Origin of the sequence: Methylobacillus gramineus, from assembly GCF_020532675.1 — a bacterium.
In the GTDB taxonomy this organism is placed as follows: Bacteria; Pseudomonadota; Gammaproteobacteria; order Burkholderiales; family Methylophilaceae; genus Methylobacillus; species Methylobacillus gramineus.
On record NZ_JAJAVE010000002.1, the window covers coordinates 57,672 to 173,014 of the forward strand.

Consider the following 115,343-nt stretch of genomic DNA (forward strand, 5'->3'; position numbering starts at 1 on the left):
GCTGTGATCCTGCCGTGGCAGAGCTGAAGGTATCTGGTGTATATCCTGTGCATGACACCGACAAGGCACTGCTCGCTATACGCCAATCTTTCCCGGTACACATCGTCAGAACTACGCGTTACTGGGTGAGCATCCAAGCCCTCTAAAATTAAGTGTTTTATTCAACACTCGAGAAATTTTCCACAATCTTTTCATCTTTTGTTTTTTCATCCGGCCCTCTAGATAGAAACCATTATCTATTCAAGGGGAGTCTATGAAATATTCATTCAAGCCAGCGTTGCTCAAGGCTTGGCCGCTGATGCTGGCCATAGCGGGTGTTTTCAATGCGCATAGCGTCCAAGTGGTCGCCGCAGAGTCTGGACAAGTTCAGGCGATAGAGTTCAACATCAATCCAGGTAACCTGACCACAGCGCTGAACCAGTTTGCCGCTGCTGCCGGGGTCACTTTGTCATTTAGTTCGGCCCAGACCCATGGTCTGGCTAGCCAGGGGCTGAAGGGAAGTTATTCGGTTCGGCAAGGTTTTAATGCCTTGCTGGTTGGCTCTGGTTTAGAGGCGGTTGAAGGTGATGGTGGGGTATTTGTGCTGCAAAAAGCCAAGCTCATCATCAATCAACCACATGAAACATCGACGCTGCCGGAAGTCACGGTTAAAAGTCAGCGTGACAGCAAAGAGACGGCTTTTAGCCCGGTCACAGGATATGTTGCCAAGCACAGCGCTACTGCTACCAAGACTGACACGCCGATTATCGAGACGCCGCAATCGATTACCGTGATTGGTCAGCAGGAAATGCAGACGCTGGGCATACAAAGCCTGCAAGATGCGCTGAGCTATGCGGCGGGTGTCAGCCGGGCAGAGGGCTTGGACAGAACCACGGATAGCTTCTTTTTGCGTGGCTTCCGCACCAGTGTCGGCAGTACTTATAGAGATGGTAGCCTGTACACCGTCAACATCTACAACGGACGGCAGGAAACCTATGGCTTGGAGCGCATTGAACTGCTCAAAGGCGCTGCATCCGTGCTCTATGGCAGCGCCGGGCCGGGCGGAATTATTAATACCGTGAGCAAGCGCCCTACGCTGGAGCCTTTGCGCGAGTTGAGTTTCCAGTTGGGAAGTTTTGATCGCAAGCAGGTGGCGGGTGATTTTGGCGGCGCACTGGATAAGGCGGGGGAGTGGTCGTATCGCCTGACCTTCCTCAAACGCGATAGCAATACCTTTGTTGATTATGTGCCTGATGACCGTGTCTATATTGCGCCTGCACTCAAGTGGCAACCAAGTACGGATACTTCGCTGACATTGCTGAGTGAATATCAGGAAGACAAGACGCGCTATGTCTATGGCTTACCTGGCTCCGGCACCGTGTTATCCAACCCCTATGGCAGGATAAAGCGTGATTTCTTCCCTGGTGAGCCAGGCTATGACAAGTTCAACCTCAAGCGTTACTCGATGGGTTATTTGTTTGAGCATGCCTTTAGTGATCAGCTCAAGCTGAGAAACAATGTGCGTTATTACCATGCAGGCAATGAATATAACTCTGCTGATATCTGGCAATTGCAAAACGATCAAAGAACATCGCTGTTCCGCGGCGCCCAGGACCGTGAGGACACATCATCGGCGGTGACTGCGGATACCTCATTACAGTACCAGTTTGCACACGGTAGCGTGCAACACACTGCACTCGTAGGTATTGATAGCGCCACGCTGCGCCATCAGGATAAACGCTATAACCGGGATGGCGTGTCGCTTGATCTTTATGCGCCGGTTTATGGCGGTGCTTTCAGTGATGCAGTCCCTGCTGGCAATTCTTCCGTCACTAAAACCAGGCGCTTGGGTGTCTATGTGCAGGATCAAATGAAGATTGCCGAGAAATGGGTCATCTTGCTGGGCGGGCGCTATGACACCGTGCGGGAAGATGGAAAAGCGTTGTTTACGGGTGAAAAATGGGCAGACGATGAAAAAAGTTATGCCTTCACCGGGCGGGCAGGCCTGGTGTACCTGTCAGACAATGGCCTAGCTCCTTTTGCCAGTTACAGCGAATCGTTTGAACCCACCACTGGGACTGATCGCACTGGCAGCCGTTTCAAGCCTACCGAAGGCAAACAGATAGAGGCGGGTCTGCGCTATCAACCCAGCGGATCGGATACCTTATTGTCAGCCGCGATATATCAACTGACGCGTGAAAACGTCACCGTCACTGATCCTGCTGATACCAACTTTTCTATGCAGACGGGCAAGGCGAGGTCTCGGGGTCTGGAGCTTGAAGCGCGTACCCGTGTTGGCCAGCATGCCAACCTGATTGCAGCTTATGCCTACACCGATGCGCGCACCCTGCAGGCCAGCCCATTGCAGCCAGCGCAAGAGGGGCAAAGACTGGATAGTGTGCCGTTTAACCAGTTCTCTTTATGGGGCGACTACAGCTTAGCGGCGTTCGCATTGCCTGATTTGAAAATAGGAGCTGGTTTACGCTATGTAGACGAAACTCGTGGAATGGGGCAGGGTACCGCTGTCAGTGTGCCATCTTTCACTTTGTTGGATGCCATGGCCAGCTATACAACAGGCGCGTGGAGGTTGGCGTTGAACATTACTAACCTAGCTGACAAGACCTATATTGCCAGTTGCACCTATGGCTGTTTCTATGGCGAACCACGCAAGGCCATTCTGTCAGCAACATATCGTTGGTAATGACCTGGCCTTAACCGCAATCAGAAAAGCACTCTCGGGAGTGCTTTTCTTTTTTTAACCAGAGCATCTCTTGCATATACTGAAAGCGCTTTTGAACAGCATTGGGAATGCCTCGGCTCAGGCTATAATATTGACCAACACACATAGCCTGCACAGACAGACTGGATGCGATTTCTTAATTTTCTCGGGGCAATGCAGGAGACATGATGACGCAAAATAATACAAATAATCAGACTCAAGACCCCGGCAAGAAGCTTGGCATTATTGCCTTGTTGCTCTCCATTTTTGGTGTGCCCCTGATTGGCACAGTGGTCGGTATCTTTGCTTACCTGAAATCACGTGCACAGGGCCATAGCAATCTGTTCGCTATCCTCGCGATCGTCATTAATCTGGTTTATACCATTCTGCTGGTGCTGTTTCTTTCCGGTATTTTTTATGTCTCTAAAACTGCATTAGAGCATCGTCAGCAGGAAGATGCACAGGAGGCGTTAACGCGCCAGGCGCAACGCGCTGAGCGTGCGGCAGGGAATGTGGACACGGACCGCATTGCTGAGGAGTTGCAAGCCAAAATCGAGATGTATCATCAGGAACATGGCCGATATCCTTCTTATGGACAGCTATTGTCTGAACTCGGCCCACTGGCACTTTCCGAGGAGCAGCGAGAGGTGCTGGTGAATACCTCAAAGCCACGTAGTACCCGTGTCGGTTTTCAGGCTTGTGTCGCATCCAATGGGGTAGGGAGCGGTGCCATCGTGACGCCTGGTTCCGGCAATGCGCCCTTGATTGCGGGTTCTTGTAATAACACTGCCGCTATGCGCGAGTAAGTCGCCGCCAGCCCATAACCAAGCCCGCGGCACTGAGGACGGTGCCGCCGATTGAAAACAGGATGACGATCACCCAGCGTGGAAGTTCTGCATTGTCGAAAGGTGCAAAGTCCAGCCGGTGCAAGGCAGCAAACAGCCAGCGATAAGTGCGGCTGTGATTGTTGTGCGAGGCCACAATGCGACTGGTGGCAGGGTCAATGTAATAGCTGGTGTCAGCTACATCATCCAGATCAAGGCGCACTACAGGGGAAAGTGCTTCCAGGCGTTTGCCGTAATAATAGCGATCGCCATGCTCCAGTAGTGTGGCGTGTTTTACTTTGCTGTCGGGCAGCAATTGCGCAGCTTGGGCGCTTAACGCTTCAGTAGTGAAGCCCGGTATCAGTGCTCCAGTATTGGCATCCAATAAGTAGCTGCGCTGTGGCGCCAGCCCCAATAGATAAGGCTTGCCGGCAAAATACTGCCATTCAATTTCACCAAGGGTATTCATATTTGCAAGATGAGCGGGCAATGCAGGGAGGGTCGCCCCATCTGGCTGGGCAGCCCATGCTTGTGATTCGGTAGCGCTGAGTTTCCTGCCAGAGAACAGGTCAAAAGGTTTCACTGATAACCAACCACTGAACAGCCATGTCAGGCACAGCGCGCCAGCTAATAGACCTGACACATGATGCCACTTTGCCCAGCCACGATAGGGGGTAATCCGGCCACCTTTGTAGCGGCGGCGAATACGCATACGATCAATTCCCAGCCAGATGCCGATCAGCCCCATGACGGTGGCAGGCAAAGACAACCACATAATGACCTGGCGCCAGGCTTCAGGGTGATCAAACCGCAGCGGGGTGATGTAAACCCAGTGGATCACAGACCCCAACCAGTTCCAGGCACGCTCGCTACGTGTAGTATCAAGCACGACTTCGCTGGTATGACTGGAGAGATACAATATGTCTCCATTGTCGAATGACACTTGGTAGAGGGGGCGGTGAGGATTGAGGCTGGATGAAATAGACCACAAATCGTGATCCAGTAAGTGAATGGTGCTAATGGATTGTCCGGGTAAAAAGGCGTGGGCTGAGTGTCGAATCAATTCCAGGTTTACAGATAATACCTGGCCGCTATCCGCCCAAATGGAATGCCAGCCGTCTGGCATCATTAGGTGATATACGGGTCGTGCTGACAGCATATTGAGCCTGATTTTGTCAGGTTTTCCACCAAATGTAGCCAATGCCTCGGCCGGATTTACCTTGACTAGCCCAGGATTCACCGACTGCAAATGAGGAATACGTTCTTCCTGCGTCAGCCTGGGATAAGTCACGAACATCATGACCACCCCAGAAATAAACCATAACAGCACCATGAACCCCAACCCTATCCCCAGCCAGCGATGCCATAGATGAAGGTTGCGTATAGAGAAGAGTTTCATGGCACTTTTTCAGTTAATAGCGGAATTCCGCAGTGAGCTCAAACAGCCGGGGACTCCCTATAATTTGTTGCGTGTTATAAGCTGTGGTTGCATAGAATTTATCTGTCATGTTACGTATATTGGCTCGCAAAGACACTTGCTTGTTGATGTTCCAGGCAGCGCTGGCATCATATACGGTATAGCTATCTAGCGTGCCCGTGTTGGCATTGTCGCTATAGCGTTTTCCCACATAACGAGCTCCAATACCCGCCTCCCAGACTGGTGTTTCATAGTATAGCCAGGCATTGGCGACTTTCTCGGGGACGTTGAGCGGGGTATTACCAGCTCGGGATACTCCTGATTGAACTAACTCATCAAAGCGAGCATTTAACAATGTAGCATTGAGGTCAACGCGCCAATGATCTACTGGAAGCAGGGTAGTTGAGAGCTCAATCCCACGTGAAGACTGTCTGCCGCCCTGTATTGATAGTGAGGCATTGTTAGGGTCTTGAGTCAGAATGTTTTCTTTGGTGATATGGAATATCGCTAATGTCATTTCCCCTTTGTTACTGGGTAGCAAGTGTTTGATACCCACTTCTTCCTGGCGCACTTTTGTCAGGTCGTAAGTAGCATTTACCAGATTCAGCCCAATCAAGTTGTTGACAGGGTCTGTGCCACGACTCAGTTGCCCGTATAGGGAGGTAGCGGGAGTGACATCAAACACCACACCAGCCCTCCAGGTGAGAGGTGTAAATTCTTTAGCAGAATTGGTTTGTCCTGGACGAATTTCCCCAGTTTTCTCGGTATCAATATAATCCTTGCGCAAGCCCACCAGTACTTTAAGCGCATTGGTGATATTCAGAGCGTCTTCCATGAAGAATGAGTTTTGCGTGATCTGGGATTCGAAATTTCTCCTTAATGGATCATATCCATAGCCTGGATCAAAACCAGTCAAGCTAACACTTGAATTGGCAGCATTGGAATTTGCATTCCCGTTATTTGTGAAATCAAGATGCATGGAATCCCAGCCAATCAGAAAACGATTCTGGTGCTCTGCAATATTTTCTGTCACAACAAACTCAATACGATTGCCGTATTGCTTGGTGTCATATTTAAAATTGAAAAAGCTTGAGCGATCTACTAAGGATGTAGATGCGTTATAGGTGAATTTTTCAAGATTTCGCCATTCGCGCGATGATTTAAAAAAGTAAGTTTCATTTTTTAATTGCACTGTGGGTGATATCGCCCATTCAACCCGGGCGCGAGCACGTGTATCCGTAAACTGCAATTTATTATTGTCAATGTTGTAGTTTGATTTACGTAAAGAGTGCTGGATTTTTCCATCAATCAAAGGAATGCCGTAATTGACCATGGGAGAGTCAACTGCATGATCTAGCGAAAACCCAATGCGAAGATTGTCAGTCGGCTCAAACAGCAATGAGGTCATCAATTTTTGGCTGTCGTAGTCTCCGCGGCTGATATAGCCATTGCCTCCAAGCGCAGAGGCATCGATACGGAATGCACCAATATGACCAATTGCACCGGTAGCGCCTACTCCTGCACGATATGCCCCATATGATCCCGCACCGATGATTGCCTCAAAAGAAGTTTCACGACTCGCTTGTTTACGCACACTGTTAATGATGCCTCCCGCAGAACCATCACCGAACAATACAGAAGCCGGGCCGCGTAATACCTCAATGCGCTCATAGCCCCATGTATCTGAAGGATAGTTCAGCGTACCTGTTGTTAATAACCGCACGCCATCTTCTGCCTGAGCTACTGAATTGTTGCCTGTAAAGCCACGTGACGAAAAGGCTTGCCCATTGCCAGGGCTACTGATACTGGTCATCCCAGTCGTTCTTGTAACAGCATCCCGAACATAGATATCGCCCCTCTTGTTACTTGTTTCAATATCCAATGTTTCAACGCTGGCCGGTGTTTCCTTGGCAGTGAGTCCAAGCCGGCTACTGGTGGCGTTGACTTTATTAAGCTTTATTCCAGGTTTTTCTGCTTGGCTAGAGACAGTAATTTCTTCTAGTGTGTTTGTGTCTGCCGCATACACAGCTGTTGAGATGGTACTTATTGCTGCAATCTGGATCAGATAATTTGATTTCATGTGTTTCTTTCAGGCAATACAAAGTCTTGGGAAGATGTGATCTTCCCAAGATAAATAGTCATGGCTTAGTAGCGGAACTCGGCAGTGAGCTCAAGCTGGCGTGGAGTACCTATGGTTTGTTGGGTATCACTATAGGCATAAGCAGAATAGAACTTGTCGGTCAGGTTGCGGACATTGGCACGTAGAGAGAGTTGTTTACTGATATGCCATGCTGCGCTGGCATCGTAGACGGTATATCCAGCCATGCTGACCTCATTAGCATTATTGCCATACCGCTTACCAATATAACGTGCACCTATCCCTGCTTCCCACTGAGTTTGCTGATAATAAACCCAGGCATTGGCTACTTTTTCTGGTACGTTTTCTGGTGTGTTGCCAGCGCGTGAGATGCCAGAGTTTCCTTCACTTAGCTCATCAAAACGGGCATTAAGGAGCGTGGCATTAAAATCTAATCGCCAATGATCTACAGGGTATAACGTCGTGGCAAACTCGATCCCACGTGACGATTGTGAGCCACCTTGGATGGAGTTGAGTGGCCTCGATGGGTCGCGTGTAATGATGTCATCCTTGGCGATATGATAAGCAGCCAATGTCCATTCCGCCTTGTGGTTTCCTAGGGATTGCTTGATGCCAATTTCTGCTTGGCGTGAACGGGTGAGGTCATATGTACTGTTAACCAGGCTCAGGCCAAGAAGGTTGGCAATTGGATCTGTACCGCGACTAGATTGCCCGTAAAGAACAGTGTCCGGAGTCAGGTTAAATACGGCTCCCACTCTCCATGTCAGCGGGGTGAACTCTTGTACTGAACTTGGACGGTCGGCTCTTAAGCTTTTATTCTCCGTATCAATATAGTCCTTGCGTAGACCGATGATGAGTTTTAAATCCTGGGTGGCATTCCATGCATTTTCTAGGTAAAACGCGTTTTGGGTGATTTGAGCGTCGTAGTTGCGTTGCAACGGATCAAAACCTGTACCAGGATCAAAGTTGGCTAAAGGCAGGCTGGAGTCAACCGCACTAAAATTGCGACTTCCACTATGACGGAAATCCGTATGGGTTGAATCCCAGCCAATCAAGAAGCGATTTTGGTGGCCAAAGATATCTTCAGAAAGAATGAAATCTACACGGTTGCCATATTGCTTCATGTCATGTCTGAGATTGAGATAATCCGTACGATCTACTAGCCGAGTCGTTTCGTTATAGTCATAGACCTCTAGATTGCGCCACTCACGATAAGATTTGAAAAAATAAGATTCATTTCGGATTTGGGCCGTGGGAGAGATATCCCATTCCACCTTTGCCCGAGCACGGGTATCGGTGAATTCCATTTTGTTGTTATCAATGTTGTAATTGGCTTTGCGTAGATAATGGCGAATCTTTCCATCTACCAAGGGGGATCCGTAATTGGCTGTCGGTGATTCGTTGGCATGGTCTAAGGTAAACCCTATGCGGAGATGATCCGTTGGTGTAAAGAGCAGTGAGGTCATGATTTTCTGACTATCGTAATCTCCTCTGTCTATAAATCCATTGCCACCGAGTGCTGACGCATCAATACGGAATGCACCGATCTCACCGATTGCACCTGTTCCACCGACGCCGGCACGGTATGCTCCGCGTGTTCCAGCACCTAGTAAAGCTTCAAAAGATGATTCTCTATTCGCTTGCTTGCGAATGCTATTAATAATGCCGCCTGCAGCGCCATCACCGAATAATACGGAGGCAGGGCCACGCAATACCTCTATGCGCTCATAGCCCCAGGCATCTGACGGATAAGTTTGTGTGCTAGCTCCAGTGGCTAACCTGATGCCATCTTCTGCCTGCGCTACTGCATTATTGCCGGTAAAGCCACGAGATGAAAATGCCTGACCACTGCCAGGATTGCTGATATCAGTAATGCCAGTGGTACGCGTCGCAGCTTCGCGAATCGAAATATCCCCACGCTGTCTGATCGTTTGTGCATCCAATATCTCAACACTAGCTGGCGTTTCCTGAGCTGTTAACCCCAAGCGGCTCGCAGTGGAGTTTTTCTTTTTAAGGTTTAATCCCGGTTTTTCCTGAGCGGCTTGAACCTGAACCTCTTCCAATGTGGCATCTTCCGCCAGCGCCCCGCTGGAGAAAATGGCCAGCATGGAAGTCGCTAGTACATAATTTATTTTCATTAGAGTGCTCCCAAATAGTCGTTCAATTCACAATGACTGGATGTCATGTGGATGACGCTATGATGTTGGAAGGCAGGGAGGGAGATTCATGCTGAAATTGCATCGTGCAATTTGTTCTGGGCAGAAAATGACTTCTTGCCCAACGTCTGCAATGAATAGTGAAGAAAGCGATGAGAACTCGCCGATTTCAGGACACCCCGTCCTTGTTCGAACAACACAGCAACTTACGGCAGGTCTCCTGACTTTCGGGTCATCATCTTGTTTGCGCCTTCCCGAATTAAAAATTCAGTGGCTAATGAATGCAAACAGACTCGCCGATTACAGTTGCGGGGGCAGTTCCGGATTAGGATTGTGATGTCTTCACCGGATTCCCTATTATTTTTCCGGTTGAAAACCGGGAAAAACCGTAAGATAAAAAATGGTAATTTTTATTCGTAATTAAATCAATATCAACTCCCTGATAAAGGTGGAAAAGTAGGTGTTTTTTCATCGGGGTACCAGAACTTTGCATGGCAAGCTTCACACGCTTGCTGTATGTGCTCTCCTGCTCGCATGAGTTCCTCGGGATTTTTCTGGTCGATTGCAGTGATGGCTTCATACGCAGTGGTATGCAATAAACGCGCATTTTCTATAAAAGCCTGGCGATTTTGAGCAATCACTTGTTCTATATGTTCTGCTCCCAACTCAACAGGGTGAGATGAGGTTTCTGCGCCTGCATGTGCGACCTTTCGGCCTGTGATTAATAGCAGATTACTTGCCTCCGCCAAATTGAGCGCATGTTGGCGCACTGTGCTCCACTCCTCATCAGTCTGAGGACTGTGATCTTCCACGCCTGCACTAGTAATTACGGTAGATACGGAGTTCCATACATAATCCGCATTCGGATCTATGATAGAGGTCATGATTTCCTGCAGCGAGGCTTTAGGATTGAAAATCGAGTCTTCATTATGCTCGGCTGGTTTTTTGCAAGCAGCTAATGAAACGATCAAACTCAGGACGAGACCATTCAATAGAGCAGACTGAAACGGTTTTTTCATGATTAAACAAAACCTATAAACCGGCCGGCAAATGCCACACCAAACCACAACACTAAAGTAATAACGGCAGTGATCCTGGCAAGCCATGGATTTGGTTTTTCAAGTTTAGTGATCACGCGATACAGAGTGAGCTGGATGAATAGCGCAGCAGCTATCAAATAAATCTTGATCCAGAAGACGGGATTATCGTGATAGTGCAACGCGGCAGGGATGAAGATTAGCAGACCCGAAAATGCGAGTAGTGCAAATCCCAGCCAGATCAGTTTTTCACTTTCTTTAGCTAATTTGGGAAGTGCTTGTTGGTAAAGGCCAAAACCAAACAGTCGTAAGCTGATGAGTACGATAGGGGCGAGCACCAAGATAATGCCGACAATATGGATAATTTGGGCAATGGCCCACAGCATGCGGTCTTGCCTGCCGATAAAAATGCCCAGACCACTGTTCTGGATAGTGCTGAAGAGTTCTAAACTTGTCATGATGAGTGCCTGTCGGGAGGTGTCAGTTGTAGCTCAGGTAAGGAATGAGGCGGCCAGTGATCACTACCAAGCTCCACAGGCCTAGCGATGCCCATGCCGCAAACTTGACTCCAACTGGCAGCACCGGGGCATGGCCCCAGTGCGCTACTTTTCGTCCCCACTTCAGCTCAAACCACGCAGCATTAAGGCCTGCCAGCAAGATAAAGAATAATTTCCATAGAAAGACGGGTAGCTCAATCATCTTGGTGGCTTCGGAGACAAACAGTAATGCTCCGGTTGCCATGGTGATCGCAAAGCCGCCCAGCAACCACGGACGCAATTGCTGCAGTATCTGGGGAATAGGAACATGCCGGAACACGACGCCGACAATACGCAGATCGATAAAAAATAATAACCCGACAGAAAGGGCTAAACCAATCAGGTGCATACCTTCCACAATAGGGAAAGCAAATAGTGATTCACGCAGGGAAGTCCCGATTTCGGAATCGTAGAGCAGTTCTGCAAATGTTAATACGGACATTGTCGCCTTTGAAACTCACTAACTGCGCTATCCGGGTGGATTGGCGCAGCGGTTGAACAAGCGCTTCATGGGTGTATGTAGCGCAATGGATTACTGTGTAGAGGCTCCCATGCCAAATGCCGCGTTGTTCTCTGCGCAAATGCGTTCTTCACTTTCCAGAATGACTTGCTTGCCTGCATGTTTAGCCTGGCCTACTTCAAAATGCCAGCCATTAGGCTGATCTTTCTCTGTCCATCTACGAGCAGGAATAGTGACCGTAAAGGGGCGCGTATATACCGTAGGATCAGTTAATACGGCTTCATAGTTATATCGTTTTCCATCCGGACTAAAGATGAAGCGTTCCTGGATATGCCCGTTTTCGCTGATGAATTCCCCAGTACGCCCAAACAAGGCTTTACCGTTATGATTGCCCACGTCAACGACGAGTGTATTGCCTTCCCAGTGCCCACGTGAATCACCGTTCCATAATTTGATGTTGTCTGGCAGGTGTGGTTTTTTGTCTAGGTGAATCAGGCGTGTACCTGAGTTAAAGTAAAACAATACGTAATTAGGATATTGGCGAATTTCATAACCATGCCAATAAAATGATTTGGGAATACCCCCTGGCGCGCATCTGGCAAGAGGTTCTACCCATTGTTGTTCAACTGGATCGTGGAAATGCGCTTGGAATTCCTTTACCTTTTCCAAGGCCCAGGTCTGGAAAGGTACCTCGCCGTTAGCAGGGTCGCTGACGCGGCTTGGTGCACGCTGCTCACGTTTGGTTTTGGGAGCTCTGCCTGAACCAGGAATACCACCCTGGGGGTCGGTAAAATTGTTATGGTTAGCAATGGTATTAGACCAGAACCCTTGTACATCTGGCTGGCCGTCAGCCAGGAATGCTCCACTCCATTTCCCGGAAGCAATTTTGGGAAAACTGGATTCCTGGTCGATACCACCATTGGTTTGCGGTGGTGGCGCTGATGCTTTCTTTTCTTCGGCCATGCTGGACAATGCCAGAAGAGATAGGCCGCCGAGGAGAATATACACAGCAGATTTTAGACTGAGTTTCAGTTGATTCATTGTGTGGTACCTGTTGTCCGTTTTAGTACTGGTCGTCTTGGTTTATTTGCTGTCTGGTTTGGGCGGATAGTACTGGTCATAATCCAGAGTGAAGCGATAATCCTCAATCAGCTGAAAGTTCTTTTCGCGATGACGATGCAGGATGACACTAATATCAAAGGGACGACTGAATACCTGGGGGTCTTCTAGCGTCGCTTTGTATTCAATGGTGTTTTTATCGAGAAACTTCCAGCGCTCAACCACGTGTAAGGCATCACTATGAAAATTACCTGCCCCATCCAGCCAGGTTTTATCATTGAAATGCCGCACATCGACTACCAATGTATCGCCTTCCCAATGGCCACGTGAATCGCCGAGCCACCAATCGTTGGGATCTTCAGGATGTTGAGTACCGTTGGTATGTATGGTGCGTACCGAATGGCCAAATTGAAACAGAACGGTTAAATCTTGAGCGCGCTGTAGTAGCTGGAATGGTTCTGGATAATAGATGCCACGTGGCGTCCCTAAAGTCCAACCTTTGGTGGCTGGATCAGCGCTGGCTCGGTTTTCAAAATTCTTTTTCTTTTGTTCAAGTGCTTTGGGCAGGTAAGGAATAACGTTACCTTCAACAATGCCAGGGCCAGGAGGAGCATCCTTCCTATTGGAGTGGGGCTCCAGATCATAGTTTGCGGCACTGGTGGTTTGCCAGATACCAGAGAAGTCAGGCTTTCCCTTGATGCGGGGAATATCATCTTTTGCTGTGGCATTAAAAGCAATTAACGCCATGGAGACAAAAGCCGTCAATGCAAACCACTGTCTGACACGGCTTGTTGGGTGAATACGATCTACTGAAAAAACGATCAAGAAATTTCTCCTGTTGCTATATATAAATGAGGTAGCGTGTTATTGAGAAACTTCTTTTGCTGTTGGAGCATCTTGTGCGCCACCTGTTTCAAATGAACGGCCATCAGCTAAAGTGGTAATCACTGCATACCCAAAAGATTTACCGCTTTTTGCGCGATACCCCTTAATGGTGACCTCAGTACCTATCGGTAAGGTAGATTTGGCGAGACCTTTTTGTTTCAGGCTGAATGGAGTGCCAAATTCAAAGCCCCAGTTTGTGACATCACCTGCAGCACTTTGTACTTCTACGTAAATCCAGCTGTGCGGATTTACCAGTTCAAGTTTTGTGACCTTGCCTTTAATCTGGATAGGCTGGTTGCTATCGAATTCAGCTGAAAAAGCATGGTGTGCATTGGCTGGAGTAGAAGCAAAAACTGCAGCAATCAGCGTCAGGACGGCAGTTCCTAAGAGTTTCGAATTCAATATTGGCACTGCTAACTCCTTAATAAAGCTAAATGATTGATCGAGCATCGCTTTCGCCTAAGCATCAATAGGTCTAAAAGGATTGCTCCAAACGTTGAGCTACAAGTTAGCATCTATCATGCCAAACACTTATATAGGTGCATTGAGATGAGGAGGAGATGTAAGTGTTTGAAAAATATGCTGTTTGCGCATCATATTTTTAACACAGAACTGCGATAGAGGCAGTGGAGCTGTTTGGAATTAAACAGATAGTGTGTTGTTGATTGTTTGTATTTGTACAGTTGAGGGTGTTTTACTGCTGGTGTGATGAATAATAAGCAGAATTAAAAATGCCGGTATGAGCCGGCATTTTTAATTGTTTACAGCAATTTTTTTAGAACTTGGTACGCAGTACAACACCTACATAGCGACGCTGACCAAGACCATCGTAGCCTACTGGAGCACTATTGCTATAGGTATTGACGCTGGTGGTGTAAACCTTGTCAAAAATATTCTTGCCTACAAGATTAAATTCCCAGCTGTCTTTCTTGCCACCGATAATACCGATGCCAGCATCGGTGACAGAATAGCCAGACTGTTCACCATATTCAGACAACAAATTTTCCACGTTTTGCTTGGAGCGAATCACGGTGCTGAAGAATGCTTGTGCTTTCAGGCCTCCCCAAATTGGCTGTATGTAGTGAGCACCGATAATCCCGGTAAGTTTAGGGGCACCTACAATTTGCTTGCCAGTATTATCGCGCACACCTCCACCAAGCTCCGGTGGACGGGTTGCTGTGCTCCAGTCTTCATATTGAGCACGGTTATAAGCACCACCAAATGTAAAGCTCAAGCGATCAGAGTACAAGTATCCGCCTTCAAACTCGATGCCTGTAGCCGTAATCTCAGGAATATTACCAAGTTGTGAGCGATATCCAGTGCCGCCAGGCGCGGATGCATCTGCCACACTTGTTGTTGCTTGATAGCCCTTAACAATAGTGTGATAAATGTTCGCGTTGAACATTAATCGACGATCAAAGAACAGTCCCTTGGTACCTAATTCAAAACTGACAGATTTTTCAGGGTCAAGAGGTACAACTGTTCCGTTGTTGTTGTTGAATGAAATGGCCGGAGACTTCTCACCGCCAGCTGCAGATGCATAAAACATCAAATCGTCATTGACTTTATAACTTGGGCTGACTAGCCAAGAGATTGAGTTGTCATTAAGTTCATCGGCCGTGTTTTTTGCGTAACTACCGATTTGAGCGTTACGAATGGCGATAGCATTTGAATCTGTCAGTGCATCGCCTCCAGTGGTCCATCTTTGGGCACTGTTATTTTTATACTCATAGGTTTTACGTAAGCCTGTGGTTAAGGTAGCCTTTTCTGTCAGATGCCAGTTCACTTGACCAAATGCGGCAAAGCTATCAGTTTCAGGAGTAAAGCGAGTGTTGAGTCGCACACCATTTAATGATTGTTGCAATAGGCCACGATTGGCTATTAAAGCATTATATTGAACGTCAGTCGCAAAAAATGCGCCAGCATCAGAACCATAAGATGCACGATTAGTTTGTGAAGTCTCGGTATGTAAATAGAATAAACCTACTTGGTAATCGTAGAGTTCACCGATGTCAGATGTCCAGCGGATTTCTTGAGAATATTGCTTGTGATCAACCAGTGTTCCGCTTTGCGCAATATCAAAACGAGTTTGCTCTTGATCATTGGTAGCGTCGAAGTTGTAGCCTCTATATGCAGTGATAGAAGTCAGCGTGTGTGAGCCAATATTCCAATCCAGTTTGGCAGATATACCGTAGTTCTTGGTTAACAATGGTTCGGCTTGACCAATATCAATCTTGTCTTTGGAGCCAATAATTGGACTATATCCCCCAAAATAATCACGTGCTAATCTTGAGCCATAGGTGTGATTGGCAGGAGTATTGGTATTAGGCCTATACCTAGGATTACCATTTGCAAAATTGACCGGGTCATACTGGAAAGGCTTGGTGTTACTATTTTCCTTGGATTCGGCATAATCAAGACTGATTTTTGCTTTGAAATTCTCTGTTGGCGTTATCAAGAACTGAATTTTGCCGCCAAATCTATTACGTTCATGAAAACGTTGATCGGTAATGCCGCCTTCACGAGAGTTGTTAATATTCTCAATATCCCCTTCTTGGCGATCAATAAAGAACGACGTGCGATATGCGATGACATTGTCGATCAGCGCATCCGAGATTGAGCCACGTGCACGTAATGCACCTGGGAAATCACTGCCGTTCTGATTGGCACCGACCTCGGTTTCAAGATAAGTCTGGCGAGTGAAGGTTGGTTCCTTGGTGACGTAGTTGATGGCACCTAGTGTCGTATTTTTGCCTTTCAATGTGCCCTGAGGGCCACGTAGCACTTCGACGCGATCCAGATCGGTGAAGTCTTGGTAAGTCATACCAGGCAAGCTGAGATACACATCGTCAACAATCGCACCCACAGCTGCTTCCATGGACTCATCCCCCGTGGATTTGCCAATACCACGGATAGAAATACCTGAGCGACGTGCATTTGGTGTGGTGGCTGTTAGTCCTGGGGTGACGCGTGTGATGTCATCAACAGTGAAAATACGCTCCCGATCTAATCTTGGCCCACCAATCACAGAAATAGGGATGGGCACATCTTGTGCAATTTCTTCACGGTTACGTGAAGTAACCACAACAACGCCTAATGCTGCAGCATTGTCCCTAGCCGTTTGCTCCTGCTCAGTGATTGCAGCAGGTATTGCTGCTACAGGTGTTGCTTGGGTGCTGGTTTCGGCAGCGGTAATGTTGTAGCGCTGTTTGAGTTCATTCAGTTCCCTGCTGAGTTTAGCATTCTCCTCTTGGAGAGACTCCACAGATTTTGGGTCGTTCTCTGCAGCATGTGCATAATGGCTAAGCCCGCCCATGGCGATACCTGCCACCACAAATGCAGGCGCAGAAGATGCACCCAGGCGGGATAGCAGTTTCGCTACAGGCTTTTTATGCAAATGCCCAAGCTTGGAATTGTTCGACATCTAATTATTTCCCTTTAATAGTTACAAATATTTCTTCGCGCTAAGCCAATGGCAACATGTGTGCCAAAATCAACGGGACATTATTATTTTTTTCAAAAGACTGATTTTTATAGATTTTTTGTTCTGATGAATATCAGTGATGTGCGTGAAGGTTGTGGACTAAGTGTTGCAAAATACTCATCTGCTGCGTTTTCAACTGATGTTTTTACAACATTTATATTGAGATTTGTTGTTAATTAGTCAGCTCAATGAGTGCCATATTTTCCTGGTAGGTGGTCGGATTGATTGGTGGAAAATATTTTAGATAGATGATTATTAATGGATTAATTGAACTGGTTGGAGCGGATGGCTGGAGTCAATGATGTCGCTGGCACGCTAGCTGCTATTCATTCGCCATCTACAATGTCCTCTAAAGGAAAATTAAATGAGAGTATTACTCAATGTGTTGTGCCTAGCTGCTGCGTTCAATATTGGATTGGTATCAGCTGCTGATGAAGCAAAACCAGCTGCACCGGTTTATAAGACCAAGAAACTTGGTAAGGCAGAAATAGACCAGTTGCTAGCTAAGCCAGAAAAGCTGGTGGTGATTGATGTACGTCGTCCTGACGAGCTGACTAAGATAGGCGGATTCCCAGTTTACCTCAGCATACAATTGGCTGATTTTGAGAAGAGCTTGGCTTATATTCCTAAAGATCGCACGATAGTGACTGTTTCAAATCACGCAGGAAGAGCCTTGAAAACAGGCGATATTCTGATTGATAAGGGTTTCAAGGTGGCTGGTGCTATTGGTGCACAGAATTATGAAGAAGAAGGTGGTAAGCTGACACGTGTTGAAGTGCCTCAACCAACCGCAGCACAAAAATAATTCTTTTGAATTTGATCTCTGCATACCTGTTTAAGAAAGATGTCATTTTCGAGGCAGGTATGCAGAACTTAAGCGCTGCTGCTGTTTGATTGGAAGCAGTGCATGGACTCTTTGCTGTTGTGAATGAAACATTTGACACCGCAGCTCGTTGCCCACTTTTATATCATTGATTCAAGTGGTGACAAATTTCTGCTCTATTATTCAGATGGTTATCTGAATTTCCTTACTATATTTTCTTCCTCAATATGATTGTGCCAATGCTGGCACACTATCTGCTGTTGTTGCCACGTTGATTATTCTGCTAATTGGCGAACCATCTGTTGAATTGCCAACAGGTCACGCCCATCAAGATTACAGAGAATGTGGCGCTATTCAGGCGCATTGAAATGCATGGAGGCAATTCATGCTGAATAACTTAAGAACATTAACAGGAGCTGTGCATGGTACGTAAAACCGCAAATGACTTTCCACCCGAGGTATTAAAGGCGTTTGATCAGTACACTCATGGTGAAATCAATCGACGTGGCTTCTTGAAAAATGTGGCCAAATTTACTGTGGCTGGTCTTTCAGCTGAAGCCCTGTTGCTTTCATTATCTCCTCAGTTTGCCCAAGCAGAGCAAATAGCGCCGGATGACAAGCGCATTACTACCAGCTGGGTAGAGTTTCCCTCTCCTAATGGCAATGGTAAGGTTAAGGGATATCTAGTAAAACCGGCTAAGTTTGCAGGCAAGCTACCAGTGGTACTTGTCGTGCATGAAAACCGTGGCCTCAATCCTCACATCCAAGATATTGCTCGTCGTGTAGCGCTGGACAATTTTATTGCGTTTGCACCGGATGCATTGAATCCGCTGGGTGGTTATCCAGGTGATGAGGACAAGGCACGTGAATTATTTGCCACTTTGGACCAGACCAAAACACGTGAAGATTTTATCGCTGCCGCAACTGCGTTGAAAACGTTGCCAGATGGTAACGGCAAAGTCGGTGTAGTGGGCTTTTGCTATGGCGGTGGTATATCCAACTTCCTGGCGACACGCTTGCCAGATCTGGCAGCTGCAGTGCCATTCTATGGAGCCCATCCACCTGCTGAAGATGTAGCCAAGATCAAGGCACCTCTACTGGTTCAATTGGCCGAACAGGATGAGCGCATTACTTCGGGATGGCCTGCTTATGAAACTGCATTGAAAGCCGTCAATGTGAAGTATCAGGTTTACATTTATCCTGGTGTGCAACATGCATTCAATAATGATACGACACCGCGCTACGATGAGGCTGCTGCCAAATTGGCATGGCAACGCACTATCAGTTTCTTCAACCAGCATTTGCGTGCTTGATCGGGAGTCGTTAGGTGGGATGGATTAACACCATAGCCCGGGTATCTGTTTTGAGTATGGCGGCTACTCATGGACTAATGGCTGCAGAGGTGGCAACGGAAGCACCGCGCGCACCTGTGCCTGCTGCAAAAGGCATACCGTTGGCGCTAGCACTTGAAGCGACACAAGCCAGTATTGAAGCTTGTGGACGTAAGGAAGGCAAAATAGGTGTCAGCATTGTGGATAGTGCAGGGGTATTGAAAGTGCTATTGGCTGCGGATGGAACCTCCCCGCGGGGTGTTAGCTCCAGTACCGATAAGGCCAGGACGGCACTTGCTTTTGGGGTGGCAACCAGCAAATTGCATACACAAGTGGAAACAGACAAAAATCTGGCCACAAAAATCGCTGAAAATCCAGGGTATAACAGTCGCCCCGGGGGCATATTAATAAAGTCCGGCGATCAATTGCTTGGTGCTATCGGAGTCGGAGGTGCCAAGATTGATGAAGAGTGTGCACTTGCCGGTTTAGAGAAAATCCAGTCCAGGCTATGAAGGTGATTAAACGTATATTGGTGGATCGGCATATGGCTTGCCACGGCTGGATTGCTTCAGTTCTTTTAGTTTTGTTCAGCATCTCTGGCAATAGTGTTGCCGCAGATGCGGATGAAGCCTCAACTGAACAGGTTAAAGCCAAGCTGGTAGCTTCGGTTCAAGCTGTGCATGCTGGCGATGAAATCACTGTAGGCATCAACCAGCGCATTATTCCACATTGGCATACCTATTGGATCAACCCAGGTGATTCTGGCATGGCGACTTCCATTGCCTGGACTTTACCTGCGGGGAGCGAAGCAGGCGATATCCAATGGCCGATACCGCATAGGTTTAATGTCGGGCCGATTACTAATTATGGCTACTCTGACGATGTAACACTTCTGACCAGCATCCGCGTACCGACCACACTGAAAGTTGGCGATCACTTCCCTGTGAGGGCCTTGGTGAACTGGTTGGTCTGTGATGACGTGTGCATCCCTCAGGAGGTAACGTTGACCTTGTCCCTCCCGGTCATTCCAGCTGGTGTAGATGGTGGCAATGGAAATGAGCTGATTGCCCAGGCCAAGCAGAAATTACCCATCACTAGTCCTTGGCAAGTTGATGCCTATGGGCAGGAGCAGGGGCCATTGCTCAAGATCCCAGGCAAAGTCCTTGAGTCTGAGAGCAAGGCGGAAGTCTGGTTTTTCCCGGAGGAGTGGGGACGTGTTTCCCATAAATCCAGGCAACCTAGAAGAATAGACCCCGATGCTTTGTGGCTGCAGTTAACAGCTGGAGATAATCCATTGCTTGCTGGAGAGTCACTTAAAGGTGTGCTGGTCATCAGCAAGCAAACCAGTAGCGGTACTCTCGCACAGGGGTACCAGCTAGATGTGAAGCTGGGGCCAGGAATTGCGGAAAAGATTGTTGACCAAGAGATGCTGGTAGAGGGTGCTGATGCTGGTGAGGATATCAGTTTTTATTCCGCACTGTTATTTGCGCTTTTAGGAGGGATCATTCTTAACCTCATGCCGTGTGTATTTCCGGTGCTGTCAATCAAAGCTTTGTCATTGTTGCATCACAGTAAGCAGTCACAAAGCCAGACGAGACGTCACGGTTGGGCCTATACCGCTGGGGTGTTGGCAAGTTTTATCGCGTTAGGTGTGGTACTGATTGTACTGAAAACTGCAGGTGGACAGGTCGGCTGGGGATTTCAGTTCCAATCTCCAATTTTTGTAGTGTTGGTAGCTTATCTGATGTTTACAGTGGGTCTTAGCCTGTCTGGTGTATTGACTATAGGCAGTTCATTCACTGGGGTTGGTTCTTCACTTGCAGATAAATCAGGGTATAGCGGCAGTTTCTTTACTGGTGTATTGGCGACAGTAGTGGCTACGCCGTGCACTGCGCCTTTCATGGGGGGAGCTCTGGGTTATGCCCTTACCCAGCCAGCAGTTGTGTTGCTCTCAGTGTTCCTGAGCTTGGGACTAGGGCTTGCCCTGCCATATTTACTGCTTAGTCACTGGCCTAGCTTGCAGCGTTTCTTGCCCAAGCCAGGTATCTGGATGGAACGATTCAAGCAGTTGCTGGCTTTCCCTATGTATGCTGCTGCCATTTGGCTGATCTGGGTGCTGGCTCAGCAAGCAGGGGCGAACGCCGTAGCACTGGCGCTGGCAGGATTGTTACTCATTACATTGCTGGCCTGGGTTTATGAAATCACCCGGCATAGCAGCAATAAGAAGCGTTATGCCGCGAATGCTTTCTCTTTCTTGGGCGTGCTGGTTCTGCTCTATGGGAGTTACAGCGGTATTCAGTTGTTTGCGGGGGCGATTGGTGCTGCTGATAGTAAAACTTCTGCCGGCATTGCTACAGAAAAGAACTGGGAAGTATATAGCCAGCAACGATTTAATGATCTTCGTAACCAGGGCAAACCAGTCTTTATCAACCTGACTGCGGCCTGGTGTATTACTTGCCTGGTCAATGAGCAGGTCGCCTTAAGTCAACAGAGTGTGGCTAATGCTTTTAGTAAGTCGGGTGTGACTTACCTCAAAGGAGACTGGACCAATCAGGATCAGCAGATTACACAGTTGCTTAAACAGTTTGGTCGTAGTGGTGTGCCTTTATATATTTTGTATCCGGCCGGCAAGGATGCAAAACCGCAAGTGTTGCCACAGATTCTGACGCCGGAAATTGTATTAAATGCAGTGCAGAAGTTGTGATTATTACTCAATAATTAACTAATCAAGGAGTTCATCATGTTGTTACGTCAATTACTGAATATTGCTATTTTCGGTACCAGCCTGGCTTTTCTGCCGTTGGCGGCTAACGCTGCTGCCGATATTGGCAAGCCAGCTCCAGCTTTCTCCGTAAAAACTGCCAATGGTGACACATTGAGCCTGGATTCGCTCAAAGGTAAAACCGTGGTACTGGAATGGACTAATAATGAATGTCCTTACGTGGTGAAGCATTACGGTAGCGGCAATATTCCCAATCTGCAAAAAGACGCGGTCGCTCAAGGCATCGTGTGGTTGCAGGTAATTTCTTCCGCTGAAGGGAAACAAGGACATCTTGATGGTCCGTCAGCGATTAAGCTTAATACAGAGCGCGGTGCAGCACCAAGCAAGGTATTGCTGGATTATGATGGCAAGATCGGCAAACAATACGATGCACAAACTACCCCCCACATTTTTATTATCAATCCTGAAGGTGTATTGGTTTATAAAGGTGGTATCGACAGTATCGCGACTGCCAAAGTTGAGGACATTGCCAAGGCAGATAACTATGTCAAACTTGCTTTGGGCGAACTAGCTAGTGGCAAGAAAGTATCTCATGCCAGCACCAAACCTTATGGTTGCTCAATCAAGTATGCCAGCTAAGCGGTAACTATGTTTTTCGTAAAAAAGGTCGGAAGTTTCCGGCCTTTTTTATTGGTTGCCATCAATAGCAACCAATAAGTGTGTGCTTATTCCTTAGCCAGTACTTCTATGGTTTCCCCCATGCACTCGACCACTTGACCAGCACGTATTTTGGCAGTCTTCCGGCTTTCTGGTTCGCCATCCACTTTGACCAGTCCTTCTGCCACCATGGCTTTACCTCTTCCGCCTGAGTCTGCAATGCCTGTCAGTTTGAGCAGGTTGCAAAGCTCAACGTATTCGTCTTTGAGAGTGAAATTCATGGGAGAGGTACCTGCACTAGATGGGAGAGGGGGATTACACCATGTTTTCAGCGTGCAGGTAAATTTTCTAGCATGAGGCTTTAGCGTAAAATGGTGAATTGCTCATTTGTTTGATGACGTTTAGAGACTGACATGCAAGATTTCCCCCAATTTGGCCCGGCTTTTTCCAGGGCAATGATGGCGTTTGACGCGCGTAATGCGCAAGATCCGAATCGGGTGGTGTTCAATGGTGCAGAGTATGCCAAGGAGTTGCTGTATGCACAGCGCATGAGTGACATGCTTGCACGCTATTTACCAGAGGCTTCCGAAGCATTGCAGTTGGCAGCACGTTGTCAGCATATCGAGCGCTGGACCATTAGCCGCGCTTCATATCCCATGACACGCCCGGGGTATCATCAATGGCGCAAAAATCTCAAGGCGTACCACGCCCAGTTGGCGGGAGAGCTGATGCAGGAGGCGGGCTATGATGAGGGTATGATCAAGCGCGTGGCACAGTTGGTCAGCAAGGATGCCTCATTGGCTGATGGCGAGATGCAGGCGCTGGAAAACCTGATTGTGATGGTGTTTGTTGAGTATTACCTGGAGGAGTTTGTAGGGCAGCATCCAGAATATGATGTGCCGAAATGGAAGGATATTTTGCGCAAGACCCTGCGCAAGGTATCACCAGAAGGACATCAGGGCTTGCTGACCAAGGTCAACTTGCCGCAAGCGTTGGTGCCCTTGATTCAGGAAGTGATGCGCGAGGAAGGCTGGTTGTGAGTGCGCATCGTGAGCGGCATCTTGTCTTGTCTGTGGGAGAGGTAGCGCTCAGGATGGGATTGCACGAGGTGCTGGTCACGCTGAATCAGGAGGCGGTTGGCCGCTTGGGATTCCGTGCCTTGGGTTCGGCCAACAACGCGGATGAGCCTCCGTTGTATCGTTTGCGCGAGGTCGATCTGGTTGCGCATTTACAAGCCCATCATGAGGTCATCATCAATGAAGCGATTGGGATGTTTGCTCAATATACCGGCGCAAAAGTGATTGGTCTCAAGGTCTCGCGGTCATCATAAAGGCAAGCTGCCTTTGTTATTCATTCTGAAGCGTGGTGGGTCAATGCGTTGGTGGGATGTGCAAAGGTGCCATCGCCATAAGCGCGCAGTACTTGAGAAATGATGACCTGGTAACCGTTAAGCCAATTGGACTGCGCCGCTTTGGCTTCCAGGTGCCTGGGGTGTTGCATCAGCTCCTGCATCCCTTGCATGGTGTGCCAATAATATACATTGCTAACGCGCCCGCTTTCCGGGTTTTCCCAAGCTTCTTCACCTATATATCCCGTGGTTTTCCGGGCAAATTCGGCAATTTCCTGATCAATTTGATAAAAGGTTTCATCAAATTGCTTTTTATCAAAAACGAATGTGGCGGAGTACATTGATCTGCCTAGCCCTTGAGCAGCAATGGCAGTCCAGCGGCTGTAAATGTCACTTGAGGACACAGTGCGGCCACTGCCTGGTTCAGGCGACCTGCTTCATCCTGAAATTGGCGGTTGATCTCGCCCAGCGGCACGATGCCCATGCCGACTTCGTTGCTGACCAATATAATTTTTCCAGGGAGTTTTGGTAGTACATCCAGTAATGCTTGTCGCTCGGATGGCCAATCCACTCCTTCAGGCGGGGCGCATTCAGGGCATATGCATTGCGCCAGCCATAGCGTCAGGCAATCCACTAGCAGGCAGCGATTGTCGGCCGCCTGTTCGCGTAAAGTATCAGCGAGCTTGTGAGGGACTTCTACCGTTTGCCAATGATCGGGGCGGCGTTGCTGGTGTAGTTGTACACGGTTGCCAAACTCAGAGTCATAGACCTGGGCGGTGGCAATGTAGGTGACTGCCAGCTGACTTTCTTCGGCAAGTTTTTCTGCATAAGCGCTTTTACCTGAGCGTGCACCGCCCAGGATAAGGTGCAGGGGATGGGGTTGGCTGGAACTCATGATTAACTCCAATGCTTGCTATGGGCCTGCTGTACGCCCCATCGCTGGATGATGGCTTGCAGCTGTTTGAGGCCTTGGGTAATGGCAGCCGGGCCTGGTTGCAGGAGATCGGCAGATTTTATTTCGTGAATCTGGCCATGTTGCACAGCGGGGATGGTGTCCCAGCCTGGCCTTGCCAGTAGCTGCTCAGGTTGAAACTTCTTGCCGCACCAAGAGCCGATGATGATATCTGGCTGGCGGCGAATAATCTCCTCATGGTCATGAATCACCCGTTCTTTGGCCAGTCTGAATTGGCCCAGATCAGCAAAACAGTCTTCACCTCCTGCAATTTCAATCAGTTCGCTCACCCATTTAATGCCGCTGATGATGGGATCGTTCCACTCTTCAAAATAGACCACTGGCTTGCGAGGGAGGTAGGAAGCGGTTTCTTCGACTTGATCCATCTGTTGTCGCAGCTCGCTGACCAATAGTGCCGCTTTTTCCACCGCGCCGACTAAAGCACCGATGGTAGTGATCATGCGCAGAATTTCCTCGATAGAACGTTGATTGAAGATATGGACTTCAATCCCCGCCTTGATCAGGCTAGTGGCAATATCTGCTTGCAGGTTGGAAAATCCCAGTACCAGGTCGGGTTCCAGCGCGAGAATTTTGTTGATATTGGCGCTGGTAAATGCGGATATCTTGGGTTTTTCCTTGCGCGCAATAGAGGGCCGCGTGGTAAACCCTGAGATGCCGACAATACGATCCTGCTCACCCAGCAGGTATAGAATTTCCGGTGTTTCTGCGGTGAGGCAGATGATGCGCTGGTGCAAACTCATACTGAATCTGTCCATTGATTTTCCATCATCAGCTCGGCCAATGGCCGCTCTTTCGCCCAGCCAGCCTCTACCAGCATGGGAGATGTGTAGAATTCATCGACGTAGCCCAGGCAAATGATGGCAATTGGTTTGGCTCCTGCTGGAAGATGTAGCAGTGTAGCCAGTTTTACCGGATCAAAAATAGATACCCAGCCCATGCCTAGACCTTCCGCTCGCGCTGCCAGCCATAGGTTCTGAATCGCGCAGGCAACAGAGGCCAGATCCATTTCCGGTAGTGTGCGGCGGCCAAAAATAAAGCGCTCCCTGTTGTCACACAAGTTGGCAATCAGCAATTCACCACACTGTTTGATGCCTTCAACCTTGAGACGCAAGAATTCTGACTCACGCTCGCCCAGTGCATGGGCGGTTTCCAACCGTTCTTCCTGCACCAGGTCATAAATTTTCTGGCGTAAGGGATCGCTGGTAATGCGGATGAAACGCCAAGGCTGCATCAAGCCTACGCTGGGAGCATGATGGGCTGCATCCAGTAGCTTGTGCAAAATCTCAGCATCGATCTTGCCAGGGCGAAAGTGGCGCATGTCGCGACGCTCCTGGATGGCGCGATATACCCCGGCCACCTGAGAATCTGGAAAAGCAAAGGGATTTTTTTCAGAGGAACTCATACTTCAAGCAAACTTAGATGGGCTTTAGACACTCATGGTCCAAAGGATACGGATTTGTCGGACGAAATGCGCACCTCCCCACACCATGGCAAAGTACATCATGGAAAATCCCAGATATTCTGGCAGGTAGTTCCAGCCATGCAATAGGGTTTCATGCAGTCCATTGTTGGGGAAGCGTCCGGAAAAAAGGTAGTAGGTCTGGGTGGAAATAACGAAAGCGAGAAATGTGGTGGAGATAGTGACGAGCACATAGGGCAGCAGGGCAAAGGTATCCTGCCGCGTCGCTAGCCAGCGACCGCCCAGCCACATCACTGCGTACGTAGGAATCATGCCCCAATAGCCATCAGTCAGGCAGAAACCCAGGTAAGGGTTAAAGGCCGCGGCACCAAAATCAATCGCGGTGGCCATCATGAAAAAGAAGATAAACCAGAGAGCACGCTGTAAAAATATCCCGCCTAGCAGAAAGATGACGGGACTGGCATCAGGCAGCGAAAAAGGAGTGAGCACATGGCTACCGCGCGTCAACAGCATAAAGAATGCCAGAATGGCTGCAATAGCCACAAACTGGACAATCTTAATCTGGGTTGGAGGTGCCATTGAAGCTAACAATATGGTTCTGTTATATAAATATAACAACCATGATAACACTGTGAGTTTAGCTCTTGAGCAAGCGAAAGCATTTTTATAGATTTATACGATAAGAAGTTGTTTCTGATATTAATATTCGTTAGCATTGCCTGCATTGTACTGTGTCGGTGCTTGCGTCACCGATAGATCGTGCTGGTGCCTTGTTACAAGGCTTAATGGGGAATGCGGTAAGGATGCGTCATCCAATTCCGCAGCTGTCCCTGCAACTGTGAGCGGTGAGTGAAATGTGCTGTGAGCTGGCAATGCCAAGCTCTAGCCACTGGGTGTTGAGAGAAGATCAACCTGGGAAGGCGTGCATTGAATGTTGACCCGCAAGCCAGGATACCCGCCAGCACTGGTCGCTCTTGCCTTATTCAGGGATTGATAATGGTACGGAAATCTTCCGTCTGGGCGACGAAAAAAGCGGCGGGGGCCGCATTGCCGTTCACTCTGGAGTCTTAGGAATCCGTGTGCGTAATCGGCTGTCCCTGCCAAATAATTGGTGTCTAGGGGAAGTCATGAACATCACAGCACTGTTACCGCTTGCAATTGCGGCGACATTATTTGCTACATATGCGTTAGCCGTAGAAACCACTCCAGCAGCTTCATCAGACCTGCAATCTACTGCCATCGCAGAAGTGCCTGCCATTGATGTCACTGGCAGTCGCACAGCCCTGCGAGATGTGCTCTCTCCAGGGGTGGTGTCAGTGGTATACCCGGATGACGTCAAGGGCGAGCATAAATCCCTGCCGGAGCTGCTGGACCAGATCCCGGGGGTCTATGTACGTCGGGTGGCGGGGACTGGGCAATATACCACCGCCAGTATTCGCGGCAGTGCACCCAGCCAGGTCAATGTCTATATCGATGGCATTCCCGTCAATACCTCCAGTGAAACCGCTGCTGATCTCTCCACCATCTCCATGTCCAATGTCGAGCGCGTTGAAGTCTATCGCGGGGTAACACCAGCACGCTTTTCCGGCGCTCCCATGGGTGGTGCAATCAATATTGTCACTAAAAAGCCAACAGGCCTAAGCGGCAGCGTGTCAGCCGGACGACGCTCATACGATGGCAAGCAGGAGAGTGCCAGCATCACCACACCGCTGTTTGGTGGGAATCTGTTGATTGGGGTTGATGATGAGAGTAGTGAGGGGGATTTCAGGTACAAGGATTACACAGTGCAATCCTTGAATCAGATTGTGCATGGGGATGGTACGAGACCATCAACGGCTAATGTTGATGCAATCACTGGTGAACCCTACCCTGTGAATCGTAGACGTCTCAATAATAGTTTTGAGAAAAAGAATGCTCTTATTAAGTGGCAGAACCAGAAGTTAGTTGCTAAGTGGGCATACCTGGAAATGGAACGCTATTTGCCTCGTGAGATTAGTAGCAATACTTCATATACAGATCATGCCCAAGATCTCGCATGGGTGCAGTTTGGAGAGCGTCAACGTAAACAACAGAGGCTGAACCAGAATGAGTTTTTACTAGGTTGGCGAGATAGTTTTGCCAATATGGGTGCAGGAGTTAATTTTACCTACCTTGATAAAGACCAGCGCTACCAAAATGTTGATGCTGGCGATAGTAACCCTGGCAGACGATGGATGGACTATCGCACAAAACGTTATGGTTTGTCGGGAGATCTAACTTGGGAGCTTGGACAAAATGCTTCTGTGGGTCAATTGCTGGAATTACATGTTGATCGTTATCGTGAAACGCTTTATTCCGATATTAGTGATAATCCAGAGACTTCCGATTTTATTCCCCAATATCGGCGAGATGGAACACGTGTACAAGCTCAGAACACTATTACGATTGCTGCGCTGGGTAATTTGCAAGTCACGCCTATTGTTCGGATGGAAAAGCTTGATGGCCCTGTGATCGGGCGTGCATCTTCTCCACAAAGTGGACCATCCGGTAAATATGACTGGAAGCCGACAGGTAGTATTAGTCTGAAAAAGAATCTTGATACAGGTTGGCAAGTATTTAGTAGTTACGGTAATTACATTCGGTATCCGAGTTTTTATGAAATTTATGGGAATGGTTTTGATACTGTCCCCAATGCTCAGGCGGGTACCGGGGAGACTGTGCCTCTCAAGCCTGAAACTGGTCGTAATGGCGAGTTTGGTTTTGGATGGCATGGAAAGATAACAGATAGTCTCGGAGGTGATTTCAGGCTGACAATTTTTGAGCGTACGGCTAAGAATGCTATTACGCTTTATTCGGTGCCGATCGCAGCTAAATATATCAACTCAGGGGAAACCTATAATCGTGGGGTTGAAGTTGAGGGTAAATTAAGTTTTGGTCAGCGCGTCGATATTCAGTTTGCAAGCACATGGCAACAAGGATGGTACCGCGATGGGGGACTCTTTTACTATGGGGGTGCTTCAGCTCAGAGTAGGTTCCCTGATGCTGACAAGGTCAGGGTGCGTAACATGCCGGCAGTGGCTACCAATGTGCGGTTGAATCTACATTTTTTTGATGGGAGCCTGATGACGTATATAGAAGGTAAACATACTGGCCGTCTCTATAGGGATGTGCAAAGTTGGGAAGAATCGCTCACCACTTTTGATGTTGGTACACATTACAAAATAACTAAAGGCTGGAAGCTGTCAGCAGGTGTGAGTGACATTTTTAATCAAGGCCCTAAGCAGAAGCTAGGGGGCAGAGGAGATCAAAAACATGAGTACTCATGGGATAGCTGCGATCCTTCTGATCCAGATTACATACTTTGCCAGTTTGGTCTTGCTCCGGGCGTTCGGTTTGATGAGGTCTATCCAATTAAAGGCAATGTACTCTATCCGCAGCAAGGTCGTACTGCCTACTTTACTCTAGCGTATACATTTTGATTGAGGTTTCACCTTCTCATGCCAGAGGTAGCATACATGCGGTACCAATAGAAAATTCTTATTCTGAGTTCATTAAAGGAGAGCAGGTAGATGGCAAATACATTTTTGGCTTATAGCGTTTATTACTATGATGCATCCAATATAGGTCGTGGTATGGCTGGTCGTATTTTGGATACTGGTAGTGCGGTAGCCGCAAGCCCTAATCTTAAAACAGGACTCAATGGCGACCCCAAGGTGGAAGGCTTTGCAGACAGTACCAATGTCTTGCGGATTGCAGTGACCGATTACGTTAATGGCGTTTCCAGGCCGGTCTCGATTTATAACGCTGTTTCTCCGACGGTTGCACCAAGCCCGGCGACTGTCACCTGGTCCAATGTAAAAAACCTCGGTGACCTGGTGAAAGTGGGCAGTTATCTGTATGCGATTGATTACGACAATGCACGCGTGGTGGAGATCAATGCGACAACCTTTGCACAAACGGGGGTCAGTTACACATTGCCTGCCAGCCTGACGCCGAGTGGCTTTGTTGCGCATGGTCAATCGCTCATCAATATAGGTGGCACGCTGTTTGGCTTATTCACTTTTGCCAATAGCGGCTGGACGACTTATGCCAATAGCCTGCTGGTGCGTTTTACCATTACCGGCGGTAGCGCAATCAGCGTGGGTGCTACTGACTACAATGCCAATCTGGCGAAAAATGCATTTGCATTTGCGAATAGTGGAAATGATCTTTATGTGACAGCGGTTGGTGGTGTGCAAGGCTCATCAGGCACGCCTAACGCTGCTTCGCGGTTGCAGAAAATTAATTACACTCTGGCTAACCTGACCACGGCGACTGTGACGGATGTGCTGAGTCCAAGTGCCACTTACCCTTACGAGTTCCGTGACATCAGCTTCAAGGGAACCACGGCCTATATCCTGATGGGCACTTATAACAGCAGCTGGCAATTGGCGGGCAAGCTGGTGAGCACAACTAACTTCACCACATTTACCACCATCAATGATTTCAGCGCTGGTGCGCCCGGCTACTTCTGGGCCGCACAATATACTGCTGACAATGACCGCATATGGTTTGCGCGTGGCAAACAGATCCTGGTGTATGCGGCGACCAGTACCACAACCCCGGTATCTACCTTGAGCCTTACAGCCGGCAGCTTGATCAGCACCGGTCAGCTATATGACAACCTGAATGACCTGACCTATGTGGGGGCACTGGGCACGCGGACTACACTGCGTGGGTACCGATCACCTATCCAGGTTTCTCAGTCAGCCAAAGCGGTACGAGCACGCACCATCACGGCAGGCCGTCCTGAATTGACTGAAGAAGAACAGCGTCAGTTGGACGAAGAGTTTAGCGCTTAACGCAGTCATGCCCACGCCATCACCCTGGCTTATCAAGTCAGGGTGATGGCGTTTTACCTTCTGTATTTTCTATCAATACCAGTTTGCCGGTCTTGGGGTCGCGATAGACCTGTCCCACTGACTGGTAACCATTGCCCAGGTGTGAGCTTGAGCTGGCAATATCAGGGGCCTTGATTTCCTGGCCTTGCTCTATTTCCTTTGGTTTGACCAGCATGGTTTGTCCGCCAGCGCTGAGGGCGGCCAACAGGCCGCAGGCAAATACCAGCATGACATCCACCAGGTTGACCAGGCTGGCCCGTGGGTCTTCATCTTCATGGTCAAAGCGGCTGCTCAGGCGCAATTTGCTCATGATCTGGCTTCCAGTCCTTCCAGCACATCTTCATACCAGCGACGGCGCAGCTTGCCGATTACAAGGCCGATAATGCCTGCAATCAGGCCCAGCACGGTTGCATCAAATGCCGTGGTGACGGCCTTGGCCAGTTGTGCCGGATCACCTTGTCCAAGCGCTGCCAGGCCAGGCCCGAGCGGGATGATGGTTGCCATCAGGCCCAGCATGGGCGGAATGCGGGAAAGCAGGTCTGCACGTTCCAGACGGTGTCGTGCCAGCTTGGTGACGGCGTCGATATTGCCTGAGGCGCGCATCTGGCGCAGTCCGAACAAGCGTTCACCCAGGGTAAGGCCAGCTTCCAGGACGGCGATGATGACGGAGATCACCAGAATGATAATGACAGGTTTCAATAACCAGGTAATGGCGTGATGCAAGTTATCCAGATCAAAAGGCATAGCAGTTATTCCATATAGTTAGCTGGTGAAGGCATGGCTGGTTACAACCTGGGCTTGCGGGTACCAAACCATAGCCCGGCGATAAAGATGGGCAGCAACATCAGCAGCCATTGCCAGTTGTCCTGCACAGTCTTAACGGCTATCTCATAGGCGCGGGGTTCTGCTGGTTTGGTTTCTGGTGTATTGCTTTTTTCTATAGCCGTTTTTGCCGGCGCTATCTTGGGTTTCACTTGCTCTGCTATGGGCGATTGAGCTGGCTCTTGTGTTGCAGGGCTGTTGGTATCAGCCTGGCTGGCATAAGTTGCGGGTACTGCATCACCGCGTGCCTTGGACAAAGTCTGTTGCAATGTGTGCTGGTCGGCACTGTCCAGATATGGCATCAGCCAGTTCCACATGGGGTGATTGGGTGCTGTATGGCCACTGCCGGGTAACCCGTTTTTATTGACAAGTTTGGCCAGGTCGCTACCAAGTTGTCTTAATGTGGCTTCATCCGTGTGCCAATAGCCTTTTTCAGCAGCCACCATCATGATCGCCAGCATGTGTGCTTTGACCTGGGCGTTGTGGTCTTTTTCCAGGAATTTATCCAGGCCAAGCTTGAGTCCGTCATCCATATAGACACGCTTCACTTCGTCCCATGCCCAGTCCTTGATGATGTCGGGGCGTGTCACTTGCCAGCCCCAGAGGTTTTCCAGAAACTCCTGGCCCATGGTGCGTGCACCGGCATAACCATGTGTCATCAATGGGCGTATCCATGCGGGGTTGAGGTAACGTCCACGCAGTTCCATCAGCAGCGCTGTTTCCAATGGGTCATCACTCAGGTTATCTGCATCGGTGTGATTGAGGATACGTGCCGTGGGTCGTTTACCGGTCACGGTTTCAGTGGCCAGTGACAGGCCTCCGAGATAGTCAAAGGCATCATTGTTGTCGATGAGGCCGTATAGATTGGATGCGCGACCATGGTAGGTGTTGGTAATGCTGCCTAATGCAGTTTTGAGTACCTCTTGCGCGGGCTGTCCCTGTGCATCCATGCCGTAAGCATGGCCCATGCGGGTCAGGTAGGCATTGCCAAGTTCATTGCGGTCTTTCCAGGTACCGGAACGCTCTGTCAGCCGGTTGACGCCTGTACCGTAAGCACCGGGAGCATCACCGAAGATACGCCATGCAGCTTCACGGCCCGCTTGTTGTGCGGGTTGGCCATGTTGCATATGGGCCTGGGTGCGACGTATCCATTGCAGCGCAACGCCGTTGCTCGCCAGGGGCTCACTGCCTTCCTGCAAGCTTGCAGCCAGTGGTTCCAGTGCAGTGGTCAGCGCATTGTTCAATTGCGGGTGATCGCGGCGGATCTGCTGGGCTGAGGCTGCGAGTGCCAGGCGACCCCCATTGTCTATCCACTGCATGAGGTTGGGATAGAGGTCGCGGAACAGGCCGGATGTGGTGACGATGACATCGTGCCGCGGTATATCCGGCTTGAGCTGCATTTTCTGCACAATGCCACGCGCGTTCCATTCTGGCTCTATGCCCATCAGGCTCAGGATAAAGCTAACCATGACGCCTTCATCACGTACCGCATCCGATGCCCAGAGAATGACGCCTTCACTGTCATTGACGCTATCGCGCTCACGCACCTTGGTAGCCATGCTGGCACCAATCTGGAAGCCTATCCGCGTTGGCAGGACATCGCCATCCAGTGCATGAAAGTTACGTCCTGTGGGCAGCGACTCCGGTGAACGCAAAGGGTCATTGCCCTTGCCCGGGGCAATAAAGCCGCCATCCAGTGCGTGCAGCAAGGCTTGCATTTCCAGTGCAGGAGAGGCTGCCAGCGCATCACGCGTTTTTTGGCTCACGCTGTCAGGTTGCCCACGTGCCATCGAGTCCAGCATCAATTGCAACGATTCATCCGACCACTGGCGGCCAAAGATATGCAGGCCATGGGGCATGAATTTTTCCTGCAGTTTGGTCAGGTAATGGCCAATTTCATGGGCCAGAAGATCATCGTCTGTCTGCTCATATCCAATACCACGGACTTCCAGTACATCGGCCATGCTGGCCTCAAGCTCTGCACGCAATTGCAGGGCTTCCACAAGTCGGCGCATTTCACGCGCGGCTTCCACTTTCATGGTTTCAGAGCTTGATGATTCATAGGTCTCTACAATTTGCCGTAATTCCAGCAGCCGATCATAGAGCGGTGTGGATGTGAGGGGGGGTGTCAGGTGATCAATCATGACGGCCAGGCCTCGGCGCTTGGACTGCGTGCCTTCACCCACACCATCGACGATGTAGGGATAGATGCCGGGCAGGTCACCCGCGATGATGCGGGAGTAATCATCTGTAGCCAGCCCCACTGCCTTGCCCGGCAGAAATTCATAGGTAGAGTGGCGACCTATGTGTACCAGTGCATCCGCCTTGAAGCTGCTTTGTAGCCAATGGTAAAACCCCAGATATTGATGTGGAGGCGGGATGGTCGTGTTGGCATGCAGTAACTCCTCATCCACTTCCCAGCCACGCGGAGGCTGCGGTCCGATGAATATATTGCCAAATTGCAGGCCTGGGATCAGCAGCTTGCGGTCATGCACCATGACTTTGCCTGGGGGCTGGCCCCAGCCTCTCAGTCCTTCTATGCCCAAACCGGCTAGCCGGGTTTTCTGCACAGTGAGTTGGCTGCAGTCCGTATGCTTGTCCAGGCATTGCAGATAGGCTTTGTTGAGCGCATCCAGTTGCTTGAGGGCATTATTACGCTCCGGGTGATCAGCGCCTTCCAGCAGGTGGCGCAGCTCGTGCATGGCCTTGTCCAGCCGGTTGCGCGCAATATCAATTTCGCCTGCTTTCTGCGCGGCTGTCAGGTCCGCATGCAGCTTGCCCAGTGGCCCCTCCACCATTTCACCGCGAACCTGCGGTGCCAGGGTAGAAAACCAGTTCATATAGGATGGCAGGTCCAGACTATTCACTTGCTGGCTCATACTTGCCAGCGCGCCATTGTCCTCAGGCAAGTTGACGCCGCGCTCCTGCATCAGGTCAAGCAATGCTTCTTGAGAAGCAGGCAGTGCACCGGTGGTATATCCGGCTTTTTTCAGTGCCTGCAGCATGTCAAACAGCGAAGCAGGGACATCCAGGTTGTCGGCACCGATGTTCTGGCGACCAGGCGGGTGATTGTAATAAATCAGCGCGACTTTCTTGTCCGCATTCGGCTTGGCTTGCAGCTTTTGCCAGTTAAGCACGCGTGTCACCAATGACTTGACCTCGGCAGGGAGGATTTGCGGGAGTTTCAATTCCACCCCGGTTAATTTATCCAGTGTGGCCGGGCCTGCGGCAGCGACGACGATAGGCTGTGAGCTACCCTGGATTTCAGGCATGGCCACGCGGTATTGCACCGAGTTGATCGGCAATCCATCTTCGGATAATTGCCAGGCGGAAGCCGTGCGGTCTGTGAGTCTCATGGCTTTATACACAGGGACATCCAGTGTCTTTAGCAGCTCGGTGACAGCTTCCCGTCCCTCGGCAGCCCCGACCACAAAGTCTTGCAGTACGACCAGCCCGGTGGGGGTGGCTGGTGCCAGTAATTTTTTCAGGTTGGCAATTGCATCACGAGAAGTCTCGCCCCAGCGCGCCATGATGGTGATACATGGCATGCGACGCTGCTCGCTGGCGGCACAGATTGCATCTGCTGGTTGCGGGTCGCTGGTGCTCAAGTCCAGCACTGCCAGCATCGGCCCGGGCTGGTTATTGAGGGTTTGCTCCAGCTCCTTGCCACCACGCCGCAGTCGCAGGGTTTGTTCTGGCTGGATAGCGGGCAAGCTGGCAGCCGGATGTAGTAGCTGGCGCATGAATGTTGCCAGATTATCGTTACCACCTGCCTGCCACAGGTTATGCAATCCCAGCCACTGGCTGGCAGCCGGATGTTGCTGAGCCAGTTCTGCCACTTTTGGGGAAAGATTGTTTTGCGTCAGTGTCAGGCTTTTGGCATGTGAAAAATTGCTGACTTGCTGGCCTTGCCAGCGGCTGCGCAGTGACAGTGCGCTATCACCGTTGAAGGCAATGAAGTTCTTCGGTTTGCCTGAACCCAGTTGGTCCAGTTGTGCCTGTAATTGTTGTGAGGTTTCCGCATAAACGGCAATGGCGAATACCGCATCTGCCTGTTGTAACCAACGCTTCAGGGTGCGACTGTCGGCAGCCAGTACCTGGGATTGTGTACGCAGGATAATCTGGTCTTTGCCCTTGCTCGCCTCAAGTGCTGTGTGAGCCGCTGTGGCAGCAGCAGGGGCTGTACGGTCTGATACCACGCCAAAAAGGGTGGCTGCTGAAGCTGGTGCGCTCAAGCAAAGCAGCAGATACAGCAGGGAAGAGCTATAGCGAAGAGTCATCATGAAAATAAGCTGGCGATGGCGCGGGGATTGGATGGGAAATAAAAATGTAGGTAGCTTGCAGTGAGGCCACCATGGCGATAGATGGATTCGCCGGGTTTTCCTCGTTGAGTGGTGGCTGTGCTCAATGGCTCTAGTTCACTGATGAAGCTGGAGTAATGGAAAGTGTGCGCATGCAAGCGGCCTTCTGGCAGCTCCGCGAACTGTACGCCCAGGCCCTGGAAGCGTGGTTGCATGACGGAATTGCCGGGCAAGAGCCCAAAAGTGGGAGATGCATTGATGGCCTGACTGACGGCCATCATGCCGCCACATTCAGCCAGCATGGGCATGCCGTTTTTCCACGCTGCATGCAGAGCGCTATGCATGGCTTGGTTGCTGCTAATCTGCTCAAGATATAGCTCTGGATAACCGCCAGGCAGCCAGATGGCATCTGCATCAGGCAAGGTGTGGTCATGTAGGGGAGAGAAGAAGCGGAGAGTGGCCCCAAGTGCGCGTAGACATTCCAGATTGGCTTCGTAAATGAAACAGAACGCTTCATCTTGCGCAATCGCAATGGTTTTGCCGGCAAGCAGCGGCTCAATCGCTGATGCTACAGGAGTATTAAACTCAACCGTGGGTGGCAGTGCCAGTGAGGCGGATTCAGCCAGCATGCTGGCTGCCAAGGCAATACGAGTTTCCAGATCATGGATCTCGTTGGCGCGAAACAGGCCTAAATGGCGTTCCGGCAAGGTGAGCTCATCCTTTTTTTGTAGGGCACCCAGCCAGGCAATATGCGAGGGCAGGCTGCCTTTCAACAGGCTGGCATGATGTGGACTCCCTGTGCGGTTGGCGATGACGCCAGCGGGAATGAGCGCGGGGTAATGCGAGAGTAATCCGGCAGCAAGTGCGCCAAAGGTTTGTGCCATGCCGCTGGCGTCGATAGTGAGTGCCAAAGGCAAGTTGAATTTGACCGCAATATCCGCGCTCGATGGATTGCCGTCATAGAGCCCCATGACACCTTCGACAATGATGAGGTCGGACTGCTGTGCTGCTGCATGAAGCCTGGCTGCGATATCGGTTTCGCCACACATGGCCAGATCAAGGTTATAGACCGGTCTGCCGGTAGCGGTCTGCAAGATCATGGGATCAAGGAAGTCCGGCCCGCATTTAAACGCCTGTATTTTCAGGCCCTGGTTGCGCCAGGCTCTTGCCAGTGCTGCTGTGATAAGGGTTTTTCCCTGGTTTGAGGCTGGAGCAGATACCAGCAGGGCGGGACAACTGACCGTCATGAGATCACTCAATCTGGGTTACCACTCAACACCAGGCATGGCCTGCACACCATTCTTGAACGCATGCTTGACCATGGTCATGTCGGTGACGGTATCTGCGAGCTCTACCAGTTCTGGCTGTGCAGCACGGCCAGTGACAATCACGTGCTGCATGGATGGGCGCTGCGTGATATCCGCCAGCACTTGTGACAATTCCAGGTATTTGTACTTGAGCACGATATTGAGCTCATCAAGAATGACAACGCCTACAGCAGGATCTTTTAGCGCTGCCTGCGCTGCAGCCCAGCCTTGTTGCGCTGCAGAGATATCGCGATCGCGGTTCTGCGTTTCCCAGGTGAAACCTTCTCCCATCACATGCCAGGTGACACCTGGCTGATCGCGGAAGAAAGCTTCTTCTCCTGTGTCTGAGCGGCCTTTGACAAACTGGACGACCACGGCTTTCATGCCATGGCCCAGTGCCCGTGCCAGCAGCCCAAATGCGGCAGTGGATTTGCCTTTGCCGTTACCAGTGTTTACCAGCAACAGGCCGCGTTCGACTTTGGCAGCGTCGATCTTGGCATCGACGACTGATTTTTTGCGCGCCATTCTTTCTGAATGGCGCTGATTGAGGTCAGTGTTTTTCTGCTCTGTCATGCCGTCTGTTTGGCATCAGATCGCAGCGCCTTCACCACAATGTGGATGATGGCGGCAGTGGCGACATAAAATGCCAGTGTGCCTAAGTAAGATGGGTAATATTTTGCGATGCGCGGCAAGTATTCAGCCAGTGTGGGATCCGCATAGCGACCAGACAGGAAGTAAAAACCGCCGCTGGAGAACAGGTGACACACAAAGCTGCTCGCTACGACGCTGGCGGCCAATGTGGCAATCGACTTGAATGCAAACTGGTAGTGCTTGGCAAACCAGCGACCACCCAGCCACAATGAGCCATATGCAGGAAGCAGGAAGCCATAGGCTGGCGTAGTGCAGAAATTGCTGACACCACCCCAGGTGACGGCGGCAAAGTCCAGACTGGCAGCCAAAGCCAGCAACGCTGCGAATACCCAGGCCGGACGCAGGTAAACACCTGCCAGGAAGAACACCGCCCATGAAGCGCTAGGCAAATGATTAATCGCAGCAAAGTGATGACCGCGCGTCAAAATCAGCAATGCTGCAAGCAGCAAGCCGATCAATATCTGGTAATTTTTATTGAGTGTCAGCATGTTAGTTTGTCTCCAGGCCGGATAAATAGTGAATAACGCCGAATTTTAACTTAAATGCATGTGCATGATCTGGTTTGTTGCAAGCCGTCATTGCATGCGACGGCTTGCTCTCCACATTACATTGACGGCGAGAATCTTAATGACACAAACAGGTTGGTACCGTAAGTGCCATAGTCTCTTGCCAGCTCATACTTGCGGTCAAACAGGTTGTTGACACGAGCATTGAGTGACCAGTCGTCATTGATGCGATAGTTGGTGTAGAAGTTGACCAAGGTATAGCCCGACATGCGCACAGTATTTTCAGCATCGTTGTAACGTGCACCAGAGGATTGAATTTCACCACCCAAATCCCACGCGTTAAAATTCTTGCTGATTGAAATAAAGCCATGCTCTTTGGCCCTGCGTGGTAGCAAATTACCATTTGCTTCATTCTCAGGGCGTTGGAAATCAGCATTGGCAGCCAGTTTGAAGCCAGCAAGTGAGGTGCGGAAGTTGAGGGTCAGTCCACGAAGCACAGCTTGGTCGATATTGATTGTTTGCAGGAGTGTGCGTGTGCCGGTACGGCTGATCAGGTTATCCACTTCATTGTGATAATAGGTAGCACTGACGAAATCACGACCATTATCGTATTGCAATCCAATTTCCTTATTGCGTGACTCTTCAGGTTTAAGGTTTGGGTTGCTGAGATAGGTAATGCCCTGAAGAATGCTAGTCGGTGAATAAAGCTGGTTGAAGGTGGGTGCCGCAAATGCCGTGCCTATACTTGCACTGGCTTTTAATGTGGATGTGATCTGATAGGCATAACCCGCATTGCCAGTGGTTTTATTGCCAAACTGGGAGTTGTCGTCATTGCGTAGATTGACTTGGAAACCATGCTTGTCAATACGCTTTTGCCAGCCCGCAAAATAGGACTGAATATCCCGTTCGTTGACAAGTAATGGGGTGGTCGCATTGCTATCTGCTTTTTGTTCTCGCCTCTCAACACCAAGGTTTACCAAGCCGATGGGAGTCGTCAGGGTGTTCTGCCACAAATATTGGTCCTGAGTAGTCTTGAATGTACTTTCAGAGGTGGATGTAGGCCTTTTCGTAAATGAAGACAGATCATCAGTGCTTTTTGAAAAACTCAATAAGCTTGTCCAATATTGATTGAATCGGTTTTTGCTGTGCACGGTATAACTGGACAGGGTTTGATCCAGAAAGTAATCATAACGAGAGGTTGTGGCTGTGCTACCTGAATCGTTGAAACTACGGCTATCGGTGACGAGTACATTGAGCCCGATCTCATCATTTTCTGAGAGGTGCTGTGTGATTTTTGCAGAGATGTTCTGGTTGCGATATCCATCAGTATCTGAATTGTATGCACGGTTCGTTTTGTTTTTGATGGTGCTGATGCCATTTACATGGACTGCTCCGCCCTGCAGGCTATAACTGGTGTTGTTGATCCTGCCGTTTACGCCAGCTTCACCAATGGCGGTACCATAGTTGCCCAGGCCAACTGAAGCGTTGAATTTAGGGCTACCTTTTCCAGATTTGGTGAAAATTTGAATCACTCCACCGATGGCATCAGCCCCGTACATGCTGCTAGCAGGTCCACGCAGAATTTCAACACGTTCAATTTGACTCAAGGGGATATGCTGTATCGCAGTTTCCCCAGTAGTAGCTGAACTGATGCGTACCCCATCCACCAAGATCAAGGTATGTGTTGGATTGGTACCACGGATGTAAATGTTGGTGGATTTTCCTACTCCGCCATTGCTGGAAGTTTCAATGCCTGGTTGCATGGCTAATAACTCGACCAGAGTAGTTTGCCCGGCTTTTTGAATCTGCTCTTCTGTGATAATTGAGATATCACCAATCACGTCGGTGACTTTTTGTTCTGCCCGGGATGCCGTAACGACGGTATCTTCCAGTCTGGTATCCGCAGCTTGCGCGGTAATCGATGTTGAGAATATTGAAGCGAGGGCGATGGTGCCCACTGAAAAACGAAACATGACTGCAAACTCCTGAAGCAATAGCGTCCCCGCAATTGCTGATATATGAATGGAGTGTGCAGGGGCATAGCCATGAGCAACGGGCGACCGTCATCATTAGGCAGGCTGCATCCCCGCAGCACATCCTTTTTCATTTCCAGGCCGGTCTCCGGACTTGCAATATGCACGCTATCGCCTTCCCATGATGGATATCACAGTGGCATGAGGATAGAGTGTGAATTGCTTACCGTTGCGGGGGCAGTACAGGAATGGTTCGGCTCTTTGACTGAACGCACCTGTTTCCCAGTTTCACCTTGACCACGGAATCGTGGATGAGGCACCTAGAAACTTGGCCAGATTATAATGGATTCGATGCTTAGAGGGTAAAATAAGTTTCAGATATAAGATGTTGTAATCACGTCATAAATCCTGAACTTTAGTTGACCGGTTGCAGATTTTGCAATTATAGTGGCGCCATGGATTCTGATTTGATCGCTTTGGAAGAAAAACTCGGCCAGCTCATTTCGCTGTGTCATTTATTGCGTGCTGAGAATCTTGAGCTGCGGCAGGAGCTTGTCAGTGCTCAAGATGATAGCAAACAGTTAAAAGAAAATATGGCGCTTGCCACTACCAGGCTTGAAGCCCTGATTGAGCGCTTGCCGGAAGGGACCTTATGAGCGCGGTAAAGGGTGTTGATGTCAATATCATGGGCCGTGAGTTCACGATTGCCTGTACAGATGAAGAGCGTGCAGGCTTGTTGCGCTCGGTTGATTACCTTGATAAGAAAATGCGTGAGATTCGCGATACCGGCAAGGTGGTCGGTGTGGAAAGGATTGCAGTGATGGCTGCGCTGAATATCACGCATGAGTTGCTGACTGCCGAGGTCGGTGGTTTTGACATTGGCGATTTCAAGCGTAGAATCTCTTCAATGCAGGAACAAATTGATGCCGTTGTTGGTGAGCCTAACCAGCTTTTCTAGCACGATATCTTCCCCAGTTTTAAAAGGAAGCAGCCTGACTGATTCCTCCCTTTTGTTCCCCGCGGTGCTGTTTGAGCCATAGATTCCTTGAACCATAAATTTGGCCTCGGTTTCGGTCTGTTAAGTAGCTGTGTGCGCGCTCCGATGCGGGTGTACCTAATGTGGCTTTAGATCGTCACCACTTGAACCGTACAGGTTCAGGATGCCGGCTCGGATGACATTTGCGGGGAACTCCCTTACGTTGCCATTATTGCAAGGCGTGATATTTCAGGTCTGCCAGGCTGATGATGTCCAATGCCCGTGCGTGCGTGGCCTCTAATATCACCGGCGGCGCAAATCCCTCTTCAGCAGCTTCATGCCAGCGTGTAGCGCACAGGCACCAGCGGTCACCCGGTTCCAGTCCATCAAACCCGTATTCAGGTCTAGGCGTGCTGAGGTCGTTGCCCTTGGCTTTTGAAAAGATCAGGAATTCCTCGGTCATCATGGCACACACGGTATGGCTACCAATATCTTCAGGGCCTGTTTCGCAGGATCCGCTACGGGTAAAGCCAGTCAATGGGTCTGTACTGCATGGTTGTAAGGTGGTTCCAAGTACGTTGCGTGGCATGCGGGTGCTCTGAATGAAGGGTAAGTCGAGGTATGATACGGAATCTGGATTGATTTGAGAAACTCATGCGTTATTGGTTAATGAAATCGGAGCCCGGGGATGTCTCGATAGATGACCTGGCTGCTTTCCCCAATCAGAGTGTGGACTGGTATGGTGTGCGCAACTATCAGGCTCGCAACTTTATGCGGGACCAGATGCAGGTAGGGGATGGCGTATTGTTCTATCATTCAAATTGTGCGGAACCTGGCATCGTGGGTGTTGCCGAAGTCAGTACATTGGCATATCCCGATCGCTTGCAGTTCATCGAAGGTCATAAATATTATGATCCTAAAGCGACGCCGGAAACGCCGCGCTGGTTTAATGTGGATGTCAAGCTGGTGCGTAAGACTCGCTTGCTGAGCCTGAAAGAAATGCGCGATACGCCAGCATTGGAGAATCTGCGGATTTTGCAACGCGGTAACCGCTTGTCGATTACACCGGTGGATCCGCGCGATTGGGACACGATCTTGCATTTGCTGGCATAGTGTCGCTGACTGTTGCGCAACAAACATGTATGTGATGCATGATATGATTTGAATATCGAGCGCTGACTCAAATTAAAAGGAGATGATTATGGGCATAAAAAAAGAAGACGGGGCACTCGATCCACATCAGGATCTTAGAAATAGTGGCCTCAAGATTACCTTGCCACGACTCAAGGTGCTGGATATTTTCCGGAATAGTGAGCAACGCCACCTGGCTGCAGAAGATGTGTACCGCATTCTGATCACTGATCATTCAGAGTTTGGCCTTGCCACGGTATATCGCGTGTTGGCGCAATTTGAACAGACCGGCCTGTTAAAGCGCAGCCAGCTGGGCAACAACAAGGCAGTCTATGAACTGAATGACGGTGAAGAACATCACGGTCACCTGGTCAGCACCAGCACTGGCGAAGTGCGCGAATTTTATGACCTGGGCATAGAAGAGCGTCTCAAGGTGATTGTGCGTGAGCTGGGATATGAGTTAACCGATTACGACATTACGGCTTACGGTACTCCGATAGTTAACAAAGGCTAATTGAGCTTCTGTTATCCATCATAAAAAAAGCCCGCCAATCAGCGGGCTTTTTTTATTGCCATGTTATTTAGCCCAGAAAAAGCTTATAGGCAGGATTGTTGCTCTCATCCCAGTATGGGTAACCCAAATTGTCGAGGAATTTCCTGAACTCAAGGTCTTCACCGGGCGGTACCTGCATGCCAACCAGCACGCGGCCGAAATCCGCACCGTGATTGCGATAATGGAACAGGCTGATATTCCAGTCATGGCGCATGCTGTCGAGGAAGTTCATCAATGCGCCTGGTTTTTCCGGAAACTCAAAACGATAGACTTGTTCATGCTCTGCTTGTGGTGCATGGCCCCCGACCAAGTGGCGCAGATGCAGCTTGGCGACTTCATTCTCGCTTAAATCCAGCGCTGGCAGGCCGTGTTGTTGTAGTTGCTTTACCAGCGTGCCAGATTCGCTAGGATCCTGGATGGCCACGCCCACATAGATGTGCGCAGCACTGGCATCCGCGTAGCGGTAATTGAATTCAGTGATATTGCGGTTGCCAATCAGCCGACAGAACTGCTTGAACGAACCTGGGCTTTCCGGGATCGTGACTGCAAGCACTGCCTCACGCTTTTCGCCTATCTCGGCACGTTCGGCCACAAAACGCAGGCGGTCAAAACTCATGTTGGCACCAGACGCAATCGCAATCAGTGTTTTATCTTGTAGCTGGTGTTGCTGTGCATAGGCCTTGAGGCCGGCCAATGCCAATGCACCGGTTGGCTCCAGAATGGCGCGGGTATCCTCAAATACGTCCTTGATCGCCGCGCAGATGGCATCGTTGTCTACCAGGATCATCTCGTCTACATATTCCTGGCAAAGGCGGAACGTTTCCTCGCCAACTAGCTTGACGGCCTTGCCATCGGCAAATAACCCAACCTGATCCAGGGTGACGCGTTTGCCTTGTTGCAGCGATAGCGTCATGGCATTGGCATCGCTGACTTCTACGCCGATAATGCGGATTTCAGGCCGTACTTGTTTGATATACGCTGCCATACCGGCGATCAGGCCACCACCACCCACCGGGCAAAAAATGGCTTCTATCGGTTCGGGATGGGCATCCAGAATTTCTACTGCTACCGTGCCTTGACCTGCGATCACATCCGGATCATCAAACGGATGCACAAATGTGAGCTGCTGTTCTTGTTCTAGTTGCAGGGCGTGGTTATAGGCATCGGTATAGGACTCACCAGCCAATACCACTTCACCACCACGGTTGCGTACGGCATCAACCTTGATTTTGGGGGTGGTGACGGGCATGACGATGACGGCACGGCACCCTGCATTCTTTGCCGCTAACGCTACACCCTGGGCATGATTGCCCGCAGAGGCCGTAATGACGCCACGGGCAAGCGCCTCCTTGGACAGGTTGGCCATCTTGTTGTACGCGCCACGCAGCTTGAATGAAAATACCGGCTGCATGTCTTCACGCTTGAGCAACACCGTATTGTGAATGCGGCTGGAAATGTTGCTTAAGAGATCAAGCGGTGTTTTACAGGCCACGTCGTATACGCGTGCGGTTTTGATTTTTTGCAGGTAGTTGATTTTCATTGAGGTGATGCGGTCCAAGGCTGCAGTATATGATGCAGCAGTGTATTATTCAGGGTTTGGTTCTAATGAATCTGAATTATAAAGAAAACATAAGGGTTAAAGTAAAAATGGCTACACAGGACGAATTGAAGCAGCAGGTTGCCAAGGCAGCGGTTGAATATGTTAAGAGTGGCATTATCGGTGTTGGTACTGGCTCAACCGCTAATTTCTTCATTGATGAGCTGGCCAAGGTAAAGCACCGTATTGATGGCGCGGTTGCCAGCTCCGAAGCGACAGCCCAGCGTTTGCGCGGCCATGGCATTGAAGTGTTTGACCTGAATGATGTGGATGGCATGGAAATTTATGTGGACGGTGCGGATGAAATTACCGAACACATGCATATGCTGAAGGGTGGTGGTGGTGCCTTGACGCGTGAAAAAATCGTGGCTGCATGCGCTAAGGAGTTCATCTGTATCTGTGATGAGAGTAAGCTAGTCTCTGTGATTGGCAAGTTTCCACTGCCAGTTGAGGTGATTCCGATGGCACGTAGCCATGTAGCGCGTGAATTGGTCAAGCTCGGTGGCCAACCCAAGTTGCGCGATTTTACGACCGATAACGGTAATGTCATTCTGGATGTACACGGTTTGGAAATCCTCAATCCGGTTGAGCTGGAAACCAAGATCAACCAGATCGTTGGTGTGGTCACCAATGGCTTGTTTGCTGTGCGCCCAGCCAATGTATTACTGCTGGCAACCGCAGATGGCGTCAAGACACTGACAGCCAAGTAAGTCACTGAAAAGCAAGAAGCGCGAGCATCCAAACATTAAATTGTCATAATCGGCAATTAAGCTATAGAGTTGACTCACAAGCCTGGCCGGTCATTTCAAATGACTGACCAGCATCAATCACGGAAGGGATCGCGTTATGCAATTTGAACATACGTATAAACAATACGATGCCGAACTGGAATCGGTGCGTGCAAAAGTATTGGAAATGGGCGGTCTGGTGGAACAGCAGATTGTCAATGCGCTGGAAGCCCTGGTCACTGCCAATCTGACATTGGCCGACAAGGTAATTGCCAATGACCACAAGGTGAATGCGCTGGAAGTACAGGTGGATGAGGACTGCAGCCATATCATCGCACGTCGTCAGCCTGCTGCCGGTGATTTGCGTATGATCATGATGGTGGTCAAGACCATTACGGACCTTGAGCGTATTGGCGATGAGGCGACCAAGATTGCCCGTGTTGCCCAGAAGGTATACGAGTCCGGTCGTCTTTACACACCGCGTTTCAATGAAATCAAGACCATGGTGGGCCATGTGCGTGAAATGTTGCGTACGGCGCTGGATGCGTTTGCCCGCCTTGATGTAACCAAGACTGTTGATGTAGCGCGTCAGGATGAACAGGTGGATGAGCAGTTTCGTGCTGCCATGCGCCAGTTGATCACGTTCATGCTGGAAGATCCGCGTACGATCTCGATGTCGCTGGAAGTATTATTTGTCGCCAAGGCGATTGAACGTATCGGCGACCATGCCAAGAATATTGCTGAATACGTGATCTACATGGTAAAAGGCAAGGACGTGCGTCATACCACGGTGCAGGAGATGGAGCGCGAAGCGCAAGAGCCCTAACCGTCGTCGGTCAAGTTTATTATCAGGGCATAAGGCTTTACGTTGGGTACAAAAAAACCAGAATTTCCCGAAATCGCAGCAGTTGATCTGGGATCCAATAGTTTCAGGCTGCAGTTGGCACGTGTGTCGGATGGGCATCTGATTTTTCATGATTCCCTGCGAGAGGCGGTGCGTCTTGGTGCCGGACTTGATGAAAAAAACAATCTGGATGCAGACGCGCAGCGTCGTGCGATTGACTGTCTTAAACGATTTGGTGAACGGCTGCGTGGCCTGCCGTCACAAGCAGTGCGTGCCGTGGCTACCAATACCTTCCGTGTGGCCCGCAATGCCCCTGAATTGATGCGTGAGGCCCAGGAGGCACTGGGTTTTCCTATCGAGATCATTGCAGGCCGGGAAGAGGCCCGCATGATCTTTGTGGGCGTCAGCCACAGCCTTCCCCCAGCCACCCATAAGCGCCTGGTGATTGATATTGGTGGCGGATCCACTGAGTTCATCATTGGCCAGGGCTTGGAGCCGATAGAGATGGAAAGTCTCTATATGGGCTGTGTCAGTTACAGCATGCGTTATTTCCCAGATGGCAAACTGACCGAGGCTGCCATGGATAGGGCGCGCATCGCTGCCGCTGCTGAAATTCAAAGCATACGCAAACACTTTATGGCAGAAGGCTGGGATGAGGCTGTCGGCTCTTCCGGCACGGCAAAGGCATTAGGCGAGATCATCCGCCTCAGTGGCTTGAGTGAAGGTGAAATCACGCGAGAGGGTTTGGAGTATTTGCGTCAGCAATTGCTCAAGGCCAAGGAAATCAAGAAAATTGAATTGCCCGGCTTGAGTGCGGATCGTGCGGCGGTACTGCCGGGCGGGCTGGCGATTATGACTGCTGCTTTTGATGCGCTGAAGATAGAGCGCATGACGGCTGCCAGCAGTGCTCTGCGTGAAGGCGTGCTCTATGAATTACTTGGGCGCTTGCATGATCAGGATGTCCGCGAAGTGACCGTGAACAGCTTTATGCGTCGCTACCATGTGGATGCAGATCAGGCGGAACGGGTACGCCAAATGGCATTGATCCTGCTGGGACAAAGTGCCGATCAACTCAAGCAGATTGATGAAGACGGGGCTGCACAATATCTGACCTGGGCAGCCAAGCTGCATGAGATCGGCATTTCAATAGCCCATGGCGCTTATCATAAGCACTCTGCCTATATCGTTGAAAATGCCGATATGCCCGGTTTTTCCAAAATGGAACAGGAAACACTGGGCATATTGGTCAGGGCGCACAGACGTTCTCTCAGCAAGCTGCAAGGCGGCTTGCCAGTCAGTCCCGATCGTTTGTTGATGATTCTGGTGCTACGGCTGGCGGTACTGTTTCACCGTAACCGTTTGCCGGATAACCGGCCAGAGCTGCAGCTCAGCATCGTCAAGACGGGCTATACGCTCTTGATTGAGCCTGGCTGGCTGGTTGATAATCCCTTAACTGAGGCCGAGCTGGTAAATGAAATGGAATATTGGAAAGAGATAGGCTTAAGTCTTACATTGTCCTCCTGAATCTCTCAATGATTATCAGGGTCTTGCGGATAGCTAGATAGAAAAAGGGCCGATATTATCGGCCCTTTTTCTATTCAAATACTGGCGGCGGAATCACACCTCAGGCAATACTTCCTGCCCAAATTCAGCCATCAGCGATTGTTGTGCGCCGAAGCTTGTACGCTTGCTGGGTTTGTATTCATAAGTGCCGTCAGGCAACATTTCCCAAGCATTGGTATTGTCCTTGAGATAAGGCTCCAGACCTTCCTTGAATACACGTTTCTTCACTTTGGCATCCAGCAGCGGAAAGCACACTTCAATGCGGCGGAAGAAGTTTCTATACATCCAGTCGGCGCTAGACAGGTAAATGTGTTCTGCACCGTTATCGTAGAAATAGAAAATGCGCGTGTGTTCGAGGAAGCGCCCGACAATGGAACGCACCTTGATGTTTTCCGAAATGCCCGGTATACCCGGACGCAAGGCGCAGACGCCACGCACGATGAGTTCAATCTGCACTCCTGCGCTTGATGCATCGTACAACGCACGGATCACATCCGGGTCCAGCAGGGCGTTCATCTTGGCAATAATGCGTGCCTTCTTGCCAGATTTGGCAATTTCCGTTTCATTCTGTATGGCTTTCACCAGGCGCTGGTGCAGGGTAAATGGCGATTGCCAGAGGTGGCGTAGCTTGCTTGCGCGGCCAAGCCCGGTGAGCTGGGCAAATACGTCGTTCACATCCTCACTGATTTCTTCTTGGCAGGTTAGCAAGCCGAAGTCACTATATAACCTGGCGGTGCGCTGGTGGTAGTTGCCGGTGGCAAGGTGCACATAGCGGCGTAGTTTATCTTCATCGCGGCGTACCACCATGGCCATTTTTGCGTGCGTCTTGTGACCCACCACGCCATACACCACATGAGCACCGGCATTTTCAAGCTGGGCTGCCCAGTTGATGTTGGCTTCCTCGTCAAATCGCGCCAGCAGTTCCACCACTACCGTGACTTCCTTGCCTCGCTGCGCTGCCTCAATCAATGATTTCATCAGGGTAGAGTCTGCACTGGTACGGTAGAACGTCTGCTTGATCGCTAATACTTGCGGGTCTTCCGCAGCCTGCTTGATGAAATCAATCACCGGATTGAAAGACTGGAAGGGATGGTGCAACAGGATGTCCTGTTTGCGGATTGCCTTGAAGATATCCGCATCCTTGGCCAATTCCTTGGGCAGGCTGGGAGTGTAGTTGGCAAACTTCAGGTCTGGCCGGTCTACACTGTCAGGAATCTGCATCAAACGGACGAGATTCACCAGGCCATTGACCTGGTAGAGATCATCCTGCGTCAAGCCAAACTGGCCGAGCAGGAATGAAGACATTTCAGCCGGGCAACTATCCGCCACCTCAAGCCTGACGGCATCACCGTACTGTCGGTGTGTCAGTTCTCCCTGCAATACCAGTCGCAAGTCCTTGGTTTCTTCATCATCCAGAATCAAGTCGCTATCTCGTGTGACCCGGAACTGGTAGCAGCCTTTTACCTGCATGCCTGAAAACAGCTCGTTGACATGGGCGTGCAGGATGGACGAGAGGAAAACAAAACCATGGTCGCAACCGGCAATTTCACGCGGTAAACGAATCACGCGCGGGAGTGCTCGAGGTGCCTGGACAATAGCGACACCAGAGTTACGGCCAAACGCATCCTTGCCTTCCAGCTCTACCGCAAAATTCAAGCTTTTGTTGAGGACACGTGGAAAAGGATGTGCAGGATCCAGGCCAATCGGCGTCAGGATAGGCATTAGCTCGCGGAAAAAGTAGGCAGCAATCCATTCACGCTGTACGTCATTCCAGTGTCCGCGCCGGATGAAATGGATGTGTTGCTCAGCCAGTCGCGGCAATACCACTTCGTTCAGGATTTTGTACTGATGATCCACCAACTCGTGTGCTACAGGGCTGACCTTGGCAAAGGCCTGTTTGGGCAGCATGCCATCAGCACTGACATGTGGTGAGTTGTATTTAATCTGGTTTTTGAGGCCCGCAACCCGCACCTCAAAGAACTCATCCATATTGCTGCTGAATATGCAGAGGAATTTCAGGCGCTCAAGCAGGGGGACGCGATCATCTTCGGCTTGCGCAAGCACGCGGCGATTAAAGGCAAGAATGCCCAGCTCGCGATTGATAAAGTATTCTGGGCTCAATTTGACGGGCAACATGATAAAAACCTCACTCTATGCCCGTAATGTGACAGTTATATGAAAAGTCGGTTCAAGGGCTGGGTGGAACATAGCCGGAGGCGGTATCTGCACCTTCACCGAAGAAATAAGACTCAGTCTGCTGGGATAGATATTTACGTGCTTGAGGGTCTGCCAGGCTAAGGCGGTTTTCGTTGACCAGCATGGTTTGCTGCTTCAACCAGCCTGCCCAGGCTTCCTTGGAGACATTCTCAAAAATGCGTTTGCCGAGTTCGCCAGGGTAAGGTGGGAAATCCAGACCATCTGCGTTGCGGCCAAGTTTGATGCAAAAAACGGTACGTGCCATGATCGTATCTTAAAGAGTGACTGATAAGACCGTCATGATAGCGCAAGCTGCACCGCGGTGCGATGGTCTATCGCCGCGGGCAGCTTGCTACTGGTCTAGAACTCGCCTCTCAATCCTAGCAGCAAGGACCTTCCTCCCATGGGGGCTATATCCTTGAGGATGGACGTGTGGTCACGTATGGTTTGATCCAGCAGGTTATACGCCTTGGCAAAGGCTTCCAGCTGGAACTTCTCAGGTGTCGGCAGCTTGTAGGTGAAAGTGGCATTGACCAGCGTGTAGCCATCTGTGACCAATTCATTTTCATCCGTCCGGTTCTGCTTGAAGGCGCGGAGTACATCCAGCCTGGAACCAAAACGATTGAAGCGGTAATCCAGGCCAAATCCTAACTTCAATGGCGAAATGCGGGGCAGGGAGTCACCCGTATCCCGGTTGGTGGCACGCACATAATCACCACGCAGATTCAGGTCCAGCGTACCGACGGTGTCATACACACGGAACTTGCCTTCACCTTCCAGGCCCTTGAATACAGCCTTGGCTGAGCGAAACTCGGCTTCTGCAATCTCTGAATCCAGCTGCCCGGCCTCACCTTGCTCATTCACCAGGTTGCCGCTATTAAACAGGCCGATAAAACTGCTGAAACGGGTGTAGTAAGGACCGAAGCTAAAGGAATTGTGCCCATCTTTCCAGCGGATCTGGGCATCTACGCCATTGGAGCGCTCTTTCTGTAAATTGCTGGAACCAACTTCATATTGGTCGGTGGCCACATGAACCCCATCCGCATACAGTTCAAAGTAGCTGGGAGCACGCTCGTTGTGTGAAAGGTTGGTGCTCAGCGACCAATGTTTATCCAGGTTGAACAGAGCTCCAGTTGCCAGGCTGAATGGAGTAAAGGAACGGGACTGTGATGGGCCAAAATCGCCACCTCCATCCGACTCGATCTTGGCATGCTCAACCCGGCCGCCAAAAGTGAGCTTGAGTGCATCCAAGGGTAGCTCTTCATAGATATAAATAGCGCGCGTGTTGGTGCGGTTGGTCGGCACAAAGGCTTCTTCACCCAGCGCTTCGAACTTTGAATTATGGAACTGCAACCCGATCACACCGCTGAGTGGGCCTATATTGCCATGCGAGGCTTCAATCGATCCCTCTACGCCGCGATTTTTGAACGTGGTGCTGACCTCGCCATCTTCCAGCTCCTGGTGCTGGTAATCGGTATATGCCATGCGGAATTTTACCTTGTTGATGATGCTGCCAAGGTCACGTAATTCGGATGCAAAGTCCCAGCGGTCACTTTTCATGTCAATCAGCACATCAGGTTCCGCGACCGTGCCGTATTTATTGTTGAAGGTGGAATAGGACATGCCGATATAGCCGTTATCCAGTGCAATTGAGGCACCGATGGCGCCGCCATCTGCATCAGAGCCACTGTTGACGAGGCGCCCCTTGTTTTCTCGCACAGTGCCATCGGCCAGGTTTTTACGATTGGAAACTGCATATCCGGGAATATCCAGGTCGTCGGTTTTGCGCTTGTAGGCATCGGCATGCAGGGTCAGTAAGCCGTTGCCAGCATCCAGCACCACTGCGCCATTTTTCTGGTTTTCCGCACCACCCAAACGTACTTCCCCTCGGCCGGTGATACCATCGATAGCTTGTTTGGGAATGCGGTGATCTATCGCGTTGACTACACCGCCGACGGCACTGCCGCCGTAAAGCAAGGCCGCTGGTCCGCGCACGACGTCAATCTGTTCGATGATGAGAGGGTCTACTGCAACCGCATGGTCGAAACTGAGACTGGAGGCATCCAGTATGCCGACGCCATTTTGCATGATGCGCACCCGTTCGCCATCCATCCCGCGGATAATCGGACGAGAGGCATTGGGGCCGAAATAGGTGGAAGACACCCCGGGGATGGATTTTAAAGTCTCTCCCAGAGTGCTTTCACGGTGTAAGGAAAGTTCACGGCCGCTCAATGTAGACACGGGCACCACCAATTCATCTGAGGCAACGCCCAGTGGATTGGCAGTCACAGCGATAGTGGGGAGTTCGATTTCAGGGCTGCTAGCTGCAGCAAGTGCTTGGTGGCTGGCAAACAGCAATGAACTGCTGCAGGCCAGGGTGACAGCAATAAAAATCTTTTTTCGGGCAAGTGGTTGCGCCGCATGAGTGTTCTGCATATTGGTCTCGCTTGCATTCTTGAGTGTGGTCACCGACTGGTGTCGGCATGTCATCCAGCGTGAACAGCGAGCAACATTCGTGAACAATGAGTGAAACACCGCTCCAGTCCAGAAATTTGCTGCGCTGAGTTAGCTCACAGGAGGTGCGCGCGAGGAATAGGCGTAGAAGGTATTGCTTTGATTGACTAATGCAGGGCTGGAGATGAAGAGGAAAGAGCCTGCCAGGCCAGCCATGCTGTAGGTAAGCCCTGGTGTTGCATGATCCAGGCTGCTATAGGTCAGGCATTGGTCGCAAAACGAAGCGTGTGTGGATTGGTCTTGTGCAGGATGGGAGTAATCGCGAAGATGCGAGATGTCATGCGTGACTGCGCCTTGTTGGCTGAGCAACAACAGCAGGGAAAGCACATAACCAAGAAGAACTCTACGCAACATTGTTGCGATTCTAGCAGCATGTGATGAAAAAAAGAAACGGCCAGGACTATGAAAGGCCCGGCCGTAGAGAGTGCATCAATCGCGCAATGATTACCGTGTGAATTCACGGTGCTCAATGGCGGAGTGATCTGTGGTCGTTATGCCTTGAAGTTGGCGGCAACGAAATCCCAATTGATGATATTCCAGAATTCCTCAGCATACTTGGGACGCGCATTGCGGTAATCCACATAGTAGGCGTGCTCCCAGACATCAATGGTCAGCAGTGGTGTCTGGCCCTTGGTCAGTGGTGTTTCAGCATTGCTGGTGCTTTCCAGGCTGAGGCTGCCATCCTTGTTCTTAACGAGCCAAGCCCAGCCCGCACCGAAAGTGGTGATGGCTTTTTGCGTGAATTGCTTCTTGAAGTCTTCAAAAGATCCAAATGCTTGATTGATCGCATCGGCCAGCTCACCGGTGGGTGTGCCGCCGCCATTAGGCTTGAAGCCATTCCAGTAGAAGGTGTGGTTCCATACCTGTGCGGCATTGTTGAAAATGCCACCTGATGATTTAAGTACAATCTCTTCCAGAGTCGCGTTTTCGAATTCGGTATCTTTAATCAGATTGTTCAGGTTGGTGACATAGGTCTGGTGATGCTTGCCGTAGTGGAAATCGATGGTTTCAGCGGAAATGATGGGTTCAAGTGCGTCTTTTGCATAAGGGAGGGGTGGAAGTTGATGCGCCATTCTGGCTCCTTGCTAATCACGTTGATGACAGAAATTTGGACAGGTATTTTGCCACAGACGCTATTTTCATGAGGTAGCGAGAATCATTTGCAAGTCAGGCCAGGTAAGGGTTTCAGGACAAAGAGAGGTGCGTAGGTGCCGCTCTTAACAACCATGGATTATTTTTTGCGCGCTCTTGGGTGGGCGGCATCGTAGACTTTTGCAAGGTGCTGAAAGTCGAGGTGTGTGTATACCTGTGTGGTACTGATGTTGGCATGCCCCAGCATTTCCTGAACCGCCCTTAGATCGCTGCTGGACTGCAATACATGGGTGGCAAAGCTGTGACGTAACATGTGCGGGTGCACATTACTGCTGATGCCCTGCTTGAGAGCCCATTGCTTGATGCGATATTGAATGGCGCGGCCGCTGATGCGTTGACCATGGCGGTTGAGGAATAGGGCTTGCTCGGACTCAGCGTTGCTGGCCACTCGAATGGAAAGCCAGGTCTGGATGGCGGTGATGGCATGGCTACCCATAGGCACGATGCGGGTTTTATTGCCCTTGCCGGTGACGGTGACCGTGCCTTCTTGCATGTTCAGGTCATGAAGGTTGAGCCCGACCAATTCAGCGAGTCGCAAGCCAGATGAATAAAATAACTCCAGAATGGCGTGGTCTCTCAGTGCTAGTGGGTCTTCACTTTTGATATTGACGAGCTGCACGGCCTGATCAATGGATAAAGCATGCGGCAGGGATTTGGGTGACTTGGGCGCACGCATGTCATGACAAGGATTTTGCGTGTAACCATGGCGCTGTGCCAGGTAATCGAAAAAGCCGCGCCAGGCGGAAAGGTGGCGCGCGATGCTTTTGCCGCCTAGTCCGCGACTGTGCAAGGTGGAGATGAATCGGCGGATGTGTGAAGGTTGCAAGGTTGCTAGCGCTTGGTCGGATGACAGTGCTAGCAACATGCGTATATCCCGGCGGTAATTTTCTATCGTGAGTCGGCTCAGGCCGCGTTCAAATTGCAGATGTTCCAGATAGGGCTGTAAAAAATCCACGGATTGGCTCGCGGCCAACTGCATCAGGCAATGTGCTTCAATAGGGCGGCGCTGATCAACTCGCCGATGCGCTTGAGATACAGTGTGCCCATCTCCGGGAAAAAGCGCTTTTCATCGTCACTGGCCAGCGCTAGCAGGCCAAATACCTTCTCACTGCGCAAGGCAATCAATGCAAACGAGGCAGGCTGAACACCTGCACCAAACCAGCTGTCCAGTGCCAACCCCGGCTTGCTGCCGCAATAGGGTGTCACCAGGCTTTGAGTCCAGTTTTTCAGTTCATCATCAATGCTGCTGAACGCGGCCAAGGTGCCGTGCTCTTCTTCCTTGGGGGTGGCCCACAGACGCAGACCCACGTGAGGGACCTGAAAGTCTTCACGCAGACTGTGCTCCAGCAGGCTTATCATCACCTGGAAGTCTTGTGTTGCCAGCAGTCCAAGGCTGAGTCTATGTACCTTGTCGCTAATGACATCGTTTTCTTCCCCATGCTTTATCAATTGACTAAGCTTGACGTCAAGCACGCGTATACGGTCACGCTGGGCCAGTTGCTGGCGTTCTGCCAGTGATACGGTGCCGTGACCATGCGGGCTGGGCAGGTAAAGCTCGGAGAGTAATGTGGCGTGATGCTCGAAGAACTGAGGGTGTGCACGCAGATAACTGGTGACCTGGTATTCGCTGGCTTGGGGTTCGCCATCCTGATTGGTAAAGTCCATGCTGATTCCTTTTGGTCTGTTGATAAGACCGGTTAAATATCGATTTCGCCTTCAAAGACGGTTTCTGCCGGGCCAGTCATCCACACCGGTGCATGATCACCGTCCCAGGCAATATTGAGGTCACCACCGCGGGTGCTGACCTTGACCGGGGATTGCAGCAATCCGCGGCGGATACCACTCACCACTGCGGCACAGGCTCCGGTCCCACAGGCTAGCGTTTCTCCGCTGCCGCGTTCATAGACCCGCAGGTGGATATGATGGGAATCGACAACCTGCATAAATCCAGCGTTGACGCGTTGCGGAAACTGGGGGTGGGCTTCAATCAATGGGCCCAACACAGCGACTGGTGCGCTATCAACATCATCCACCAGTGTCACCGCGTGTGGGTTGCCCATGGATACTGCGGAAATGGTCAACGTTGTTTCACTTGTCTGCAGCTGATAAGTCGTCGCTTCTTGAGCGGCACTGAATGGAATCTCACTGGGCGTGAAGCGCGGCTCGCCCATATTGACCTTGACCAGGCCATTGGACTCCAGGCGGGGAAAAATGATGCCACTAGCGGTTTCGACGCGGATTTCATTTTCCTTCGTCAGCCCCTTGTCATGCACAAAGCGGACAAAGCAGCGGGCACCGTTGCCGCATTGCTCCACCTCGCCGCCATCGGCATTGAAGATGCGATAGCGGAAATCTGCATCGGCAGTGCTGGCAGGCTCTACCAGCAATAGCTGGTCAAAGCCTACGCCAAAATGGCGATCTGCCAGCTTGCATATTTGTACGGGAGTCAGGCTAACCGGCTGGGTGTAGCCATCAATGACGATAAAGTCATTGCCTATGCCCTGCATTTTGGTGAATTTCAGCTTCATTGCCATCGATCTGTAAGTGATAAGGCTATTTTAGGGGATTGATGCCTGGCTTGATAGTCGTGTTGGCGAGGCATGCATGACAACGCATCTACTCGGCCGCACTCTTGCCATGGGGTTTGGGTTGCTTGAAACGCCGATAGCTCCAGAGATATTGGGTGGGGCATTGCCTCACCAGCTGCTCAATTGCTAGGTTGATATTGTCGGCCGTTGGGTCCTTGGATAACGGCGTAATATGAATCACATAACCGCGGCCCCAGGAAAGCCGTTCGCCAACAGCTAACAGCACGGTGGCTCCGGAGGTGGCAGCCAGCTTGCCGACCAGCGTCATGGTATAGGCGGGCGTACCAAAGAAATTGGCCCAGGTGCCTTCGCCGAATTCGGGTACCTGGTCCGGCAAGATACCAATCGCTTCCCCCTGTTTCAGCGCTTTCAACAAACTGCGGACACCGCGCAGATTGGTGGGTGCTTGTGTAATCTGGCTGCGATTGCGACCTTCTTCAATCAGGGGTGCCAGCCATTGCTGGCGTGCTGGCCGATAGAGCACGGTGATGGGATGGCGTGCCGCATAATAAAGTGCGCTGATTTCATAGCAGCCCAGATGAGGCGTCAGGAAAATAATGCCTTGATGGTTGGCATGGGCCGCCTCTACATGCTCCCAGCCCCTGCATTCCCTGACCCATTTCAATACACGGTGTTGCGGGCGGAACCAGATGGCAAAAGTCTCGACCAAGCCTTTGCCCGTCTCAATAATGCTTTGCCTGACCAGGCGCCGGTAATCCTGCGCACTGCTACTGATGGCTGCGGTAGTGAGGTTCTTGCGCGTGCGGCGTGTGATCTTGATGGAAAAAAAGTATAGTATCCAGCCAGCCAGTACTCCTATGCCGTTAATGATGGGCAAAGGTAATTCGGCCAGGACACGGAGAAATGCTTTTAGCATGAACTTCTTTTTGAAACATAATGAGTTTGCTATTCTAGCAATCTTTTTACACGATTGATTTGGCAGGAGCTAATGAGCGAATATCTGTTTACATCCGAATCCGTATCCGAAGGTCATCCCGACAAGGTAGCCGACCAGATTTCGGACAGCATTCTAGATGCTATTCTTGAACAAGATCCTACTGCCCGTGTAGCAGCGGAAACCTTGACCAATACTGGTTTGGTGGTGCTGGCTGGTGAAATCACCACCACTGCGAACGTTGATTACATCAAGGTCGCACGCGATACCATCAAGCGCATAGGCTACGACAATGCCGACTATGGCATAGACCACAAGAGTTGTGCAGTGCTGGTGGCTTACGACAAACAGTCACCTGATATAGCCCAGGGTGTGGACAACGCCAATGATGATCCACTGGATCAAGGGGCGGGTGACCAGGGCTTGATGTTCGGCTATGCCTGCGATGAAACGCCACAGCTGATGCCATTGCCGATCTGGCTTTCACACCGCCTGATGGAGCGCCAGTCTCAACTGCGCAAAGATGGCCGTTTGCCATGGTTACGTCCAGATGCCAAGAGCCAGGTGACAATCCAGTACATCGATGGCAAACCGCACAAGATTGATACGGTACTGATCTCCACCCAGCATGCGCCTGATATTACCCTGGAGTCTGTACGTGAAGCTGTGATTGAAGAAATCATCAAGCCTGCTTTGCCGCAGGAGCTGATCAAGGGTGAAATCAAGTATCTGGTCAATCCGACCGGTCGTTTTGTTATTGGTGGTCCACAAGGTGATTGTGGATTGACCGGTCGCAAGATTATCGTCGATACCTATGGTGGCGCAGCGCCTCATGGTGGTGGTGCGTTCTCCGGCAAGGATCCTTCCAAGGTGGATCGTTCTGCAGCTTACGCAGGACGTTACGTGGCCAAGAATATCGTGGCGGCTGGCCTGGCTTCACGTTGCCTGGTGCAAGTGTCCTACGCGATTGGCGTGGCGCGGCCAACCAGCGTGATGGTGGAAACCTATGGCACTGGCAAAGTGTCCAATGAGATATTAACTCAATTGGTACTTGACCACTTTGATCTACGTCCAAAGGGCATCGTCAAAATGCTGGATCTTTTGCGTCCTATCTACTCCAAGACAGCTGCTTATGGTCATTTTGGTCGCGACGAGCCAGAATTTACCTGGGAAGCTGCTGACAAGGCTGCGCAGTTGCGCGCTGCTGCTGGCATTTAATATACGACCGATACGGAGCTGGTGCAGGGATGCTTAGACAAATACCCGTCAGTCAGCTACGTATCGGCATGTATCTGCACAAGCTGGATGTTACCTGGATTAACCATCCATTCTGGCGCAGTGCTTTCCGCATCACTGTCCAGTCTGAAATTGATGACCTGCTGAGTAGTGGTGTCACCGAAGTGACGATCGATACCAAAAAGGGCTCTGACGTAGAGCGTGAGGTGCGGCCTGTACCACCGCCGACCATTCCTGTGCCCAGGGCGCCACGCAAAGTCGAGATCACTGAAGAGCTGGAGCAGGCAGCCAGAATCTGCACCAAGGCCAAGCGTGAAGTGGAATTCATGTTTCACGAAGCGCGCATGGGTAAAGCGCTGGATGGTAATCAGGCCATGGCATTGGTGAGCGAGATATCATCTTCCGTTACGCGGAATCCCAGTGCATTGATTAGTCTGGCCAGGCTGAAGAACAAGGACGACTACACCTATATGCATTCTGTGGCCGTTTGCGGGCTGATGATTGCACTTGCCATGCAGCTCGACATGAGCGAAGAAGACGTGCGCTATTGTGGGATGGCCGGTCTATTGCATGATATTGGCAAGATGGATATCCCGATGTCGGTCATCAATAAACCCGGTAGCCTGACGGACGATGAGTTTGAGGCGATCAAACGTCATCCTGAAATTGGCCATGCCTTGCTGTCTGCGAGTGCGAATATTCATCCTATCGTCCTGGATGTCTGCCTGCATCATCATGAAAAAATAGACGGTACAGGGTATCCGCATCAGCTCAATGCAGACAAGATCAGCCTCTATGCCCGCATGGGTGCAATCTGCGATGTCTATGATGCGATTACTTCTGATCGCGTTTATCGCAATGGCTGGCATCCTGCCGATGCGCTGCGCAAGATGACGGAATGGACCAGCGACCACCTGGATGCCAAGATTTTCCAGGCCTTTGTGAAGAGCCTGGGGATATATCCCATCGGTTCACTGGTGCGCCTGGAGTCTGGGCGGCTTGCAGTGGTTGTGGATAAAAATCAGTCTTCACTGCTTAAGCCCAAGGTCAAGGTGTTCTTTTCCACCAAATCTAATGTAAGGCTGTTGCCCGAGGTAATTGATCTTTCCCAGCCGGGTAGCAAGGATAAAGTGGTGGCAATTGAAGATCCGGCCGATTGGAATTTTCCTGATTTCAACCAGCTATGGTCGGATGGTGTTCCTTATCTCTAGAGTGCCATCTGGTTACAAAAAGGCATAAACCCTCTATAATGCAGGTTCTACCGAGGAACGTTGCAAGGACGAAACTCAATCCCCAGGCTCGGTTGGCGAAAGTTTGACTTTCGTAGAACGGCGTTCACCAGACTAACTCGTGCCGGACACGGGATGATGGTGAAAATGTCGCAACTGCCACCTCAGTACCTCTCCCTGCCGGCCACACTCAATCTTTTTAAGGATGAATATTGTGGCTGAAACCAAAGATTATGTAATTGCCGATATCGGCCTGGCCGGATGGGGTCGCAAGGAAATTGCGATCGCCGAGACCGAAATGCCCGGATTGATGGCGATTCGTGAAGAATATGCGGCTATCCAGCCTTTGCGCGGTGCGCGCATCACAGGATCTTTGCATATGACAATCCAGACAGCCGTGCTGATTGAAACGCTGCGCGACCTGGGCGCTGAAGTCCGCTGGGCGTCATGCAACATCTACTCTACGCAAGACCATGCTGCTGCCGCGATTGCAGCACAGGATATTCCTGTGTTTGCAGTCAAAGGTGAAACCCTGGATGAATACTGGGATTACACCCACCGTATTTTCGAATGGGCCGATGGCGGTTACAGCAACATGATTCTGGATGATGGTGGTGATGCTACCTTGTTGCTGCATCTGGGCACGCGCGCAGAGAGCGATGCAACCATTCTGAATCATCCTTCCAGTGAGGAAGAAGTCAGCCTGTTCAAAGCGATCAAGGCAAAGCTGGCACAGGATGGCAAATGGTATTCCACCCGTTTGTCCAAAATCCTCGGTGTGACCGAAGAGACCACTACTGGTGTACACAGGCTTTACCAGATGCACAAGGAAGGCAAGCTGGCTTTCCCTGCGATCAACGTCAATGACTCCGTGACCAAGTCCAAGTTTGATAACCTCTATGGTTGTCGTGAATCCTTGGTGGATGGCATCAAGCGTGCAACCGATGTCATGGTGGCAGGCAAGATTGCCGTGGTGGCTGGTTATGGCGACGTAGGCAAGGGTTCTGCCCAGGCTTTGCGTGCCCTGTCTGCCCAAGTGTGGGTGACTGAAATCGATCCCATCTGTGCGTTGCAGGCTGCGATGGAAGGCTACCGCGTAGTGACCATGGATTATGCTGCTGAACATGGCGATATCTTTGTCACGGCCACTGGTAATTATCATGTGATCACCCATGAGCATATGGTGAAAATGAAAAATCAGGCCATCGTCTGTAATATTGGCCACTTCGATAACGAAATCGATGTGGCCTCTATCGAGCAATACGAGTGGGACGAAATCAAGCCCCAGGTAGATCACGTGATTTTCCCGGATGGCAAGCGCATTATCCTGCTGGCCAAGGGCCGTTTGGTTAACCTCGGCTGTGGTACTGGCCATCCAAGCTATGTGATGAGCTCCTCTTTTGCCAACCAGACCATTGCGCAAATTGAGTTGTTTAGCAATACCGCTCAATATCCTGTTGGCGTTTATACTTTACCCAAGCATCTGGATGAAAAAGTGGCAGTGTTGCAACTCAGAAAGTTGAATGCACAACTGACAGTCTTGTCCGATGTTCAAGCGGCTTATATTGGTGTGGACAAGCACGGCCCATTCAAGCCAGAGCACTATCGTTATTAATAGACAGTAAACCGGCCCGGCGCAGTGCCGGGTCATTCTGAAGGAGGTTGGAACTATGAAGCTGCTGATTGTCTGGTTGTTGAACGCCCTGGCCTTGCTGGCCGTGGCCTATCTGGTACCTTCCATTCATGTATCCGGCCTAGGTGGTGCGCTGATAGCGGCTGCCGTGATTGGATTGGTCAATATGCTGATCAAGCCAATACTGGTGATACTGACCTTGCCGGTGACGGTGTTGACGCTGGGTCTGTTCCTGCTCGTGATCAACGGCCTGCTGTTCTTCTTTGTTGGTCACCTGCTCAATGGCTTTGAAGTACAGGGCCTGTTGGCCGGAATTTTGGGTGCCATACTCTATAGCCTGATTTCCTGGGGATTGATTGCCCTGGTGTTGGGTGACAAAGACTAACCATGAAAGTGGCACCTGTGATTAGTTTTGAATTTTTTCCACCAAAAACCGCAGAAGGCATGGCCAAGCTACGTGATGCACGTGAGCAGTTGGCAGAGTTTGGCCCCAAGTTCTTTTCCGTGACCTTTGGGGCTGGTGGGTCTACTCGTGACCGTACCATGGACACCGTGCTGGATATCCATGAGCAAGGCTATGAGGCTGCGCCACACCTTTCCTGTATTTCTGCAGATAAGCAAGAAATCCGTCATTTGCTCAAGCAATACCAGGCCAAAGGCATCAAGCGCCTGGTAGCGCTACGCGGTGATATTCCGTCAGGTGAGGTCAGTGCGGGAGATTTCCGCTACGCCAGCGAGCTGGTGGAATTCATCCGTGCGGAAACCGGAGACTGGTTCCAGATCGAGGTGGCGGCTTATCCAGAGTTTCACCCTGAATCCACATCACCTGCTTCCGACCTGAAGTATTTCAAGCATAAGGTCGATGCTGGCGCCAATGCGGCGATCACGCAGTATTTCTACAATGCAGATGCCTATTTCCAGTTTCTGGATCAATCTGAAAAGCTGGGGATTAGCATCCCTATTGTGCCGGGCGTTATGCCTATCTACAACTTCACACAGCTGGCACGATTCTCCAGTGTCTGCGGCGCTGAGATTCCACGTTGGCTACGCTTGAGGTTGCAAGATTATGGGGATGACCTGGCATCCATGCGGGCATTCGGTGCCGATGTCATGGTAGACCTGTGTGAGCAGTTGCTTGCAGGCGGCGCCCCAGGCTTGCATTTCTATACCTTGAATCAAGCAGGTATTATTTCCGGCATTCTGGATCAGCTGGGCTTGGACAAACGCTAATACAGGATAGGCACAGCCGGGAGGCTGTGCCATTTCACATGGAGAGTCCGACTAATGCAGCGTGGGCCGGTTGTCGCTGAACATCGCATCTTCAACAAACAGATAATCACTGGCTTTATCCTGATTCCATAACGCCATCAGGACTATCCAGCGTGTTTCGTCGATACCGATTTCGGTTTGTGGTAATGCCATGGCACGATCAATTACTAACTCGCGCTGCGCGGGGCTCAGCACCTTGGCCTGTTCCAGGAACATAATGAAGCTCAGGCTTTCGCTGCTTAATTTCTTGGTTTCGATCTCACTATAAACTCTTAGCCCCAGGCCGAAACCGGTTACTTGCTCACCTGTTTCAGCAGACATGGTTTCAAGTGCACTGAACCAGTCAAAGGCGCCGTTTATATCATCCTGGTCGAAACCAGCGGCAAAGAGTTCTTTCGAAAGTGTATCGTGGTCGGGATGGATATCTGCTTCAAAGTAGTTTTCAAACATGTACACAAGGACTTCGAACATACATTCCCCAATCAGTAATGACCCGGGTGACCCTGCTGCAAGGATAAATTCGACTTCAGGCAGTTCTATGATTGCTTAATAGAATCGCCATCGTGTCTTTATTTATATAATTCACAGAGTTAGGCGATGCGCTGGAAACGCCCTCCCGGTAGAGAGGTTACTTTATTGTCCAACTCCAGCACCAACAGCATGGCGGAAAGCCGATCACTCGTCAAGCCGCTTCGTTCCACCAATGTGTCCATGCTGATGGGGTCATAACCCATGGCTTCAAGCAATGGATCCTGCTCGGGCAGGTGTTGTCCTGGGTTTGCATTGGGGCTACTGGCAATATCCAGTTCGTCGAGAATATCTCGTGTATTGTCCACCAGTTTTGCCCCTTGTTTAATCAACTGGTGGCATCCCTTTGATAAAGGCGAATGAATGGAGCCAGGAATGGCAAAGACTTCACGTCCCTGTTCGGCCGCCAGCCTGGCAGTGATGAGCGATCCACTCTGGACATTGGCTTCCACGACCAGACAGCCTCGGCTGAGGCCGCTGATAATGCGGTTCCTGCGCGGGAAATTCTGCGGTTTTGAAGGGGTCCCCAAGGGAAATTCAGAGATAATCAGACCGTGTTGTGCAATCTGGTGAGCCAGCTCCCTATGTCTGGCGGGATAGACAATGTCCAGCCCGGTGCCGACAACTGCAATGGTCTTGCCACTGACCCTGAGTGCGCCTCGATGCGCTGCACCATCAATACCTAGCGCCATGCCGCTGATAATGCATACACCATGCTGGCTTAGGGCCGCAGAAAATTCTTCAGCGTTTTTCTCACCCTGTGGGCTTGCGTTGCGGCTGCCCACTACCGCAATGCCAGGTATTTGTAGTAATGAAAGGTTGCCCTTTGCATAGAGCAATGCAGGTGGGTCGGGAATTTCCAGTAGTGATTGAGGGTAGCTTGAATCTGCGAGTGTCAGCAGGTGATTGCCAGATTGTTCCAGCCATTCCAGCGTGGCGGTACAGGCTTCAAGGTTGGGGCCCGCATTGATTTGTTGTGCGATTTTCTCGCTCACTACATCGTGTAATCGGCGCAGTGGGCTAGCATAGATATTGGCTGGTGTACCGAAGGCTGCGAGCAGTTGGCAGAGTGTCTGGCTGCCTAAGCCGGGAATCTGGCTCAGGCTAATCCAGAGAGCAGCCTCCTGCTTGTCTAGGGTGCTGCTTATGGCGTCTCCACGATATCGAGCACGTTGATTGGTTCGGCGGCCTGCATGATCAAGGCGTAGGAGACCTTGTCAAAGGTGCGGAATATCATGGCCAGGCCGATACGCTCGCTTGGCAGCTTGATGTTCTCTGGTTCGGCAGAAGCCTCTTTGTTTTTCTTGTCATATTTGGGATTTTTGATGACGCGCCCGGTTCTGTTGATGGCGAGCACATGACCTTTTTCCAGGCCATCGGTTTCCCCGCGGCTGATGGCAATAATGGTGTTCTTTCCTGCTTCAGCGACACCGCCATAAATCGACAGGATACGGCCTTTGACCGAAGTATCAGGTGCACGTGGAATAAAGTTGGTCTGCGGATTGTCCGGCGCGGCGACCAATTTGTCATTGGCAAAGATTTCTTCTTTGGCGCTGATGATAGTGCCGCTGGCGGGCTCACCATACTTGATAATGCGCGCATCCCCGAGATAAATGGCTTCTGTGCCCAGGATGGCCTTGGTTTCAGGGTCTATATAGGTCTTGCCAGGGCGGTAGATATTCCACAATATGCTCTCGCCCTCTGCGATCTTGTCTATGTATACCCGCGCACCTGGGCTCAGTACCACACGGTTTTCAGGTCCGGCAATGATATTGGGGGCATCTTTCAGCTCGTTGCTTTCAATGATGAGAGGCTGGCTGAGAAACGGTGTAATAATATTTGGCGAGATGGTGGGGATGGCTGCAGCTTCTAGCTGTTCGGTACGTATGCCGGGTTCCAGAGTGATGGTGTCGCCGGCGATGGTTTCGTGTAACAGGCGTAACTCAGGTGAGCCGCTGCTGGTATCGAGTACCACGACATCACCGGGATAGATCCAGTGTGGGTTTTTGATCTGATCCTGATTCATCTTCCAGACCTTGGGCCATTGCCATGGGTCTTTGAGGAAGCGACCGGAAATACCCCATAGGGTATCTCCCTTGACGACAACATAACGGTCGGGGTGATTGTCCTGTAACTTCACCTCGTCGGCCATGGCAGGCAAAATCAGGCAACAAAGCAACAGCGGCGTTATAATGTGTCTATACATAGGAATAACCTTAGCCGGTGGGCGCAGATTTAATATTAATATTCTGTAACTTGCACTGGATTCTGCATTTAATCTATTAAACAATCAAGCTTTTATGGCAATTTTAGACATCCTGACTTACCCCGATCCCCGCTTGTATAAAGTGGCCAGCCCTGTTGATGATGTTAACGGCGATATTAGGCGGCTGGTGCGTGATATGGCCGAAACCATGTATGACGCTCCCGGCATCGGCTTGGCGGCTACGCAAGTTGATGTGCATAAGCAGGTGATTGTGATGGACTTGTCCGAGGATAAAAGTGAGCTTAGGGTGTTCATTAACCCGCGGATACTGAATAGTTGTGGCACCCAGGACTATGAAGAAGGTTGCCTCTCTGTCCCTGGTGTTTACGATACCGTGACGCGGGCAGAGAAGGTTACAGTGGAAGCGCTGGATGAGCATGGCAAGCCATTCACCCTGGAGGCGGAAGGTCTGTTAGCCGTGTGTATCCAGCACGAAATTGATCATTTATTGGGCAAGGTGTTCGTTGAATATTTGTCCTCCCTGAAACAGAGCCGCATCAAGAACAAGCTGAAAAAACGTCAGCGTGAGCGGGTTTGATCACGCTGATTTAAAGAAGCTCAAGCTATCTGTAAGCCAAGATAGCCCCAGTTAAAGTTAGTCCCAAACTTAAAGACGTCCCAATGAAAATCATATTTGCCGGTACGCCGGAATTTGCGGTGCCCGCTTTGGATGCACTGATTGCATCCTCTCATGAAGTCAGCCTGGTGCTGACGCAGCCGGATCGGCCTGCTGGGCGGGGCATGAAATTGAGGCCGAGTCCGGTAAAGGAGCTGGCTTTGCAGTATGACATCGCCGTTTTTCAACCTGAAACGCTGAAAGATGAAGCTGTACAGGCACGGATTGCCGCGGAAAATGTAGATGCCATGGTGGTGGCCGCATACGGATTGATTATCCCGACCAAGGTACTTGGTATGCCGAGTCACGGGTGTTTCAATATCCATGCTTCTTTACTGCCACGCTGGCGCGGCGCTGCTCCGATACAACGTTCTTTGTTGGCGGGAGACACTGAGACCGGTGTCACGATTATGGAGGTTGTCCCAGCACTGGATGCTGGTGCCATGATCTCGAAAGGCATCTTGTCGATTACCGACCGTGATACTGCACAAACCCTGCATGATGGCTTGGCCAGTATTGGAGCGGCACTCATGGTACAGGCCATGGACCAGCTGCAGGCCAGTGGTCGCTTGCAAGCCGAGCCTCAGGATGAGGCTTTGGTTACCTATGCAGAGAAGCTGAATAAGGCAGAAGCGGCGATAGACTGGAACCAGAGTGCGGAAGCGCTTTCGCGGCAGGTGCGTGCATTCAACCCCTTCCCGGTCGCGCAGAGTCTGCTGCATGGCGAGGTCTGTCGGATCTGGATGGCGCAGGCTTTGCCTGGCAGTGCTACGCCGGGAGAGATAGTGGCACTGGGTGATGCCATTGCCGTGGGCTGTGCGAGTGGCTTGCTCAGGATTGAGGAATTGCAGATGCCAGGGGGTAAGCGACTAAAGGCCAGGGATTTCCTCGCAGGGCGTGTCTTGAGTATCGGCGAACGTTTTGGTCTTTAAGCGCTTGGCGCTCAAGCTGGACTTGAATTTTTCTATTTAGGCACGATCTAAGTAGGGAAATACTTAACTGCATTATTTAGTGAGGGTCACATGGTAGGTAACTGGTTGAAAACATCCATCTTGATGGCAGGGATCGTCGTCCTGTTCGGCTCGGTGGGGGCCGCGCTGGGTGGCGCTGGTGGCATGATGATCGCGCTGCTTCTGGCCGCGGCCATGAATGTTTACGCCTACTGGTTCTCCGACAAGGCTGTGCTGAAGATGTACAACGCACGCGAAGTTGATGCCAGCAGCGCCCCAGAGTTTTATCAAATGGTGAAGGAGCTGGCCCAGAATGCCCAGCTCCCCATGCCCAAGGTCTACATTATTGATGAGGCCCAGCCTAATGCCTTTGCAACAGGTCGTGACCCCGAACATGCTGCGGTAGCTGCAACCACAGGCATTATGCGCATCCTGACCCAGCGCGAGTTGCGCGGGGTGATGGCGCATGAGCTGGCACACGTTAAGCACCGTGATACGCTGATTTCTACGATTTCTGCCACGATTGCTGGTGCCATCTCATCGATTGCCCAGTTTGGCATGCTGTTTTCTCAAGGCAGGGATCGTGCTGTGCATCCGGCAGTGGCTATCCTCATCATGATCCTGGCCCCAATTGCGGCCATGCTGATCCAGATGGCGATTTCTCGTGCACGCGAATTTGAGGCTGACCGTGCGGGCGCTGAGATTTCCGGCGACCCGACAGCGCTGGCTGCAGCCCTGAAAAAAATCCACAGTTATGCTCACCAGATTCCCCTGGAGACTGCTGAGCAGCATCCAGAGACGGCGCAGATGATGATTATCAACCCGTTGTCTACCGATGGGATCAAGGGCTTGTTCAGTACCCACCCCAACACCGAGGAACGTATCTCGCGCCTCATGGCGATGGCGAGCTGATCCCATGCATATATCACAGCAGCTTGCCGCGCAAGCCGTCGGCCAGGTATTGGATGGACGTAATCTTTCAACGGTATTGGAGGATATTTTCCGTCGCCATGCCTCTATTACTCCGCAGCAACGCGCTGTCGCACAGGACTTGAGCTACGGCACTGTCAGGTTTTACGGTCGCTTGCAGGCAGTGCTGGATCTTCTGCTACAAAAACCGCTGACCGATGAATATATTCATCACTTGCTTTTGGTCGCTTTGTATCAGCTGTCGTTTGATCGTGCGGCTTCTCATACCGTGGTCAACCAGGCAGTGCTGGCGGCCACCAAGACCAAAAAATCCTGGGCCAAAGGCCTGGTGAATGCGGTATTGCGTAATTTCCTCCGTCAGCAGCCCGAGCTGGAAAGCCACTTGGAAGGGAATGAAGAGGCCCTTTATTCCTATCCGCAGTGGTGGATCAATAAGCTGAGGCAGCAATATCCGCAAAGCTGGCAGGCCATGCTGGAAGCGGGTAATGAACATCCGCCCATGACCCTGCGTGTCAATCGCCGCCATGGCGATGCTGACAGCTATTTGCAGGAACTGCATGGCGCTGGCCTGGCTGCGACCCTACTGGGGGATGATGCAGTGGTGCTTGAGCGGCCAACGCCCGTAGGCCGTATTCCAGGATTTGGTGAAGGACGGTCTTCCGTACAGGATTATGGCGCCCAGTTTGCGGCATTAGCGCTGGATGCCCAGGATGGCATGCGCGTGCTGGATGCCTGTTGCGCGCCTGGGGGCAAAACTGGACACGTGCTGGAGCTGGCGGATGTGGCCATGACGGCGATGGATAATGATGAACAACGGTTGCAGCGCGTACAGGAAAATCTGGACAGGTTGCAGCTCAAGGCAAAGCTGGTTGTCGGCGATGCTGCCACGCCTGATACCTGGTGGGATGGCGTGCCTTATGACCGCATTCTGGCCGATGTCCCATGCACGGCTTCCGGGATTGTCCGTCGTCATGTCGATATCAAATGGTTGAGGCGAGAGCAGGACATTAGTTCTTTTACCCAGCAGCAAGCGGTTATCCTGCAGGGTTTGTGGCGGTTGCTGGCAAAGGGTGGTAAATTGCTTTACGTGACTTGCTCGGTGTTTCATGAAGAAAACCAGCAGCAAATCGATCAGTTTCTACATGCTCATGCAGATGCCAAGCTGTTACCCTACAGGCATGCACAACTGGAAACAACCCAAGGACAACTGTATCCCGGTAAGGAACATGACGGCTTCTTTTACGCATTACTGCAGAAGGTTTAGTGTATTTGCACTTATTTTCCTTGCTTTAACCTCGGGTGCCGTGTCGGCTGCCCAGAGCAGCCTGCAGATCAAGTCCGCTGAATTACTGCCGATTGAAGAAGCCTATTTGCTGGATGCCGATTTTGAGTTGACGCTCAGTCCGGCAGTTGAGGAGGCGGTCAATAAAGGCATGTCATTGAATTTTCTGGTGGAGTTCCAGGTGGTTTCCCCTCGTAAATACTGGTTCGATGACGAAATTGTCAGCCTGACCAGTAAAGTCTCCCTGAATTATCACGCCCTCTCGCGCCAGTATCTGGTGAATCGCGATGGACACCAGTTGTCATTTACCAGTATTCAGGAGGCCAAGGAAGAGCTATCCAGCATCAAGGGATGGCAAGTCCTGGAAAAAGACCTGCTGAAGAAAGGTGAGACTTACCAGGCTGCCGTGCGTATGCGCCTCGACCAGTCCAAGCTTCCCAAGGCCTTGCAGGTGGATACCCTGAGTTCAGAAGACTGGAACATGGTGTCTGAGCGCTTCCGCTGGACACCAGCACTCGGTAACTAAATGAAATACATTGTGTTCATCAGCGCGGCGCTAGGTGCGGTATTGCTGTACCTGCTTTCGCACGCCAGTACGCCAACAGCCGCATCAGGTAGTTATTACACCGCCTTGCTGGTGCTGAATGTGGCGCTGGCCTTGGCGCTGATTATCCTCATTGGTGTGCAGCTGTGGCGGCTGTATCGCCAGATGCGCAGTAGCGTCATGGGCAGTCGCCTGACATTGCGTCTGCTGGGTGGGTTTGCCTTGATGGCGGTAATTCCTGGGGTTGTCGTGTATGCGGTGTCGGTCAACTTCCTCACACGATCGATTGAGTCGTGGTTCAACGTCAAGGTGGAGGCAGCGCTGGAAGGCGGCTTGCGCCTGGGACAAAGTGCCCTGGACATCATGCTGTCGGATCTGGAGGAAAAAGGCGAAACCATGGCCTTGTCGCTGGCTTTCCAGCCAGGCAACACTCACCTGACTGTACTAAATGACTTGCGTGAGAAAAGTGGCGTACGCGACGCTGTTTTGTTGACCTTGCAGGGGCGGATCCTGGCTTTTTCCAGCGGAGATCCTTCCAGCTTTCTGCCTGAACTGCCCAGTGTGCCGCAACTGAGACAGGGGCGGCAGCATGTATATGGCGTGATTGAGCCTATACTGGGTAAAGGGCTGTATCTACGGGTGCTGGCACCAGTGACCATGACTGACATGGCAGGTGAAACGCGCATATTGCAATTGCTGCAACCGGTACCCAAGAGTCTCTCCGTCACGGCGGAAGCGGTACAGGACGTGTATGAAGATTATCAGGAGCTTTCATTCAGCCGGGAGTCGCTGAAAGAGGTATTTGCACTCACACTCACGCTGGTGTTGATGCTGGCCATGCTGTCTTCGATTGCGATTGCTTTTGTCTTGAGCCGCCGGCTTTCTGCGCCACTGGGCATACTCGCAGAAGGTACTCGCGCCATTGAACGTGGTGATTACAGTATTACCCTGCCTGCCCATGGCAAGGATGAACTGGGTATTCTGGTGCAATCATTTAACAGCATGACGCGCCAACTGAATGATGCCACCCAAGCGGCTGACCGTAACCGGGCCAGGCTGGAAGCGGCACGAGGTTATCTGGAGACTATCCTGGCACACTTGTCTTCCGGGGTACTGGTGCTGGGTGAGCATGGTCAATTGCGTACATTCAATTACGCCGCCTCACATATTCTGGGCGTGCGTCTTGATGAGCACACCGTGAACCAGCCTCTGGATATGCTGACGCATCAGCAAGAAACCCTGGCTGGTTTTGTTAACCGTATTCAGGTGTATTTCAAGGCAGATGCCTCGGCCGAGTGGCAAGAGCAGATGGAAGTGAATACCACCCAGGGCAAACAGGTATTACTGGTACGGGGTACGCGCCTGCCAGATGGGCCTGATAGCGGTTTTGTCGTGGTGTTTGATGATATTACCCAAATGGCACAGGCGCAGCGGGATGCTGCCTGGGCTGAAGTGGCGCGGCGTCTGGCGCATGAAATCAAGAATCCGCTGACGCCTATCCAACTCTCGGCAGAACGCCTGGAGCATAAACTGGCTTCCAAGCTGGATAGGAGCGATGCTGAAATGTTGAGCCGTGCGACAGCGACTATCGTAAACCAGGTGAATGCGATGAAAACCATGGTGAATGAATTCAGCGAATATGCGCGTTCACCGGCCCTCAATCTGGGCATTGTGGACCTGAATCAGTTGATTCAGGACGTGCTGGCACTATATGAGGCTGGCAATGTGGCGATCAATCTCGATATCGCACCAGACCTGCCCAAGGTGCAAGGCGATGCCACCATGTTGCGGCAGGTCTTGCATAACCTGTTACAGAATGCCCAGGATGCATTGATAGAGACAGCACAACCGACGATCACCATTGCCTGCACGGTGATGGATGAACGCGTCAAGTTATGTGTGAAGGACAATGGAGATGGATTCCCCATGGAAATTCTCTCCCACGCGTTTGAGCCGTATATGACCACCAAGCGGCACGGTACCGGGCTGGGGTTGGCGATCGTCAAGAAAATCATTGAAGAACACAAAGGCAATATCAAGGTGGAAAACCTGGAACTCGGTGGGGCAATTGTCACCGTGACCATACCAATAGCGGAGCGCAAGCAATGACGGCAAGGCAAGTGCTAGTTGTGGATGACGAGATCGGCATCCGTGAGTTGTTAAGGGATATTTTGCAGGATGAAGGATATCAGGTGCGGCTTGCAGAGAACGCAGCGGAAGCGCGTAGCTGGCGCCAGCAAACACGTCCGGATCTGGTGTTGCTGGATATCTGGATGCCTGATTGTGACGGCATCAGCCTGCTCAAGGAATGGGGTAATGCCGGTCTGCTGACGATGCCAGTGGTGATGATGTCTGGGCACGGCACCATTGATACCGCGGTGGAAGCCACGCGTATCGGGGCATTTGATTTCCTCGAGAAACCAATTGCCTTGCAGAAGTTACTGAAGACAGTCAACGCTGCCCTCAAGCATGGCGAACAGTTGCCACGTTCCGACATGAATCTCGTGAATCTCGGCAAGAGTGCGGTCATTACTGAATTGCGTCAGCGCCTGGAGCAGGTCGCCGCTTTAAAAAGTGCCTTGTTGATCATTGGTGCCAAAGGGAGCGGTATCGAGCTTTGTGCGCGCTTTTTGCACCAGCCCAACACGCCCTGGTCGGTTATCACTGAAAACGAGCGTTTGGCAACGGCCCCCCTGGATTTACTCGAGCTTGCTTCAGAAGGGATGATCTTTATTCCGGAGGTGGCTGATCTCACCAAAACCGAGCAAAAAGGGTTGTTGCTCCTGATTGCCAAAGCCGATAAATATGGCGTGAGAGTGGTCTGTGGCACGGCTCGCGGGCTACCACAACTGGTGACAGAAGGCGGGTTTGATAATAGTCTCTTGCAGTTGTTATCGGTGACAACGGTGAGTGTGCCCGCCCTGGAAGATCATCGTGAAGATATTCCTGATCTGGCACGCTCCATGGTGACATTGATGGTGGAAACGGGTGAAACGGCGTATCGCGAGTTTGATATTGCCGCGTTGAACGGGCTGCGGAATGCGGATTGGCCTGGCAACCTGGCCCAGCTGGATAGCGTGATACGGAATCTGGTGCAGACTTCCCTGGGTGAGAAAATCACGCTGGCGGATGTCAATCGCGTGCTGGGCCAATTTGCCCAGTTTCATCAATCCAGCGCCACAGCAAGTGAATCCGCAAGCCAAGTGGTGTCCTTGTCCTTTAATCTGGACCTGCCATTGCGTGAAGCGCGCGACGAATTTGAGCGCTTGTATTTTGAGCATCATATCGCGAAGGCAGGCAGCAATATGAGCAAGGTGGCGGAAAATGTACAGCTGGAACGTACCCATCTTTATCGCAAACTCAAGCAGTTAGGCGTCAAGACCAAGTAGCCTGGATCTGCCTATTGTCGATCATACAGGCAGATGGCAAAGGCCACGCACAACATGGCAACCGGCACGACCAACGCCAGGTTGTGCAGGCTAAGGGTGGCAAAGCCGCCGATGATGGCACCCAGCAGAAAACACACGCACACCAGCCCGAATAGTTTGGCCTCTTGCAACGCCAAACTGCTGCTGTGAGTCATTCCCTTGAACAAACCTTCTATGCTGCGGCGCAAGTTTCCGGTTGTCATGACGGAGTTGTAAGGAGTCGTGCCTATATGTGTAAAGCTGGAGTTCTGCATGGCAGCCACCAATGCGATGCACGGCACTAGCCACGCATCCGGGAAACTGACTGGCAGCATGCTGCCGATGCTGAGGATGATGATTTCAAGGCCAAGGCAGACCAGCGCCGGATTAGGTAGAAATCGACGCACACTGGGAAGTCTCAGGCAATTGGCAAAAAAGACGCCGGTCACAAACGCCAGTAATGGCGGCAGATGGCGTAAGGCCTGTGCCCAGTCCTGTTCTGCCATTGCCACGCCCATCAGGACAATATTGCCTGTCATGGCATTGGCAAATACATGCCCATGCCCGACATAGCTGAAAGCATCAAGAAAGCCACCGGAAAGGGTCAAAAGGGCGGCAACACTCAGCGAATTATCTGCTTGCTGGATGGGAGGAATAATCGGCTCAGGCGTCATCCTGTAAGGAGAACACAAAAGCCAGTATGGCTGCAATGGCTGCGTTTAAACCCAGCCATTGCCAGATGTGATCTAGGATTGTGATTTTTCTGCCAACGCGCGATACATCAACGCTCCCAGTATGCCGCCTAGGATAGGCGCAAGCCAGAACAGCCATAACTGATCGGTGGCCCAGCCACCTGCGTACACCGCAACCCCAGTGCTGCGCGCTGGATTAACCGAAGTATTGGTGACCGGAATGCTGATGAGGTGAATCAGGGTCAAGGCCAGGCCAATGGCGATAGGGGCACATCCTGAGGGTGCCTGCTTGTCGGTAGCGCCCATGATGATAAACAGGAAGAATGCCGTCATGACAATTTCAGTGACCAGTGCGGCGGTGAGAGAGTAAGCGCCAGGAGAGTGCTCACCAAATCCATTGGAGGCAAACCCTGCACTGACATCAAAACCTGCTTGCCCGCTGGCAATCACAAACAGCACACCGCCTGCAGCAATGGCACCTGTTACCTGGGCCACGATATATGGCACCAGTTGTGCTGCGCCAAAACGACCACCTGCCCAGAGGCCAATTGAAACAGCCGGGTTGAGATGGCAGCCGGAAATGTGACCAATGGCAAATGCCATGGTTAATACCGTAAGCCCAAATGCCAGCGCAACACCGTGAAACCCAATGCCAACCTCAGGAAAGGAAGCGGCCAGCACTGCACTGCCGCAGCCACCAAGTACCAGCCAGAATGTGCCGATAAACTCTGCACCATATTGTTTCATTGCCAATCTCCTTGAATGAATGTGTTTCGATATACAAGGTGGTGGGAATGACGACCTTGCAGGCGCAAGTATAAAAGGACAATCAGTGTTGTTGATCGATGTAATTGTCAACAATTGTCAGTGTTTTGAGTGGTATTTGGTGCGAAATGGAGGAAGTTGTCCATTTCTGGATGTTGGCGGGATGCTGACATTTGGGCTGTAGGCTGTGCGTCGATTGATTATCTGGCGAGCTTGCGATCCATTGCATATGGGCGAATCCCGCCTGCCATGAGCGCGAATACTGCGAATGAGATAGGTGTTGAGGTGACTCTTGTTTAAGGCGGGAAGACGTTAGAACCCGATTAGGCGCCTGATGAAAGTTATATCTTGTCGAATACAGAACCAATATCCGGGCTGAACATGCGATGGTAGAGCCTGGTGGCGTAGATATCGGTCATGCTGGCAATATAGTCGCAAATGATGCGTGGCTGATTGTCACTGCCATGGAACAGTTGCAAGGTGGGCTGTGGCAACAGGCGGTCAGGGTTTTCCAGCAGCGTGGAAAATAGCCGCATGATCATTTGCTGCCCCTTGAATTCAAGGGCCTGGATTTGCGGGCGACGGATCACGATATCAAACACAAAACGCTTGAGGATATGGAGCAGGGCACCTGCCTCGGTTTCCATCTGTGCTTGCAGCCTCAGTAGAGGGGTGGTGAATCCCTGTTGCTCGACAATGTGGATATGGCTGATGAAATAATTGACCAGTTTGCTAATGGCGTGTTTGCGGTCACGATCATTGCCAGAGAACAGTTTGTTGTTATAGAAATCGGCCTCAACTGCAAGGGGGCAGGTGGATAAATCATTCGCCTCAACCATCACCAGTTCATGCCACTGCTTGGCGGTAATCAGCTCCAATGCCAGTGCGTCTTCAAGGTCGTGAACTCCATAGGCAATATCATCTGCCAGCTCCATGATGGATGTATCAAAGCCTTTATGGATGGATTTCCCATGTTTGCTATTCAGCACTTTTCTCTCCCGGAAACGCTGCCTCTCATCGGCAGGTAAGGGCGCTAATATCCACTGCAGAATGTCCGCTTCATCATCATGCAGGCATTTGGGTGGACGGGCATGGTCGATATTGGAAGCGGTGGTCTGGATATTGGTTGGGTAATGCGCGACTTCGCTATGCAGCACTGGGTATTTCAGCAAACCCAGCATGGTGCGACGGGTAAGGTCCAGGCCGTGTTCAGGCGAGTATTCTCCCAGCCTGCCAATGATGCGCAATGTCTGACCGTTGCCCTCGAATCCGCCATGCTCATACATGAATGCGTTAAGGGCGACTTCACCGCCGTGGCCAAAAGGCGGATGACCCAGGTCATGTCCCAGGCAGATAGCCTCAATCAGGCTGAGGGACGGGATCCACTCTGCATGGTGGGCATATTGCTGGCGCAATTGCTCACAGATACCAGAGCCTATCTGGGCAACCTCAAGCGAATGCGTAAGGCGGGTGCGATAAAAGTCGCTGTCGCCTATGCTGAAAATCTGCGTTTTGGATTGCAGGCGCCGAAATGAGGAAGAGTGGATAATGCGCGCGCGATCACGCTGGTAATCGCTGTCTGCCGTGCTGGAGTTAAAAGGCTTACCTGCATAACCTGCACTATAGCGCCTGCGGTCTATCCATTGTTCCATGCGTGTGTCTTGGTAAAGGTTGATGGTTGAAGGCTGCTATATTGCCATGAAACTGCTATATCGACCTATTTAGGCAGGGAGTGGGCAGGCATGAATTGTGACGATGTTATCCTGTGAATACGCCATCCTGTGCTTTGATCGATCACGCATGCTACAAGCATGGCACATGCAAGCGCCAATCGTCGCGTGAATAAACGTCCATCAGCATCGTTTCCGCTTCAGTGTAATGAATTTCTGTCCCTGGTGGGACTGCCAATTGTGTCAGCGCTGTGCGCAAAGCATGGCGCGTGATATCGAGATTGATGGTGGTGATGTCTATGCGTTGATGCATGAGATGCTGGGTGCCATCATGTCCTGCATCACTCACTGACTCTCCCCAGCCGATGACGCTGCCTGCATCCTGGTTTTGCAGGATCAGCGCCAGTTCATTTTCACGCTGGTGAAAAGGGTCTGCTCTATGGTGCGGATTGACCGGGATCTTGACGTAAACGAACAGGGTGGGAGTCCTGTTGATAAACGCGGTATCCAGGCTTTGATCATCTGTGTGTGTGACCATGATATCCACTCCCTAGGTGTTGTTAATAGTTAACGTCTTTCCTGTGAGTGGCGTTGACCTGTCATCACCTGACGAAGGTGGCGTGCACGCGTTTTGATCGCAGCATATAAGGTACCCAGATCACCACGGCCACCAGGGAGCGAAGCACTTCTTTGGTGGTCTCTGCATCAAACATGGTTTCTTCAGGCAATACCATTTTGATGGCGATGGCATCCAGCACAATGAAAGCAAGGGTGAAAATTAATGTGCTGATATACCAGGTGGGGAATTGTCGTTTTTTGCGGAAGAATAATATGGCGACCCATATCCAGGTAATGACCAGCGCAACATTGATGAAGATTTCCAGGGAGAGAATAGGTGCCCATAATGCATGGTAAGCAGAACTGCCGGGGGTGGTCAGAAGGTCCCAATAACCCTTGGAAAACATGTCGGAATAAATGGGGATAATCTGGGAAAGCAACCGCAATGGGGAAGCAATAATGCCAATGCCGACCAATATCAGCCAGCCACCCAGTCCTTCCAGTTTTTTCTCATCTGCCATATTCATTTCTCCCTTGTGGCAATAGCCCTTGCACTAGGATGTGCTGATCGGAATAAACCACCTGGGCTTGATCCGACCAAAATCCCAGCGCACATGCTTGGTTAATGTTTTCTTTGAATCGAGAATAACAGGTCCATCAGGACTACGCCAGAATACTACCCAATGCCAGTATGGCTGGCCGTTTTCAAGCCGCCATTTGATGGCAAGCAGGGCAATATCAGGCAGTGCTTGCCAGGAAGTGAAAGTGGTTTCCTGGTGATCCACTTCAATAGAAAAGTGGCCTAGCAGTCTGCGCACATAATCAGTTGTGGACCATAAGCGGGTATCCTCGGCAAAGATGCCCAACTGGTTAGCCACTGCTTTTGCCTGTGTGTAAGTGATGCCTGCGAGCACAGCCACACTGGCAATACCACAGCCGGAGGGCTCTTCTTGAATGACGGGGTTCATAAAGCTTATATGGATATCAAAACGGAGTAGTGAATTAAGTACAAAGTTTGGGTATGTGCCGATTACCAGCGCTTACATCATCAATGTAACCAGCATTGATGGGTTAACAAGAAAGTTCCAGTACTACCGGAGTATGGTCGGAAGGGCGTTCCAGCTTGCGTGGCTCCTTATCTATCCAGCTGCGGGTGCATTGGTTCACCAATGGTGTACTGACCAGAATGTGGTCTATGCGCATGCCTAGATTGCGGCGGAATCCTGCCATGCGGTAATCCCACCAGCTGAAGCTGGCTTCCTCCTGGTCAAACAGGCGGAAACTGTCATGCAATCCCAATGCGGACAAGCCCTGAAAAGCATGACGTTCAGGTTCGCTCACCAGCACTTGACCAATCCATGCTGCCGGATCATGCACATCGCGATCTTCAGGAGCAATATTGTAATCTCCCAGCAACGCCAGCTTTGGATGTTGCGCCAGCTCATTTTGCAGATAAGCCGTCAGGGCTTCCAGCCAGCCCAGTTTGTATTGATATTTGTCTGAATCCAGACTCTGTCCATTCGGAATGTAGGCACACACTATCCTGATACCATTGATGGTGGCGGTGATCAGCCGCTTTTGTTCATCATTAAATCCCGGAATCCCTAATTGTGGATTTTCAATGGCATGTGGGCTGAGAATTGCCACGCCATTATAGGTTTTCTGCCCGATATGAATCGCGTTGTAGCCTGCCTGGGACAGTGCTTCATAAGGAAACTTGATGTCTTCCTGCTTGGTTTCCTGCAGGCACAGTACATCAGGTTTTTCTGTGGCTACCCAGTCCAGTACGTGAGGCAGGCGTACATTGAGGGAGTTGACGTTCCAGGTGGCGAGTTTCATGAATGCAGCATTTCAGGTTCTAGGAGTTGCAAGTTTATCATTCCCGCATCGGCAATGACTTGCTCTAGCGGGATGTTGCTGTTGGCCAGCGCTGGCTGACCCAGGCACGTTGCTGCTGGCTATCAAGAAAAGTCCATGCTACAACGCGGCTTTTCTTCTGCCCTTGTGCCATGTCAATGGTCTTGACCTTGAATGCATCGGCCTGCCGCAGTACGCGATAGACCGCGGGCAGGGTGGTGGCTTTGGACACCAGCGTAGTAAACCATAAGCATTGCCTGCCTATAGCGGCGCTTTCGCTGACCATGCGGTCGATAAATGCTTCTTCACCTCCCTCGCAATACAGTTCGGCAGATTGTCCGCCAAAATTCAGCTTGTGGGCAGGCAGGGGTTTGCTGCTTCTGCGCGCAGGCTTGCCACGGCTCTTTTCCAGTCCTTGCCATTTACGTTGGGTACCAGCAGCAGCGTCATCCTGCGATGCATGAAATGGCGGGTTGCACATGGTCAGGTCGAAGCGATCAGTGGCCTCAACCACTCCTGGGAAAATGACAGCAGCGTTCGCCTGCAGGCGCAGGGTGATGGCATGATCCAGACCTGGATTGGCCGCTACAATCTGGCGCGCATTGTCCAATGCCTGAGGGTTGATATCGGCCCCCACGAATTGCCAGCCGTATTCATGCTGGCCGATCAGGGGATACACCAGATTAGCGCCCACACCGATATCGAGCACCTGTATCTGCCGTCCACGCGGGATGAATCCGCCATTGCTTGCTGCCAGCAAGTCGGCCAGGTAATGCAGGTAATCTGCCCGGCCAGGAATAGGAGGGCAAAGGAATTGTGCCGGGATATCCCACTCGGCAATCGCGTAATAGTGCTTGAGCAATGCCTGGTTAAGGGCTTTCACTGCCAGTGGATCAGCAAAGTTGATGGAAGCATCCTGATATTCATTCAAACGCACAAAATTCGCCAAAACCGGATGAGCCCGCGTCAACTGCTCAAAATCATAACGCGCTCTATGCTGGTTGCGGGGATGTAGTCCTGATTTTTCAACCGGATTGGAAGGGGTATGGGCAGTCATGAAAGCAGGCGTGTAGGTTATAACGGTGAGGCAGGACCATTAAACGTATCCATCAGCAAAAACGTGCCTTCTTCGCGCCTGAGCTGGTTGATTTTCGGCACTAACAGCTTGAAATGCTCAGTCTGGCAGTGCAGGTCGAGTGCGGCTTTATCCGGCCATTCTTCAATGAAAATAAAATGGCCTGGGTCTTTCTGATTAATAAACAGGTCATACGCGATGCAAAGCGGTTCTTGCTTACTTTTCTCAACCAGTTCTATATATAAAGGCATGACTTGATCAATGTACTCTGGCTTGATGAAATCCTGTGCGATGACTTTGAGTATATTCATGCGATCCTTGAGTGGAAATCCTGAGTGAGCCATATCGTCAATTCAGCTCATTGTTGTGCAATACGAAATACCCTGCTGGAGATACTGATTGCGTTATTGTCAGGGTCTTTGGCGTTGGCGAAACTATAACCATGGGCGTGATGTAACGCACCAAATTTTAATCCATTGTTTGCTGCGTTAATGATGAATGCCTCAATCTCTTGCACATGAAAGGAGAGCTTAACGCCAACCTGGCCGAGCTTGATGGACTTGGCAGCCTGATGAATCAGAATGGCTGCTCCACCGAACGGCGCATGAAGCTCGATCAGCCCTTCATGCACTTCACCTGTGCTCTCAAAACCAAAGTGTCTGCAATAAAAACGGGCGGTTTTCTCCATATCTTTCGCATAGATGATGATAGTACCAAGCGGTGAGCTCATTTCAATCCTGTTTGGTTGTGGCTGCAGGTTGAATGGGCTTCTTGTGCATGCAAATGTCAGGTGTTTTGATCACTTGAACCTCCCAAAATGGAGCTGAATCTTGCCAATACAATGAGTACGGTGGGCCAGAACAGCGTGTTGATTATATCGTGCAAGCTGGCTGCCCAACGCCAATGGCCCAAACTTGCGATGTCATCACGCCTATCCAGTACTTCTCCCGCAATAGCGACGGTAAATACGACAATCCATGGGCTGATGGACTTGAGTGGTTTGCGGAATAGTGCCACTGCCACAAGGAACACCGCCAGTCCGACATAGATGTGAAGCGCATCCTTGGAAAGGCCAACAGTGGCAATAATGTCCAGTTTAATGGATTGAAATAATGACGTTGCTATCATGCTGTGTTGTACTCCTTCCCAAGGTATTGAGGCAGATGCAGAGGTTGTGATATTGATGCCACATGCAGGTGCCATGATACATTTGATTGGCTCAGGCACCTTACTGGATCATGTGAGCCTGATTACAATAAGGCTGAGTTAACTAAACGAAGAGAAGAGACATGACCACAGCATTTACTTCACCAGTCACAGACTTGCTGAACCGACTGGCCATTACTTTTAGTGTGATAGAGATTCCGCTAAGTGAGGATAAAAAGCCGGTACGCAACCTGGAAGAATTACTGGAAAGCCAGGGTCTGGAGCCAAAATCCGTGGTGCGCAGCGTCGTGTTCCGCACAGGGTCGGAGAAATTTATACTCCTGGCGGTGGCAGGTGGTGGCCGTGCTGATTGGGCTTTGCTACGCAATCATCTGGATGAACGCAAGCTGCGGATGGCGGAATATGACGAAGTGCCCGAGGCAACCGGGTATGTAGTGGGAGCCGTGCCACCGATAGCATTGCCCGAGGGGCTGAAGGTCATGGTGGATAGCAGTTTAGGTGATTATGAAACCGTGGTGATTGGTAGCGGCATTCTCGGTTATGCGCTAGCCCTGAAAAGTGCTGATCTGTTAAGAGCATTTGGTGATGCGGAACAGGGGAGTTTTACCAAAGCATAATGTGCGGGGCGATGTGTTTTATAGCTATTCCCTGGTCTTCATGACTTTCCTGGCGATGCAAGCTGAAGCCCAAGCAAATAACCAGGCAATCAAGCCCCAGGAAAAGCCCAGAAACCCCCAACCAAATATCGAGGGGGCGCACCAGCCCCAGCCACATGCACCATCATGCTGGAGCAATCCAGGCATGCCAATATGATGAAACACATAGATGGAGAGATAGGGAATTGCCCAGACTATCCCTAACGGCTAGTCTACATAATGGGGATAAAGATACAGGCAGAGCGATAGCAAAATAAATACTGCAATGTAGGCGGCAAGAAATTTAAGCGTGAGCGGTTTGAGCATGGTGTTGGTTTAATGATCAAAGTGCTGACGGTAGTTGTCCATGTGGTTTTCGTGGCCGCATTGACGAGCGCTTTCGGTCTATTTCTCGCCTATAGGCTATTTCCACTTTTCGCATTGCACCTCAACACTGCGTTCACCATCACTCAACCACACCTGGCCGTCCTGTATCGTGCATTGCAGGTTCATGCTGCGTTGAGCCAAGTCTGCCAATGCCTTGGTGTTTTCTGGCGGCAAGTTGATGATAGACAAATTCTTGAGCCGGGCAAAGCCATCTGCATTCTGGGCAAACCACATCTCTGCCGTGCGGCCACCATAGGTATACACCAGCATGGTATCAGCCCGTCCACAGGCCTTGCGGATCAGTTTCTCATCCGGCAGGCCCACATCAATCCACTGCTCAATCTTGCCGGTGAGATCCTTGCGCCAGATATCCGCCTCCTCATCGTCTGTCATACCCTGGCCAAAGGCCAACAATTCATCCGCATGCAGGGCAAATGCCAGCAAACGCACCATCATGCGCTCATCTGTTTCCGAAGGATGCCGTGCCAATGTCAGCGCATGATCCTGGTAATAATGTCGCTCCATGTCCGCAATTTGCAGATTGGCCTTGAATACGGTGGATTTGAGCGCCATGGAATTCCTGAATGCAGTTGGATGAGGAAACGGAGCTTAACGCATGTTCGTAGAAAACTGCCACTCCAATTTTGGCAAAATGCAATCCACATAACGCCACCCCATCAATCATTACATGACAGTCCTTATGTTGCATGTAACATAAAATGAGCATACGATGTTGCATGTAACAGTTTTGGGGATGAATATGGCAACTTTAGTCAATGATCGAGTCAAGAAGCACCGCCACGCCTTGCGTATGGCAGGTTTGCGTCCCGTACAAATTTGGGTGCCAGACACACGCCAGGCTGGTTTTGCAGCGGAATGCAGGCGTCAGTCACAGTTGATTGCTAAAGCAGAGTCCACCAACCAAGATGTCTCCAGTATGCTGGATCAAGCACTTGAAGATATTGAAGGATGGGAATAGTGCAGCGTGGAGACCTCATCACCATTGCTTTGCAGGGAGCGTTCGGCAAGCCTCGTCCCGCATTGGTGATTCAGGCAGATCAATTCAACGAACATCCCACCATCACCGTGCTACCCGTCACCAGTGCATTGGTGGAAGCACCTTTATTGCGTGTAAGTATTCATCCCGACCAGCAGAATGGCCTGGATAAACCCTCGCAAGTCATGATCGATAAAACCGTCACCATCACAAGACACAAAGCAGGTGAAGTCTTTGGCCGTATTGATGCCACTACCATGGTGGAAGTGCAACGCTGCCTGGCGGTTTTTCTGGGTATTGCCTAAATATTTAGTTTGATTTGGCAGCTTGCTGATTAGAGCGATGAAGAAAAACTTAATATAGTTGTCCGAGGCATTTGACCACCGCCAGATAGTCCACATTATCCTCATAACTACCAGCAAGTAGCGCGCAATAGCCAACGGGTATTGCGCCGTATCTCATTCTCTTAAGCCCTCATTCCGTTATGCCTTAACAACGCATCAATACTTGGCTCCCTACCCCTGAATGCAATAAATGATTCCAGAGCAGGCCTGGAGCCACCTTGGGCAAGGATTTCGTTCCAGAAGCGTTTGCCTGCTTCGGCAGATAGCACGCCGTTTTCCTCAAACATGCTGTAGGCGTCTGCAGATAGCACTTCTGCCCATTTGTAGCTGTAATAGCCTGCACCGTAACCACCGGCAAAGATGTGGGAGAAGTTGTTGGGGAAACGGTTCCACTTGGGTGGACGGACTACGGCGACTTCATCGCGGATTTGTTCGATGAGGTCGAGTGCAGTTTGTGTGCTGAATGGATCAAAGTCTGCATGCAGGCGCATGTCGAACAGGGAGAATTCGATCTGGCGCATGGTCTGCATGCCAGCCTGGAAATTCTTGGCGGCGACCATTTTGTCGAACAGTTCACGCGGCAAATGTGCGCCGGTGTCCACATGTTTGGTCATGTGGCGCAGCACGTCCCATTCCCAGCAGAAGTTTTCCATGAACTGGCTGGGCAGCTCCACTGCGTCCCATTCCACGCCCTTGATGCCAGACACACCGTAGTCTTCCACCTGGGTCAGCATATGGTGCAGGCCATGGCCAAACTCGTGGAACATGGTGATGACTTCATCATGGGTGAAGAGGGCAGGTTTGCCGCCGACGGGAGCCGAGAAGTTGCAGGTGAGGTATGCCACAGGCGTTTCCACGCCGTGGGGCTTGCGGCGACGGGTGATGGCCTCGTCCATCCAGGCACCGCCACGCTTGTTGTTGCGGGCGTAGAGGTCCAGGTAGAACTGACCAATGACATTGCCTTGCTGGTCGGTGATTTCATAGAAGCTGGCAGATTCATGCCAGACTGGGGCTGGTGTCTTGTTCACCTGCAGGCCGAAGATGGTTTCTGTGACCTTGAACAGGCCATGCAGCACTTGGGCTTCCGGGAAGTACTGTTTCACCTCCTGGTCAGAAAACGCGTATTTATCTTCACGCAGTTTCTCAGAAGCGTAGGCGATATCCCAGGCTTGCAGTTCGGCAAGACCGAGCTTGTCTGCAGCATAGGCTTTCAGCTCTTGCATGTCGCGTTCGGCAAACGGTTTGGCCCGTACGCCAAGTTGTTGCAGGAATTCCTCTACCTGTGCGGGTGTTTCTGCCATCTTGGTAGCCAGCGAGGTTTCAGCATAATTCTTGTAACCAAGCAGGGTGGCAGCTTCACGGCGTAGCTTGAGTATGCTGGCGATCAGCGCGGTGTTATCCCATTCAGGTTTGCCGAATTCTGACGCGCGGGTTGCGTAAGCGCGGTAAAGTTGTTCACGCAGTGCGCGATTTTCTGCGTATTGCACGACAGGCATATAGGAAGGGAATTGCAGGCTGAATTTCCAGCCGGTTTTTTCATCGGCCTGGGCAGCTTCCGCCGCGGCTTGCAAGGCGTCTTCCGGAATGCCGCTCAGCTCTGCTGCATCTTCGATAAAGAGCGCGTAATCATTGGTGGTATCCAGCAGGTTTTCCTCAAACTTGGAAGATAGTGTGGAAAGCTCTTCCTGGATTGCCTTGAATCTGGCTTTCTTGTCTTCTGGCAGTTCAGCACCGCCCAGACGGAAATCCCGCAGCTCATTTTCAAGAATCTTGCGCTGGGCGGTGCTCAGGCTTTCATAGGCTTTGCTGGCCCGAATGGCGCGGAACTTGGCATACAGTCGTTCGTCTTGTGAGAGGTCAGCGTAAAACGCAGTGAGCTTGGGCAGGTTTTCGTTATAGGCTTCACGCAATTCCGGGCTATTGATGACGGCGTTCAAATGACCCACTTGTGACCACGCCCGTGAAATCTGTTCTTCAAAATCTTCCAGTGGGCGTGCAAAGTTATCCCAGGTGGGCTCCGTCTGGTCTGCTACCAGTGATTCAACCAAAGTCTTGCCCTGTTCCAGCAAGTAATCGACGGCAGGCGTGACATGGCTGGCTTTGACCTGGTCAAATTGAGGCAGGCCGGAGAAGTGCAGTAAAGGATTGTTGGTTGGTGGGTTAGTGCTCACTTGGTGTCCTTAACTAATCAAACGTAGCGTAAACGGATAACGGTATTCTTCTCCCTTGCTGGCAGCAATCGCAGCCACGATGCAGAGAATGATGTTGGCAATCCAGAGGATGCCACCGATTAAAAATCCGATGAGAATATAAATCAATATGGAGCTGATCGCGTAGCCTATCAAGAGGGTGATCTGAAAATTAAGCGCTTCACGCGCGTGAGCACCGATAAATGCGCTGTCATCCTTCTTCAGTAACCAGACAATCAGGCTGGGCACAATGCTGAACAAGGTACCGCCCAGATGTGTGAGAACCGCGATGTTTTTTTCGTTGTCACTGGCAACGGGAATCAGGTTGGTCATGATGGGGTACCTCAGCAATTGAACGTACGGGTTGATAAATGGATATATGGTGCTCTCATCCCAAAAAAACCTACTCAGACTCTACAGATTGAGTTTGTGCAGTAAGGGTTCAATTTTATCGATGTCGTAACTGCTCATGATTTTGCGCGCGATAGGAGCTGCTGTGCTAAGGTCAGATTGCAGCACCTGCCGCTTGATGGTGAGGATGTGAGACGGATGCATGGATAACTGGCGCAGCCCCAGGCTCATGAGCAAGCGGGTAAAGGCGACATCTCCCGCCATTTCACCGCAGACCGATACCGGTTTGTTCAGTTTGTTACCGGCACGGATAGTCATCTCTATCAATTTCAAGACGGCTGGATGAGTGGGCTTGTATAGGTGCGATACCGAGTCATCAGTGCGGTCAATTGCCAAGGAATACTGGATCAAGTCATTGGTGCCAATGGAAAGGAAATCCAGTTCACGGGCAAATGCCTCTGCATTTAATGCCGCCGCTGGGATTTCTATCATGCCGCCTAGTTTGATGTGTTCATCGAAAGGTAGTTTCTCCGCTCTCAGACTTTCCTTGGCGCGTTCAAGTAATACCACGGTTTGACGCAGCTCAGACAGGTTGGACAGCATGGGAATCAGAATCTTGATTTGCCCATAATGTGAGGCGCGCAGGATGGCGCGCAACTGCACATGGAAAATATGCGGTTCAGACAGGCACAGGCGAATGGCGCGCAGGCCCAGTGCGGGGTTGGTGCAACTGCGGGCCGCATCCGGGTTCATTTGCTTGTCGGCACCCAGATCCAGCGTGCGGATGGTGACCGGTAAACCCTTCATCATTTCTGTCACGGTGCGATAAGCAGCAAACTGTTCTTCTTCATTGGGCATTTCGCGCCGGTTCATGAACAGGAACTCGGTACGATAAAGTCCAATGCCGGTCGCCCCCACCGCCTTGGCTTTTGCCACATCGGAAGGGACTTCGATATTGGCGTGCAGTTCCACTTCAACGCCATCCAGCGTCACGGCCCTGGTCAGCTTGAGGCGTTTGAGTTTTTGTTGCTCCAGCTCCCATTGTTCCTGGCGCAAACGATATTCAGCCAGTGTGTCCTTGTCGGGATTGACGATCACGATGCCGTAATTGCCATCCACAATAATCAATTCACCATCGCGGATCAGGTCACGTGCGCGATGTAAGGCGACGATGGACGGAATATTCAGGCTACGGGCAAGAATGGCAGTGTGTGAGGTGGCGCCGCCGACATCGGTGATAAAAGCCGCAAACTGGTGATGCTTGAACTGGATTGCATCGGCGGGCGATACATCATGCGCGACCAGAATCAATGCGCTTTCATTGGGACGGATTGCGACTTCGCTGGGATGGCCGAGCAATACCTTGATGATGCGCTCGACTACCTGTACTACATCCTGCTTGCGTTCACGCAGGTACTCATCTTCAATCAGCTCGAATTGCGCGACCAGCTCGTTCATTTGCTGCTTCAACGCCCATTCGGCATTGCACAGCTCCTGTTCAATGATGGCCTTGGGTTCTTCGGACAAATGCTTGTCCGCGAGGATCATCAGATGGGTGTTGATGAATGCGTCCAGCTCGGCTGGCGCATTGGCGGGAAGCTGATCACGTACCGCTTCCAGGTCAAGCTTGACTCTGTCTATGGCATTTTCAAAGCGGAGGATTTCTGCGCCCAGTGCTTTTTTGGGGACTTGATAGTGCACCACTTCAAGCAATGCACTGGATACTATATGGGCGTTCCCGATGGCAATGCCACTGGAGACGCCCACGCCATGAATGGAAAAACTAACCTTGGTATTCTGGGCCATGGTCTTATTCCTGCGGGGGGGTAGGAAATGACATGATGGACTTACTCGGGTTCGCCAAAGCGACCATTGATAAGATTGACCAGGGCGTCCATGGCCGCCTGTTCATCGCTACCGTTGGTCTCCAGATTGATTTTGCTGCCCTTGCTGGCGGCCAGCATCATGACGCCCATAATGCTTTTTGCATTCACGCGGCGTCCATTACGTTCTATCCATATCTCGCAGGTATGCTGGCTGGCAGTCTGTGTCAGCTTGGTAGAGGCACGGGCATGCAACCCCAGTTTGTTGATGATTTCTATTTCTTGTTTAATCATGATGCTTACATGCGTCCTTGGAAAAATGTACAACCCCATCGCGGCCGCCACTGATGGCTTTATCGACCAGAGTCATGATGTTGGCGTTTCTATAAGTCAATGCGCGTACCAGCATGGGCAGGTTAACGCCTGCAACGCCCTCCACATGGCCAGGGATCAATAGCTTGCTGACCAGGTTACAGGGCGTGGCACCATAGATATCAGAAAGTATCAGTACCCCCTGGCCTTCGTCCAGCTCCCTGATCATTTGCTGCGCCTGGGGTAGTAAGGCAGAGGGATCGTCATGCGTGCCTACCCCCAGCTGTCTTAATAGTTGGGGACGTGATCCCATCACGTGGCTGGCACAGTGGATCAGGCTTTCGCCCAGTGTGCCATGGGCGATGATAAGTATTCCGATCATGCGTAAATGTCCTGTTTCACAAAGCGTTCAAGTGAGCGCGCATAGTCATATGATGGTGGCGAACTAGCTTTTTTCCAGTTCACGGTGCCGGATCAGCACTTTTTGCTGGTGCTGGCGGAAATAAGCTCCGAGGCGTTCCACCAAATAAACCGATCTGTGCTGTCCACCCGTGCAGCCGATGGCCACTGTCAGATAACTGCGGTTATCCTGTACAAAGCACGGGAGCCAGCGCGAGACAAAGCCTTGTATGTCTTCATACATGCGGTGGACGTTTTCCTGTTTTTCCAGATAGTCGCGGATTACGGCATCCTGGCCGGTGAATGGGCGTAACTCTTTGTCATAGTAGGGGTTGGGCAGGCAACGTACATCGAATACATAGTCGGCATCCAGTGGAATACCATGTTTGAAGCCGAATGAGGAGAACAGCAGGGTGAGCTCACCATTCTTCTGGATCACGAATTCCTTGACCCAGTTACGCAGGGTGTTGGCACTCAGGTTACTGGTATCTATGCGCAGGCCCAGGTCGACCAGCTGTTCCAGCAAGTGGCGTTCATGGCTGATGCTTTCTGCCAGTGTGCTGGTATCCTTGCTCAGCGGATGGCGTCGCCGTGTTTCGCTGTAACGTTTGACCAGTGTTTCCACATTGGCCTCAAGAAAGAGCACCTGTACATCCATGCCCTGGCTCTTGAGCTGGCGAATATTATCCGGCAGGGCTTCCAGTGAGGCACTGCGTGTATCAATGCTGATAGCAACCTGTTCGTGCTGGACATTGCTCAGGTGTTCGGATATCTGCGGCAGCAAGGTGGCGGGCAGGTTGTCTATGCAATAGTAGCCACTGTCCTCCAGCATCTTGAGGACGATACTTTTGCCGGAGCCGGACAGGCCGGTAACGATGACGAGTTGCATGGATTATTCCGCCAGTTTGAGCTTTCTTGCCGTGCGCGCCATTTCACGATGCTGGCGCTGCATGAACTGCTTGGTGCCATTGATGCCACGTAGCAGCAGCATGTGGTTGCGGACCGCAACTTCCACCAATACCGCAATATTCCGTCCAGCTGCGACTGGAATGACGACCTTGGGAATTTTGACGTCCAGGATGGTTTCATGTTGCGATTTGATTTTGAGCCTGTCCAGCGGCACCATGGTGTCTGCCATTTCCAGTTGCACAATCAAATCCAGTGGCTTGGTTGGTTTGACTGCATTATCACCGAACAGGGCGCGTATATTCAGCACGCCCAGGCCGCGTACTTCCAGGAAATCCTGAAGCAGTGGTGGGCAACGTCCTTCCAGCCTGTCAGGGGCAATACGGTAAAAATCGACAATATCATCTGCCACCAGTCTATGTCCGCGCGAGATCAGTTCCAAGGCGAGCTCGCTCTTGCCGATGGCCGGGTTGCCCTTGACCAGAATGCCAAATCCCTGCACCTCGAGGAAGACCCCATGCAGGCTTTCCGAGACGGCAACAGCTTGTGCCAGATAATGGCTCAGTACATCCATCAGTCCTGGGCTGCGGAGCGGCGAGGTGAATAGGGGAGTGCTGTAATCGTCCGAAGCTGCAATCAGCTCTTGCGGGGGGATTTCACCGTTGGCGACAATAATCGCTGCCAGATCGGCAGAAAACAAATTCTTGATGGCCTGCTGTAGTTCTTTGGATTTGAGGCTACGCAGGTAATCCATTTCGGCACATCCCAGTACCTGTACGCGGTTGGGGTGTACGAAATTCAGGTGGCCTATCAGTGCCAGGGAGGGTTTGGTCACCGTTTCACTGGTCAGCGGGTTATCGCCGCCTGCCAGGCCTGCGATCCAGGTCAGCTTGAGCTTGCGACGGGTATCCTTGTAAAGCTGGGTAACACTGATTTCAGCCATGGCGTCTACTTGTACCTTGGGATTGTAGTGGGCTCTACTCATGAAACTGCTGCAGCAAGTGCCTCACAGCACGCCCCATTACAGGGCGTTATTGCTGCCGGGGCACTTTGCTGCAGCATGGTCTAACGACTTACTCTATTGGTTGATGCTTGAGTGCGCCATTAGCCTGGTTGTGATCACTGATTTTTTCCTTGTGTTTGACGACCTGGCGATCCAGCTTGTCCGTGAGGGTGTCGATAGCGCTATACATGTTCTCGGCACTGCTCTCCGCATGCAGGTCATTGCCCGGTACATGCAGGGTTGCTTCGACTTTTTGCACCAATTTTTCAACGCTGAAAGTGACTTTGACATCAATCACATGGTCAAAGTGGTTACTCAGTCGCGACAGTTTGGACTGCACATATTCGCGCAGGGCTGGGGTAACGTCCAGGTGGTGTCCGGTCAGGTGCAAATTCATAACGCTCTCCTTACTTGAAAAAACGCGTAAATCAAAGCGACTTACGCTGGTTGGCCGCGGGTATCTGTAGAGACTCGCGGTATTTCGCTATGGTTCTTCTTGCAACAACTATGCCTTGTTTACCAAGGATGTCGGTAATCTGATTGTCAGACAATGGTTTCTTTGGATTTTCTTCATTCACCATCTGCCGGATCAAAGCCCGGATGGCGGTGGCCGAGCATGCACCACCTGATTCAGTAGCCACATGGCTGCCAAAAAAATATTTCAGTTCATAGACACCGCGTGGGGTCAGCATATATTTACGGGTGGTGACGCGGGATACCGTGGATTCATGCAATCCCAGTTCATCGGCAATTTCACGCAACACCAGTGGTCGCATGGCTACTTCTCCATGCTCAAAGAAGTTGCGCTGACGATCAACGATGGCTTGTGATACCCGTAAGATCGTGGAGAAGCGTTGCTGGATGTTCTTTATCATCCATTTGGCTTCCTGCATCTGGCTCATCAAGTACTGACTTGAGCTTTCACGATTGCGTTTGAGGATGCCTGCATACAGTTGGTTGATGCGTAGTTTGGGCACCACTTCATCATTGAGGCTGGCAATCCAGATGCCTTTGATTTTCTTGACCACGATCTCGTGCTGGATGTAATGGTCAGAGCTAATGTGGCTGAACTCACCGCCAGGCCTGGGGTTCAGCTGGGTGACCAATAGCTGCACGCTCTTCAGTACATCATCATCGCATTGCAAGAGTTTGCGTAAACGGGCGTAGTCGCGTGTCGCCAATAGCGGCAAATGCTGTTCTGCTACCTTGATGGCGAGTTTGAGATGTGCCGTGTCGCCAGGTAATGCGCGCAATTGCAACGCCAGGCATTCGGCCAGGTTGCGGGCCCCTATGCCGGGTGGATCGAGGTTCTGGATGTGCTTGAGCGCTGTTTCCAGTTCAAGCTGGTCGATTTCCAGTTCTTCTGGCAACAACTCTGACAACTCTTCTAGCGACTGGTCAAGATAGCCGTCGTCGTTAATCGCATCGACCAATACCATGGCCAGTGTCTGATCACGCGCGGACAAGGGTAATAGTTTGATCTGGCTCAGCAGGTGCTCGCGCAGGGTGAGGTTGACCGCTTCCTGAAAGCTGAAGTCATTATCATCATCATTGTTGGCACCGCCTTCTTCCCAGCGATTACTGCCCTGGAAAGACTCAAAGTAATCATCACCGCCGCCAAACTCATCAACGCGTGGTACTTCTTCAGTGGTCGGTGTGCTGCTTTCCGCCGGTGCGCTGCTGATCTGGTCAGTAGGAGTATAGGTTTCTGGCACTTCGGGCGCGCCATCAGGCCCGTCGATACGTTCCAGCAGCGGGTTGGCCTGCAGCAGTGATTCCAGCTCCTGGTTGAGCTCCTGCGACGAGAGCTGCAGCAACTTGATTGACTGCTGCAACTGCGGCGTCAATGCCAGGTTCTGGGAAAATTTAAGCTGTAGACTTTGTTTCATGTTCTATTCCGCCTCATGTGTTTCCTACAAGCGGAAGTCCTTGCCCAGGTACACTTCTCGTACACTGGTGTTATGGATGATTTCACTCGGTTTGCCTGCGGCAAACACGCGCCCCTCATTCACAATATAAGCCCGGTCACAAATGCCCAGGGTTTCACGCACGTTATGATCAGTAATCAGCACGCCGATATTGCGCTCGGTGAGGAAGCGGATAATTTTCTGGATATCCAGTACGGCAATCGGGTCGATACCGGCAAATGGCTCATCCAGCAAAATGAAACTGGGGTTGGTGGCCAGGCAGCGGGCAATTTCCACGCGGCGTCTTTCACCGCCTGACAGACTCACGGCCATACTGTTACGGATATGGGTGATATGGAGTTCCTGTAACAGGGATTCAAGCTGTTCTTTTTGTTGCTCAGGCGGCATGTCCTGCAGTTCAAGAATGGCTTGAATGTTTTCCGTCACGGTCATCTTGCGGAAAATAGACGGTTCTTGTGGTAAATAGGCCAGGCCCATGCGCGCACGCTGATGAATCGGCATGCGGCTCAAGTCCTTGCCATCAAGCAGGATGCGACCATCGTCCAGCGGCACCAGGCCTACCATCATGTAGAAGCTGGTGGTTTTACCGGCACCATTGGGGCCAAGCAGGCCAACGACTTCACCACTATTGAGCTGCAGCGAAATATCCTGCACCACGGTACGGGACTTATATTTCTTGCGCAGACCTTCTACGATTAATTCACTCATTTATACAACAATCTTTTGAATCATATCTTCAATGTATGGATGGTTTTCAGCCTATGGAGTTTCAACGGTAGGGGTTGCAGTGCCGTCCTGACCAGGTTTCTTCTTGGGCTGGATAATTGCCCGGACGCGACCATTGGGTGTCGCCGGGGTAGCGGCTTGTGAGCCACCGCTGATGACCTCTGCATATTCAGCATTGGCATCGTACATAATGTAGTCACCGTGCACGATATCTTCACCGCGCTTGACCCAGGCCTTGATGAACAGCTGCACCTTGTCCATGCGTCCATCATACTCTATACGCTGACCACTGCCTTCCATGTATTCATTCTTGCCATCACGTTTCTGCTTGAAGGTTGTCGGGTTGCCATAGGACGTGCTGTGCTGGAAGCCTTCCTTGTCTTCACGCACTACCAGTTTGTCGCCCCTGATGATCAACGTACCTTGCGTCAGGATGACATTGCCAGTGTAGGTGCTGGTTTTCTTTGCATCATTGACCTGTACCGAGTCGGCTTCCAGTTCAATCGGTTTCTCCCGGTCAGCCTTTTCCGCATGGGCGTTCAGGCAAGGCATGGCAAACAGCATGCCGATAATGAAATAGCTACGCAACGTGCGCATATATTCTCCACTGATAGATATTGTTTTATTTGGATTTAGTTGGGAGCTTAGCATTTTTAGCGGTGCCGGACTTGGTTTGTTTGTTGCTGGTATTCTTGGCCGCAGGCTTGGTAGTCGTAGCCTTGTTCGGTGCGGGTTTGGCGGTTTTTGGCTTGCTGACTTTCTTGCCTGCATTCGGGCTTTCATAGTGCGTACGTACGCGCTTGTTCAATTGTATGGTTTGCTGTTTCTTGTCATAGATCATCCCCACCGCACGCACCACGCTCTTGGGCCCCTGGGTAATCACTACAGGCCTGTTTGTGGTGGCAATTTCCTTTTGCGGTTCCACTTGCAGGTAATCTGTAGTGAGCGTCATTTCCGGCTTGTCAGCAAAGGCGGCACGCACCACCCGTACATCATCGCGGAACTGCACCACTTCACCATTGCTGGATACCTGCCCACGTTTGCCTTCTATTGTGGTCGGCGGCTTGCCGGCACCGTATTGAGTGAAATGCGGATTTTCCAGCTCGGTCGTGTCATCGTCCGGGTAATGGCGCATTTCCGAGGCTTTGAGGATATGGCTGATATTGCCCGATGGATCGGTCTTGGTAGTGACAAAGTTATTGAGGATATAGTCCGGGTCGTGGCGCGTATTGCCATCCACACGCGGTTCTGGTGCTTGCACCGTGCGGTCTATCCATAGCGTGAGCAAGGCCAGCAGGCCAAGCACTGCCAATGGAAACAGGATGGTATTGGAGCGTCCTTGCATGAGTATCCGTTATTTCAGGTAAGGGGCCATTTGTGCATCGAAAGTGCCTTGCGCCTTCATGAGCAGCTCACAGACCTCACGTACCGCACCAAACCCTGCCTGGCGCTCAGTGGTGTAATGGGCATACTCTTTTACCAGCGGCATGGCATGCGGGACGGTAATGGCCAATCCAGCACGGCGCATCGGCGGGATATCAATCACGTCATCGCCCATGAACAGGCATTCCTCGGCAGATACACCCTGCTTGTCGAGCAAGTCGTTAAAAGCTTCGAGCTTGTCGTCTATTCCCTGGTAGATAATGCTGACGCCGGTATTTTCGGCGCGCTTGACTACCACCTTGGATTTGCGACCCGTGATATAAGCCATGCGTAGCCCTGTGTTCTTGAGCATCTTCATGCCCAGGCCATCCTGAGAATGAAACACCTTGTATTCCAGGCCATCATCACCCAGCATCAAGCCACCATTGGTCAGGATGCCGTCAACATCGAACACTGCAACCTTGATACGCTTTGCGCGTTCTTCTAATGAAATCACGTTCTAAACCACCTTTGCCATAAGGAGGTCGTGCATATTGAGTGCCCCGACCAGATTGCCCTGCAGGTCCAGGACCAGCAGGCTGTTGATTGCGCGTTGTTCCATCAGGGCCACGGCGTCTACTGCAAGTTGATCCGGCCCTATGGTTTGCGGGTTGACATGCATGACATCGGCCATGCGTGTGGTATGAATATCAATGCCATTTTCAAAAGCGCGGCGCAGGTCGCCATCAGTGAAGATGCCAATTGCCTTGCCTGCACCATCCATCACGGCCGTCATACCCAGGCCTTTGCGCGATATTTCCAGCAAGCCATCCTTGAGAAAGGCGTCAATACTGATCGTCGGAATGGCCTCCTCTGTGCGCATGATGTCTTTGACATGCAGCAACAGGCGCCTGCCCAGTGAGCCGCCTGGGTGCGATAGTGCGTAGTCTTCCTGGGAAAATCCGCGCTGGTCGAGCAGCGTCACCGCCAGTGCATCGCCCAAGGCGAGCGCGGCTGTGGTACTGGCTGTGGGGGATAGCCCCAAAGGACAGGCTTCTTCAGAGACATGGGCGTCCAGGAAAATCGATGCGGCCTTGGACAGGGTGGAGTTGCGATTGCCGGAAATACTGATCAGTGGCACACCCATGCGCTTGATGGGTGGCAGGATGGCCAGCAACTCATCGGCTTCGCCGGAGTTGGAAAGGGCGATCACCACATCATCCTTGGTGATCATGCCCAGGTCGCCATGGCTGGCTTCGGCTGGATGCATGAAAAAAGCCGGGGTGCCGGTGCTGGCCAGGGTGGCCGCAATCTTGTGACCCACATGGCCGGATTTGCCGATACCAGTCACGACAACTCTGCCACGGCACTGTAAAATAAGCTCGACTGCGTTGACGAAATTTTCATCCAGGCGTTCGGCCAGTGCCTGCACTTCCCTTGCCTCGATCTCTAATACTTCTCGCGCAAGCTGCAATGGCGCCTTTGCGCTACTGCTTTTCTGTAAATTGAAAATTCCCATATGTGCCAAGTATAAAAGGGAATGTTCTATGAATAAAGGATATGCCGATAAAGTCGGCATAATTTTTGCGTGATGATCGTGTTGAAGTCCGAAAATGCGCTGGTGAAATTGCCGATGGGGTCGCCATCGTGAGTCAGCATGTATTGGTGGCGGGTGGTGGTATTGTAGGTTGCCTGACGGCCATGGAGCTGGTGGCGCGTGGTTGCCAGGTTACCATCGTCGAGCGCAACGTGATCGCCAGCCAGACCTCTGGTGAATCATCCTGGGCCGGGGCTGGCATTGTATTTCCCCTCTTGCCCTGGATGTACTCCGAACATGTGAATCGGCTCACCAGTTATGGCGCCGCCAGCTATGGCGCCATCTGCCAGCGTCTGCTCAATGAAACCGGGATCGATCCGCAATTGATCGTGTCGGGATTTTTGCTGTTGCCCGAGTTTGATCGTGCAGCAGCACTGGCCTGGTGTGAACAGAATCAGTTGCCCGCACAAGCCGTCCATGCGTCGGCATTCGGCGTGCAGTCTCTAAGTGGCGAAGAGGCCTTATGGTTGCCGACGGTGAGCCAGATCCGCCCACCTTGCCTGATGCATGCATTGCGTGCCTGGCTGGAGCAAAATAATGTACGCCTGCTTGAGCATACCGAGCTCGAGCCTTTGCGCGAAATTGCAGAATTGCGCGAATGGCGCACGACCAGCGGTGAAATGTTGCAGGCAGATCAATTCATCGTGACCTCAGGCGCCTGGAGTTTTGACCTGTTGAAACAAGTGGCCAGCAAGCTTCAGGTCAAGCCCATGCGTGGTCAGATCGTGCTCTACAAACCGGAACGTCAACTGCAGCAAGTGGTGTATCGCGAGGGGTTCTACCTGGTGCCACGACGGGATGGTTATCTTCTGGCAGGCAGTACGCTTGAAGATGTGGGCTTTGATGCTTCTGTTACTTCCACGGTGCGGGAAGAAATTTGTGCCAAGGCTGAAGCGATTATGCCTGACCTCAAAGGCTTGCCTGTGATCAAGCACTGGAGCGGTTTGCGGCCAGGTACTCCGGACAATCTGCCGGTGATCGCCCCGCATCCGCAAGTGCAGAACCTGTATCTGAACACCGGGCATTTCCGCTATGGCCTGACCATGGCCCCTGCCAGTGCCAGGCTGGTGGCCGCCATGGTCTGCGGAGAAACGCCCTGGACTGATGCTGCGCCGTTTGCGCTGCCCGGCTAATCCGTTATAGGAGGCGGAGTGTCGCAGATCGACACTCTTGCCACGCTGTGAGGTATCTTCATTGGGGCTGCTGTTGTCATGCGCTCATGCGCCTTCTTGCGCAGATTATTCCCTGTTCTCCCATCAAGTCTTGCTATGTGACCGCGTGTCTCAATGAGCTCAGCCATTCAAGGCTTGCAGCCTGTTTTTATGGTCATCAGCTTGCCTGATGTATGCTTGCCTGACTTTTGAAAATCCAGCATTGAGGTTCAATTTTGATGTGAAGCGTACCTGCGACTTCTGCTGACAAATGGCTGGAGGATGGTGCTGGCGGTGATCTTTATATTTAGATATATTTATTATTCAAAATAGATATACTTATATAAAACCTAATATTCTCTTACTCTCAAGAATGAGCAGATCTTTCCGGGGAGCAAGTGCGTATGTGATCCGCCCCCGAGGAGAACAGTATGCCTACCGATCTTGCGCTCGCTGATCTATTGCGCCCTTATGTATTAAGGGGCGAACACACTGATTGGCATGCGGCATTATCCACCATCTATGTCGAGAGTTTTGAAACGGCACAGAGTACCGATGGCATTGTGATTCGGGGCATTGCACGTTTTTCGGGTACTGGCGCTATCAGTTTTGACCCCATCAGCGGCAAACTGTCGATGGATGCGTCCAACACCGAAGGACATCCGCGCAACCAGGCCGGACGCCGTGATCCATGGTTGGATATCACCGATACCCGAGTTGAATTTTCCATGTCGGCTCCCCGGGCGGCCGGTGCCATCGTGGCAAGTGGCGTTGCCACCATTCCTGCTAATGACAGTAACTTCGCTCCCGTGCAGGATGTGCTTGAGGCATGGGACAGCATTCCCAATGATGCTGCGCCATCGGATTATCCCGGCACGGGCGTTACGCTTGATCTGGTGCTGTCTGGCATTGTGCTGAGGCCACCTTTCCTCAAGCCGGCCAAAATGGAGCTAGATGGCTTGCTGGTGGCTGATCCTGCATTTCGCGATGTGGTCTTCAATCTGCCCAGGATCAAGCTTCGACTTAGCCAGGATAGTGGCCTGAATGCAGTACTGGATGCTTCCATTGCTTCCTTGGGCGTTTCCGGGATTGATGACCCGGGCGATATTGCTGCGGCCGAAATGATTAGCATGACACCGCCTTATGCCTTTATCGGCGAGGGTAATGTGGTGGGGTTCGGCTTCCGCTCAGCGGTATTGGATCTTGCGGATGGGTATACCCCACCAGCGGTACTGGATCAGTTTGGTTTTGATGAAAGCTGGACCGGACTGTATTTACCGGAAATCCGCCTGTTTGTCGCACCGCATGGCATGGAGGATTTTGCGGTGAATGCAGGGGTGCGCAACTTCCTGCTCGGGCTGGGTCAGTCCAGTGGGGTAACATTCGACTTTGAGGGGATGGTCATCAACCAGGGTGCAGGGGCACTCCAGGTTTCAGTGGCGTTTGTCGACAACACTGGGCGTGTCATCGGTGTTACCAGGCTATCAGATACCACGGCGGAAGTGGCACTGCCGGAACGAACACGCATGCTGATTGAAGTTGTCGGGGGGCGTGCGCCCTATACCGGGCAAGCCACTTTTGCAGGCATGACCCGTCAGGGCGTGGTGCATGACATTGATCTTTCCACTACCACGGAGTTGACGATTGGCGTCGACGTCACCGATACCAGTGCGGTCCAGAAAAATGCCAGCCTGACTATCCAGGCCCGTCGGCGGCAGAGCACTCAGAGCCTGCCCGTCCCGGGTACGGGTAGCGCGATTGTACAACCTGCCACCGTCAAGACCACCGCTATTACCCTAGAGGGGAAAGCCCAACCCTCACCTGAGCTGTTGTTGGTGAGGCAGGACAACCAATCGGCCACCATCAGCCTCAATCCCCCTAGCCCGAATACAGCCTGGACGGTAGCGGGCAATGCTGTCAGTTCAGGCGCTACAGTCACTGTGCCGGTGGCTGCAGGAGAAACCAAAACGCTCACTGCAACACGAAGTAGTGGCAATATCAATGACATCACCTGCTATTTCCGCTTTGATCAGCCTGATAGCACCATGCCATCAGGCTTTGCCAGTGATCCAGACAATATCAACAGCTCACCTGCAGTAGACCCCAGTGGCAGTGCATTCTGGCTGCCACCTGGGACGCCATTCATGGAGCATTACCGTCAAGCGCTGAAACAAATCAGCGCAGCAACTACATTGACCCTGACAGGCAGTGCAAGCTACGAGCAGAATGAGGCCAAAAGCAAATACAACTATCTGCTTTCCAGGCGCCGTGCAGAGGCTTTGCGCCAGCTGCTGCAAGCAGAAGCCAATCACCCGGATAGTGCAAAGCGTATCCCGAACTTTAACCTGAATGTGGAGCCTGCCGATATTGGAGCGGCAGCACCAGATGCAGCATGGGCCAGTGCCTGGAAAACCCATTCCAGCCCGAGGAATACATGGTGGAAGGCGACTGTGAGTGGATTCGGGCCCATTACACTCCCGGGCAGTGTGACCAATGGAGAGGTCAGCCGCCCCAACTCTACACAAATACCCGTACCTCCACCGCCTCCGCCGCCTCAACCTCCCGTTCCACAACCGCCTGATTGGTTCCGCTCGATTGCGCTTAAGATCAGGATTGTGCGCGATCAATTTGTTGCGATTGAGCTCTCCGGAGAGGTTGATTTCCAGACAGGAGCCGAGGAGCGCCTGCGTAATCGAGGGGTAGCGCAAAGTGAAATACCGCAATTTGAAGGCCTGGGTAGCCAGAATCCTGCGGATGGCATCGTCAAATACAAGATTCTTTACCAGACTGATGCTGCAAGCCAGACCGACCAGGTCAAACTCTATCTGGGTGCTGACCCCAATGACAGGGATGGCCTGTTCTTGATCGGGCAACTGCCCGGACAGCCACTCAAGCCACGCAGCACCGGGCTCAATGTGCTGGGGATGACGGCTTTGTTTACACCATTAATTGCCGAGACTGCACCTGCATCGCCCACAGATGGCAGTGTTAGTGAAATCGTCTTGACCGCTGCCGCGCTGGGTTTGCCGATCGCCCTCGCTGAGCTTGGCTGGTTGAATGTAGAGCGTGTGGTGCTCTATGGGGGTGAGCTGAATGTCACTACCCGTGCCGGGCAATGGGTGTCTACCCTATTGTTTGATGTGGAAACCGCCATTTCTGCCAATATCAATATTGGGGCTTTACGTATCCTGGAGATTCCACGCGAAAATCCATTAGTGGTGCGCTATAAAGCCATCGGGCTCAAGATGGGCTATCCGCCCGGTTCCAGTGAGCGCTTCCAGTTTCGTCCCATGTTTGATGCTTCCAAGGGCTATTCGATAGATCTTTCCGGTCCTGGTGCCGTGCGGGTGCCTGATCCGCTCGGGCAGATACTCCAGGTCTTGGGTGCGCGCATAGCCCGTACCAATCCGTTGACCTTTGAAGTTGATCTGGGATTTGCAGTTGACCTCGGGGTGGTCACGATAGAGCGTGCACGCGTGCGCATGCCGGTGGCTCCGGTTGGTGTGCCTGAGTTGACGGCTTTTGCAGCCAGCATCAATGTGCCGGGCACGGTTGAAGGCCGGGGATACATGGAGATCAATGGCAACGAGATCAAAGGCCAGATTGACATATCACTGGTGCCGTTGAAGTTGCGCCTGAGTGCCGGGCTAGGAGTTGCCAACATTCCTGCCAGTGAGGGAGGACCGGCCACCGGTGTGATTATCACGCTGGAGCTCGAGCTTCCGGTTGCCATTCCGCTGGCGCAGTCTGGCTTTGGTATCTATGGGTTCCTGGGCTTGTTCGCCATGCATTATGCGCGTGACGAGAGCGGTATCAATTCATTGACCCCGGCCCTGACCTGGTTAAAAGAACGTGCCGAAGGTAACCCTACCAACATCAAGGCCTGGAAACCGCAGGTCAATAAATGGGCTTTCGGGCTTGGTGCCATTCTTGGCACCATGGAAGGCGGCATCATCTTCAATGTGAAGGGCATGGTATTGCTGGAGTTGCCCGGCCCACGCCTGATGCTGGTGGTCAGGGCCAATCTGCTCGCTGTCTTGCCTGACCTCAAGGAAAAGAATGCCGAGGGCACTTTCCTCTGCGTGATTGATATTGATTTTGGCCGCGGTACGCTGTCGATTGGCCTGTCAATTGATTTCGGTATCAAGCCTATTGTTCAAATCCAGATTCCGGTTGAAGCCTATTTCAATCTGAAGGAAGGCAGCGACTGGCATATCTACCTAGGAACCTTTACCGGTAGCGATATCAAGGGGCGTCCGCTCCCAGGCCCCATCCATGCCAACATCATGCAAGTGTTTGATGGTACCGGTTATGTGATGGTGAGTGGTCATGGCATCCCAGCGTATAAGGGCTTGTCTGCGGTGAATGGGGTGGGCCTCGCCGTGGGCCTGCAGGTGGCGATTACCTGGGGGAGTCAGGACATTAACCTGTATCTGCGTGCCACCGCGGGCTTCAACGCGGTGCTGGGATTTGAGCCATTTTATGTGGGTGGACTGCTCTATGTGCGTGGTGAACTGCATCTGTTCGTAGTCAGCATCAGCGCTTCTGCCGAGCTCAAGGTGCAGATTGGCGAGCTCGCTGATGGTACCGAGGTTTCACGGATTGATGGCGAAGTCTGCGGTGAGGTCGACTTGTTCTTCTTTACCATCAAGGGGTGTGTCGATTTCCATCTTGGTGAAAATAGCGCCATCGTGCCAATTGCGCCAGACCTGGTGCGCAGCGTGACACTGGTCAGCCGTTCCCCGGCCCTGGTGGTGGGCACAGGAGTGGACAGAGGCATAGATGCCAAGATAGGGGATGCGCTCAAACAGCCAGCACCACCAGCGCTCAATGCTAAGAAGCTGGTGACGGTGCCGATTGATGCCATTCCTGTCATTACCATGTCAGCCACTCCATTTGATGAGGGACTGCTGGTGATGGGCGAGGGCCCGCAAGGCACACCTGGAGCACCTGCTGATGGCTTCATCAAGCGCGGGGACTACGCCTATCGCTACCATCTGAAATCTGTTGAATTAATACGGGCGGATGGCGGCGACATCACAGGCCCAGGCCCCAGGCCTTCTACCTGGTGGACGCTCAACGATCCTATCGAAGGTAATTTGGTCGCCCAGCTTTCGCTGCTCAACTGGACACCGAACGCCACTCCCAAGGCCGTCGAACGCAGTGAGTTTCTTGAGAACAATACCGAGGAACGCTGGGGCACGGTGTGTCATGAGGCAGCGCCTGCTGCGGCCATACTGTGGACGTTTGAAAATGAGCCTAGCGGACCCTCAGAAAGCGGCTGGAAGGTGGATGGCATTGCCTGGCCTGACCCTGCCAACAGCAAGCGTTCGGCAGTGCCAGTACTTGAGGTCAAGGTGTGGGAACGCTGGCGCAGTGGAGATCGACAGCTAGACCGGCAGCGGGGAATTATCCCCGCTGCCATAACGCCTGCGCTGGTGCCTTGCTATGAAGCAAAGCAGGCAGATTATCCAGCGCTTAATCCCTATCACAAGATTTCTGAAGGCAGCGGGTTCAGCAAGCGTCTGCATCTGGAGCAGCAAGCCTTGACCGCTGCTACAGCGCCTTCTGTCGGACTGCGCAAGATGGACAGGGGTGATGTGGATTATCTTGATTTGAGTGACATGATGCAGCAACTGGCATCTGGTCAAGCCATTCATCGTGTATCGCTGATGCAAATTACCACCGCTAGTGAGGATCGCAAGCAGAACGCGATGCTTATCACGAAGTCTCGGCAGTGTAATAGCCGTCTGCTGGCCTCGCCCCAGTTTGATATTGGTCTGCCTGTCGTGTTTGGCGATCGCAGCCGCGCCAAGGAAATCGCGAACAGTCTTGATCGCTTAGGCAAAAAGTCAGACCAGTTTAGTGATGCCATTGTGATTGCCAGTGGCTCTGTGATTGAAGGCAGAATTCTGCTGTTGCTGCATCGTTCCCTGCCCAGCGATAACAACCAATACTTAGGCTTGGTGGTGCGCTTTTTTGATCAGCACAATCATGAAATTCATAGACATCAGGTGAGCAATGACGACAGTCTCTCCGTGGTGGGCATGCCCGCAAGATGGAATGATGCGGGCGGGCCGTGGGCTGAACCGGTGCACCATGTCATCAGCCATTCGCAACGGCTGGAGAAAATCTATGGTGCTTATCTTGTCCAGTTCAAGGGCATGGACAAGCTGCACCATATTGAAATAGCCCTGATGCATGAATCTGACAGCCCAGATGGCAGGATGAAGTACGAGCAGAGTGGCAGACCTTATTATGTCGCTGCATTTGAGTTCACCCGCCTGGAAGAAGCTCGCCGTGAAGAATGGGACCAGCGGGAGGTGAAGCGCAATCGTGGCGTACTGGAAACTTTCCTCGGCCCTGACAGTGGGGATCTGGCATTACTGGTGCCTGACCAGCTTTATTGCTTGCGCACCAGTGTTGAAGTCACGGTAAAAGACAAGGATGGCAATGAGTCTGGCGCGGCACCACAAACGGCTGATTTCTGGTTCAAGACCGATAATCTGAGTCCAAAATCACTGGAGCCATGGATGTTGTGCAGCATACCGTCTGTGGATGAACCCCATTATTTTGGTGAGGAGTTCATCAAAATCGTGTTTGCCACGCAAGATGTGGACAAGCTATGGGGGGCTTATGGCAAGGAATTGCGTGCGCGCCTCAAGGCCGCCTCGTTCAGGCAGGTCAATGTGCCGGGCTTGCAACATCCTGTGCCTCTGATACGCCAGCCATCCAATACGATACAGCCTGGATTGGTCAATATTCCGGCCAGTGTCCTGTCACCGTTTGAGGGGGCTCTGGTGGATGGGCTGGCTGCATATGGACCTTGTATTCCGCAGGATGTGAATCGATCGCGCCATAGTGCCATCACCATCCCGATCCCGCTCGACCCCTATACCGACTATGTGCTGGATATTGAAGCCGTCGCTATTGGGGCACCACAGAATACAGTGGGTGAGCGGGTGCTGAGACGACACTTCTCGACGGGAGCTTATGGCACATTTGATGATTTTGCTGCCAGCTTTCAGGGCGCTTTTACCGAGCACCGATTTGCTCCCCCTGGCGCCATGCAAGGCATTGCCGCCACCCCAGCATTTGCAGGCAGGGATCCGCAGGGTGGCGAGCTGGATCAGGCCATGGCCACAGCGAGCCTGGAGCCCATGCCTGTACCCAAGAGCCCACGCATTGTGGTGTTCTGGGAGCAGGCAAGCCCTGCGGCAATTCCTCAGCCGGTCGCGGTGTTGGTTGATGCTGCAGAGCCGATGCTGCGTACCCGCATGTTGCCACAAGAAGACATTAGTGGAGATGCACCGCCCACAACACGCTGGAGGATGCTGGAGAAAACCTGGCTCAATCTGGTCGCAGATGCAGGCAACACCACCAATGTGATCCGTACGATCTGGGCACCAGGGCGGCAAAGAGCGCTGGTGATGCTGGAGGCTAATGCACGTGGTAAACGGTTGCAATTGGCGCTGAGAAGGGAAGTGTTCACTGAGCCCTACCTGGATGGTGCCGCTGCTACTCCTACCAGTTTTGTGGTTGTCGACGAGATTCTCGGCCATGCGCCTTGGGAAGAACAATAAGGAATCTGATCATGGCTATCCGTATTTATGATCCCAGCATACTCAAGGCCCAGGGAGCTCTGCTGGACTTGAGTGCCCTCATCCGGCAACGCAAGATGGTATTCGCATATGAAATCAAACAGCCGAGGTCCCTGCTGTTACGCTGGCAAACCTCGCCTGCGGCCGGTCTGCCCAGTGAGCCTTTCAAGGTGTGGCGTCGCCCGGCGCAAGCGCTGGGAGAGCAGTATGCAGTGCAATATGAGGTCATTTCGCTCGGATCACTCGGTTTCAACGCGCAGATCATTCAGTTTGATGCGCCACTGGCATCGGTCAGCCTGAATGTATTTTCAAGGAAAGGCGGCAACGTTTCTATCGCAGTATTGTGCGGAGTGCCCAGTTTTGAATCGATAGTCACGACCCAGTCACGTACGCTGGCAGCTGGAGAAACTGTCAATCTGGAGTTTCAGGCTCCCCTGATTACCAGCTTGTTGCTGCTCAATGTGAGCCGCTTCAGTGATGTTGTTGGAATGTATATCGCGGATCTCGACAAAATCCAGGATTGGGAGCTGGTTGAGACCGTAGGCTTGCCAGTGGATGAGGGTGAATGGGCCCCTTTGGGCCAACAGCATGGCATCAAACAAGGCTTGGTGGGGGCTGAAGTCCCGGCGGTGGATGCGGCCATTGATCGTTTCAAGCGGGGGGTTAATCCGGCGGGATGGTGGCCCAGTCTGCCGGATGGCACCGTGGCGCCGGTCTGGGAATTGCCGGACGCAGACAAGCTGATTGAGGAAAGCGCCATTGAGTTGCTGCCTATGCTGCGTCAGGTGGCGCAGCATGCCCCTGACAAACAGGCGGCAGAAATTTTTACCTTCAAAATTGCGCCACCGCAGAACCCGGCAGGGGAAGCCATGCCCACGGATCAGCCTAGCCAGGCCAATCTTTCCCCTGTCGGCCTGCTGGCAATGCTGGCCTCCGGTGACCCATTACTGGCAGTGGCGCTGGGTTATGGTACTGGCTATCCAGAGGAAGATAGAAGCTATGAGTACAGTGCTTCCAGCCAGAGTGCCTGGGATTGGATGATCACAGGACTGTGGAAAAATGGCCTCGATGGCAAGTCCGGCACGGTTGAGTTTGCCGCAATTGTACCGAGGCCGGGATTGGCGATACCCGCGCCCACACCTGCCGATCTCAAAGTGGATTTCCAGGCACATTTGCGTCCTGCGCTCATGGATGATCCATGGCTGGCATCGGTCAGATCGAGTTGGGAACGCTTTCCCACCGCCCAGCTCACTTCGGTGGCCAGCTTTGCTGCTGCCCGCCATGCGGTTGGGTCTGCAGGGAATGCGGAAGTTTTGCTGGAAAGGCGCATGCTGACCCAGGGGCATCGTCCCATTATCAACACCCGTAATTTGCTTGACCCGGAACCGACGCGCCAAAGTGCAACCGATGGCACGCTGAGAATACCCAACAGTCCTGGCAGGGTCTCCATGCACTATGCGATTGCGACGCAGAATATCTTCGGGATATGGAGCAGCTGGAGAGAAGAGCCGATTGAGATCAGGCAGCCAGCACCGGCCATTGTGCAGATATTATCTGCCGATTTGCATGCCACTGACCCCGGTACAGGCACTGCCTGCCCTGCGACACTGGTATTTGAAATCTCGGTCGACTGGAAAGTACGTTCCATCAAGCAGATTGATTTTCGTAGCAGCCTGTTTGCAGCGGCATCTAGGTTTGCAGAGGCGCCCGGCACATCTACGCCGATCGGGATACAGAAACAATTAGGAGGCACCAGCGTAACAGCCAGTATTACGTTTGACGGTGATATCCCGGCTATGGATGGTGGCAAGGTGGAAGCGCTGAATCCTGAAGGCACTGCGGTGGTGGCGCCTGGCCCCGAACAATCTTCAAACAGGCGATATCGCGTCAGCATCACTGATTTTTCGCTGGATTATGCTGCCACACCGCATATTGGCCTCAGGCTGAGGTCAAGATTGGTGGAGCGTATTCCTCCCTACAGGAAAGGCGCCTGGTCTCCTGTGGCCAAGCTGGCTTATGCATCAGATCCGCGCGCACGCCCCACTACCGTGATTGATATTGTAAGGCTGACCAGCCTGCCCGATGCTGCAGGGGAGTGTCATGCCCATCTTGACTGGAATCCCATCCCGGGAGCCATTGGATATGCCATCTATGAAAGTACTGAAACGCGTATTCTTTCTAGTCATCCCGGCTATCCAGAGCCAAGCCCGGCGCGTACACTCAGCCAGCGCCTCACCACAATCAAGCAGGCGTTTTCCGCTGCGCCACTGCGGCGCGATTTCACGCGACGCAATGCCAAGCTGGTAACGGACACGGATCTGGATGTCACCTTGCCGCGCGGGTCACGCGACATTCATCTCTACACGATATTGCCAGTGATGGCGGGCGGCAATGAAGGCCCCTGGCCCAGTGGCCCTGGTGCCGATAAGGCGTTGATTCCCTATGCTGCGCCACGCGTGGCTGAACCTGCTCCACCCACCATTGAGGTGCAACTGGTGCAAGACCAGGCACCCGCTGCGCCCAATTATCGTGCCAGGCTGTTGATCGGCACGCGTGCTGATTCTGGCGCAAGGCCCACACGCATTGATATCTATCGGGTTCGAGTGGACGATGCAGCCCGTCGCCTCGATAGCATGGGTGCTCCTATCGCCAGTCTGTCGGCGACCAATGCCAGCTGGAAAGTATCCCCGCCGCTGACTGGAGGAGACTGGATTGATAGTGTGAGCGGGCATGACCAGCCAGCAGGCTCATGGCGCACGGTCTGGTATCGCGCAGTGGCCTGGTCTGCAGATGACCCTTTGCGCGCAGTGCTGAAAGGTAGGTCGCAGCCTTCGCCTGCTGTGTCCGTACTGATTCCTCCGGCTCACGCCCCAGACTTGTCGCCACTAACCATCTCCTCGCCTGGAGGCGATCCGGCCTGGGTATTGTTAAGTTTCAGCTCGAGTGCCCCAGTCAGCCCAACCCCTATAGGCCCCCATACATTGTCTATCTCAGCCAATGTCCAGGGCGGGGTTGCCATGGTGGAAAAGACGGTGAGGCTGGATGAGGTGGCAACCGCACAACCTGTCACTGGTTCTGATGTCTGGCGTGTTGATGGCACATCGAGTAGTTATAGCGTATTGCTACGCCGCGCTGCGCTGAGTGATAGCGTTTCAGTGATTGTGCGCATCACCGATCCGCTTGGACGCATCAGTGAACAATCGATCACGGTGGGTGCTGGCTCAGTGCTGCCGCTACCTTCGCTTTCAGTCATCGATGCGTTTTTCATCACCGGTCGTGGCCATGTCTATAGTTTTGCCACCAATGCGCCGGATACGGATGGCGTAACAGGTATTTATCGTTTGTATATAGCGCTGACCGCAGACAGCAGCTCTCCTTTCCCGTTTCCCAGACCGCGCGGTGGAAGAAACCCTGTGGATGGCACATCTCCCGCAAGGACATTGGGGCAGTTCTCCCTGGTAAAAGGGCTGTATGTGTTTAATGGCGCGCTTTCATCGGTGCCCAAAGTGAACAAGGCCCTGCCATCCAGCAATGAGGCCCTGGCCCTCTACCGGCAAACATTGCCAACAGACGACAATTTCGTGATTTTTTCCAGGATTGCCCTGCGCTCTGTGCTGGTGAGGATTACAACACCGGATGGGCGTATCGTGGAACGGCGCTGGAAAGCTTAAGGAGGCAAGATGGTTACTGTGTATACGCTAACACCCGCCAGTGCAGCAGAAGCATTACGTGAAAACGGCCTGGATGCTCTGGGCATTACCGCGCTCCTGCTTGGCTCCAGCTGGAGTGATCTTGATCCTGCATTTGATAGCGCTGCGCTGACGCTGACGTTTGCCCAGGTTCCCAAAGCACCATGGCGCGGCATACTTGAGTATGTGGATAGTGCGACGATGTTTCGGGCAGTGGATGGTATGCCGATGACAGGGCCTGCCGCCGTCTTGAGGCTACATCCGCAAGCTGCGGCGCGTTTGTCGCGTTTGGCAGCATCCAGGTACACCACGGCTTCATTGCCGCAGGTGCACGCCATTCCGGAGGTACTGGTGGTTCGCGGCATTGCAGCGGATAAGGCACCTGAGGTCTATGACCCCGAGATGGCTTTGCCCGTGGATGCCATTGGCAAAGCCATTACCTTTCATGATGCGCGCGGCCTGATCGTTGATCCGATTGCTGTCGCGGCAATTCTGGATGACCTGTTGACCAGGTTCCCCGCATTGCTTGCCCCAGCAGATAGCAGCATGGATACCGGAGTGGGCAGCATACGCAGTATTGCCGGACTGGCATCCGGCATAGTGGCCCATGTGGTGACCTTGCACGGGCGGGCATTTGCCCCGATTCCCTCTGGTCCAGAGGTACAGGTCCTGGATAACGGCGGTAACCCGGCGGGGACGCCTGGAGCCAATGGTTTGATCTCACTGGCAGCTGGTGATCAGTTAAGTGGCACAGGTACTGGTGCTGACGCACGTCTGCGCCTTGGCTGGGCAACGGCTGGCACCTTGGGGAAAACGTCATTGCAAGTGCCTGCCCTACCTGCGGGCGTATCCCTTTCCAGACGATTTATCCGGGTGTTTGCCGTTGATCTGCAATGGCATCTTGCCGGGAATCGTTCTGCGACAGAAATCAATGGCATTGCCGGGGATGACCAGACCATGCCTGCGGATTTGCATCCGCAAGTGCATGATGGCATCACCATCGATTACTTGGCCGATGGCCCGGATACACTCGGCGCCATTTCACAGGTGGCCGCCAGAATGACAGGGGCAGCAGCAGGTGGGCTGATGTTTGCAGTATCACCGACGTTTGAAGCTGCGGTGGGCGCTCCCGAAGCGCCTGGCGCCAATGCACACTGGCCGGCGTTCCCTGGTACAGACACAGCCATTGGATTCACTCCGGGACAATCCACTCCTAGCGGACTCAGCGCCAGCTGGTCTGGCAGCAATAATGTGGTCGTGGCCATTCCCGCTGACTTTGCCCCCAACGGGGCCTCAATCCGCATTTATCCGCAGCGCTTTCAGTTGATTGAAGCCATCGGTGCGGAGCCGTCTTTTGTGCGTGGTGACGGAGGGGCAGCCCTTGCCATCAGCGGCACTGGCGTGGAGGTGTTGCTGCAGAACCCCTTCAATCTGGCGCCGAATGATCCACTGCCCAGCCCGGGTATCCTGGTGTTTGATCTGGTCATCACGCCACGCAGGGGGCAGCGCCGGATATGGGCGGCGGAGCGGGTCAGCATTGCGCCAGGCCCAGCCCCGGCGCCAAATGACCCATTTGCTTCGCCGGACCCGCTGAATATCTTCCCGGATAATATACGTTCCATCAGCCCGGTACCTTTGTTTGGGCTGAGGCGTACCATTACACCATCCAATGCCAATCCTGGCAGCATTGCAGACATGGCGCGTGCACTGATGTCGGAAACACAACCCCGGCAAGGCCCGAGATTGCCCACCATGATGCGGCATGACACTATCGTTGTGACTGGGATCAGCGATGGCACCACTACAGCCGGTCTGGCCTGGGGTGCAGTGCTCAGCGGAGGGAGGTGGGCACGAGAAACCAGGTCAGCGCAGCACGGCAAGGCCAACCCGGGTAATCCTGCCGGCCCGGATACCCATGCTGCGGGTATTCGCGTGAACGGGGCGCTGGCCTATGATCTTGCACGTACCGCCGTCAAGCGCGTCCAGCCTATCCTGCCTTTAGGCAATGCGGCAACACCCGGCTGGCTGTTGTTTTCCGCGGGCAATAACTTCAATCCACCCGAGAATAATCCTGTCAATCCTGCCCAGAATTGCGCTGGCATTGCCTTGCAATCCATCGCTGCGGTAGTGGAAACACCAGAGCTGTCTTTATTGCCTGACAATAACCTGCTGAGCTCGCCGCCACCCATCAGCTTTCAGGATGTGTTGACACAGATATCGAATGCCTTCGGGCAGCAAAGGCCACCGGATATCGACGTCATGAATGCGGATCGCTTGATCCATGAAATCCGCCGTGAATACTTCCTGTCCAAATATGGCAGCCGCGATGCACTATGGTCGCTGGCGCGGGCGATTGGGGAAGCGGATGAGCTGGTCTATATCGAGACAGCCGGTCTTGCCAGTACGGCACGCCCGGCAGCTGTACCGGCTGCCCATGAGATAGACCTGATCGAGAAACTGGCAGAGCGCATGCAGGCTAACCCAAATTTGAAAGTGCTGATCAGTGTCCCGCGAGATACTGATTTCTCGCCATTATTCCCGCCCTTTGTGCGTAGAGCCATCACGCAACGGAATGATGCCATTGATCTGTTGCGCGCCGTGGATGCCAGCCGGGTGATGGCTTTCCATCCTCGCGGCTTTCCAGGGCGCTGGGCCCAGATTCGCAGTACTACCGTCATCGTGGATGATGTCTGGTGCCTGACTGGTGCGACGCATTTACGTCGACGTGGCATGACGTTTGATGGCAGTGTTGCCATTGCCTCTCTTGATCATGAGATTGAAGAAGGCTACAGCCGCAAGATCCGGACTTTCCGCCGCGAATTGATGGCAGCCAAGCTGGGTGTCACTCCGACCGAGGCGAATGGTCAGATTTCCCCTGACTGGATACGCCTGCAACGCCCTGCCAGCGCATTTGACTTGATTGCTGATCTGCTGCAGCAGGGTGGGCTTGGCAAGTTGGCTCCCTTATGGCTGGGGCCAACAGATGATAGCGTGATAGCACAAAGTGATGCTGTGGCAGACCCAGATGGGACAGATGGTGGTGCCCTCGAAACCCTGCTTGCCAGCTTTTTAAGTGAGTCTCCTCCTTGAGGGGTGTGTATGCTGGGGTAGGCCTGTAAGTTGAGATTGTTACCGAGCGCTGGTGTTAACCTTGTTTGCTTTGTCTGGCTACGCAGACTCAGGGATGATTTTTTGGTTGTGTTTTTTGATGGTCTAACCGGCAGGGTAGACAGTCGAGTATATGTGCAGCTTCACTGTACTTGCTTTGTACTTGTCCTGTGCTTGATGCGAGATAGCTTCAATGAGTGACAGCTTTAGCCTGGGGCTTGCCAGTGACCAGACTTGCCGCCTGCTTTTTCCAGCAGGCGTATTTCCTTGATCTGCATCCCGCGGTCTATGGCCTTGCACATGTCATAGATGGTCAATAAAGCGATGCTGGTGGCCGTGAGGGCTTCCATTTCGACGCCGGTGCGGCCCACGGTTTCAGCAGTGACAGTGCAGTGTATGGTGTTGTCAGTGGCTGCGATCTCGAATTCCACGCTGACCTTGGTCAAGGGAATGGGATGACACAGCGGGATGAGCTCCGAGGTGCGTTTGGAGCCCTGAATGGCGGCAATACGCGCAATACCGAGTACATCGCCTTTTTTGGCATCTCCCTGCTGAATGGTGGCCAGGGTGGCTGGCAGCATGTGGATACTGCCTTTGGCAACCGCCACACGTTGTGTTTCGGCTTTGCTGCCGACATCGACCATATGTGCCTGGCCGCTGGCATCGAAGTGGGTAAGATGGCTCATGATGTTTCCTACGGGTTCGCGTTACTGGGTGTACAAAGCCAGGCAGCTAGTGAACTTGGCGCTTGAGGTTGCTATCATAGCAATGATGAAACTGCTTTACCCGATTGTCTTCCTCTCTTTCTTTGCCCCCTGGGTGTTGGCCGATGGCTTGCCCGAGCTCGGCGATTATTCTGCGACGGTGCTGTCTCCGCTCGATGAGCAGCGGATTGCCGATGAAATCATGCGCGATGTGTATGCCAGCAATCAGGTGCTGGAAGATCCCGAGATCAATGATTACATTGATAGTCTGGGCCACCGTCTCGCTGCCAGCAGCCCGGATAAATACCAGCATTTCAATTTTTTCGTGGTCAAGGACAACTCGATTAATGCGTTTGCCATGCCGGGCGGGGTGATTGGTGTGCATACTGGCTTGTTGACCGCGGCGAATAATGAATCCGAAGTGGCTGGGGTGCTGGGGCATGAAATCGGCCACGTGGTGCAGCACCATCTGGCGCGTATGCTGGCCAAGCAAAAGAATGATTCAGTGATTACGATGGCCACCATGGCATTGGCCTTGCTGGCGGCACGCAGCAATCCGCAGTTGACAGGGGGGGCGCTCACCGCCGCCACGGCTAATTCCATACAAAAACAAATTGATTACACCCGTGAACACGAGCGTGAGGCAGATCGCGTAGGCTTGCAGATTCTTGATAGCGCCGGGTTTGATACGCGCGGCATGCCGGCGTTTTTTGAAACCTTGCAAAAAGGCTCACGTTTTTCCGAGGGCAGTGCACCGGCTTTTTTGCGCACCCACCCGTTGACCAGTGAACGTATTGCCGATGTGCGCAATCGGGTGGAGCAGACCGCTTACCGCCAGGCCAAGGAAAGCCCGGAGTTCCAGTTCGTCAAGATCAAGCTGCTATCTAATATAGGCACGGCGGATTCAGCCATCAATACTTTCCGCAATAACTTGCAAGATAAGACATATAGCAGTGAAGCGGCCCAGCATTATGGACTGGCGCTGGCCATGTTGCGCAAGCCTGACCTGGCGGGGGCCAGCAAGGAAATTGAATGGCTGCGTAAAAATGCGCCACCCAATGCGATGATAGAAACGGTAGCGACCCAGATAGCCGTCGCGGGCAAAAGCCCGGCCGACGCTGAAAAACAGTATGTGAACGCCTTGAGCCAATATCCTGATCATCGGGCGTTGATCTATGGATATGCCGACCTCCTGCTGGCGACACGCCAGGCGGATAAGTTGCTCAAGCTGATTGGCGACAAGCAGGAGCAATATCCTGATGACCCTTATTTTTATGAGCTGAAGTCCCGGCTCTATACCATGCAGGGCAAGACCATGCTCAGGCATCAGGCCCAGGGTGAAGCCTATGTGCGCCGTTACAACCTGCGTGCGGCAGTGGAACAGATGGACCTGGCTGCCAAGGCCACCGATGGCGATTTTTATCAACAATCGATTGCGGAAGCGCGCCTTAACCAGCTGCGCCAGCAACTGGATGACAAGAAGCGGGATAAATGATGCAGCAGCTCAGGCGTGATCAGTCATGACGGGTCGGCGCTCCATCTTGCAGGTATTGCTGGCAGGCTTGTTGCTGCCCTTGAAGGCAATTGCGGCTAGCTGGAATACACCTGCGTTTGAAGCCCGCACTATCGATGGTGCAAAGCAGGTGTTGAATATGCGTGCCGAGGAAAACACTGCGCAGATCGAGATTGTGGCGCCTGATTTTGCTGAAAATGGTGCGGTTGTGCAGGTTGAAGTGATGAGCCGGATTGCCGGGACGGAAGCCATGGCCATTTTTGCCGAAAAGAACCCGGTGCCGCTGGTGGCCAATTTCACCTTTAGTCACGGTGCGCAACCTTATGTCATTACCCGGATCAAGATGGCGGAAAGTCAAAGCCTGCAAGTGGTTGTCAAGGTAGGGGAGCGATACTATCAGGCCAGTCGCTATGTGACGGTATCGGAAGGCGGGTGCGGCTGATGGCAGCAGGCATCAAGATGCGCGTCCGTTTGCAGTCCGGTGTCGCGGAGGTCAGGGTGTTGATCAGTCATCCGATGGAAACGGGTCGCCGTGAGGATGAGTCTGGCAAGATGGTACCAGCACATTTTATCCAGTTGCTGACCGCTACGCTGAATCAGGTGCCAGTGCTGGAAGCACAGTGGGGTACAGGGGTGGCGCGTGACCCTTACCTGATTTTTTTCGTGGCAGGTGCCAGGCTTGGCGATAGCATCGCCATCGAGTGGCATGACAACAAGGGTGAGAGTGGCCGTCAGTCAATCCAGGTGGCATAGACGGCACGCTCCCTGAAAGAATTACGGCGTGATCGCTACTTTCATGACACCGTCGCGCTGGTTGGAAAATAGCGCGTAGGCCTGTTCTATATCATCCAGCTTGAAACGGTGCGTGACCAGTGAACGCAGATCTGCACGGCCAGCAGCAACGATATCCATCAATCTGCGCATACGTTCCTTGCCGCCAGGACAGAGCGTGGACACTATCGTAAAATCTCCCAGCCCAGCACCAAATGCATCCAGTGGTAATCGCAGTTCGCTGGAGTAAACCCCCAGGCTCGATACCGTGCCGCCTGGACGTAATACACGCAGTGCGGACTCAAAAGTCTGTTGGGTTCCCAATGCTTCAATCGCGACATCCACCCCTCGGCCATCGGTGATGCGCATGATTTCCTGTATGGGGTCGTGGGTTTTGAAGTTGATGACGTGATCTGCCCCCAGCGAGCGTGCAATGGTCAGCCTTTCCGCAATGGCATCCACGCCGATAATCGTGCTGGCTCCCATGAGCCTGGCGCCAGCCACGGCTGACAGGCCGATCGGCCCCAGGGCAAATACCACCACCGTATCGCCTATCTTGATATTGCCGCGCTCAGCGCCGGAAAAACCGGTAGACATAATGTCGGGGCACATGAGCACCTGCTCATCTGTCAGCGCATCCGGAATCACGCTTAAATTCGCCATGGCATCTGGCACACGTAAATATTCTGCCTGGCATCCGTCTATGGTGTTACCGAACTTCCAGCCTCCCGCCACCTTGAAACCGTGCTTGTTGCCCGGACCATCCTGGGAACCACTGCCACACAGACAGGCATTGGAATATCCGCTGGGGGTGATGGCGCCTGCGATGACGCGCTGGCCCTGTGAAAATCCGCTGACGGATGTCCCCAGTCTTTCTATGATCCCTACAGGCTCATGGCCAACGGTCAGGCCGGGAGCGACCGGGTACTCTCCCTTGAGGATATGGACATCAGTGCCGCAAATTGTCGTGGTGGTGATGCGGATCAGTGCATCCAATGGCCCGATCTCTGGAATCGGTTTTTCCTCCAGTACAATTTGCCCAGGGGCAATGAAGACAGCGGCTTTCATTTTGGCCATGAAATACTCCTA

The 115,343-nt window shown here is 51.9% G+C and carries 106 protein-coding genes and 4 riboswitches (1 of these 110 only partly in view); of the genes, 41 read left to right on the forward strand and 65 right to left on the reverse strand.

Going from position 1 to position 115,343, the window contains the following annotated elements; translation table 11 throughout:
* The 3 genes from LG201_RS09725 to LG201_RS09735 all read left to right on the forward strand — a co-directional run.
* Positions 1 to 146 carry the 3' end of a FecR domain-containing protein gene (locus LG201_RS09725; RefSeq protein WP_226772007.1) on the forward strand. 790 nt of this gene lie to the left of the window's left edge, so 146 of the gene's 936 nt are visible here — the last part of the coding sequence; the start codon falls outside the window, past its left edge; the stop codon is at positions 144 to 146.
* Positions 147 to 253: 107 nt separating this feature from the next.
* Complete coding sequence (locus LG201_RS09730; RefSeq protein WP_226772008.1) at positions 254 to 2,680, forward strand: TonB-dependent siderophore receptor; 2,427 nt, start codon at positions 254 to 256, stop codon at positions 2,678 to 2,680.
* A 203-nt stretch (positions 2,681 to 2,883) separates the two neighbouring features.
* The gene (locus LG201_RS09735; RefSeq protein ID WP_226772009.1) at positions 2,884 to 3,504 is read left to right on the forward strand and encodes a hypothetical protein; all 621 of its coding nucleotides are present in this window, start codon (positions 2,884 to 2,886) and stop codon (positions 3,502 to 3,504) included.
* On the opposite strand, the gene LG201_RS09740 is transcribed toward LG201_RS09735, so the two are convergent.
* The 10 genes from LG201_RS09740 to LG201_RS09785 all read right to left on the reverse strand — a co-directional run bounded on the left by LG201_RS09740 (position 3,491) and on the right by LG201_RS09785 (position 16,594).
* Positions 3,491 to 4,921, reverse strand: a complete 1,431-nt coding sequence (locus tag LG201_RS09740) for a PepSY domain-containing protein (protein ID WP_226772010.1) — start codon at positions 4,919 to 4,921, stop codon at positions 3,491 to 3,493. The two genes, LG201_RS09735 and LG201_RS09740, sit on opposite strands and share 14 nt — an antisense overlap.
* Positions 4,922 to 4,934: 13 nt before the next feature.
* Positions 4,935 to 7,019 carry a TonB-dependent receptor gene (locus LG201_RS09745; protein ID WP_226772011.1) on the reverse strand — a complete coding sequence of 695 codons (2,085 nt, stop codon included), beginning with the start codon at positions 7,017 to 7,019 and terminating at the stop codon, positions 4,935 to 4,937.
* 65 nt (positions 7,020 to 7,084) lie between these two features.
* Positions 7,085 to 9,175, reverse strand: a complete 2,091-nt coding sequence (locus LG201_RS09750) for a TonB-dependent receptor (protein ID WP_226772012.1) — start codon at positions 9,173 to 9,175, stop codon at positions 7,085 to 7,087.
* A 211-nt stretch (positions 9,176 to 9,386) separates the two neighbouring features.
* A riboswitch (cobalamin riboswitch) is annotated at positions 9,387 to 9,599 on the reverse strand.
* Between the two features lie 25 nt (positions 9,600 to 9,624).
* On the reverse strand, positions 9,625 to 10,212 hold the full coding sequence (locus LG201_RS09755; protein ID WP_226772013.1) for a hypothetical protein: 588 nt from the start codon (positions 10,210 to 10,212) through the stop codon (positions 9,625 to 9,627).
* A gap of 2 nt (positions 10,213 to 10,214) precedes the next feature.
* Positions 10,215 to 10,688 carry a DUF6644 family protein gene (locus LG201_RS09760; protein WP_226772014.1) on the reverse strand — a complete coding sequence of 158 codons (474 nt, stop codon included), beginning with the start codon at positions 10,686 to 10,688 and terminating at the stop codon, positions 10,215 to 10,217.
* Between the two features lie 22 nt (positions 10,689 to 10,710).
* On the reverse strand, positions 10,711 to 11,208 hold the full coding sequence (locus LG201_RS09765) for a DUF6644 family protein (RefSeq protein ID WP_226772015.1): 498 nt from the start codon (positions 11,206 to 11,208) through the stop codon (positions 10,711 to 10,713).
* Positions 11,209 to 11,298: 90 nt separating this feature from the next.
* Positions 11,299 to 12,267 carry a hypothetical protein gene (locus tag LG201_RS09770; RefSeq protein ID WP_226772016.1) on the reverse strand — a complete coding sequence of 323 codons (969 nt, stop codon included), beginning with the start codon at positions 12,265 to 12,267 and terminating at the stop codon, positions 11,299 to 11,301.
* 42 nt (positions 12,268 to 12,309) lie between these two features.
* Complete coding sequence (locus LG201_RS09775) at positions 12,310 to 13,110, reverse strand: hypothetical protein (RefSeq protein WP_226772017.1); 801 nt, start codon at positions 13,108 to 13,110, stop codon at positions 12,310 to 12,312.
* Between the two features lie 39 nt (positions 13,111 to 13,149).
* A complete protein-coding gene (locus tag LG201_RS09780; RefSeq protein ID WP_226772018.1) occupies positions 13,150 to 13,620 on the reverse strand; it encodes a DUF6152 family protein in 471 nt (156 codons plus the stop codon).
* Between the two features lie 325 nt (positions 13,621 to 13,945).
* Positions 13,946 to 16,594, reverse strand: a complete 2,649-nt coding sequence (locus tag LG201_RS09785; protein WP_226772019.1) for a TonB-dependent receptor — start codon at positions 16,592 to 16,594, stop codon at positions 13,946 to 13,948.
* 424 nt (positions 16,595 to 17,018) lie between these two features.
* On the opposite strand from LG201_RS09785, the gene LG201_RS09790 reads away from it, so the two are divergent.
* The 5 genes from LG201_RS09790 to LG201_RS09810 all read left to right on the forward strand — a co-directional run bounded on the left by LG201_RS09790 (position 17,019) and on the right by LG201_RS09810 (position 22,169).
* On the forward strand, positions 17,019 to 17,459 hold the full coding sequence (locus LG201_RS09790) for a rhodanese-like domain-containing protein (RefSeq protein ID WP_226772020.1): 441 nt from the start codon (positions 17,019 to 17,021) through the stop codon (positions 17,457 to 17,459).
* Positions 17,460 to 17,899: 440 nt separating this feature from the next.
* The gene (locus LG201_RS09795) at positions 17,900 to 18,790 is read left to right on the forward strand and encodes a dienelactone hydrolase family protein (RefSeq protein WP_226772021.1); all 891 of its coding nucleotides are present in this window, start codon (positions 17,900 to 17,902) and stop codon (positions 18,788 to 18,790) included.
* Between the two features lie 14 nt (positions 18,791 to 18,804).
* Complete coding sequence (locus LG201_RS09800; RefSeq protein ID WP_226772022.1) at positions 18,805 to 19,320, forward strand: GlcG/HbpS family heme-binding protein; 516 nt, start codon at positions 18,805 to 18,807, stop codon at positions 19,318 to 19,320.
* A 2-nt stretch (positions 19,321 to 19,322) separates the two neighbouring features.
* Positions 19,323 to 21,512 carry a protein-disulfide reductase DsbD family protein gene (locus LG201_RS09805; RefSeq protein ID WP_226772023.1) on the forward strand — a complete coding sequence of 730 codons (2,190 nt, stop codon included), beginning with the start codon at positions 19,323 to 19,325 and terminating at the stop codon, positions 21,510 to 21,512.
* Between the two features lie 36 nt (positions 21,513 to 21,548).
* Positions 21,549 to 22,169 (forward strand): redoxin domain-containing protein, encoded by a 621-nt coding sequence (locus tag LG201_RS09810; protein WP_226772024.1) that lies wholly within the window; start codon positions 21,549 to 21,551, stop codon positions 22,167 to 22,169.
* A gap of 86 nt (positions 22,170 to 22,255) precedes the next feature.
* Here LG201_RS09810 and LG201_RS09815 read toward each other — a convergent pair whose 3' ends face one another.
* On the reverse strand, positions 22,256 to 22,468 hold the full coding sequence (locus tag LG201_RS09815; protein ID WP_226772025.1) for an RNA-binding S4 domain-containing protein: 213 nt from the start codon (positions 22,466 to 22,468) through the stop codon (positions 22,256 to 22,258).
* A 132-nt stretch (positions 22,469 to 22,600) separates the two neighbouring features.
* Between LG201_RS09815 and LG201_RS09820 the strand changes: the two genes are divergently transcribed.
* Positions 22,601 to 23,227, forward strand: a complete 627-nt coding sequence (locus LG201_RS09820; protein ID WP_226772026.1) for a DUF4202 domain-containing protein — start codon at positions 22,601 to 22,603, stop codon at positions 23,225 to 23,227.
* The gene (locus tag LG201_RS09825; RefSeq protein ID WP_226772027.1) at positions 23,224 to 23,517 is read left to right on the forward strand and encodes a hypothetical protein; all 294 of its coding nucleotides are present in this window, start codon (positions 23,224 to 23,226) and stop codon (positions 23,515 to 23,517) included. The genes LG201_RS09820 and LG201_RS09825 overlap by 4 nt, the downstream gene beginning before the upstream one ends.
* 20 nt (positions 23,518 to 23,537) lie before the next feature.
* Here the strand turns inward: LG201_RS09825 and LG201_RS09830 are convergent, their stop codons facing one another.
* From LG201_RS09830 to LG201_RS09850, 5 genes are read right to left on the reverse strand one after another with little or no spacing between them, the layout of a single operon-like run.
* Positions 23,538 to 23,876 carry an antibiotic biosynthesis monooxygenase gene (locus tag LG201_RS09830; protein WP_226772028.1) on the reverse strand — a complete coding sequence of 113 codons (339 nt, stop codon included), beginning with the start codon at positions 23,874 to 23,876 and terminating at the stop codon, positions 23,538 to 23,540.
* 8 nt (positions 23,877 to 23,884) lie between these two features.
* Positions 23,885 to 24,430: a bifunctional adenosylcobinamide kinase/adenosylcobinamide-phosphate guanylyltransferase gene (cobU, locus tag LG201_RS09835; protein ID WP_226772029.1), complete on the reverse strand. Its 546-nt coding sequence runs from the start codon at positions 24,428 to 24,430 to the stop codon at positions 23,885 to 23,887.
* A gap of 2 nt (positions 24,431 to 24,432) precedes the next feature.
* On the reverse strand, positions 24,433 to 25,263 hold the full coding sequence (locus LG201_RS09840; RefSeq protein ID WP_404809731.1) for a cobalamin-binding protein: 831 nt from the start codon (positions 25,261 to 25,263) through the stop codon (positions 24,433 to 24,435).
* Positions 25,245 to 25,910: a 5,6-dimethylbenzimidazole synthase gene (gene bluB / locus LG201_RS09845; protein ID WP_226772030.1), complete on the reverse strand. Its 666-nt coding sequence runs from the start codon at positions 25,908 to 25,910 to the stop codon at positions 25,245 to 25,247. The genes LG201_RS09840 and bluB overlap by 19 nt, the downstream gene beginning before the upstream one ends.
* Positions 25,911 to 25,934: 24 nt before the next feature.
* On the reverse strand, positions 25,935 to 26,507 hold the full coding sequence (locus tag LG201_RS09850; protein ID WP_226772031.1) for a hypothetical protein: 573 nt from the start codon (positions 26,505 to 26,507) through the stop codon (positions 25,935 to 25,937).
* Positions 26,508 to 26,674: 167 nt separating this feature from the next.
* Positions 26,675 to 26,905, forward strand: a riboswitch (cobalamin riboswitch).
* A gap of 150 nt (positions 26,906 to 27,055) precedes the next feature.
* Here LG201_RS09850 and LG201_RS09855 point away from each other — a divergent pair.
* Together LG201_RS09855 and LG201_RS09860 are read left to right on the forward strand one after the other, a co-directional pair.
* Complete coding sequence (locus LG201_RS09855; RefSeq protein ID WP_226772032.1) at positions 27,056 to 29,386, forward strand: TonB-dependent receptor; 2,331 nt, start codon at positions 27,056 to 27,058, stop codon at positions 29,384 to 29,386.
* A 90-nt stretch (positions 29,387 to 29,476) separates the two neighbouring features.
* Positions 29,477 to 30,748 (forward strand): hypothetical protein, encoded by a 1,272-nt coding sequence (locus LG201_RS09860; protein WP_226772033.1) that lies wholly within the window; start codon positions 29,477 to 29,479, stop codon positions 30,746 to 30,748.
* Between the two features lie 37 nt (positions 30,749 to 30,785).
* Here the strand turns inward: LG201_RS09860 and LG201_RS09865 are convergent, their stop codons facing one another.
* From LG201_RS09865 to LG201_RS09895, 7 genes are all read right to left on the reverse strand, one after another.
* Complete coding sequence (locus tag LG201_RS09865; protein WP_226772034.1) at positions 30,786 to 31,097, reverse strand: DUF2149 domain-containing protein; 312 nt, start codon at positions 31,095 to 31,097, stop codon at positions 30,786 to 30,788.
* The gene (locus tag LG201_RS09870; RefSeq protein ID WP_226772035.1) at positions 31,094 to 31,531 is read right to left on the reverse strand and encodes a MotA/TolQ/ExbB proton channel family protein; all 438 of its coding nucleotides are present in this window, start codon (positions 31,529 to 31,531) and stop codon (positions 31,094 to 31,096) included. The genes LG201_RS09865 and LG201_RS09870 overlap by 4 nt, the downstream gene beginning before the upstream one ends.
* Positions 31,532 to 31,572: 41 nt before the next feature.
* Entirely contained in the window at positions 31,573 to 35,892 is a 4,320-nt protein-coding gene (locus LG201_RS09875) for a cobaltochelatase subunit CobN (RefSeq protein ID WP_226772036.1), read from the reverse strand.
* Positions 35,889 to 37,157 (reverse strand): cobyrinate a,c-diamide synthase, encoded by a 1,269-nt coding sequence (locus LG201_RS09880; RefSeq protein ID WP_226772037.1) that lies wholly within the window; start codon positions 37,155 to 37,157, stop codon positions 35,889 to 35,891. Before LG201_RS09880 ends, LG201_RS09875 begins: the two co-directional genes overlap by 4 nt.
* 18 nt (positions 37,158 to 37,175) lie before the next feature.
* Complete coding sequence (gene cobO, locus LG201_RS09885; protein ID WP_226772038.1) at positions 37,176 to 37,790, reverse strand: cob(I)yrinic acid a,c-diamide adenosyltransferase; 615 nt, start codon at positions 37,788 to 37,790, stop codon at positions 37,176 to 37,178.
* Positions 37,787 to 38,356 (reverse strand): hypothetical protein, encoded by a 570-nt coding sequence (locus LG201_RS09890; protein WP_226772039.1) that lies wholly within the window; start codon positions 38,354 to 38,356, stop codon positions 37,787 to 37,789. Before LG201_RS09890 ends, cobO begins: the two co-directional genes overlap by 4 nt.
* 116 nt (positions 38,357 to 38,472) lie before the next feature.
* A complete protein-coding gene (locus LG201_RS09895) occupies positions 38,473 to 40,347 on the reverse strand; it encodes a TonB-dependent receptor domain-containing protein (protein ID WP_226772040.1) in 1,875 nt (624 codons plus the stop codon).
* A gap of 122 nt (positions 40,348 to 40,469) precedes the next feature.
* Positions 40,470 to 40,686: riboswitch (cobalamin riboswitch) on the reverse strand.
* Positions 40,687 to 40,802: 116 nt separating this feature from the next.
* Between LG201_RS09895 and LG201_RS09900 the strand changes: the two genes are divergently transcribed.
* Positions 40,803 to 41,003 carry a hypothetical protein gene (locus tag LG201_RS09900; protein WP_226772041.1) on the forward strand — a complete coding sequence of 67 codons (201 nt, stop codon included), beginning with the start codon at positions 40,803 to 40,805 and terminating at the stop codon, positions 41,001 to 41,003.
* On the forward strand, positions 41,000 to 41,305 hold the full coding sequence (locus LG201_RS09905; RefSeq protein WP_226772042.1) for a cell division protein ZapA: 306 nt from the start codon (positions 41,000 to 41,002) through the stop codon (positions 41,303 to 41,305). The genes LG201_RS09900 and LG201_RS09905 overlap by 4 nt, the downstream gene beginning before the upstream one ends.
* Before the next feature lie 247 nt (positions 41,306 to 41,552).
* Here LG201_RS09905 and LG201_RS09910 read toward each other — a convergent pair whose 3' ends face one another.
* Positions 41,553 to 41,912 (reverse strand): DUF2237 family protein, encoded by a 360-nt coding sequence (locus LG201_RS09910; protein ID WP_226772043.1) that lies wholly within the window; start codon positions 41,910 to 41,912, stop codon positions 41,553 to 41,555.
* A gap of 65 nt (positions 41,913 to 41,977) precedes the next feature.
* On the opposite strand from LG201_RS09910, the gene LG201_RS09915 reads away from it, so the two are divergent.
* Together LG201_RS09915 and LG201_RS09920 are read left to right on the forward strand one after the other, a co-directional pair.
* A complete protein-coding gene (locus LG201_RS09915) occupies positions 41,978 to 42,436 on the forward strand; it encodes an EVE domain-containing protein (RefSeq protein ID WP_226772044.1) in 459 nt (152 codons plus the stop codon).
* A gap of 88 nt (positions 42,437 to 42,524) precedes the next feature.
* Complete coding sequence (locus LG201_RS09920) at positions 42,525 to 42,968, forward strand: transcriptional repressor (RefSeq protein WP_226772045.1); 444 nt, start codon at positions 42,525 to 42,527, stop codon at positions 42,966 to 42,968.
* Positions 42,969 to 43,035: 67 nt separating this feature from the next.
* Here the strand turns inward: LG201_RS09920 and ilvA are convergent, their stop codons facing one another.
* Complete coding sequence (gene ilvA, locus LG201_RS09925) at positions 43,036 to 44,556, reverse strand: threonine ammonia-lyase, biosynthetic (RefSeq protein ID WP_319006053.1); 1,521 nt, start codon at positions 44,554 to 44,556, stop codon at positions 43,036 to 43,038.
* A gap of 98 nt (positions 44,557 to 44,654) precedes the next feature.
* Between ilvA and rpiA the strand changes: the two genes are divergently transcribed.
* The 3 genes from rpiA (at position 44,655) to ppx (ending at position 47,700) form a co-directional block, all read left to right on the forward strand.
* Positions 44,655 to 45,314 (forward strand): ribose-5-phosphate isomerase RpiA, encoded by a 660-nt coding sequence (rpiA, locus tag LG201_RS09930; protein ID WP_226772047.1) that lies wholly within the window; start codon positions 44,655 to 44,657, stop codon positions 45,312 to 45,314.
* A 136-nt stretch (positions 45,315 to 45,450) separates the two neighbouring features.
* Complete coding sequence (gene phoU / locus LG201_RS09935; RefSeq protein ID WP_226772048.1) at positions 45,451 to 46,158, forward strand: phosphate signaling complex protein PhoU; 708 nt, start codon at positions 45,451 to 45,453, stop codon at positions 46,156 to 46,158.
* A gap of 42 nt (positions 46,159 to 46,200) precedes the next feature.
* Positions 46,201 to 47,700: an exopolyphosphatase gene (gene ppx / locus LG201_RS09940; RefSeq protein WP_226772049.1), complete on the forward strand. Its 1,500-nt coding sequence runs from the start codon at positions 46,201 to 46,203 to the stop codon at positions 47,698 to 47,700.
* A 93-nt stretch (positions 47,701 to 47,793) separates the two neighbouring features.
* On the opposite strand, the gene ppk1 is transcribed toward ppx, so the two are convergent.
* From ppk1 to LG201_RS09985, 9 genes are all read right to left on the reverse strand, one after another.
* Entirely contained in the window at positions 47,794 to 49,875 is a 2,082-nt protein-coding gene (gene ppk1 / locus LG201_RS09945; protein WP_226772050.1) for a polyphosphate kinase 1, read from the reverse strand.
* Positions 49,876 to 49,927: 52 nt separating this feature from the next.
* On the reverse strand, positions 49,928 to 50,200 hold the full coding sequence (locus LG201_RS09950) for an oxidative damage protection protein (RefSeq protein WP_226772051.1): 273 nt from the start codon (positions 50,198 to 50,200) through the stop codon (positions 49,928 to 49,930).
* Positions 50,201 to 50,295: 95 nt separating this feature from the next.
* A complete protein-coding gene (locus LG201_RS09955; protein ID WP_226772170.1) occupies positions 50,296 to 52,371 on the reverse strand; it encodes a TonB-dependent receptor in 2,076 nt (691 codons plus the stop codon).
* 129 nt (positions 52,372 to 52,500) lie between these two features.
* Positions 52,501 to 52,803 (reverse strand): hypothetical protein, encoded by a 303-nt coding sequence (locus tag LG201_RS09960; protein WP_226772052.1) that lies wholly within the window; start codon positions 52,801 to 52,803, stop codon positions 52,501 to 52,503.
* A gap of 137 nt (positions 52,804 to 52,940) precedes the next feature.
* Positions 52,941 to 53,522, reverse strand: a complete 582-nt coding sequence (locus LG201_RS09965) for a superoxide dismutase (protein WP_226772053.1) — start codon at positions 53,520 to 53,522, stop codon at positions 52,941 to 52,943.
* Positions 53,523 to 53,680: 158 nt separating this feature from the next.
* On the reverse strand, positions 53,681 to 54,580 hold the full coding sequence (gene xerC, locus LG201_RS09970) for a tyrosine recombinase XerC (protein ID WP_226772054.1): 900 nt from the start codon (positions 54,578 to 54,580) through the stop codon (positions 53,681 to 53,683).
* Positions 54,580 to 55,266, reverse strand: a complete 687-nt coding sequence (locus tag LG201_RS09975) for a DUF484 family protein (RefSeq protein WP_226772055.1) — start codon at positions 55,264 to 55,266, stop codon at positions 54,580 to 54,582. Before LG201_RS09975 ends, xerC begins: the two co-directional genes overlap by 1 nt.
* Positions 55,267 to 55,298: 32 nt before the next feature.
* Entirely contained in the window at positions 55,299 to 56,129 is an 831-nt protein-coding gene (gene dapF / locus LG201_RS09980; RefSeq protein WP_226772056.1) for a diaminopimelate epimerase, read from the reverse strand.
* An 88-nt stretch (positions 56,130 to 56,217) separates the two neighbouring features.
* Positions 56,218 to 57,066, reverse strand: a complete 849-nt coding sequence (locus LG201_RS09985) for a lysophospholipid acyltransferase family protein (RefSeq protein ID WP_226772057.1) — start codon at positions 57,064 to 57,066, stop codon at positions 56,218 to 56,220.
* A 72-nt stretch (positions 57,067 to 57,138) separates the two neighbouring features.
* Between LG201_RS09985 and metK the strand changes: the two genes are divergently transcribed.
* The 5 genes from metK (at position 57,139) to metF (ending at position 62,412) form a co-directional block, all read left to right on the forward strand.
* Positions 57,139 to 58,302: a methionine adenosyltransferase gene (metK, locus tag LG201_RS09990; RefSeq protein WP_226772058.1), complete on the forward strand. Its 1,164-nt coding sequence runs from the start codon at positions 57,139 to 57,141 to the stop codon at positions 58,300 to 58,302.
* 29 nt (positions 58,303 to 58,331) lie between these two features.
* The gene (locus LG201_RS09995) at positions 58,332 to 59,531 is read left to right on the forward strand and encodes an HD-GYP domain-containing protein (protein ID WP_226772059.1); all 1,200 of its coding nucleotides are present in this window, start codon (positions 58,332 to 58,334) and stop codon (positions 59,529 to 59,531) included.
* A gap of 46 nt (positions 59,532 to 59,577) precedes the next feature.
* A riboswitch (S-adenosyl-L-homocysteine riboswitch) is annotated at positions 59,578 to 59,664 on the forward strand.
* Positions 59,665 to 59,754: 90 nt separating this feature from the next.
* Positions 59,755 to 61,164 carry an adenosylhomocysteinase gene (ahcY, locus tag LG201_RS10000; protein ID WP_226772060.1) on the forward strand — a complete coding sequence of 470 codons (1,410 nt, stop codon included), beginning with the start codon at positions 59,755 to 59,757 and terminating at the stop codon, positions 61,162 to 61,164.
* A gap of 55 nt (positions 61,165 to 61,219) precedes the next feature.
* On the forward strand, positions 61,220 to 61,567 hold the full coding sequence (locus LG201_RS10005; protein ID WP_226772061.1) for a phage holin family protein: 348 nt from the start codon (positions 61,220 to 61,222) through the stop codon (positions 61,565 to 61,567).
* Between the two features lie 2 nt (positions 61,568 to 61,569).
* A complete protein-coding gene (gene metF / locus LG201_RS10010) occupies positions 61,570 to 62,412 on the forward strand; it encodes a methylenetetrahydrofolate reductase [NAD(P)H] (RefSeq protein WP_226772062.1) in 843 nt (280 codons plus the stop codon).
* Between the two features lie 51 nt (positions 62,413 to 62,463).
* Here the strand turns inward: metF and LG201_RS10015 are convergent, their stop codons facing one another.
* From LG201_RS10015 to LG201_RS10025, 3 genes are all read right to left on the reverse strand, one after another.
* Positions 62,464 to 62,922, reverse strand: a complete 459-nt coding sequence (locus LG201_RS10015; protein WP_226772063.1) for a DUF494 domain-containing protein — start codon at positions 62,920 to 62,922, stop codon at positions 62,464 to 62,466.
* A 119-nt stretch (positions 62,923 to 63,041) separates the two neighbouring features.
* The gene (gene dprA / locus LG201_RS10020) at positions 63,042 to 64,127 is read right to left on the reverse strand and encodes a DNA-processing protein DprA (RefSeq protein ID WP_226772171.1); all 1,086 of its coding nucleotides are present in this window, start codon (positions 64,125 to 64,127) and stop codon (positions 63,042 to 63,044) included.
* Positions 64,124 to 65,185, reverse strand: a complete 1,062-nt coding sequence (locus LG201_RS10025) for a LysM peptidoglycan-binding domain-containing protein (protein ID WP_226772064.1) — start codon at positions 65,183 to 65,185, stop codon at positions 64,124 to 64,126. The genes dprA and LG201_RS10025 overlap by 4 nt, the downstream gene beginning before the upstream one ends.
* A gap of 94 nt (positions 65,186 to 65,279) precedes the next feature.
* Between LG201_RS10025 and def the strand changes: the two genes are divergently transcribed.
* The 7 genes from def (at position 65,280) to LG201_RS10060 (ending at position 72,956) form a co-directional block, all read left to right on the forward strand.
* Positions 65,280 to 65,783, forward strand: a complete 504-nt coding sequence (gene def, locus LG201_RS10030; protein ID WP_226772065.1) for a peptide deformylase — start codon at positions 65,280 to 65,282, stop codon at positions 65,781 to 65,783.
* A gap of 83 nt (positions 65,784 to 65,866) precedes the next feature.
* A complete protein-coding gene (gene fmt / locus LG201_RS10035; RefSeq protein ID WP_226772066.1) occupies positions 65,867 to 66,793 on the forward strand; it encodes a methionyl-tRNA formyltransferase in 927 nt (308 codons plus the stop codon).
* A 90-nt stretch (positions 66,794 to 66,883) separates the two neighbouring features.
* Complete coding sequence (gene htpX, locus LG201_RS10040) at positions 66,884 to 67,723, forward strand: zinc metalloprotease HtpX (protein WP_226772067.1); 840 nt, start codon at positions 66,884 to 66,886, stop codon at positions 67,721 to 67,723.
* A 4-nt stretch (positions 67,724 to 67,727) separates the two neighbouring features.
* Entirely contained in the window at positions 67,728 to 69,005 is a 1,278-nt protein-coding gene (gene rsmB / locus LG201_RS10045; protein WP_226772068.1) for a 16S rRNA (cytosine(967)-C(5))-methyltransferase RsmB, read from the forward strand.
* Positions 69,006 to 69,045: 40 nt separating this feature from the next.
* Positions 69,046 to 69,549: a DUF4390 domain-containing protein gene (locus LG201_RS10050; protein WP_226772069.1), complete on the forward strand. Its 504-nt coding sequence runs from the start codon at positions 69,046 to 69,048 to the stop codon at positions 69,547 to 69,549.
* Entirely contained in the window at positions 69,550 to 71,676 is a 2,127-nt protein-coding gene (locus LG201_RS10055) for a sensor histidine kinase (RefSeq protein WP_226772070.1), read from the forward strand.
* The gene (locus tag LG201_RS10060; protein WP_226772071.1) at positions 71,673 to 72,956 is read left to right on the forward strand and encodes a sigma-54-dependent transcriptional regulator; all 1,284 of its coding nucleotides are present in this window, start codon (positions 71,673 to 71,675) and stop codon (positions 72,954 to 72,956) included. The genes LG201_RS10055 and LG201_RS10060 overlap by 4 nt, the downstream gene beginning before the upstream one ends.
* A gap of 11 nt (positions 72,957 to 72,967) precedes the next feature.
* Here the strand turns inward: LG201_RS10060 and LG201_RS10065 are convergent, their stop codons facing one another.
* From LG201_RS10065 to LG201_RS10115, 11 genes are all read right to left on the reverse strand, one after another.
* The gene (locus LG201_RS10065) at positions 72,968 to 73,666 is read right to left on the reverse strand and encodes a YoaK family protein (protein ID WP_226772072.1); all 699 of its coding nucleotides are present in this window, start codon (positions 73,664 to 73,666) and stop codon (positions 72,968 to 72,970) included.
* Positions 73,667 to 73,720: 54 nt separating this feature from the next.
* Positions 73,721 to 74,413, reverse strand: coding sequence for an aquaporin Z (gene aqpZ / locus LG201_RS10070; RefSeq protein WP_226772073.1), 693 nt, complete (start codon positions 74,411 to 74,413; stop codon positions 73,721 to 73,723).
* A gap of 359 nt (positions 74,414 to 74,772) precedes the next feature.
* Positions 74,773 to 76,083 carry an anti-phage deoxyguanosine triphosphatase gene (locus tag LG201_RS10075; RefSeq protein WP_226772074.1) on the reverse strand — a complete coding sequence of 437 codons (1,311 nt, stop codon included), beginning with the start codon at positions 76,081 to 76,083 and terminating at the stop codon, positions 74,773 to 74,775.
* A gap of 151 nt (positions 76,084 to 76,234) precedes the next feature.
* Positions 76,235 to 76,639, reverse strand: a complete 405-nt coding sequence (locus LG201_RS10080) for a hypothetical protein (RefSeq protein ID WP_226772075.1) — start codon at positions 76,637 to 76,639, stop codon at positions 76,235 to 76,237.
* Between the two features lie 64 nt (positions 76,640 to 76,703).
* On the reverse strand, positions 76,704 to 77,180 hold the full coding sequence (locus tag LG201_RS10085; protein ID WP_226772076.1) for a DUF2569 domain-containing protein: 477 nt from the start codon (positions 77,178 to 77,180) through the stop codon (positions 76,704 to 76,706).
* A 33-nt stretch (positions 77,181 to 77,213) separates the two neighbouring features.
* On the reverse strand, positions 77,214 to 77,627 hold the full coding sequence (locus LG201_RS10090) for a hypothetical protein (protein ID WP_226772077.1): 414 nt from the start codon (positions 77,625 to 77,627) through the stop codon (positions 77,214 to 77,216).
* 103 nt (positions 77,628 to 77,730) lie between these two features.
* Complete coding sequence (gene xth, locus LG201_RS10095) at positions 77,731 to 78,498, reverse strand: exodeoxyribonuclease III (RefSeq protein WP_226772078.1); 768 nt, start codon at positions 78,496 to 78,498, stop codon at positions 77,731 to 77,733.
* 64 nt (positions 78,499 to 78,562) lie between these two features.
* Positions 78,563 to 79,573, reverse strand: coding sequence for a 23S rRNA (adenine(1618)-N(6))-methyltransferase RlmF (gene rlmF / locus LG201_RS10100; protein ID WP_226772079.1), 1,011 nt, complete (start codon positions 79,571 to 79,573; stop codon positions 78,563 to 78,565).
* Between the two features lie 17 nt (positions 79,574 to 79,590).
* The gene (locus tag LG201_RS10105; RefSeq protein WP_226772080.1) at positions 79,591 to 79,902 is read right to left on the reverse strand and encodes a putative quinol monooxygenase; all 312 of its coding nucleotides are present in this window, start codon (positions 79,900 to 79,902) and stop codon (positions 79,591 to 79,593) included.
* 47 nt (positions 79,903 to 79,949) lie between these two features.
* Positions 79,950 to 80,321 (reverse strand): VOC family protein, encoded by a 372-nt coding sequence (locus LG201_RS10110; RefSeq protein ID WP_226772081.1) that lies wholly within the window; start codon positions 80,319 to 80,321, stop codon positions 79,950 to 79,952.
* A gap of 56 nt (positions 80,322 to 80,377) precedes the next feature.
* On the reverse strand, positions 80,378 to 80,719 hold the full coding sequence (locus LG201_RS10115; RefSeq protein WP_226772082.1) for a hypothetical protein: 342 nt from the start codon (positions 80,717 to 80,719) through the stop codon (positions 80,378 to 80,380).
* A 161-nt stretch (positions 80,720 to 80,880) separates the two neighbouring features.
* Between LG201_RS10115 and LG201_RS10120 the strand changes: the two genes are divergently transcribed.
* Entirely contained in the window at positions 80,881 to 81,375 is a 495-nt protein-coding gene (locus LG201_RS10120) for an aminoacyl-tRNA deacylase (protein ID WP_226772083.1), read from the forward strand.
* 441 nt (positions 81,376 to 81,816) lie between these two features.
* Here the strand turns inward: LG201_RS10120 and LG201_RS10125 are convergent, their stop codons facing one another.
* Positions 81,817 to 82,353: a YaeQ family protein gene (locus LG201_RS10125; protein ID WP_226772084.1), complete on the reverse strand. Its 537-nt coding sequence runs from the start codon at positions 82,351 to 82,353 to the stop codon at positions 81,817 to 81,819.
* A gap of 187 nt (positions 82,354 to 82,540) precedes the next feature.
* Here LG201_RS10125 and LG201_RS10130 point away from each other — a divergent pair, with 187 nt between their 5' ends.
* On the forward strand, positions 82,541 to 82,759 hold the full coding sequence (locus LG201_RS10130) for an antitoxin MazE family protein (protein WP_226772085.1): 219 nt from the start codon (positions 82,541 to 82,543) through the stop codon (positions 82,757 to 82,759).
* Complete coding sequence (locus LG201_RS10135) at positions 82,759 to 83,082, forward strand: type II toxin-antitoxin system PemK/MazF family toxin (RefSeq protein ID WP_226772086.1); 324 nt, start codon at positions 82,759 to 82,761, stop codon at positions 83,080 to 83,082. The genes LG201_RS10130 and LG201_RS10135 overlap by 1 nt, the downstream gene beginning before the upstream one ends.
* A 161-nt stretch (positions 83,083 to 83,243) precedes the next feature.
* On the opposite strand, the gene LG201_RS10140 is transcribed toward LG201_RS10135, so the two are convergent.
* The 14 genes from LG201_RS10140 to LG201_RS10205 all read right to left on the reverse strand — a co-directional run bounded on the left by LG201_RS10140 (position 83,244) and on the right by LG201_RS10205 (position 95,639).
* Positions 83,244 to 85,292, reverse strand: a complete 2,049-nt coding sequence (locus LG201_RS10140) for a M3 family metallopeptidase (RefSeq protein WP_226772087.1) — start codon at positions 85,290 to 85,292, stop codon at positions 83,244 to 83,246.
* Between the two features lie 9 nt (positions 85,293 to 85,301).
* A complete protein-coding gene (locus LG201_RS10145; RefSeq protein ID WP_226772088.1) occupies positions 85,302 to 85,643 on the reverse strand; it encodes a DUF4870 domain-containing protein in 342 nt (113 codons plus the stop codon).
* An 81-nt stretch (positions 85,644 to 85,724) separates the two neighbouring features.
* Positions 85,725 to 87,467, reverse strand: a complete 1,743-nt coding sequence (ptsP, locus tag LG201_RS10150; RefSeq protein ID WP_226772089.1) for a phosphoenolpyruvate--protein phosphotransferase — start codon at positions 87,465 to 87,467, stop codon at positions 85,725 to 85,727.
* Positions 87,468 to 87,508: 41 nt separating this feature from the next.
* Complete coding sequence (locus tag LG201_RS10155; RefSeq protein WP_226772090.1) at positions 87,509 to 87,778, reverse strand: HPr family phosphocarrier protein; 270 nt, start codon at positions 87,776 to 87,778, stop codon at positions 87,509 to 87,511.
* Positions 87,771 to 88,178, reverse strand: a complete 408-nt coding sequence (locus LG201_RS10160; RefSeq protein ID WP_226772091.1) for a PTS sugar transporter subunit IIA — start codon at positions 88,176 to 88,178, stop codon at positions 87,771 to 87,773. The genes LG201_RS10155 and LG201_RS10160 overlap by 8 nt, the downstream gene beginning before the upstream one ends.
* A gap of 63 nt (positions 88,179 to 88,241) precedes the next feature.
* Positions 88,242 to 89,084, reverse strand: coding sequence for an RNase adapter RapZ (gene rapZ / locus LG201_RS10165; RefSeq protein WP_226772092.1), 843 nt, complete (start codon positions 89,082 to 89,084; stop codon positions 88,242 to 88,244).
* Positions 89,085 to 89,087: 3 nt separating this feature from the next.
* Positions 89,088 to 90,044: an HPr(Ser) kinase/phosphatase gene (gene hprK / locus LG201_RS10170; RefSeq protein ID WP_226772172.1), complete on the reverse strand. Its 957-nt coding sequence runs from the start codon at positions 90,042 to 90,044 to the stop codon at positions 89,088 to 89,090.
* A 130-nt stretch (positions 90,045 to 90,174) separates the two neighbouring features.
* The gene (gene hpf / locus LG201_RS10175; protein ID WP_226772093.1) at positions 90,175 to 90,501 is read right to left on the reverse strand and encodes a ribosome hibernation-promoting factor, HPF/YfiA family; all 327 of its coding nucleotides are present in this window, start codon (positions 90,499 to 90,501) and stop codon (positions 90,175 to 90,177) included.
* Between the two features lie 31 nt (positions 90,502 to 90,532).
* On the reverse strand, positions 90,533 to 91,993 hold the full coding sequence (locus LG201_RS10180; RefSeq protein ID WP_226772094.1) for an RNA polymerase factor sigma-54: 1,461 nt from the start codon (positions 91,991 to 91,993) through the stop codon (positions 90,533 to 90,535).
* Between the two features lie 24 nt (positions 91,994 to 92,017).
* Positions 92,018 to 92,740 carry an LPS export ABC transporter ATP-binding protein gene (gene lptB, locus LG201_RS10185; RefSeq protein WP_226772095.1) on the reverse strand — a complete coding sequence of 241 codons (723 nt, stop codon included), beginning with the start codon at positions 92,738 to 92,740 and terminating at the stop codon, positions 92,018 to 92,020.
* 51 nt (positions 92,741 to 92,791) lie between these two features.
* Positions 92,792 to 93,355: a lipopolysaccharide transport periplasmic protein LptA gene (gene lptA / locus LG201_RS10190; protein WP_404809732.1), complete on the reverse strand. Its 564-nt coding sequence runs from the start codon at positions 93,353 to 93,355 to the stop codon at positions 92,792 to 92,794.
* Between the two features lie 25 nt (positions 93,356 to 93,380).
* Positions 93,381 to 94,103, reverse strand: coding sequence for an LPS export ABC transporter periplasmic protein LptC (gene lptC / locus LG201_RS10195; protein ID WP_226772096.1), 723 nt, complete (start codon positions 94,101 to 94,103; stop codon positions 93,381 to 93,383).
* 9 nt (positions 94,104 to 94,112) lie between these two features.
* Positions 94,113 to 94,637 carry a KdsC family phosphatase gene (locus LG201_RS10200; RefSeq protein WP_226772097.1) on the reverse strand — a complete coding sequence of 175 codons (525 nt, stop codon included), beginning with the start codon at positions 94,635 to 94,637 and terminating at the stop codon, positions 94,113 to 94,115.
* Positions 94,638 to 94,640: 3 nt separating this feature from the next.
* Entirely contained in the window at positions 94,641 to 95,639 is a 999-nt protein-coding gene (locus tag LG201_RS10205; RefSeq protein ID WP_226772098.1) for a KpsF/GutQ family sugar-phosphate isomerase, read from the reverse strand.
* 125 nt (positions 95,640 to 95,764) lie between these two features.
* Between LG201_RS10205 and LG201_RS10210 the strand changes: the two genes are divergently transcribed.
* From LG201_RS10210 to LG201_RS10225, 4 genes are all read left to right on the forward strand, one after another.
* The gene (locus tag LG201_RS10210) at positions 95,765 to 96,850 is read left to right on the forward strand and encodes an NAD(P)/FAD-dependent oxidoreductase (protein WP_226772174.1); all 1,086 of its coding nucleotides are present in this window, start codon (positions 95,765 to 95,767) and stop codon (positions 96,848 to 96,850) included.
* A 449-nt stretch (positions 96,851 to 97,299) separates the two neighbouring features.
* Positions 97,300 to 104,451: a hypothetical protein gene (locus LG201_RS10215; RefSeq protein WP_226772099.1), complete on the forward strand. Its 7,152-nt coding sequence runs from the start codon at positions 97,300 to 97,302 to the stop codon at positions 104,449 to 104,451.
* 11 nt (positions 104,452 to 104,462) lie between these two features.
* Entirely contained in the window at positions 104,463 to 108,140 is a 3,678-nt protein-coding gene (locus LG201_RS10220) for a hypothetical protein (RefSeq protein WP_226772100.1), read from the forward strand.
* Between the two features lie 9 nt (positions 108,141 to 108,149).
* Positions 108,150 to 111,248, forward strand: a complete 3,099-nt coding sequence (locus tag LG201_RS10225) for a phospholipase D-like domain-containing protein (RefSeq protein WP_226772101.1) — start codon at positions 108,150 to 108,152, stop codon at positions 111,246 to 111,248.
* Positions 111,249 to 111,472: 224 nt separating this feature from the next.
* Here LG201_RS10225 and moaC read toward each other — a convergent pair whose 3' ends face one another.
* Positions 111,473 to 111,952: a cyclic pyranopterin monophosphate synthase MoaC gene (gene moaC, locus LG201_RS10230; protein ID WP_226772102.1), complete on the reverse strand. Its 480-nt coding sequence runs from the start codon at positions 111,950 to 111,952 to the stop codon at positions 111,473 to 111,475.
* Positions 111,953 to 112,037: 85 nt separating this feature from the next.
* Here moaC and LG201_RS10235 point away from each other — a divergent pair, with 85 nt between their 5' ends.
* The 3 genes from LG201_RS10235 to soxZ are packed head-to-tail and all read left to right on the forward strand — an operon-like array spanning position 112,038 to position 114,236.
* Complete coding sequence (locus tag LG201_RS10235) at positions 112,038 to 113,465, forward strand: beta-barrel assembly-enhancing protease (protein WP_226772175.1); 1,428 nt, start codon at positions 112,038 to 112,040, stop codon at positions 113,463 to 113,465.
* Between the two features lie 25 nt (positions 113,466 to 113,490).
* A complete protein-coding gene (locus tag LG201_RS10240; protein WP_226772103.1) occupies positions 113,491 to 113,925 on the forward strand; it encodes a thiosulfate oxidation carrier protein SoxY in 435 nt (144 codons plus the stop codon).
* On the forward strand, positions 113,925 to 114,236 hold the full coding sequence (gene soxZ, locus LG201_RS10245; RefSeq protein WP_226772104.1) for a thiosulfate oxidation carrier complex protein SoxZ: 312 nt from the start codon (positions 113,925 to 113,927) through the stop codon (positions 114,234 to 114,236). The genes LG201_RS10240 and soxZ overlap by 1 nt, the downstream gene beginning before the upstream one ends.
* A gap of 21 nt (positions 114,237 to 114,257) precedes the next feature.
* On the opposite strand, the gene LG201_RS10250 is transcribed toward soxZ, so the two are convergent.
* Positions 114,258 to 115,331 carry an NAD(P)-dependent alcohol dehydrogenase gene (locus LG201_RS10250; protein WP_226772105.1) on the reverse strand — a complete coding sequence of 358 codons (1,074 nt, stop codon included), beginning with the start codon at positions 115,329 to 115,331 and terminating at the stop codon, positions 114,258 to 114,260.
* Positions 115,332 to 115,343 lie beyond the last annotated feature (12 nt).

Coding starts and splice junctions, on each gene's coding strand:
- LG201_RS10075 (WP_226772074.1), bottom strand. CDS start 76,083: ATGGAACAATGGATAGACCGCAGGCGCTATAGTGCAGGTTATGCAGGT.
- LG201_RS09745 (WP_226772011.1), bottom strand. CDS start 7,019: ATGAAATCAAATTATCTGATCCAGATTGCAGCAATAAGTACCATCTCA.
- LG201_RS09830 (WP_226772028.1), bottom strand. CDS start 23,876: ATGTACTCCGCCACATTCGTTTTTGATAAAAAGCAATTTGATGAAACC.
- LG201_RS09910 (WP_226772043.1), bottom strand. CDS start 41,912: ATGCCACGCAACGTACTTGGAACCACCTTACAACCATGCAGTACAGAC.
- LG201_RS10180 (WP_226772094.1), bottom strand. CDS start 91,993: ATGAAACAAAGTCTACAGCTTAAATTTTCCCAGAACCTGGCATTGACG.
- LG201_RS09905 (WP_226772042.1), top strand. CDS start 41,000: ATGAGCGCGGTAAAGGGTGTTGATGTCAATATCATGGGCCGTGAGTTC.
- ptsP (WP_226772089.1), bottom strand. CDS start 87,467: ATGGCCCAGAATACCAAGGTTAGTTTTTCCATTCATGGCGTGGGCGTC.
- soxZ (WP_226772104.1), top strand. CDS start 113,925: ATGGCAGCAGGCATCAAGATGCGCGTCCGTTTGCAGTCCGGTGTCGCG.
- LG201_RS09770 (WP_226772016.1), bottom strand. CDS start 12,267: ATGAATCAACTGAAACTCAGTCTAAAATCTGCTGTGTATATTCTCCTC.
- LG201_RS10235 (WP_226772175.1), top strand. CDS start 112,038: ATGAAACTGCTTTACCCGATTGTCTTCCTCTCTTTCTTTGCCCCCTGG.
- LG201_RS10085 (WP_226772076.1), bottom strand. CDS start 77,180: ATGGCAGATGAGAAAAAACTGGAAGGACTGGGTGGCTGGCTGATATTG.
- cobU (WP_226772029.1), bottom strand. CDS start 24,430: ATGAGTTCCAGCCAACCCCATCCCCTGCACCTTATCCTGGGCGGTGCA.
- metK (WP_226772058.1), top strand. CDS start 57,139: ATGAGCGAATATCTGTTTACATCCGAATCCGTATCCGAAGGTCATCCC.
- hprK (WP_226772172.1), bottom strand. CDS start 90,044: ATGGCTGAAATCAGTGTTACCCAGCTTTACAAGGATACCCGTCGCAAG.
- rpiA (WP_226772047.1), top strand. CDS start 44,655: ATGGCTACACAGGACGAATTGAAGCAGCAGGTTGCCAAGGCAGCGGTT.
- LG201_RS09755 (WP_226772013.1), bottom strand. CDS start 10,212: ATGAAAAAACCGTTTCAGTCTGCTCTATTGAATGGTCTCGTCCTGAGT.
- LG201_RS09740 (WP_226772010.1), bottom strand. CDS start 4,921: ATGAAACTCTTCTCTATACGCAACCTTCATCTATGGCATCGCTGGCTG.
- cobO (WP_226772038.1), bottom strand. CDS start 37,790: ATGACAGAGCAGAAAAACACTGACCTCAATCAGCGCCATTCAGAAAGA.
- hpf (WP_226772093.1), bottom strand. CDS start 90,501: ATGAATTTGCACCTGACCGGACACCACCTGGACGTTACCCCAGCCCTG.
- rlmF (WP_226772079.1), bottom strand. CDS start 79,573: ATGACTGCCCATACCCCTTCCAATCCGGTTGAAAAATCAGGACTACAT.
- LG201_RS10110 (WP_226772081.1), bottom strand. CDS start 80,321: ATGAGCTCACCGCTTGGTACTATCATCATCTATGCGAAAGATATGGAG.
- LG201_RS10220 (WP_226772100.1), top strand. CDS start 104,463: ATGGCTATCCGTATTTATGATCCCAGCATACTCAAGGCCCAGGGAGCT.
- LG201_RS09860 (WP_226772033.1), top strand. CDS start 29,477: ATGGCAAATACATTTTTGGCTTATAGCGTTTATTACTATGATGCATCC.
- LG201_RS09870 (WP_226772035.1), bottom strand. CDS start 31,531: ATGCCTTTTGATCTGGATAACTTGCATCACGCCATTACCTGGTTATTG.
- LG201_RS10120 (WP_226772083.1), top strand. CDS start 80,881: ATGACCACAGCATTTACTTCACCAGTCACAGACTTGCTGAACCGACTG.
- LG201_RS09730 (WP_226772008.1), top strand. CDS start 254: ATGAAATATTCATTCAAGCCAGCGTTGCTCAAGGCTTGGCCGCTGATG.
- LG201_RS09850 (WP_226772031.1), bottom strand. CDS start 26,507: ATGGCACCTCCAACCCAGATTAAGATTGTCCAGTTTGTGGCTATTGCA.
- ppk1 (WP_226772050.1), bottom strand. CDS start 49,875: ATGTTGCCCGTCAAATTGAGCCCAGAATACTTTATCAATCGCGAGCTG.
- LG201_RS09735 (WP_226772009.1), top strand. CDS start 2,884: ATGATGACGCAAAATAATACAAATAATCAGACTCAAGACCCCGGCAAG.
- LG201_RS09880 (WP_226772037.1), bottom strand. CDS start 37,157: ATGACGGTCAGTTGTCCCGCCCTGCTGGTATCTGCTCCAGCCTCAAAC.
- LG201_RS09815 (WP_226772025.1), bottom strand. CDS start 22,468: ATGAATTTCACTCTCAAAGACGAATACGTTGAGCTTTGCAACCTGCTC.
- LG201_RS09765 (WP_226772015.1), bottom strand. CDS start 11,208: ATGTCCGTATTAACATTTGCAGAACTGCTCTACGATTCCGAAATCGGG.
- LG201_RS09865 (WP_226772034.1), bottom strand. CDS start 31,097: ATGAGCAAATTGCGCCTGAGCAGCCGCTTTGACCATGAAGATGAAGAC.
- LG201_RS09785 (WP_226772019.1), bottom strand. CDS start 16,594: ATGTCGAACAATTCCAAGCTTGGGCATTTGCATAAAAAGCCTGTAGCG.
- LG201_RS09915 (WP_226772044.1), top strand. CDS start 41,978: ATGCGTTATTGGTTAATGAAATCGGAGCCCGGGGATGTCTCGATAGAT.
- LG201_RS09965 (WP_226772053.1), bottom strand. CDS start 53,522: ATGGCGCATCAACTTCCACCCCTCCCTTATGCAAAAGACGCACTTGAA.
- htpX (WP_226772067.1), top strand. CDS start 66,884: ATGGTAGGTAACTGGTTGAAAACATCCATCTTGATGGCAGGGATCGTC.
- xth (WP_226772078.1), bottom strand. CDS start 78,498: ATGAAACTCGCCACCTGGAACGTCAACTCCCTCAATGTACGCCTGCCT.
- LG201_RS10055 (WP_226772070.1), top strand. CDS start 69,550: ATGAAATACATTGTGTTCATCAGCGCGGCGCTAGGTGCGGTATTGCTG.
- LG201_RS09760 (WP_226772014.1), bottom strand. CDS start 10,688: ATGACAAGTTTAGAACTCTTCAGCACTATCCAGAACAGTGGTCTGGGC.
- lptB (WP_226772095.1), bottom strand. CDS start 92,740: ATGAGTGAATTAATCGTAGAAGGTCTGCGCAAGAAATATAAGTCCCGT.
- phoU (WP_226772048.1), top strand. CDS start 45,451: ATGCAATTTGAACATACGTATAAACAATACGATGCCGAACTGGAATCG.
- LG201_RS09895 (WP_226772040.1), bottom strand. CDS start 40,347: ATGTTTCGTTTTTCAGTGGGCACCATCGCCCTCGCTTCAATATTCTCA.
- LG201_RS09955 (WP_226772170.1), bottom strand. CDS start 52,371: ATGCAGAACACTCATGCGGCGCAACCACTTGCCCGAAAAAAGATTTTT.
- aqpZ (WP_226772073.1), bottom strand. CDS start 74,413: ATGAAACAATATGGTGCAGAGTTTATCGGCACATTCTGGCTGGTACTT.
- LG201_RS10090 (WP_226772077.1), bottom strand. CDS start 77,627: ATGAACCCCGTCATTCAAGAAGAGCCCTCCGGCTGTGGTATTGCCAGT.
- LG201_RS09960 (WP_226772052.1), bottom strand. CDS start 52,803: ATGTTGCGTAGAGTTCTTCTTGGTTATGTGCTTTCCCTGCTGTTGTTG.
- lptA (WP_404809732.1), bottom strand. CDS start 93,355: ATGCGCACGTTGCGTAGCTATTTCATTATCGGCATGCTGTTTGCCATG.
- LG201_RS09890 (WP_226772039.1), bottom strand. CDS start 38,356: ATGCTGACACTCAATAAAAATTACCAGATATTGATCGGCTTGCTGCTT.
- moaC (WP_226772102.1), bottom strand. CDS start 111,952: ATGAGCCATCTTACCCACTTCGATGCCAGCGGCCAGGCACATATGGTC.
- LG201_RS09810 (WP_226772024.1), top strand. CDS start 21,549: ATGTTGTTACGTCAATTACTGAATATTGCTATTTTCGGTACCAGCCTG.
- fmt (WP_226772066.1), top strand. CDS start 65,867: ATGAAAATCATATTTGCCGGTACGCCGGAATTTGCGGTGCCCGCTTTG.
- LG201_RS10130 (WP_226772085.1), top strand. CDS start 82,541: ATGGCAACTTTAGTCAATGATCGAGTCAAGAAGCACCGCCACGCCTTG.
- LG201_RS10215 (WP_226772099.1), top strand. CDS start 97,300: ATGCCTACCGATCTTGCGCTCGCTGATCTATTGCGCCCTTATGTATTA.
- def (WP_226772065.1), top strand. CDS start 65,280: ATGGCAATTTTAGACATCCTGACTTACCCCGATCCCCGCTTGTATAAA.
- LG201_RS10060 (WP_226772071.1), top strand. CDS start 71,673: ATGACGGCAAGGCAAGTGCTAGTTGTGGATGACGAGATCGGCATCCGT.
- LG201_RS09840 (WP_404809731.1), bottom strand. CDS start 25,263: ATGGACAGATTCAGTATGAGTTTGCACCAGCGCATCATCTGCCTCACC.
- LG201_RS09975 (WP_226772055.1), bottom strand. CDS start 55,266: ATGGACTTTACCAATCAGGATGGCGAACCCCAAGCCAGCGAATACCAG.
- LG201_RS09995 (WP_226772059.1), top strand. CDS start 58,332: ATGCTTAGACAAATACCCGTCAGTCAGCTACGTATCGGCATGTATCTG.
- LG201_RS09920 (WP_226772045.1), top strand. CDS start 42,525: ATGGGCATAAAAAAAGAAGACGGGGCACTCGATCCACATCAGGATCTT.
- LG201_RS10015 (WP_226772063.1), bottom strand. CDS start 62,922: ATGTTCGAAGTCCTTGTGTACATGTTTGAAAACTACTTTGAAGCAGAT.
- LG201_RS10125 (WP_226772084.1), bottom strand. CDS start 82,353: ATGGCGCTCAAATCCACCGTATTCAAGGCCAATCTGCAAATTGCGGAC.
- LG201_RS09750 (WP_226772012.1), bottom strand. CDS start 9,175: ATGAAAATAAATTATGTACTAGCGACTTCCATGCTGGCCATTTTCTCC.
- LG201_RS10005 (WP_226772061.1), top strand. CDS start 61,220: ATGAAGCTGCTGATTGTCTGGTTGTTGAACGCCCTGGCCTTGCTGGCC.
- ahcY (WP_226772060.1), top strand. CDS start 59,755: ATGAATATTGTGGCTGAAACCAAAGATTATGTAATTGCCGATATCGGC.
- rsmB (WP_226772068.1), top strand. CDS start 67,728: ATGCATATATCACAGCAGCTTGCCGCGCAAGCCGTCGGCCAGGTATTG.
- LG201_RS09950 (WP_226772051.1), bottom strand. CDS start 50,200: ATGGCACGTACCGTTTTTTGCATCAAACTTGGCCGCAACGCAGATGGT.
- LG201_RS09820 (WP_226772026.1), top strand. CDS start 22,601: ATGCAAGATTTCCCCCAATTTGGCCCGGCTTTTTCCAGGGCAATGATG.
- LG201_RS09875 (WP_226772036.1), bottom strand. CDS start 35,892: ATGATGACTCTTCGCTATAGCTCTTCCCTGCTGTATCTGCTGCTTTGC.
- LG201_RS09795 (WP_226772021.1), top strand. CDS start 17,900: ATGGTACGTAAAACCGCAAATGACTTTCCACCCGAGGTATTAAAGGCG.
- LG201_RS10250 (WP_226772105.1), bottom strand. CDS start 115,331: ATGGCCAAAATGAAAGCCGCTGTCTTCATTGCCCCTGGGCAAATTGTA.
- LG201_RS10240 (WP_226772103.1), top strand. CDS start 113,491: ATGACGGGTCGGCGCTCCATCTTGCAGGTATTGCTGGCAGGCTTGTTG.
- LG201_RS10145 (WP_226772088.1), bottom strand. CDS start 85,643: ATGACCAACCTGATTCCCGTTGCCAGTGACAACGAAAAAAACATCGCG.
- dapF (WP_226772056.1), bottom strand. CDS start 56,129: ATGAAGCTGAAATTCACCAAAATGCAGGGCATAGGCAATGACTTTATC.
- rapZ (WP_226772092.1), bottom strand. CDS start 89,084: ATGCAACTCGTCATCGTTACCGGCCTGTCCGGCTCCGGCAAAAGTATC.
- LG201_RS10105 (WP_226772080.1), bottom strand. CDS start 79,902: ATGAATATACTCAAAGTCATCGCACAGGATTTCATCAAGCCAGAGTAC.
- LG201_RS10115 (WP_226772082.1), bottom strand. CDS start 80,719: ATGATAGCAACGTCATTATTTCAATCCATTAAACTGGACATTATTGCC.
- LG201_RS10025 (WP_226772064.1), bottom strand. CDS start 65,185: ATGTATAGACACATTATAACGCCGCTGTTGCTTTGTTGCCTGATTTTG.
- metF (WP_226772062.1), top strand. CDS start 61,570: ATGAAAGTGGCACCTGTGATTAGTTTTGAATTTTTTCCACCAAAAACC.
- LG201_RS10160 (WP_226772091.1), bottom strand. CDS start 88,178: ATGATCGGAATACTTATCATCGCCCATGGCACACTGGGCGAAAGCCTG.
- LG201_RS10205 (WP_226772098.1), bottom strand. CDS start 95,639: ATGGGAATTTTCAATTTACAGAAAAGCAGTAGCGCAAAGGCGCCATTG.
- xerC (WP_226772054.1), bottom strand. CDS start 54,580: ATGCAGTTGGCCGCGAGCCAATCCGTGGATTTTTTACAGCCCTATCTG.
- LG201_RS09855 (WP_226772032.1), top strand. CDS start 27,056: ATGAACATCACAGCACTGTTACCGCTTGCAATTGCGGCGACATTATTT.
- LG201_RS09900 (WP_226772041.1), top strand. CDS start 40,803: ATGGATTCTGATTTGATCGCTTTGGAAGAAAAACTCGGCCAGCTCATT.
- LG201_RS10155 (WP_226772090.1), bottom strand. CDS start 87,778: ATGATTAAACAAGAAATAGAAATCATCAACAAACTGGGGTTGCATGCC.
- LG201_RS09790 (WP_226772020.1), top strand. CDS start 17,019: ATGAGAGTATTACTCAATGTGTTGTGCCTAGCTGCTGCGTTCAATATT.
- lptC (WP_226772096.1), bottom strand. CDS start 94,103: ATGCAAGGACGCTCCAATACCATCCTGTTTCCATTGGCAGTGCTTGGC.
- bluB (WP_226772030.1), bottom strand. CDS start 25,910: ATGAGTTCCTCTGAAAAAAATCCCTTTGCTTTTCCAGATTCTCAGGTG.
- LG201_RS09985 (WP_226772057.1), bottom strand. CDS start 57,066: ATGCTAAAAGCATTTCTCCGTGTCCTGGCCGAATTACCTTTGCCCATC.
- LG201_RS09780 (WP_226772018.1), bottom strand. CDS start 13,620: ATGCTCGATCAATCATTTAGCTTTATTAAGGAGTTAGCAGTGCCAATA.
- LG201_RS10080 (WP_226772075.1), bottom strand. CDS start 76,639: ATGGTCACACACACAGATGATCAAAGCCTGGATACCGCGTTTATCAAC.
- LG201_RS10225 (WP_226772101.1), top strand. CDS start 108,150: ATGGTTACTGTGTATACGCTAACACCCGCCAGTGCAGCAGAAGCATTA.